This is a genomic window from Cellulomonas sp. P4_D11, assembly GCF_056401915.1.
Genome location: NZ_JBFUIK010000011.1, coordinates 1 through 113480, shown reverse-complemented (window position 1 = coordinate 113480; position 113480 = coordinate 1). Strand labels below are relative to the sequence as shown.

The window sequence follows — 113480 nt, the reverse complement described above, 5'->3', positions numbered from 1 at the left end:
GTCCGCAACCCGATCGTCGGCACCGCGGGCACCCTGCCGGCGGTCCAGTGGAACACGGTCAACCACTCCAACCAGCTGGTGCCGTTCTACGCGATGGGCGTCGGCTCGGCGTCGCTGGCCGCCAAGGCCACGGGCTCCGACCCGGTGCGCGGCGCGTACCTCGACAACACCGACGTCGGCGCGGCGTCGCTGGCCTTCTGGGGCGGCGCTCCCGGCGACGCACCGACGGTGCACCTGCCGCCGGCGCCCCCGCCGCTGGCGACCGACACGTTCGAGCGGACCGTCTCCGGTGCGTTCGGCACGGCGGACAAGGGCGGCGACTGGGTCTCGACGGCCAGCGCGACCAGCGTCGCCGGCGGCACGGGCCTCATGGCCCTGGCCGCGGCCGGCGGCACGGCGAGCGCACGGCTGCCCGGTGTGTCGAGCTCGTCGCACCGCCAGACGGTCACGTTCTCCCTGGACAAGCGGGTGGCCGGGTCCGGCGGCTGGGTGCTGCTGCGTGGCCGCGTGATCGACGGCGTCGGTGACTACCGCGTCAAGATCGCCCTGTCCTCGGGCGGCGGCGTCTCGGCACGGCTGTACCGCACCAACGCGGCGGGCACGGAGACGGCCATCGGCACCTCCGTGACCGCGACCGGCGTCACCTACAACACGGGCACGCAGCTCACGGCGGCGCTCGAGGTGGTGGGGACCAACCCGACCACCGTGCGGGCCAAGGTCTGGCTGGCGACCGGCACGGAGCCGACCGCGTGGCTCACGTCCGTCACGGACACCACGGCCGCGCTGCAGGTCCCCGGGTACACCGGGCTCGCCGCGATCCTGTCCAGCACCGCGACGAACGTGCCGGTCACGGTGCGGTTCGACAACTACAGCGTGACCACCGTCCAGTGATCCGACGGCGGCGCGCGGGAGCGCGCCGCCAGACAGGGGAGAGACCGATGCGAGCAGCACAGCGGCTGTCGTGGCGTCGAGCCGTCGGGATCGCCGCGTCCGCGGCCCTCGTGGTGGTCGGGCTGGTGACGGTGCCGACCGCGGCGATGGCTGCCGGCCCGGTCGCCCAGGACCCGACGGTGACGGCGGACCCGCTGCCGACCGTGCAGATCAACGGCGTCGCGTGGTCGCAGGTGGTCGTCGGCAACACCGTGTACGTGGCGGGCGAGTTCAGCACCGCGCGTCCCGCGGGAGCCGCCGACGGTGTCTCGACGACGCCGCGCGCCAACCTGCTCGCGTACAACCTCACCACCGGTGAGCTGATCACCACGTGGGCGCCGACGCTGGACGGCCCCGCGTACGCCATCGCCGCGTCCCCCGACGGGACGCGGATCTATGTCGGGGGCGACTTCACGCGGATCAACAACGTGGCCCGCAACCGCTTCGCCGTCCTGAACGCGGCCACCGGCGCGCTGATCACGTCGTGGACCGGGGGTGCCAACGCGGCCGTCCGCTCGATCGTGGCGACCAGCTCGATGGTCTACATCGCCGGCAACTTCAACACCGTCGCCGGCCAGTCGCGGCCGCGCGTCGCGCAGTTCAACGCCGCGAACGGCGCGCTCACCACCTGGCGCGTGTCCGTCCAGCCCCGGCAGGTCGACGCGATCGCGCTGGCGCCCAACGGGTCGCAGCTGTACATCGGCGGCCGGTTCGACCAGATCAACGGGGTCGCGCGGCAGGGCATCGGCGCGGCGGCCACGTCGAACGGCGCGACGACCCCGTGGACCGTGAACCCCGAGGTCTTCGTCTACGGGTACTCGGCCGGCATCACGTCGCTGGCCACGGACGGCGCCCTGGTCTACGGCACCGGGTTCGGCCTGATCGCCGACGAGTTCAGCGAGGGCAACCTCGAGGGCATGTTCGCGGCGGACCCCGTGACCGCGGACCTCGCCTGGGTCGACGACTGCCACGGCGACTCGTACTCCGTGTACGCCAACCCCGGCAAGGACCACGTCTACCTGGCCGGTCACCCGCACAACTGCGGCAACTTCGGCGGCTACCCGGAGATCAACCCGCGCCGCCACCAGTACGGGACCTCGTTCGCCAAGACGGCCGTCGGCAAGATCCAGCCGAACTCCCAGGCCGGCTACTACTCGCTCGAGGGCATCCCGGCCACCGAGCTGCGGACCTTCTTCCCCACCTTCACCACGGGCACGTTCACGGGGCTCAACCAGGCCACGTGGAACGTGACGGGCAGCGGGAAGTACGTCGTGTACGGCGGCGAGTTCCTGCGCGTGAACAACATCGGGCAGCAGGGCCTCGTGCGCTTCGCGACGCCCGACGTCGCGCCCGACGACGTGGGCCCGTCGCTCTCCGGCAACGCGCTGCAGCCGACCGCGGCCTCGAACGCCCGCGGCACCGTCCAGGTGTCGTGGCCGGCCAACTGGGACCGTGACGACACCACGCTGACGTACCAGGTGCTCCGCGGGAGCTCCGTGGTCTACCAGGTCGACCGCGACTCGCGGTTCTGGGACCTGCCGCGGTTCTCCTTCACCGACACGGGCCTGGCCAACAGCACGTCCTACACGTACCGGGTCGTGGCGATCGACTCGGGCGGCAACTCCGTCACCTCGCCCTCGGTCACGGTGACGACCGCGGGTGCCTCGGCGGCGACGCTCGGCGCGTACGCGACGAGGGTGCTGAACGACGGTGCCGCGGGCTACTGGCGGCTGAGTGAGACCGGCGGGAGCGCCCAGGACTGGACGTCCTACGCCCCGGCGACGGTGGGCAGCGGCGTGCAGCGCGGTCAGGCCGGCGCCCTCTTCGGTGACACCAACGAGGCGATGACGTTCACCGGGGACGGTGCGTCGCGGGTCTACAGCACCCGCCGCGTCGCCGGCCCGATCCGGTTCTCGGTCGAGGCCTGGTTCAAGACCGCGTCGACAGCTGGCGGCAAGATCGTCGGCTTCGGCTCGACCTCCGGCACGGCCGACAGCGGCACGGTGAGCCGCCACGTCTACATGGGAGCCGACGGGAAGCTGACCTTCGGCGTCTTCCCCAACGCCATCCGCACCATCACGTCGCCCGGCGCCTACAACGACGACGCCTGGCACCAGGTCGTCGCCAGCGTCGGGGCGCGGGGCATGGAGATGTACGTGGACGGGGCGCTCGTCGCCACGGACCCCGACGTGACGTTCTCGCAGCCGGCCAACGGCTACTGGCGGATCGGCGGCGACAGCCTGGCCGGCTGGCCGAACGCGGCCGGCACGACCTTCGTCGGCAGCGTCGACGAGGTCTCGGTGTACGGACGGCAGCTCGACCAGCTCGACGTCGTGCGCCACCTCAGCCTCGGCACCACGGGATCGGCGACGAACCTCCAGCCGACCGCGGCGCTCACGGTCACCGGCGGCGAGCTGACGGCGTCCGCGGACGCGTCGGGATCGGCCGACCTCGACGGCTCGATCGTCCAGTACAACTGGAGCTGGGGCGACGGCCACACCACGACGACGGCCACGCCGACGACGACGCACCCGTACGCCTCCGCCGGCACCTACCCGGTCTCGGTCACCGTGACGGACGACGGCGGCGCGACCGCGTCGGCGTCCGGCTCGGCCGTCGTGACCCCGGCCAACGTGCCGCCCAACGCGGTGGCCACCGTGACCGGCCCGCCCGCTCTCGCGGTCCAGGTGTCGGGCACGGGCTCGACGGACTCCGACGGGACCATCAGCTCGTACGCGTGGACCTTCGGTGACGGCGGCACGGCCACCGGCCCGACGGCGAACCACCAGTACCTCGCCACGGGCACCTACCCGATCACGCTCACCGTCACGGACAACCGCGGCGGCACGGACACGGACACGGTGAACGTCGACGTCGTGGCGCCGGCCGGTCCGGTGGTCCTCGCGGCGGACACGTTCGAGCGCACGCTCGCCGACGGGTGGGGCACGGCCGACTCCGGCGGCGCCTGGACCACGACGGCCGGCGCCACGAGCGTCGGCACGGGCGCCGGGTCCCTGCGGGCCGCCGCGGCGAGCGGCGTGGTCAGTGCCCGCCTGCCGGGCGTCACGAGCACGTCGATGCGCGAGCAGCTGACGTTCTCGCTGGACAAGCGGCCGGCCGGCTCCGGCGGGTGGCTGCTGGGCCGCGGGCGCATCGTCGACGGCGTCGGCGACTACCGCGTCAAGATCGCCCTGTCGTCCGGCGGCGGCGTCTCGGCGCGGCTCTACCGGACGGACGCGGCCGGCGCGGAGACGGCGATCTCCAGCTCGGTCACGGCGACGGGCGTGTCCTACAACACGGGCACGGTGCTGGCCACCGCGCTCGAGGTGGTGGGCACCTCGCCGACGACCGTGCGGGTCAAGGTGTGGAACGCGGCCTCGGCCGAGCCGGCCGCCTGGCTGGTGCAGGCGACCGACTCCACGGCCGGCCTGCAGGTCCCGGGCCACACGGGCCTCGCGCTGATCCTGTCGTCCACGGCGACCAACGCGCCCGTCGTGGCACGCATCGACAACTACAGGGTCACGGCGTTGCCGTGACGCTCCAGGGCGTCACGGCGCGCACCGCCGCGCCGTGACGAAGGGGGGAACCATGCGGTCTCCACAGCGGGTGGGGTGGCGTCGCGCCGCCGGGATCGTCGCCGCGGCGGCCCTCGTCGTGGTCGGCCTGGTGACGGCGCCGACCGTAGCGACGGCTGCCGGTGGGGTGCCGGACCCGACCGTGACCGCGGACCCGCTGCCGACCGTGCAGATCAACGGCGTGGTGTGGTCGCAGGTGGTCGTCGGCACCACGGTCTACGTGGCCGGTGACTTCTCCACCGCCCGGCCGGCGGGTGCGGCCGCGGGGGTCTCGACGACGCCTCGCGCCAACCTGCTGGCGTACAACCTCACCACCGGCGTGCTCATCACGACGTGGGCGCCGACGCTGGACGCGCCCGCCTATGCGATCGCGGCGTCCCCGGACGGCACGCGCATCTACGTCGGCGGGGACTTCACGCGCGTGAACGGCGCGGCGCGCAACCGGTTCGCCGCGGTCTCGGCGAGCACCGGTGCGCTGGTCACCGCGTTCAGCGGCGGGGCGAACGCCGCCGTGCGCTCGATCGTCGCGAACGCCTCGACCGTGTACGTCGGCGGCAACTTCAACACCGTCGCCGGCCAGGACCGGCCCCGCGTGGCGGCGTTCAACGCGGCGACGGGGGCCATCACCACGTGGCGCGTCTCGGTCCAGCCCCGGCAGGTGGACGCGATCGCCCTGAGCCCGAACGGCAGCCAGCTCTACATCGGCGGTCGGTTCGACAAGATCAACGGGGTCGCCCGGCAGGGGATCGGCGCGGCGGCCACGTCGAACGGCGCGACGACCGCCTGGACGGTCAACCCCGAGATCTACGCGTGGGGGTACTCGGCGGGCATCCTCAGCCTGGCGACCGACGGCACCCTGGTCTACGGCACCAGCTTCGGCCTGCTGACGGACGACCAGAGCGACACCAACCTCGAGGGCATGTTCGCCGCGGACGCCGTCACGGCGGACCTCGCCTGGGTCGAGGACTGCCACGGCGACACCTACTCGGTGTACCCGAACCCCGGCAAGGACCACGTCTACATCGCCGGCCACCCGCACATGTGCTCGAACTTCGGCGGCTACCCGGAGATCACCCCGCGGCGGCACCAGTACGGCGTCGCCTTCTCGAAGACCCCCGCCGGCAAGATCCAGCCGAACGTGCAGGGCGTCTACAAGAACCTCGACGGGCTGCCCGCGACGTCGCAGCGGACGTTCTGGCCGGTGTTCAAGCCCGGCACCTACACCGGCACGGGCCAGGCCACGTGGAACGTGACCGGCAGCGGGAAGTACGTCGTGTACGGGGGAGAGTTCCTGCAGGTCAACGGCGTGAACCAGCAGGGCATCGTCCGCTTCGCGACCGCCGACGTCTCGCCCCACAAGCAGGGGCCGGTGCTCACGGGCTCGGCGCTGCAGCCGACCGCGGCCGCTCGCGCGCGGGGGACCGTCCAGGTCTCCTGGCCCGCCAACTGGGACCGCGACGACGACGTGCTCACCTACCGGGTGCTGCGCGGCAGCTCGACGACGCCCGTGTACCAGGTGACCCGCGGCTCGCGGTTCTGGGACCTGCCCCGGTTCTCGTTCACCGACACCGGGCTGGCCAACGGCACGTCGTACAGCTACCGCGTCCAGGCCGTGGACTCGGGCGGCACCGTGGTGACGTCGCCCTCGGTGAGCGCGACCACGCCAGGCTCCACGGCCGCGACGCTCGGTGCGTACGCGACGGCCGTGCTCGGCGACAACCCGGCCGGCTACTGGCGGCTCGGTGAGGCCAGCGGCACCGCACCCGACTGGACGTCCTACGGCAGCGCGACGGTGGGCAGCAGCGGGGTCACTCGCAACCAGCCCGGGGCCATCGCGGGCGACCCGAACGGCTCGATGACGTTCAGCGGGTCCAGCACGGCGCGCGTCTACAGCACCCAGAAGGTCTCCGCGCCGTGGAACTTCACCGTCGAGGCCTGGTTCCGGACGACGTCGAGCGCCGGCGGCAAGATCGTCGGCTTCGGCACCACCTCGGGCACGGGGAACAGCAGCTCCGCCGACCGGCACGTCTACATGCGCGCGGACGGACGCCTGAGCTTCGGGGTCAACCCCAACGCACGGCGCGTGATCACGTCGCCGGCGGCCTACAACGACGGTGCCTGGCACCAGGTGGTGGCGAGCGCCGGCCCACGCGGCATGGAGCTGTCCGTGGACGGGGCGCTGGTGGCGACGAACCCGGACGTGACGTTCGGCCAGATCCTCAGCGGGTACTGGCGGATCGGCGGCGACAACCTCTCCGGCTGGCCCGGTGCGGCAGGCACGGGCTTCGTCGGCAGCATCGACGAGGTCGCGGTCTACGGTCGCCAGCTCGACCAGGCTGACGTCCAGCGGCACCGGAGCATCGGCACCACGGGCACCGCGACGAACGTCGCGCCGGTCGCGCGGCTGTCGGTGGCGGGCGGGTCGCTGTCGGCCTCGGCCGACGCGTCCACCTCGACCGACGCCGACGGCACGATCGTCCGGTACGACTGGGCCTGGGGTGACGGGCAGACGTCGACCACGACGACACCGACCACGACCCACCCGTACGCGGCGGCGGGGACGTACCCGGTCACCGTGACGGTGCGGGACGACGACGGCGCGACGTCGTCGGCGACGGCGAACGCGGCGGTGACCGGGCCGAACCAGCAGCCCACGGCGGCGATCGCGGTGACCGGACCGCCCTCGCCCACGGTCCAGGTGTCCGGCGCCGGCTCGCACGACCCCGACGGCACGATCAGCTCCTACCAGTGGGCGTTCGGCGACGGCGGCACGGCGACCGGCGTGACGGCGACCCACCAGTACGGGGCCACCGGCACCTACCCGATCACGCTCACCGTGACCGACAACCGCGGCGGCGTGGACACCGAGACCGTCAACGTCTCCGTGGTCGCCCCGCCGGGCCCTGTCGTCCTGGCCTCCGACGGCTTCGAGCGGACCGTGGCGAGCGGGTGGGGCACGGCCGACTCGGGCGGAGCCTGGGCGACCGGCGCGTCGACCTCGGTCGGTGCGGGGACAGGAGCGATGAGCCTGGCCGCGGCCGGGAGCGTCATCAGCGCGACCCTGCCCGGCGCGAGCGCCACGTCGCTGCGTGAGCAGCTCACGTTCTCGCTGGACAAGCGGCCCGCCGGCTCGGGCGGCTGGGTGCTCGTGCGCGGCCGGCTGGTCGACGGCGCGGGGGAGTACCGGCTGAAGATCGCGCTCTCCTCGGGCGGCGGGGTCTCGGCCCGGCTGTACCGCACCGACGCCGCCGGGGCGGAGACGGCCGTCTCCAGCTCGGTCACGGCCACGGGCGTCTCGTACACCACGGGCACGACCTTGGCCGCTGCGTTCGAGGTGGTGGGCACCTCGCCCACGACGCTGCGCGCCAAGGTGTGGGACGCCGCGCAGGCCGAGCCCGGCGCGTGGCTGGTGCAGGCGACGGACGCGACGGCCGGGCTGCAGGCTGCCGGCTACACCGGCCTGGCTGCCATCCTGTCCTCGTCGGCGTCCAACGCGCCGGTCGTGGCACGCTTCGACAGCTACAGGATCACGGCGGTGCCATGACAGGGAGCCCGATGGACGAGGTCGATCAGATGACGGCAGCACGGCCGACCTACCGGGAGATCGTGGCCCGGCTCGCCGCCGCGCAGAAGGCGTCGCGCAACGCGCCCGCCTACTCGCGCTGGGTCAACCGCCCCGTGGGCCGGCGGATCGCCGCCGCCGCGTACCTGCGCGGGATGACCCCGGACCAGGTCACGGGCATCAGCGCGTGCCTGACGCTGGTCGGTCTGGCGTTCCTGGTCGCCGCCCCGCCCGCCCTCTGGGTCGGGGTCGTCGTGTCGTTCGCGCTCGTCCTGGGGTACGCGTTCGACTCGGCGGACGGGCAGCTCGCCCGGCTCCGCGGCGGCGGCTCACCTCGCGGCGAGTGGCTCGACCACGTCGTCGACTCGGCCAAGAACGTCTCCGTGCACCTGGCCGTGCTGGTCGCCTGGTTCCGGTTCGACGGCGAGCGGGTGTTCTCGTGGGAGGGCGACACGCTCCTGCTGGTCCCGCTGCTGTTCGCGATCGTGTCGACGGTCTTCTTCTTCGCCATGACGCTGACCGACCAGCTGCGCCGGCTCTACGGCGGCAAGCCCACGTCGACGTCGGCCGAGGCGATCGCCGCCAAGGCGCCCGTCATGGCGTCGCTGATGACCCTGCCCAACGACTACGGCCTGCTCTGCGTCGCGTTCCTGCTGGTCGGCCTGCCGGCGGTGTTCGCGCCGTTCTACACGCTGTTCCTGCTGGCCAACGTGGTGTTCCTGGTGGTCGGCCTGCGGCGCTGGTCAGGCGAGCTGCGGAGCAAGGGCTGACACGACGGCGTCGCGCAGCCGGCGCGTGACGTCCGCCCAGTCGGGCGCGACGAACGCGGGGGCCACGGGCGGCGCCTGCAGCGCGGCCGCGATGGCGTCGACGTCGAGCGGATCGACGTAGGCCGCGCTCGCGCCGAGGTTCTCCCGCATCACCGGGATGTCGGCCACGAGCACGGGGCAGCCGAACGCGAGAGCCTCCACCGGCGGCAGGCCGAAGCCCTCGTCGAGCGACACGTACACGAACAGGGACGCGTTCGTGTACAACCAGGCGAGCTCGCCGTCGTCGACCCGGCCGAGGAAGCGGATAGCACCCGACGTCACCGCGTCGCGCACGTCCGGACCGAGGTCGGCGCGGGCGCCCTCCGGCTCCCCGACCACCAGCAGCGGGCGCGCCGGCGTGATCGCCCCGGACCGTGCGGCGGCCGTGAACAGGCGGCCGAGGTTCTTGCGCACGTTGAGCCGGCCGACGCTGAGCACGAACTCGCCGTCGGCCACGCCGGTCGGGCGCGTCGGGGTGGCCGAGGCCAGCTCCGTCCCGACGGCGAGCCCGATGGGGACCACGGGGGCGATGCCCCGGTTGTGCTGCGCGATGCGCTCGGCCTCGTGGTGCGAGCTCGTCGCGACGACGTCGGCCCGGCGCAGCGTCCACGGCACGAGCTGCAGGTAGGCGCGCTCGGGCAGCGTGAACCACTCCGGGTTGGTCTGGAACATGACGTCGTGCACGAACACCGCGCTACGGCCCGTCCAGGGCGTGAAGTTGTGCACCACCGCGACGTCCGCGCCCACGCGGCGGGCGATCCGCGGGTAGTCGACCACCGACGCGACACCGTGCGGCCACAGCCGGGTCCCCACGCAGGTCACCCCGGCCGGGGCCTCGACGTCGCCGAGGACCTTGTGCGGCACCACCATCGTCAGCTCGTCGTCGAACAGGTCCACCCAGTGCCGGATGATCTCCCGCTGGACCTGCCGGTTGGAGATGGGCCCGGCGGCCCACCAGTAGCCGTCGACGAGGACGCGCACGTCAGTCCCGGTCGGCCCAGAGCTCGTCGACGATCTGGCGCGTGGAGCGGATGTTCGCCCGGCTCGACGCACCGAACACGATCGACTCGACGTTCGGCAGCCCGCAGACCCACTCGAGCGCCTCGCGCGGCGGGATGGCCCCGGACGCGAGCACCGACATGGCGACCGGCCGGAACGTCTTCTCCTTGAGCACGCGCTCGTACTCCGCGATGCCGCCCGACATCCGGAAGCCGAGCTTGTTGATGCTCGAGCAGACGATCGGGTTGTCCACGCCGACGCGCTCGAGGGCGTCGAGCAGCATCGGCAGGTTCATCGTGATGAAGCCCGGCTCCGCGTCGTACTGCTTGCGCACGTGGTTGGCGAAGATCGCGAAGGCGTCGTCGAAGCCGAGGCCCAGCAGCAGGTCGACCACGACGTTCTGCAGGAAGATCACCGGCGTCGACAGCCCGCGGAACATCGTCATCTCCGCGTCGACCAGCAGCGTGATGAGCCCCTCGACGTCCTTGCGGGCCAGGGCCCTGCCGCCCCGCATCGCCGAGTCGAGGAAGCCGCCGTCGGGCAGGAACCGCCGCACGGCGCCGAGCATCCCGTCCTCGGCCATCGCGTTGGCGTACTTGTGGGCGTACGGCATGCAGGGGTAGAAGGTCGAGGCCGCGGCGCGCGCGGGGTCGGCGCGGACCAGGTCCGCGATCTGGGCGACCCGGTCGTGCGTGGTGCACATGAACGTGGTGACGCCCTCGTCGAACGCGGCGTCGAGGACGCCCATGATCGCGGAGAGGTCCTGGAACTTGATCTCCTGCGCGCGGGCCTTCTCCTCGGACATGTGGTTCACGCCGAAGAACTGGTTGTCGCCGAACAGCAGCTGGTCCATGGCCGTCACCGCTGCGGGAGCAGTCGGCGCAGCCCGGTGCGGGCCGGCGGGGCGGGGGCCCTGCGGACCGGCTGCGCGCCGCCCACGGGGGTCGGGGGCTTCTCGGCGTCGGCCACGATCGCGGCGATCACCAGGTCGGTGTCCGCGGCCGACCGGAACGAGTTCTCGCCCTTCGTCGTCCCCGTGACCACCCGCTGCACGAACGCGTCGATCTGGCTGCTGTACTCCTCGCCGCGCACGTAGAACCAGACCGGCTCCGTGAGGTCGGTGGTGTAGCGGACGTTCCAGCCCTGCTCGTAGCCCGGGGGCACCTCGGCCGTGTCGCGCAGGTACACCTGCACCTCCTGGCGGTCGACGAAGATCCTGCCGTGCGTGCCCCACAGGGTGAGCTTGGTGGTCATCTTGCGTTGCGACTCGTCGCTCCAGCTCACGCTGAGCGTCGCGGTGGCTCCGGTCGCCAGGTGCAGGGTCGAGGTGACCTCGTCGTCCGTCTCGCCCGAGAAGACGCGGGCCAGGACCGAGCCGCTCACCCCCGTCGGCAGCCCGAAGTACCAGGTCAGCAGGTTGAGCGGGTGCGCCGCGTAGTCGTACAGGCAACCGCCGCCCTCGGTCCGCTTGCTGCGCCAGGTGGCACCCTTCGGCTTGAGCACGACGGGCCCGTAGGCCTCGGCCAGCACGTGCGTGACCGTCCCGATGGCCCCGGCGTCGAGCAGCCGGTGGACCTCCTCGAACGCGCCGACGAACCGGTAGTGGTAGCCGACCTGCGTGACCAGTCCGAGCTTCTCGGCCCGCACGGCGAGCGCGTCGGACTCGGCCGGGTCGAGGCAGAACGGCTTCTCGCAGAACACGTGCAACCCGCGGTCCAGCGCGGCGGACACCTGGGCGCCGTGCATCACGGACGGCGTGCAGATGACGACCGCGTCGAGGTTCGCCTTCTCGAGCATCGTGTCGTAGTCGGTGTAGGTGGTCATGCCCGTGTTCTTGCCGAGCACCGAGAGCACGTACGCCGAGGTGTCGCACACGCCGGCGAGCGTGACGTCCGGGTGCGCGTTGAACATGGCCAGGTGGGACAGGCCCATCTTGCCGAGGCCGACGATGCCGACGCGGATCATGCCGCGACCCCCTGTCGCCGAGCGCGGTCCTTGGCGGGCAGGTGCCGTTCGAGCAGCTCCTCGTACTGGCCGGCCACGTGCGCCCAGGTGAACTCCGCCGCGTGCCGCTTGCGCGCGTTCTCGCCCAGCTCGGTCCGCAGCGCGTCGTCCGCCAGCAGCCGGGTCAGCGCCTCGTCGGCGTCGTCGACCCCCGTGAAGAAGAGCGCCGCGTCGCCCGCGGTCCACCGGTTGTACTCGTTGTCGTGCGCGAGCACCGGGTTGCCGGCACCCAGCGCCTCGACCAAGGAGGGGTTGGTGCCGCCGACCGTGTGCCCGTGCAGGTAGGCCGCGCTGTGGAAGCGCAGCGCCGTCACCGTCGCCGGGTCGTAGACAGGGCCGAGCAGGTCGACCTCGTCGCCCGCGGCCGCCCGGATGGCCTGGTGGTACGGGTCGTCGTGGCCGACGTCGCCCAGCACCGCGAGACGGACGCCGCGGGGCCGGCGGGAGAAGGCGGTGAGCAGCTCGACGATGGAGTTCTCCGGGATCGGACGCGCGATGAGCGTCAGGTAGCGACCGGGCTCGAGGCCGCGGTCGGTGACGGGGGTGGTCGGCGCCGAGTCCACGGTGGGCGCGCCGTACGTGATGGTGGCGATCTTGCGGTCCTTGGCGTGCTTGCGCAGGTAGACGGCGATCTCGGGGTGGTCGGCGATCAGGGCGTCGCCCACCAGGCACCCGATCCGCTCGTTGGTCCACAGGATCGCCTGCCGCACCGGCCCCCAGCGCGCCCGGGACCACTCGATCCCGTCCATGTTGATGACCGTGGGGATGCCCCGGAGCTTGTGCCACGTGTTCAGCACGGCCGTGTTGTAGCCGAAGGTCAGGCAGAGGTCGCCGTACCGCGCCGCGTGACGGATGACCTTGAGGTCGAAGCGGGACGTGCCCAGCCAGCCGTCGCGGGGCTCGGGGATCGTCACCCGCTCGATGCCGTCCCACGTGTCGTAGCGCACCGGTCCGGTGCCGGGTTCCTGGCAGTAGACGACGACGCGCCACCCGTTGTCGACGAGGTGGCGCGCGACGTTCTCGGCGGCGGTCTCGAAGCCGCCGTACGCGGCCGGGACGCCGTGCGTGCCGAGGATCCGCACCGTTCTCGTCATCGGCAGATCCTCCTGACCTCGGGGTGTACGGGACATGAACGGCCAGGAGCCGACCGGGGAGCACGTCGAAAGTACCCCAATGCGGACATCTCGCTACCACCCCTGTGCAGATTTCGCCCGCTCAGGCGTACCCGAACGGGTGGTCCCGGGCGCGCGGGTGACTTTTGTGGAGAAGGGCGGACAATTCGGACGAGCGTTCCTAGACTCGGCACCACGGTCGAGGGTCAGGTCGAGAGGAAGGACGCACATGACGGTCGTCGGTTATGCGCCCGGGGTCTACGACCTCTTCCACGTGGGGCACCTCAACATCCTGCGGCACGCCCGCCAGCACTGCGACTATCTCATCGCCGGCGTCGTCTCCGACGAGAACGCCGAGCGCGTCAAGGGCAAGGCGCCGGTCGTCCCGCTCGCCGAGCGCCTCGAGGTCGTCTCGGCGCTCTCGATCGTCGACGAGGCCGTGGCAGAGGTCTGGGGCTCCAAGCGCGAGGCCTGGGACCACGTGCGGTTCGACGTCATCTTCAAGGGGGACGACTGGCGGGGGACCGCCAAGGGTCTGGCCCTCGAGGGGTCGATGGCCGAGGTCGGCGTCCGCGTCATCTACTTCCCGTACACGGTGCACACGTCGTCCACGCAGCTGCGCCGCGCGCTCGAGCTCCTGGGCGAGGGCACCGCACCGGAGGCCGCCGCCGTCTGACCGGGCGGGTCACCCGACGCCACCGGCGCCGGACTGCGGCCGTCTCACGCCTCATGCGTCGCCCGCGACCGCTGAGCGCGTCTCGCCGACGGGGTTCACCTGGTCGGCCGGTGTTGACCATGTGCTGAGCCGCCTCATTCCGCCGAATGAGGCGGGTCACGACATGGTCGACGGACGGGTGCCTGGCTCCCGACGCGTCCTCGACGTCCGGCCCCTGTCGACCACCTGCTCGGCCGCCTCATCCGACGGGTCGAGCGCCGTTCGCCTCGGCCCGGGTGATGTCGGAGGGCGGACGTAGACTTCTCGCGCACCCCGGCTCCTCCTGGAATCGGGGCGTTCGCGTTGCCTGTGACTGTGCGCAGGCCTGCCCGCGCGTGTCTCGCCGAACGACGAAGGACCTCATGGACCTCACCGGCCTCCTGCCCGCCCTGCTCGCCGACCCGGCCGCCACCGCGGCCGTGGAGTCCGTCCGCGCGCGCGGCGAGCTCGACGTCGTAGGCCCGGCCGGGGTGCGTCCGCCGCTGCTCGCGGCGCTGGCGTCGGGTCGTCCGCTGGTCGTCGTGACCGCCACGGGCCGGGACGCGGACGAGCTCGCCGCCGCCGTCCGCTGCTACCTGCCGGCCGACGACGTCGCGGTCCTGCCGTCGTGGGAGACGCTGCCGCACGAGCGGCTCTCGCCGCGCAGCGACACGGTGGCCCGCCGGCTGGCGGTGTTCCGGCGGCTGGCCCACCCCGAGACCGAGGGCCACGCCGGTCCGGTCCGCGTCCTGGTGCTCCCGGTGCGCGCGCTGCTGCAGCCGGTGGTCGAGGGCCTGGGCGAGCTCGAGCCGGTGGCCATCAGCACCGGCGACCGCGTCGACCTCGCGGACCTGGCGGAGCGGCTCGTCGCGGCGGCCTACACGCGCGTGGACATGGTGGAGAAGCGCGGCGAGTTCGCGGTGCGCGGCGGGATCATCGACGTGTTCCCGCCCACCGAGGACCACCCCCTGCGGGTCGAGCTCTGGGGCGAGGACGTCGAGGAGATCCGCTGGTTCTCGATCGCTGACCAGCGCAGCCTCGAGGTGGCCGACCACGGCGTGTGGGCCCCGCCGTGCCGGGAGATCCTGCTCACCGACGCCGTGCGCGCGCGTGCCACGGAGCTGATCCCGCAGCTGCCCGGCGCCACCGACATGCTGGACAAGCTGGCGCAGGGCATCGCGGTCGAGGGCATGGAGTCCCTGGCGCCGGCGCTCGTCGACCACATGGTGCCGGTGCTGGACCTGGTGCCCGACGACGCCCTGATGGTGCTGGTCGACCCGGAGCGCGTCCGGCGGCGGGCGCACGACCTCGTCGCGACCACGCAGGAGTTCCTCGAGGCCGCGTGGACGTCGGCCGCGGCCGGGGCGGCGACACCCCTGGACCTGTCCGCGGCGAGCTTCGCCTCGTTCGCGGAGATCCGCGCGCTCTCGGCCGTGCGCGGGCTCGGCTGGTGGACGCTCTCGCCGTTCTCCCTCGACGTGGACGCCACGGAGGCCGCGAAGCCCGACGACTTCTACGAGGGGTCCACGGGCGCGGGCCACACCGCGGCGCGCAACCTCGCGCCGGGCCAGGTCCAGCCGATGGCCGACGACCTCGCAGCGACCGCGCGCACCGTCGTGATCGGTGCGCGGGACGTGGAGCGGTACCGCGGGGAGGTGGCGCGCGCGGTCGCCGACGTGCGGACGCTCCAGCAGGGGGGCTGGCGGCTGGTGCTGGCGACCGAGGGGCACGGCCCGGCGCAGCGCATGGTCGAGCAGCTCAAGGCCGCCGAGGTGCCGGCCCGGCTGGTGGCCACCATCACCGACGAGCCCGAGGGCGGCGTCGTCCTCGTCGTGCCCGCGCCCGTCGGCCCCGGCTTCGTCGCCGAGCCGCTGCACCTGGCCGTGTTCTCGGAGTCGGACCTCACCGGCCGCGCCGGGACGAGCACGCGGGACATGCGCAGGATGCCGAGCCGTCGTCGCAACGTCGTCGACCCGCTGCAGCTGCGTCCGCACGACTACGTGGTGCACGAGCAGCACGGCGTCGGGCGGTTCGTCGAGCTGGTCCAGCGGACCATCGGCACGGGTGCCAACGCCGCGACCCGCGAGTACCTGGTGATCGAGTACGCCAGCAGCAAGCGCGGCCAGCCCGGGGACCGGCTCTTCGTGCCCAGCGACCAGCTGGACCAGGTGACCAAGTACGTGGGCGGCGAGTCGCCGTCGCTGTCGAAGATGGGCGGCGGCGACTGGGCGAAGACCAAGGGCCGCGCCAAGAAGGCGGTCAAGGAGATCGCCGCGGAGCTCATCCGGCTGTACTCGGCGCGGATGGCGACGGCGGGGCACGCGTTCGGCCCGGACACTCCCTGGCAGCGCGAGCTGGAGGACGCGTTCGCCTACGTCGAGACGCCCGACCAGGCGGCCACGATCGACGAGGTCAAGGCCGACATGGAGAAGCCGATCCCGATGGACCGCCTGGTCTGTGGCGACGTCGGCTACGGCAAGACGGAGATCGCGGTGCGGGCGGCGTTCAAGGCGGTGCAGGACGGCAAGCAGGTGGCCATCCTGGTGCCGACGACGCTGCTGGTGCAGCAGCACCTCGACACCTTCAGCGAGCGGTACAGCGCGTTCCCGGTGACGGTGAAGGCGCTCAGCCGGTTCCAGACGCCGAAGGAGTCGAAGGAGGTCGTCGCGGGCCTGTCCGACGGGACGGTCGACGTCGTCATCGGCACGCACCGCCTCATCACGGGTGAGGTGCGGTTCAAGGACCTCGGGCTCGTGGTCATCGACGAGGAGCAGCGGTTCGGCGTCGAGCACAAGGAGACGCTCAAGGCGCTGCGCACCAACGTCGACGTGCTGGCCATGAGCGCGACCCCCATCCCGCGCACGCTCGAGATGGCGGTCACGGGGATCCGGGAGATGTCGACTCTGGCCACCCCGCCCGAGGAGCGGCACCCGGTCCTGACGTTCGTCGGCGCGTACGACGAGAAGCAGATCAGCGCGGCGATCCGGCGTGAGCTGCTGCGCGAGGGCCAGGTGTTCTACGTGCACAACAAGGTCGACTCGATCGAGCGGACGGCGTCCCGGCTGATGGAGCTGGTGCCCGAGGCCCGCGTCGCCGTGGCCCACGGGAAGATGAACGAGCACCAGCTCGAGCAGGTCATCGTCGACTTCTGGGAGAAGCGGTTCGACGTGCTGGTCTGCACGACCATCGTCGAGACGGGCCTGGACATCTCCAACGCGAACACCCTGATCCTCGAGCGCGCCGATCTGCTCGGCCTCTCCCAGCTGCACCAGCTCCGCGGGCGTGTGGGTCGCGGGCGCGAGCGGGCGTACTCCTACTTCCTCTACCCGCCGGAGAAGCCGCTCACCGAGACGGCGCACGACCGGCTGCAGACGATCGCGGCGAACACCGACCTCGGGGCCGGCATGGCGGTCGCCATGAAGGACCTCGAGATCCGTGGCGCCGGCAACCTGCTGGGCGGCGAGCAGTCCGGGCACATCGAGGGCGTCGGGTTCGACCTCTACATCCGCATGGTGGGGGAGGCCGTCGCGAACTTCCGGGGGGACGTCGAGGAGGAGGTGCCCGACGTCACCATCGAGCTGCCCGTCGACGCGCACATCCCGCACGACTACATCGCGCACGAGCGCCTGCGGCTCGAGGCGTACCGGAAGATCGCGGCGGCCCTGGACACGGCGACCCTCGGCGACGTCCGGGCCGAGCTGGTCGACCGCTACGGGCCGGTGCCGGCGGCCGTCGACAACCTGTTCGAGGTGGCGGAGTTCCGCCTGCACGTGCGGGCGTCGGGCCTGTCGGACGTCACCGCGCAGGGCAAGTTCATCCGGTTCGCGCCGGTCGACCTGCCGGAGTCGGCGCAGCTGCGGCTCAAGCGGCTGTACCCGGGAGCGGTGCTCAAGCCGGCCGTCCGGACGGTGCTCGTGCCGTGGCCGATGACCGCGCGGATCGGCGGCAAGCCGGTGCAGGGCCGCGAGGTGATGCTCTGGGCGAAGCAGTTCATCGACGCCGTGGTCCGGGGGGACGTGGCCGTGGCGGCCGAGGTGGGCACGGCTCGCAGGTGAGGGCCCTACGATGACCCCGATCGACGAGCGACGACGCGGGAGGTCCCTGGTGGCGGTGCAGTGGCGTGCGGGAGTGCGGGCAACGGGTGTGCTGGTCGCGCTCGCGACGACGGTGACCCTCGCGGGGTGCACCGGGCAGCCCGGCGCCGCCGCGGTGGTCGACGGGACGGCGATCCCCACGGCGGACGTGCACGCCGCGCTGACCGAGCTGGCGCCGTACTTCCAGGGCGTCACGACGACGAACGTGCTGGCGGTCCTCGTGCAGGAGCCGACCGTCGTCGAGCTGGCCGAGGAGAAGGGCGTCGGGGTCTCCGACGAGGACGCCCAGGCGCTGCTCGACTCGGTCGTGCAGCAGAAGGTCAAGGGTGCGACCGCCACGTTCACCGACCCGTCGCTGGCGGTGGCCAAGTACTCGATCGCGTACACGAACCTGCAGGGCCTGCCGGACGCGAAGGACGTGGGGACCGAGATCGACGAGCGCCTGCGCGCGCTCGACGTCGACGTGAACCCGCGGTTCGGCTCGCTGAGCGACGGCAACCAGGTGGCTGACCCGACGCCGGCGCCGTGGCTGGTCAAGCCGAAGGCCGCAGCCCCGACGGACGGCGCCACGCCCGCGCCGACCCCCGCGCCTTCGGCGTCGTGACCGAGGCGGACTCCCTGCGCGCGCTCGTGCGCGTGATGGACCGCCTGCGCTCGCCCGGCGGCTGCCCGTGGGACGCCCAGCAGACGCACGAGTCTCTGGTGCCGTACGCGCTCGAGGAGGCGTACGAGCTGGCCGAGGCGATCGAGACCGACGACCGCCCGGGGCTGCGCGAGGAGCTCGGCGACCTGCTGCTCCAGGTGGTGTTCCACGCCCGCATCGCCACCGAGCACCCGACCGACCCGTTCGACGTCGACGACGTGGCGGCGGACCTCGTCGCCAAGCTGGTCCGGCGGCACCCGCACGTGTTCGAGGACGCGCCGCTGGACGGCGACGTGCATGTCCAGTGGGACCGGCTGAAGAACGCCGAGAAGCAGCGGGCGTCGGCGCTCGACGGGGTGCCGGTGGCGCTCGGTGCGCTGGCGCGTGCGCAGAAGATCGCCGGCCGGGCGGGCAGGGCAGGACTCGCGACGGAGGCGCCTGCGGGCGACGGGCTCGGCGAACGGCTGCTCGCGCTGGTGCTCGAGGCGCAGGCCGCCGGGCTCGACGCCGAGGGCGAGCTGCGCCGGACGGCGGCGGCGTGGGAGCAGGACCTTCGGGCCGGGGAGGCGGCCGGCCGGCCCTGACAGAGGTTCGGCGGTTCGTCCGAAAGACGGAAGGAAAGCGCTTGCCGAGGACGCATTCGCGCCCGTAGCCTGCCCGTGGCCGCCATGATGAGCGCCACGGCGACGTCGCCACGACCCGACCACCGACCACGGAGGACCGCAGCGATGCGCATCGGCATCCCGACCGAGAGCCGGGCCGGCGAGAGGCTCGTGGCGGCGACCCCGAAGACGGTGGCCCAGCTGGTCGGCCTCGGCTACGACGTGGTCGTCCAGCGCGGAGCCGGCGACGCCGCGACGTTCCGCGCCGAGGCGTACGAGGCGGCCGGCGCCACGATCGGGGACGTGGCGACGGTGTGGGCGAGCGACGTCGTCACCAAGGTCAACGCGCCGACCGACGACGAGGTCGGGATGCTTCGCCCGGGCGCGACGCTGGTCGCGATGCTCGCGCCGGCGTCGGCACCTGCCCTGGTGGAGAGCCTGCATGCGGGGGGCGTCACGGCGCTCGCGCTCGACGCGGTGCCGCGCATCTCGCGGGCGCAGGCCCTGGACGTGCTGAGCACGATGTCCAACGTCGCGGGCTACCGGGCGGTCGTCGAGGCCGCCGAGGCCTACGGCGGCATGTTCACCGGACAGGTCACCGCGGCGGGCAAGACGCCGCCGGCCCGGGTGTTCGTGATCGGGGCGGGCGTGGCCGGGCTCGCGGCGATCGGCACGGCCGGGAGCATGGGTGCCCGCGTCCGCGCGTTCGACGTCCGGCCCGAGGTCGGCGAGCAGATCGAGTCGATGGGCGCGACGTTCGTGCAGGCCGAAGCGGCGCAGCAGGCGGTCAGCGCCGACGGCTACGCCAGCGCCCTGACGCGGGAGCAGGAGCGGCTCACGGCGCAGATGTACGCCGCCGAGACCGCCGACGCGGACATCGTCATCACGACCGCCCTCGTCCGCGGGCAGGCGCCGACGACGATCACCGCGGCGATGGTCGCCGGGATGCGGCCCGGCAGCGTGATCATCGACCTCGCGGCCTCGGGCGGCGGCAACTGCGAGCTCACGGTCCCCGGCCAGGTCGTCGTGACCGACGGCGGCGTGACGATCGTCGGCTACACCGACCTGACCAGCCGGATGCCGCAGCACACCTCCCAGCTGTTCGGCACCAACATCGTCCACCTGCTCCAGCTGCTCACCCCGGGCAAGGACGGCGAGCTCGTGCTGGACCTCGACGACCCCGTGCAGCGCGGCATGGCGGTCACGCACGACGGCGTGGTCCTGTGGCCACCACCGCCCGTCCAGGTCTCGGCCGCGCCAGCCGCGACCGCCGGGCCCACCGACGAGGAGCGGGCCGCCGCAGCGGTCGCGCTCCTGCAGGACAAGACCCGCCGACGCCAGCGGCGGTCGGTCGTCCTCGCCCTGCTCGCGGTCGTCGTGCTGCTGGGGATCTCGTTCGCGCCGACGGCGTTCCTCGGCCACTTCACGGTCTTCGTCCTGGCCGTGATCGTCGGCTACTACGTCATCTCGAACGTGAGCCACTCGCTGCACACGCCGCTGATGGCCCAGACCAACGCCATCTCGGGGATCATCCTGGTCGGCGCCCTCCTGCAGATCGGCGACGACAGCTGGCTGGTCACCCTGCTCGCGGTGATCGCCGCCTCGGTCGCCAGCATCAACGTGTTCGGTGGCTTCCTCGTCGCCAACCGCATGATCCGCATGTTCCGGAAGGACGCCTGAGTGCTCACCACCGTGGCCCAGGCCGTCTACGTCGCCGCCGCCGTCCTGTTCATCCTCAGCCTGGCGGGCCTGTCCAAGCAGGAGACCGCGCGTCGCGGCAACGTCGCGGGCATGGTGGGCATGGCGCTCGCCCTCGTCGCGACGATCGCGCTCGCCCTCCAGCGCTCCGAGCGGCCCGTCGAGGTCACGGCGTCGCTGATCCTCGTCGTGCTGCTCATCGGGTCGACCGTCGGCACGTGGCAGGCGCGGCGGGTCGAGATGACGCAGATGCCCGAGCTCATCGCGGTCCTGCACTCGTTCGTCGGGCTCGCCGCCGTGCTCGTCGGCTACAACTCGTTCCTCACCGAGCCGTCGGACCCGGCGCACCTGGTCGAGGTCTTCCTCGGCGTGCTCATCGGCGCCGTGACGTTCACCGGGTCGATCGTCGCCTACCTCAAGCTGTCGACGCGGATCCGCTCGGCGCCGCTCATGCTGCCGGGCCGCAACGTGCTCAACCTCGCCATGGTGCTGGCGTCGGCCGGGCTCCTGGTCTGGTTCCTGGGCACCGGGAGCGTGGTGCCGCTGCTGCTCATGACGGTCGTGGCGCTCGCCCTGGGGTGGCACCTGGTCGCGTCGATCGGCGGCGGCGACATGCCCGTCGTCGTGTCGATGCTCAACTCGTACTCCGGGTGGGCGGCCGCGGCCGCGGGCTTCATGCTCAGCAACGACCTGCTCATCGTCACCGGCGCCCTGGTGGGCTCGTCGGGTGCGATCCTCAGCTACCTCATGTGCACGGCCATGAACCGGTCGTTCATCTCCGTCATCCTCGGCGGGTTCGGTGCGGAGGGGGGCACGGTGGCGTCCTCCGACGTCGACCTCGGGGAGTTCCACGAGGTCATGGCCCCCGAGGTGGCGGAGCTGCTCGCCGACGCCCGCACGGTGGTCATCACGCCCGGGTACGGCATGGCCGTCGCCAAGGCGCAGTACCCGGTGGCGGAGCTGGTGGCCAAGCTGCGCGCCCGCGGGATCGAGGTCCGGTTCGGCGTCCACCCGGTCGCGGGCCGACTCCCCGGCCACATGAACGTCCTGCTGGCCGAGGCCAAGGTGCCGTACGACATCGTGCTGGAGATGGACGAGATCAACGGCGACCTCGCGGAGACCGACGTGGTCCTCGTCATCGGCGCCAACGACACCGTCAATCCCGCGGCGCTCGACGACCCGTCGTCGCCCATCGCCGGCATGCCCGTGCTCGAGGTGTGGAAGGCGGCGCGGGTCGTCGTCTTCAAGCGCTCGATGGCCACGGGCTACGCGGGCGTGCAGAACCCGCTCTTCTTCCGCGACAACACCTCGATGCTGTTCGGCGACGCCAAGGACCAGGTCGAGCACATCATGCTGGCGCTCTGACCGCTGCGGTGGGGCAGTCCGCCGCCGGGAGTACGTTGCCGCTATGTCGGACCTCACGATCAAGGCGCTCGAGCCGACGACGTTCGACGACTTCGCCGCCCTGGTCGAGCGGAACGCCGGCATGTTCGCCAGCTGCTGGTGCGTCCACTTCCATCCCGACTGCGCGGAGAAGAACCAGAGCGCGGAGGGCAACCGGGCGCTCAAGCAGAGGCTGGTCGCCGACGGTATCGCGCACGCGGCCCAGGTCTACGACGGTGACCTGGCGGTCGCCTGGGCGGAGTACGGCTCGCCGGAGGAGCTGCCCCACATCCAGCACCGCAGGGAGTACCTGGCCACGGCCGAGCGGCTGCCCGACTTCCGGGTCACCTGCATCCAGGTCGAGCGCGGCCGCCGCGGTCAGGGCCTGGCGTCGATCGCCCTGCGCGGAGCCGTCGAGCTGATCGCGCAAGCGGGCGGTGGTCTGGTCGAGGGCTACCCGCACGACACCAGCGGGGTCCGGAAGAAGAACTCGTCGTTCCTCTACAACGGCACCCGCACGATGTACGAGCGCGAGGGCTTCACCTACGACCGGCCCAAGGGGCTCGGCAACTGTGTGATGGTGCGTGAGGTCGGCGCGAGCGACCGCGGCTGATCGAGGCGCAGCGCTCCGAGTCCACAGGTCGGAGGGCCCACGGCACCGGCCTGGCGGCGCCAGTAGGGTGAGGTCGTAAACCCACCCGCTTCAGAAGGAGCACCCATGGCCAGCATCGAGGCCGTCGGCGCCCGCGAGATCCTGGACTCGCGCGGCAACCCCACTGTCGAGGTCGAGGTCGCCCTCGACGACGGCACCATCGCCCGCGCCGCCGTCCCCTCCGGTGCCTCGACCGGCGCGTTCGAGGCCGTCGAGCGCCGTGACGGCGACTCCGCCCGCTACCTGGGCAAGGGCGTCGAGGAGGCCGTCAGCGCGGTCATCGACGAGATCGCTCCGGAGCTCATCGGCTTCGAGGCCACCGAGCAGCGCCTGGTCGACGCCGCGCTGATCGACCTCGACGGCACGGCCAACAAGGGCAAGCTCGGCGCCAACGCGATCCTCGGCGTCTCGCTCGCGGTGGCCAAGGCCGCCGCCGACTCGGCCGACCTGCCGCTCTTCCGCTACCTCGGCGGCCCGAACGCCCACGTGCTGCCGGTCCCGATGATGAACATCCTCAACGGTGGGTCGCACGCCGACTCCAACGTCGACATCCAGGAGTTCATGGTCGCCCCCATTGGCGCGTCCACGTACCGCGAGGCGCTCCGCAGCGGCGTCGAGGTCTACCACTCGCTCAAGTCCGTGCTCAAGGGCAAGGGCCTCTCGACGGGCCTCGGCGACGAGGGCGGCTTCGCCCCCAACCTGGGCAGCAACCGCGAGGCGCTCGACCTCATCCTGGTCGCCATCGAGAAGGCCGGCTTCACGCCGGGCGTCGACCTGGGCCTCGCGCTCGACGTCGCCGCGACCGAGTTCTTCAAGGACGGCGTCTACCACTTCGAGGGCAAGACGCTCTCGAACGAGGAGCTGTCGGCCTACTACGAGCAGCTGGTGAAGGACTACCCGTTGGTCTCCATCGAGGACCCGCTGTCCGAGGACGAGTGGGAGGGCTGGTCCCACCTGGTCGCCACCATCGGCGACAAGGTGCAGATCGTCGGCGACGACCTGTTCGTCACCAACCCGGAGCGCCTGCGCAAGGGCATCGAGCTCAAGGCCGCCAACTCGCTGCTGGTCAAGCTCAACCAGATCGGCACGCTGACGGAGACGCTCGACGCCGTCGAGCTGGCCCAGCGCAGCGGCTTCACGACGATGACCTCGCACCGCTCCGGCGAGACCGAGGACACGACGATCGCCGACCTGTCGGTGGCCACGAACGCCGGCCAGATCAAGACCGGTGCGCCCGCCCGTGGCGAGCGCATCAACAAGTACAACCAGCTGCTCCGCATCGAGGAGGAGCTGGACGACGCCGCGCGCTACGCCGGCCGCTCCGCCTTCCCGCGGTTCCAGGCCTGACGCACGACCCTCGGAGGCCGGTCACCCACGGGTGGCCGGCCTCCGGCGCGCCACGGGGAGCGACGTCCGCCGAGGTCGGGGAGGTCCGGGGCAGAATCGACGCCATGTCCGCCCCCCGACGCCCGGCGTCCCCGAGCGCCCCGGGTCGTCGCCCGGCGGTCCCTCGGTCCGGGACGCCGACCGCCGGGGCGAACGTGCCGCGCGGGAACACGGGCGCCCGGTCGTCGGCCCCGCGGTCCGGCGCCACGCCTCGGGTCGGTCCCGCGCCCTCGTCGTCGGCACGCCCGTCGTCGTCGCGACCCTCCGCGTCTCGGCCGGCCTCCCGCAGCAGCGCGCCGACGCCGGCCCGTGGCACGCCGCGCGCGGAGCGCGTCCAGGTCCGCGTGCCGCGGCTGTTCACGGTGCGCGCGATGGTGTTCTCGTGCGTGCTGCTGCTCGCGTTCGTCCTGGTGTACCCGACCCTGCACTCCTACCTGCAGCAGCGCGTCGAGGTGGACCAGCTGCGCGGGCAGGTCGAGGCGGCCCGGCAGCGCAACGACGACCTCGAGGCGGACCTCAAGCGCTGGGACGACCCCGCCTATGTGACGGCGCAGGCCCGCGAGCGCCTGTCGTTCGTGCTCCCGGGGGAGAAGGCGTTCCGCGTGGTCGACCCGGAAACCGTCCCCGACACCGCGCCCGCCGCCGACGGACCCGCCTCGGTGCTCGACTCGGGCTCGACCCTGCCCTGGTACGCCAACGTGTGGGAGTCGGTACAGGTGGCCGGCGAGACGCCCGTCTCGGGCGACAATGGGACGCCCACCCCGGCCGCCACGGTCCCGGCGGGCGGCTGACCCACCCCCGCACGAACGGAACCGCCGCTGTGACCACTTCCTTCGACGACGTCACCGACCAGGACCTCGCGGTGCTCGCCGAGCAGCTCGGTCGGCCCCCGCGCGGCGTCGTCGGGATCGCGGCGCGCTGCGTGTGCGGTCGCCCGCTCGTCGTCCGCACGGCCCCGCGCCTGGACGACGGCACCCCGTTCCCGACGACGTACTACCTCACCTGCCCGCCCGCGGTCGCCGCGGTGAGCACGCTCGAGGCCGGTGGGCTCATGAAGGAGCTCACGGCCCGGCTCGCCGACGACGAGGAGCTGGCGGCCGCCTACCGGCGCGCACACGACGCCTACCTGGCCGACCGCGAGGCGCTCGGCCACGTCGACGAGATCGCGGGCATCTCGGCCGGCGGCATGCCGACCCGCGTCAAGTGCCTGCACGTGCTGGTCGGCCACGCACTGGCCGCCGGGCCGGGCGTCAACCCGATCGGCGACGAGGCCTTGGCCCTGATCCGCGACGAGTGGCGCCCGGACCGCTGCACCTGCTGACCCACCCCACCCCCGCAACGTCCGAGCAGGTGCGCGCTATAGCCCTCATATCCTCGGACGTCCCGCGCTCCGCACCCGCAACGTCCGAGCAGGTGCGCGCTATAGCCCTCATATCCTCGGACGTCCCGCCCTCCGCACCCGCAACGTCCGAGCAGGTGCGCGCTATAGCCCTCATATCCTCGGACGTCCCGCCCTCCGCACCCGCAACGTCCGAGCAGGTGCGCGCTATAGCCCTCCTGTGCTCGGACGTCCGCGGGTGTGCGCGACCTGGGGACCGGATCCGCGGGCGTCGGAGGCCGGCCTCCTGCCTGTCGGCACGGCTGCTGGTGGGTGCGAGGATGTGCGCGTGACGCGTGTGGCTGCCATCGACTGCGGGACCAACTCCATCCGACTCCTCGTCGCGGACGTGGATCCCGAGGCCGGGACGCTGGTGGACCTGGACCGCCGCATGGAGGTCGTCCGCCTCGGCCAGGGCGTCGACCGGACCGGCCGCATCGCCCCCGAGGCGCTGGAGCGCACGCTCGACGCCGCGCGCCGATACAACGACATCTGCACCGAGCTCGGCGTCGAGGCGATCCGCTTCGTCGCGACGTCGGCGTCGCGCGACGCCGAGAACCGCGCGGACTTCGTCGACGGGGTGCACGCCGCGCTGGGCGTGGAGCCGGAGGTCGTCGCCGGCGAGGAGGAGGCCGAGCTCTCGTTCCGCGGCGCCACGGGGGTGCTCGGCGCGCACCACCCGGGCCCGTTCCTCGTGGTCGACCTGGGCGGCGGCTCGACCGAGCTGGTGCTGGGCACGACCACGCCCGAGGCCGCGTTCTCGATGGACGTCGGCTGTGTGCGGATGACCGAGCGCCACCTGCGCAGCGACCCGCCGACCGCCGACGAGATCGCGGCGGCGCACGCCGACGTCGCCGCCGCGCTCGACGCCGCGTCGGCCGTGGTGCCGCTGGGCAAGACCGTGACGCTGGTGGGGCTCGCCGGTTCGGTCACCACGGTGACCGCCCACGCCCTCGGGCTGCCGGCCTACGACCCCGCGGTCATCGACGGGTCTGCCCTGCCGGTCGACGTCGTGCTCGCCGCCTGCGACGATCTGCTGGCTCGGTCGCGCGCGGAGCGGGCCGCCCTCGGCTTCATGCACCCCGGCCGCGTGGACGTGATCGGCGCGGGTGCGCTGGTCTGGGCCGACGTCGTCCGGCGCGTCCGCGACGACGTCGCCGCCGCCGGCGGCCTGCTCACCGAGGTGATCACCTCCGAGCACGACATCCTCGACGGCATCGCCTGGAGCATCGCCACCGGCTGACCCGTCTGCGCAACGTCCGCACGTTCGGACGCCCCGACGACCGAACTCGCGGACGCTGCACGGTGGCTCGCCGGACGTCCGCACGTTCCAGCGCCCCGACGACCGGATGTACGGACGCTGCTTGTCGGTGTGCGCAACGTCCGCACTCGCGCGGGCTCTGACCTGCACGAGTGCGGACGCCCGGGTTGATGAGTCAGGTGCGTCCGCGTTCCAGGGGCCTCGTGAGTGCGGACGTCGCGGTCCGGCGACACGCCGTCGTGTGGCGCGTGGTGGACGGTAGTGCGCAATGTGTAATAGCGTCGCGCCTGCGGGAGCCGGAGGGGGCTCCCGCACCAGACAGCCGGCCCGGCGCCGTCGGTCGCCCGGTCGGGCGGCCGGCGGGCCGGGGCGTCGACCGGGAGGCCCCATGGACACCACACAGCTGCTCAAGGGCGTGCTCGACCTGGCGGTGCTCGCCGTGGTCGCGGACGAGGACGGGTACGGGTACGACGTCGTCCGGCGGCTGCGGTCGGCGGGCATCGAGGAGGTCGGCGACGCGTCGGTGTACGGCACGCTGCGGCGGCTGTACTCGTCGGGAGCCCTGACGTCCTACGTGGTGCCCAGCGACGAGGGTCCGCATCGCAAGTACTACGGGATCAACGCCCAGGGCCGGGCCATGCTCGAGGCCCAGCGCAAGGACTGGCAGGAGTTCGCAGGCACGATGGGCCGCCTGCTCGGGACGGAGGGCGTGCGATGAGCGTGCTGGACACCACGGACGCGCTGGACGTCGCGGGCTACGCGGCGGCGGTGCGGCGGAGCCTGAGCGACCTGGGCCCGGAACAGGTCGAGGACCTGACCGACGACCTCGAGGCGGACCTCGCCGACGCGCTGGCCGACGAGCGGCACGTGGCGCACGGGCGCGGGCTGCTGGAGCAGTTCGGGCCGCCGGAGGACTACGCGGCGGAGCTGCGGGCCGCCGCCGGACTCGTCCCGGCGGCGACAGGAGGGCATCGGCGGCACCTGAGCGATCCGGTCGAGGACCTGCGCAAGGGCGGCCGGTGGGTGCTCGGTCGCCTCCGGGCGCAGCCGTGGTGGGCGCCGCTCGAGGCATTCCTCGTGTCGTTGCGGCCGGTCTGGTGGCTGGTCCGGGGCTGGGTCGGCTACGAGCTGGCGGTGCTCTTCTTCGGTGGTCCACGAGACCCTGGGTCGCTCGGGCTGCCGAGGTCGACGTTCGGGTGGTCCGTGCTGGCGGCGTCGGTCGTCGTCAGCGTGCAGCTCGGTCGCGGCGTCTGGCTGCGCTCGCCGCGGACGCGGTGGGTGCCCGCGCTGGCCAGCACGGTGGCGGTCGTCGCGCTGGTGCCGATGCTCGGTTGGCTCCAGGGGCAGATGCAGTACCGGGACATCGTGGTCGCTGGCTACCAGTCGGGGAAGTACGACGGCGGCACGCAGACCGTCTACCAGGACAAGCCCGTCGACGGGGTCGTCGTCGACGGCATGCAGGTGAGCAACCTGTTCGTGTACGACGCCGAGGGCAACCCGCTCACGGACGTGCAGATCTACGACGACCGCGGCCGCCCGGTGCGCACCACGTACGACAACGGCTCGAACCCGTACTGGTTCCCGGAGGGCACGGAGCCGTGGTCGTTCGTCAGCCGGACGGATGCCGACGGGCGCAACCGCTGGAACGTCTACCCGCTGCAGGGCGCCCCGACGTCGAGCTTCACGTACGACGACTCCGGCCTCCAGGTGCTCCCTGCAGGCATCAGCGCGACCACCCCGCCGTGGCCCTTCGCGAAGGCACCCGCCCTGGACGCGCCGCCGACGACCTCGATCGGCGCGGAGGGCCCGGACGCGTCGCCGAGCCCGGCGCCGACCCCCTGAGCTCGGCGCAGCGCGTTCGCCAGGTGGCACCCTCAACCGCGTGCCACCTGGCAGAATGGGGTACTGGGAGCGCTCTCATCGCGCGAGCGAGCCTCCCGACCACGCCGCCGCTCGAGGAGGAGCGCCATGCCTGACCGGCACCCCGGTCCCGTGCTCGACCGCCGCCTGCTGCTCCAGCTCGGCGCGACCACGGGCCTGCTCGCCGCGTGCACGCCGGGATCCCCGGACGCGGCACCGAGCACCCCGGCGGCGTCCACGACCTGGCAGCCGCCGACAGCGCCGATGGCCTTCCCGGACGGGTTCGTCTGGGGCGCGGCGACGTCGGCGTTCCAGGTGGAGGGGTCGACGACGGCGGACGGGCGCGGGCCGTCGATCTGGGACACGTTCGCGGCGAGGCCCGGCAAGGTCCGCGACGGCTCGACGGGAGACCCGGCGGCCGACCACTACCGGCTCTGGGAGTCGGACCTGGACCTGATCCAGGGTCTCGGCCTGCCGGCGTACCGCTTCTCCGTCGCGTGGCCCCGGATCCAGCCGACGGGCTCGGGCGCGGTCAACCAGGCGGGCGTCGACTTCTACCGGCGGCTGGTGGACGGGCTGCTGGCGCGCGACATCCACCCGGCCATCACGCTCTACCACTGGGACCTGCCCGAGCCGCTGCAGGACGCCGGCGGCTGGGCGGCGCGGGACACGGCCGAGCGGTTCGGGGAGTACGCCGCGGTCGTGTTCGACGCCCTGCGCGACGTCGACGCCACGTGGCTGACGATCAACGAGCCGAAGACGACGGCGTTCGTCGGCTACCGCTGGGGCTCGCACGCGCCGGGCATCAGCGACGTCGACCAGGCCGCGGCGGCCGTGCACCACCAGCTGCTCGGGCACGGCCGGGCCGTCGCCGCGTACCGGGCGAGCGGGGCCGTGGGAGGCATCGGCATCGCGCTCAACCTCCTGCCCGTCTACCCGACGAGCCGCCAGGCGGACCCCGCCGCCGTGCGCGTGGACGCCGTCGAGAACCGGCTGTTCCTCGACCCCGTCCTGCTCGGGCGCTACCCCGCGGACGCGATCGGGAACCAGCCCGGGCAGCTCCCGGCGGACGCAGGTGCGTTCGAGGCGTTGGTGCAGGACGGCGACCTCGAGGCCGTCGGTGCACCCCTCGACGTCCTCGCCGTCCAGTACTACGGGGTCACGGGGGTCGACGACGCCGGCAACCAGGTGCCGCTCTACCCGACGTCCGCGGCGACGTGGCAGCAGGTGCACCCCGAGGGCCTGTACGACCTGCTCATGGACCTGCTCATCGACTACCCCGACGCGCCGCCGCTCGTCATCACCGAGAACGGCATCCCGGACCCCACGCCCGAGGGGTCGACGGACGATCCCGAGCGGCTCGAGTTCCTGCGCGCCCACCTGCAGCAGGCGGCCCGCGCGGTCGGCGACGGCGCGCGGCTGACGGGTTACTACGCGTGGTCGCTGCTCGACAACTTCGAGTGGGCGGAGGGGATGACGCAGCGCTGGGGGCTCGTGCACGTGGACTTCGACACCCAGGAACGGACGCCCAAGCAGAGCGCCGACTGGTACTCGGGGGTGGTCCGCGCGAACGCGGTCGCGCCCGCCTGAGTTCCCACTGTGCGCACAATCACCAGGTTCCGGTAGGGCGCGCGCACCCGGCCGCCGCTACCGTTGAGGTATGCCTCAGCCTGCCTCCGACGTCGCCACCGCCCCGGCCACGACCCGCCCGAGCAAGCCTCGCAAGGTGCCCCGCGTCGTGATCCTCGGCGGCGGAACCGTGGGTCTGTACACGGCCCGCCGGCTGCGCAAGCGCCTCGGCAAGCGCGAGGCGGCCATCGTCGTCGTCGACCCCCGGCCGTACATGACCTACGCGCCGTTCCTCCCGGAGGCCGCGGCCGGCTCGATCGACCCGCGCAACGTCGTCGCCCCGCACCGCCGCGCGCTCAAGGGCGTCGACGTGCTGCAGGGCAAGGTCAGCCACATCAACCACGCCGACCGCACGGTCGAGATCACGCCCGAGGAGGGCGACGCGTACTGGATCACGTACGACCACCTGGTGGTCGGTCTCGGTTCGGTCGCCCGCACGCTGCCCATCCCGGGCCTGGCGGACTTCGGCATCGGCTTCAAGAACGTCGAAGAGGCCATCGCGCTGCGCAACCACGTGCTCAACCGCATCGACATCGCGGCGAGCACCTGGGACCCGGAGCTCCGGGCTCGCATGCTCACCTTCGTCTTCGTCGGCGGTGGGTTCGCCGGGATCGAGGCGCTGGGCGAGGTCGAGGACATGGCCCGCACCGCGGTGAAGTACTACAAGGCCGTCGAGCAGGACGAGCTGCGGTTCGTGCTGGTCGAGGGCTCGCCGCGCATCCTGCCCGAGGTCAGCGAGGAGCTGGGCGGGTACACGCTCGAGCAGCTGCGCAAGCGCGACATCGAGATCCACCTGTCGACGTTCCTCAGCAGCTGCGTCGACGGCCACGTCGTGCTGTCGAACAAGGTCGAGTTCGACGCCGAGACGCTCGTCTGGACCGCCGGCGTGAAGGCCAACCCGGTGCTCAAGGACTCGGACCTGCCGCTGGACCAGCTCGGGCGGGTCACGTGCAACGCGTTCCTGCAGGTGGTCGACGCCGACGGCAACGTCGTGCCCGACGCCTACGCCGCCGGTGACTGCGCCGCGGTCCCGGACCTGTTCAACCCGGGCAAGTTCTGCCCGCCCAACGCCCAGCACGCGCTGCGCGAGGGCAACCACCTGGGCGACAACCTGGCCCGCGTGCTCCGCTCGGCCGAGCTGACGGAGTACAAGCACAAGAACATCGGCGCGGTCGCGTCGCTCGGGATGTACAAGGGCGTCGCGCAGATGTTCGGGCGGATCAAGGTCCGCGGCTTCCTCGCGTGGGTCCTGCACCGCTCGTACCACGTGGCCGCCATGCCCACCTTCAACCGCAAGATCAAGATCGCGGCGGGCTGGACGGGGTCGCTGCTGCTGCGTCGCGAGGTCGTCGCGCTCGGCAGCCTGCACGACCCGCGCGCAGAGTTCCGTGCCGCGTCCGTGCCGCCCAAGCCGCGCGCCGTCGAGCCCGGCGAGAAGGACCCGTCGCTGCCCGCCATCAAGGCCGAGGCCGGCTCGCCGGCCGAGAAGGCGACCGCCAAGGGCGCCAAGAGCGCCTGAGCGACGCACGACGAGAGCCCCCGGTCCTCCAGGACCGGGGGCTCCTCCGTGTGCTGGCAGGATGTGGCGCGGCCCCCGTAGCCCAACTGGCAGAGGCAGCCGGCTTAAACCCGGCACAGTCCGGGTTCGAACCCCGGCGGGGGCACCGGACGCGTCAGACCACGCAGAACTCGTTGCCCTCCGGGTCCGCGCAGACCACGTGGTCGAGCTCGCCGCGCAAGGCGTGCTCGGCCAGGACGGTCGCGCCGGCGGCGGTCAGCCGTGCGACGGCGGCGCGGATCAGGGCCTCGCGCTCGGGCTGCGGGGCGGACCGGCCGCCCGACACCGACAGGTCCAGGTGCAGCCGGTTCTTGACCACCTTGCCCTCGGGCACCCTGAGGAACGAGATCGACGGCAGCACGCCGTCGGGGTCGGCCAGGTAGGCGCCGTCGTCCCGCTCGTCCTGCGGCACCTCGTGGTGCTCGGCCCAGGCGTCCCACGTGTCGAAGCCGTCCGGCGGCGGCGGCTCGACGTACCCGAGGGCCTGACCCCAGAACCGCGCCAGGAGCCGCGGGTTCGCGCAGTCGACCGTGACGCTCCACATGGGTCAGTCGAGCCCCTGCTCCGACTCCTCGATCGTGGCGAGCCAGTCGCGCTTGGTGGCGCGCCAGCCTTCGTCGTCGGCGCCGAGCCGCCAGTAGCCGGAGACCGACAGCTGGTCGCGCGTGATCCCGCGGTCGACCCGCACGTGCCGGCGCAGCTCGCGGACGACGCCGGCCTCGCCGTGCACGAACGCGCTGACGGGCGCAGGCAGCTCTGGCAGGGCCGTGACGGCGTCGACCAGCGCGAGGCCCGCGACGCCGATGCCCTGGTGGACCCAGTGGACGCGCACGCCCGACGGGAAGGTCAGAGGGATCTGGTCCTCGGCGTCGTGCACCTCGATGACCGCGTGGCCGACGGCGTCGGCGGGCAGGCGCTCGAGCGCGACCGCGATGGCGGGCAGGGCGCTCGCGTCGCCGGCGAACAGGTGCGACGCCGCGGCGTGGTCGGGGGACCAGGCGCCGCCGGGGCCGACCAGCAGGACCTCGTCGCCGGGCTGCGCCATCGCCGACCACGGGCCGGCGATGCCCTCGTCGCCGTGCACGACGAAGTCCAGCGTGAGCTCGCCGGCGGCTCCGTCCCAGGCACGGACGGTGTAGGACCGCTGGCGGGGCTGCTGGTCGGGCGGCAGACCCGCGCGCACGGCGTCGAGGTCCAGCCGGCCGTCGTCGCGCAGCGGGCGGGGCGTGCCGGCCGGCAGGAAGACGACCTTGACGTAGGAGTCGGCGTGCGGGGAGGGCTCGAACGACGCGAGCCCGGGGCCGCCGACGACGACGCGGACCATGGTCGCCGCGATCCGTTCCGTCCGGACGACCACCCCCACGAGCGGAGCGGGGCGCGGGCGGGCCGGTGCGTCGGTCATCGATCTCCTTCGTCGAGGCGGGCGGTCCTGCGGCGGCCCACGCTAGTCGAGCCCGCCATCAGGTGCGGGTCGCGTGCGAGTCGAGGTCGTCGTTGAGGCGCGTCAGCAGGTCGGCCAGCCGGCGACGGTCGTCCGGCGACCAGTCGGCCAGGATGTCGGCGTAGACGTCGGCGCGGGCGGCCCGCGTCTCGGCGAGCGCGGTGGTGCCCACCGGCGTCATGGTGACCACCGCGCGGCGGCCATCGTGCTCGTCGCGCTCGCGGGTGACGAAGCCGGCCGCCTCCATCGCCAGCACCTGCCGGGTGACCGTCGACGCGTCGAGGCGCAGGTGGTCCGCGATCTCGTTGATGCCGGCCGGGCCGGTGGTGTCCAGGAGCCGCAGGGCCAGGTAGGCGGAGCGTTCCAGCGTGGTGGCCAGGCGCGTGGTGGTGCGGCGGTTGCGGTCCGCGAGGCGCAGCAGCAGCGCGACCTGCGTCTCGACCGCGGCGGCTGACTCGTCGGCGCTCATGGGTGTAGCATACACGGAGTTACCTGGTCCATACAGATACCTAGACAGATACAGGACGAGCCGTGGCGTCATCCCGCAACGAACCGAACAAGACCGCGATCTACTCGACAGCCCTGACGGCGTTCTTCGCCATCGCCGGCATCGCGATCGTGGACCCGATCCTCCCCGCCATCGGTGCCGCCATCGGCGCCACCACGTGGCAGATCGAGCTGCTCTTCACCGCGTACATCGCCGTCATGGCGGTCGGCATGATCCCGGCGGTCATCGCGACCGGGAAGTTCGGCTACAAGAAGGTCCTCGCCACCGGGGTGAGCACGGTCGCCGTCGCCGCGATCCTCGCCTCGCTGTCGAACGGGATCGTGTCGCTCGCCGCGCTGCGGGGCCTGTGGGGCCTCGGGAACGCGATGTTCTTCGCCACCGCCATGGTGCTGCTGGTCTCGCTGGCCAACGACAAGAAGTGGGTCGTCGAGCTGTTCGAGACCTGCGTGGGGCTCGGGTTCGCCATCGGCCCGCTGATCGGTGGCCTGCTCGGCCAGATCAGCTGGCGCGTGCCGTTCTTCCTGTGCGGGCTGTTCATGATCGCGGCGCTCATCATCTCGCTGACGCGGCTCAAGGACCCCGAGGTCATGCCGGCGCAGCTCCGGTTCGGCGAGGTGTTCCACCCGTTCCGCCGGCCCGCGTTCGTCGCGCTCTGCGTCATCACCGCGACCTACAACTTCGTGTTCTTCATCGTGCTCGGCTTCACGCCGATCTTCCTGGGCCTGGACGTCGTGCCGCTCGGGCTCGTGTTCACGGCGTGGGGCGTCGGGCTCGCCTTCGGCATCCTCGTGGTGGGGCACCGGCTCGCGCACCGCTTCGGCGCCGTGCAGACCGTCGGGTTCGCGCTGATCGTCCTCATGCTCACGCTCGTCGGCCTGGCCACGTCGCACAGCACCGCGCAGTCCGTGGTCGTGCTCATCGTCGCGGGCGTCTGCATGGGCATCTGCAACGCGAACCTCACGGACCTGGCGCTCGCCACCGGCTCGCCCGACCGCCGCGTCACCACGGGCGCGTTCAACCTGGTCCGCTGGGGCTTCGCGGCGCCGGCACCGGTCGTCGCCGGCCTGCTTGCCGAGCACGTCGGGCTGCGCGCGCCGTACTGGGTCGCCGTCGCCGTGCTCGCGGTCGGCATCATCACGTTCCTCGTCTTCGGCCACATGCTGGCCCGCACGGTGGGTGAGCGGGTGCTGTGGTCGCGCTGGAACCGCGACGCCGAGGAGCTCGAGGGCGTACCGGAGGAGGCGCTCGGCGAGGTCGTCTGACCTGCCTGCACCCACCACGAAGGGGCGGTCCCGTCCGGGACCGCCCCTTCGTGGTGCCTGCGGTCAGGCGTCGCGCTTCTTGAGCAGCACGGCGGCCACCCCGAGGACGACGACGACCCAGAGGACGAGCACCCCGTAGCCCTGCCAGGCCGTGAGGTCGGCGCCGACGGTCGACGCCGCGGCGCTGGCGTCGAGCTGGGCCTGGGTCTGGGTGAGCTGCTGCCCCGCGACCCCCGGGAGGAACGGGAACATGTAGGTCAGCGGCTTCCAGGGGATGGCGCTGAGCAGGATGGGCGCCACGAGCAGGAGCCCGAGGACGGTGGCCAGGGCCGCAGCCGAGTGCCGCATGAGCGCACCGAGCGCGTAGGCGAACAGGGCGATCGTCGCCAGGTACACGGCGGTGCCGACGAGCGGCCGGATCATCTCCGGGTCCGTCACGTCGATCGAGAAGCCCTTGCTGTCGTAGAACAGCCACTGCAGCGTCACGGAGAGCGCGACGGCGACCAGCGCGACGACGAACACCGAGACGACGAGCACGATCGCCTTGGACCACAGCACGGGCAGGCGCTTGGGCACGGCGGTGAGGCTGGACCGGATCATGCCGGTGCTGTACTCGCTGGTGATGGTGAGCGCGCCGAGCACCGCCACGGCCAGCTGGGCGAGCGTCACGGCGATGCTCAGCGGGTCGAGCGGGTTGTTGGCGGTGCCGGGCGGCGGGCCGCCGTCCTCCGGGGACGGCACGTTGACGAAGGCCAGGCTGATCAGGACGACCAGGCCGACCGTGGCGACGACGAAGATCCCCAGGGTCCACGTGGTCGAGCGGACCGACGAGAACTTGATCCACTCACCCCGCAGCAGGTGCCCGAAGCCGAGCTTGTAGCTGGCCGGGGCCGTGGCGTGGCGGTGCGGCTCGGTGGCGACGGCGGCGCTCATCGGGCGTCCTCTCCGGTGGTCGGGGCGGTGGTCGCGGCGTGGGCGCCGTGCGGCTCGGACGCGTCGCCGGGGAGCGCTGCCGAGTGGTACTCGACCGACTCGGAGGTCAGCGACATGTACGCCTCCTCGAGCGAACCCGACACGGGCGTCAGCTCGTGGAGCACGAACCCGTGCTTGGCGGCGATCTCGCCGACCTCGACCGCGGTCGCGCCGTGGATCTCGAGCAGGCCGTCGGCCGACGGGGTCACCGTGACGGCCGGGCCGGCGAGACGGGCCGCGAGGTCCGTGGCCTGCGGGGACCGGACGCGGACGGTGGCCCGCGTGGCCTGGGCGATCACCGAGTCGACCGGACCGTCGGCGATGATCTTGCCGCGGCCGATCACGATCAGGTGGTCGGCCGTCACGGCCATCTCGCTCATGAGGTGCGACGACAGGAAGACGGTCCGGCCCTCGGACGCGGCCAGGTACTTGACCAGGTTGCGCACCCAGAGGACACCCTCGGGGTCGAGGCCGTTGACCGGCTCGTCGAGGATCAGCGTCTGCGGGTCGCCGACGAGGGCCGCGGCGATGCCGAGCCGCTGGCCCATGCCGAGGGAGAACCCGCCGACCCGCCGCTTGGCGACGGTGTCGAGGCCGGTCATCGAGATGACCTCGTTGACGCGCTTGTCGCCGATGCCGTGCGTCGCGGCGATGGCGCGCAGGTGGTTGCGGGCGCTGCGGCCCGTGTGGACCGCCTTCGCCTCGAGGAGCGCTCCCACCTGGGTGAGCGGGGAGTGGTGCTCGGCGTACCGCTTGCCGTTCACGGTGACGCTGCCGTGCGTCGGCTTGTCGAGGCCGACGATCATGCGCATGGTGGTGGACTTGCCGGCACCGTTGGGTCCCAGGAACCCGGTGACCCTTCCGGGCTGCACGGTGAACGAGATGCCGTCCACCGCCAGCTTCGTGCCGTATCTCTTGGTCAGTTCGTGGGCCTCGATCATCAGCCGTTCCTCGTCGTCGGGAGCAGAACCGTTGACGACCCTACGGGCGGGTCGCAAGGCGATACATCGGACCATGGGGGGAGCGAGGCCCAGCCGAAAGGCCGAGGACCCGTGAGGTCAGGAATGTCGGGAACGAACGCGCCCCTGTCCACGTTCGCTACGGTGACAGCCTTGTCTGACAGCGCCCGATCCGTCCAGGAGGACGCCATGGCCAATCCCGTGTTCAACAACAGTCCGGTCTTCCAGGACCCCGTCCAGCGCCGGGGCCAGAAGTCACCCGCGTCGACGGTCTCCTACGGCACCGCCGGCGCCCAGACGGCCGACGCCGCCACGCTCGACACCCTGTACAACGCGCCGTCCGCGACGACGCGGGACACGGGCCGTCTGACGTACGACGACGTCATCATCAAGACCGGCGGGCTGCTCGCGCTGCTGGTGGTCGTCGCGGCGGGGTCCTGGTACCTCACGCCGTCGATGCCGTGGCTGCTCTGGGTCGGCATGCTGGCCGGCCTGGTCCTCGGCCTGGTCAACGCGTTCCGCAAGGAGCCGAGCCCGCCGCTGATCATCCTCTACACGGCGGCTGAGGGGCTGTTCCTCGGCGGGATCAGCTACCTGTTCCAGAACTACGTGGTCGAGGGCACCTCGACCGGCACGGCCGCGCCCATCGTCACGCAGGCGGTCATCGCGACGGTCGCCACCTTCGCGGGCGCGCTGTTCCTGTTCCGTTCCGGCAAGGTGCGCGTCACCCCGAAGTTCACGCGGTGGCTGATCATCGCGATGGTCGGGTACCTGCTCTTCTCGGTGGCCAACTTCGTCGCGTCGTTCTTCCTCGCCAGCGACGGCTTCGGGCCGTTCCGCAACGGCATCTGGGGCGTGCTCGCCGGCCTGGTCGGCGTGGGGCTCGCCGCGGCCAGCCTGATCGTCGACTTCGACGCGATCAAGCGCGGTGTCGAGAACGGCGCCCCGGCCAAGTTCGCGTGGTCGGCCGCCTTCGGCCTCATCGTCACGCTGGTCTGGCTGTACCTCGAGTTCCTGCGGCTGTTCGCGATCCTGCAGGGTCGCAACTAGCTCGTCGAGCACGGCCTCTCGTCGGCCCGGATGCGATGATCGATGCGCATCCGGGCCGACGCGTGTCTGCCCGCCCCAACACCCCTGGGAGCAGCAGCAGTGAAGTACGCGAAGCACATCTCGGAGCTCGTCGGCGGCACCCCGCTCGTCCAGCTCACGTCCGTGACCGCAGGCCTGTCGGCGACGATCCTCGCCAAGGTCGAGTACATGAACCCCGGCGGCTCCGTGAAGGACCGGATCGCCCTGAAGATGATCGAGGCCGCGGAGGCGAGCGGCGAGCTGCAGCCCGGCGGCACCATCGTGGAGCCGACCAGCGGCAACACCGGCGTCGGCCTGGCCCTCGTCGCCCAGCGCAAGGGCTACCGCTGCGTGTTCGTCTGCCCCGACAAGGTCAGCCAGGACAAGCGGGACGTGCTGCGGGCCTACGGCGCCGAGGTCGTCGTGACCCCCACGGCCGTCGCGCCCGACCACCCCAACTCGTACTACTCGGTCTCCGACCGCCTGGCGCGCGACACCCCCGGCGGCTGGAAGCCCAACCAGTACGCCAACCCGAACGGTCCGGCCAGCCACTACGAGTCGACCGGCCCGGAGATCTGGGCCGACACCGACGGGCGCGTGACGCACCTGGTCGCGGGCGTCGGCACGGGCGGCACGATCACCGGGACCGGCCGGTTCCTCCACGACGTCTCCGAGGGGCGGGTGGTCGTCATCGGCGCCGACCCCGCCGGCTCGGTGTACAGCGGCGGCGACGGGCGGCCGTACCTGGTCGAGGGCGTCGGCGAGGACTTCTGGCCCACCGCGTACGACCCGGCCGTGCCCGACGAGATCATCGCCGTCTCCGACGCGGACTCCTTCGCGATGACGCGGCGGCTCGCCCGCGAGGAGGGCCTGCTGGTCGGCGGCTCGTGCGGGATGGCCGTCGAGGCGACGCTGCGGTACGCCCGGCAGCTGCAGGAGTCCGATCCGGCCGCTGCCGCCGAGGCCGTGATCGTCGTGCTCCTGCCCGACAGCGGGCGCGGCTACCTCTCGAAGATCTTCAACGACTCGTGGATGCGCTCGTACGGGTTCCTGGCCGCCGACGAGGGCGCCACGGTGGCCGACGTGCTGCGTACCAAGACCGGCGCGCTGCCCGACCTCGTGCACACGCACCCGAACGAGACCGTGCGCGACGCCATCGAGATCCTGCACGAGTACGGCGTCTCGCAGATGCCGGTCGTCGGGGCCGAGCCGCCCGTGAAGATCGGCGAGGTGGCCGGTGCCGTGAGCGAGCGCGAGCTGCTCGACGCCGTGTTCTCGGGGGAGGCCGAGCTCTCGGACCGGGTCGACCGGCACATGTCGTCCGCCCTGCCGCTCATCGGGTCCGGCGAGAGCGTCGAGTCCGCGCGCTCGGCGCTGCAGAAGGCGGACGCGCTCATGGTGGTCGACGACGGGTCGCCCGTCGGGGTGCTGACGCGACACGACCTGCTGGGGTTCCTCGCACGCTGACGCGTGTCCCGTCCTGCCACCCGAAGGAGAACGATGGCTCTGTTCGACCTGCCCCTGCCCGAGCTCGAGCGCTACCTGCCCGAGCTGGACGAGCCGGCCGACTTCGACGACTTCTGGGCGTCGACCCTGGCGGAGGCGCGCCGCTTCGACCTCGAGCTGACCGTGGCGCCGGTGGACACGGCCCTCACGATGATCGAGGCGTTCGACGTGTCGTTCGCGGGCTTCGGCGGGCACCAGATCAAGGCGTGGGTGACCCGGCCGGCCGGGGTGTCCGGTGACCTGCCGGCGGTCGTCGAGCTCATCGGGTACGGCGGCGGGCGCGGGTTCGCGCACGAGCGGCTCGCCTGGGCCGCGGCGGGGTACGTGCACCTGGTGATGGACACCCGCGGGCAGGGGTCCGCGTGGGGCAACGGCGGCCACACCCCGGATCCCGCGGGCTCCGGGCCGGCGTCGCCGGGCGTCATGACGCGCGGGGTGCTCGACCACCACGACCACTACTACCGCCGGCTCATCACCGACGGCGTGCGGGCCGTCGACGCCGTGCGGGCGCTGCCGGGCGTCGACGCCTCCCGCGTGGCCGTCACGGGGATCAGCCAGGGCGGCGGGCTCGCGCTCGCGGTCGGTGGGCTCGCCGACGACCTCGTCGCGGTCATGCCCGACGTGCCGTTCCTGTGCCACTACCCCCGGGCGCTGGGGATCACAGACGCGTTCCCGTACGGCGAGCTCGTGCAGTACCTCGCCGTGCACCGCGACCAGGAGGCCGTCGTGATGCGCACGATGTCGTACCTCGACGGCGTGCACTTCGCGCGCAGAGCGTCGGCGCCCGCGCTCTTCTCGGTGGCCCTGCGCGACCAGACCTGCCCCCCGTCGACGGTCTTCGCGGCGTACAACCACTACGCGGGGCTGTCGTCGGCGCGGCCGGCCACCGAGATCGAGGTCTACGCCTACAACCAGCACGAGGGCGGGCAGGCGTTCCAGGTGGCCCGCCAGCTGCAGTGGCTGCGGGAGGTGCACGCCGGGCTGCCGGCGTCGGTCGTTCGATGACCTCGACGGTGTCGTTCGCGGTCGGCGACGTCGAGGGTCGCGCCGCCGTCCGGCTGACGCCCGTCGTGGACGGCGTCAGCCTCGTCGACCTGGTCCGGGCCTTCGAGGCCACGGCGGGCTTCGACGTGGCCGGCGGGTACGACGGGCTCGTGCTCGACCAGGTCCGGCTGGGGGATCTCGACCAGCATCTCGTCGGGCGCGGCCCGCTCGGCGAGCCCGGCGCCGCGTCGTTGCTCGGGTGCGACTGCGGGGAGCTCGGGTGCTGGCCGCTCGACGCGCGGATCACCGTCGCCGACGGGGTCGTGGTGTGGGACGGGTTCCGCCAGCCGCACCGCCCCGGGCGCGACTACTCCGGCTTCGGACCGTTCGCGTTCGACGAGGCCGCGTACCGGTCGGCGATCGCGCGCGCCGCGGCCGCGCTGGCCGTCACGCGGGGGAGCTGACCCCCAGGCGCTCGAGGCCTCCGACCAGGCCGGCGACGAGGAACTCGAAGCTCACGTCGACGTCGTCGGGCATGCCGAAGCCGCCGTCCAGCTCGAGGACGACGAACCCGTGCACCGCGGCACGCACGGCACGGACGGCGTCGACGTGGCGCTCCTCGGGGACGCCCAGCGCGGCGACGGCGTCGGCGAGCTCGTCCACGACCCGGACGCTCGCCTCGCGGACGGCCTGCGCGTCGGGGTCGTGGACCCAGGCCGCGCCCTGGACCGCCCCGTAGCGTCCGGGGCGGCGGCGCGCGAGGTCGCGGATCGCCCGCGCCATGGCCGGGACCAGGTCGGCGCCGTCGTGCTCCGCGCGCGCCGCCCGCAGCGCGTCCGCGAACTCCTCGATGCAGACCAGCGCGACCTCGCGGCGCAGCGCGGGCAGGCCGGCGACGTGCTTGTAGAGGCTCGGCACCGCGACACCGGCGCGGGCCGCCACGGCCGAGAGCGTGAGGTCGGCGAAGCCCGTGGTGCCGCCGTCGTCGACGACCGCCAGGGCCAGGTCGACGACGGCGGCGCGGTCGAGCCCCGCCCTAGGCACGTGCGCCCTCGCGGACCTGGAACCGGCCGGCGGCGTCGCGGGGGAGGTCCGCGAGGAAGGCGAGCGTGCGGGGCACGACGACCTCCGGGGCCTGGTTCTGCGGGTAGTGCCCGACGTCGGGGATCAGGGTCACGTCGGCGTCGATCGCGCCGCGGATCCACTCGGCCTCGGCGGCCGGGTCCGCGAAGTCGGGGTCGACCGCGCCGACGAACGCCACGGCCGGCGCGACGATCTCGGGGACGCGCGCCTCGACCGGCGCGTGCGTGAGCTGGACGGTGAGGTGCCGGAAGGAGCGCAGGTGGGCGGGGTCCTTCATCGCGGCGCGCAGGTCCGCGACGTGCTCGTCGAGCCACGGCGCCTTGGTGCCGCGGTTGAGGTAGCCGCGGTAGTACGACGCCCACACGGCGCCGCCCCAGGGGCGGGCGAACAGCACCCGCTCGAGGCCGTGCAGGACCGCGACGACGGCCGCGGGCATCGGACGCTCGCGCAGGAACGGGCCCGTGAGGACGAGGCCGGCGACGAGGTCGGTCCGCTCGGCGGCTGCCCAGCCGGCGGCGGCGGCGCCCATCGAGTTGCCGACGAGGACCGCCGGCCCGCCCAGGTGCTCGACCAGCGCGAGCGCGTCCTGGCCCGTGACGACGTCGCCGTGGGTGGCGAACGTGGTGTCCGAGTCGCCGTGGCCGCGCAGGTCCATGACCGCGACGCGGTGGCCGGCGTCGGCGAGCGGGCCGGTGAGCTCGCGCCAGGTGCTGCGCAGGTCCCCCATGCCCGGGATGAGGACGACGAGCGGCCCCTGGGCCGGCCCCTCGACCGTGTAGGCGATCCGCCCCTCGGGGCGCTGCAGGTACTGGATGGTTGCCATGACGTGAAAGCTAATGCCATTAGCCACGCGCGTCAACCCCCTCGGTTCGGCGTCTGTCGGTCGGGGTTGGCAAGATGGTGCGCGCACTGTCATCCACCGAAGGAGTACCCCCATGTCCGCAGCGCTGCCCGAGGTCTCCGGTTCCTTCGGCCAGAAGCCGACGCTGACCTTCCCCGACGCCTCGCCGTCCGCAGAGCTCGAGGTCGTGGTCCTGTCCCGCGGCGACGGCGCTCTCGTCGAGGCCGGCGACGACCTCGAGGTGCACTACCTCGGCCAGTCCTGGCAGGGCGGTGTGTTCGACAACTCGTACGACCGCGGTTCCTCGATCAGCTTCCCCATCGGCATCGGTCGGGTCATCGGCGGCTGGGACGAGGGGCTCGTCGGCCAGCAGGTCGGCTCGCGCGTGCTGCTCTCGATCCCGTCGCACCTGGGCTACGGCGACCGCGGCGCGCCGCAGGCCGGCATCAAGGGTGGCGACACCCTCGTGTTCGTGGTCGACATCGTCGGCACCAGCAACTGACCCGACGCTGACGGCCCCCTGCGCTCCGGCGTCGGGGGCCGTCACTGTCTCCGCCCTCGCGGCCCCGGCCGTCGCTATCCTCGGGCCGTGGCCGACGAGGTGACGATCGGGGAGTTCGCGCGGCGCACCGGGCTCTCGCTCAAGGCGCTGCGGCTCTACGACGCCCGCGGGCTGCTGGAGCCGGTTCGCGTCGCACCCGACAGCGGGTACCGGTACTACGACCTCGGCCAGCTGGAGCGGGCGCACACGATCTCGCTCCTGCGCCGTCTCGAGATGCCCCTGGGCACGATCGCCGAGGTGCTGTCGACGGGCAACGGGCAGCCCGCCGCGATCCGGTCCTGGTGGGCTGGGCGCCAGCGGGAGCTCACCGAGCGCGGGCCGGAGCTGGACCTGGTCCTGCACGCCCTCGGCGAGCCGGACGGTCCGGCGCGCGCGGGTCGGTTCGGGGTGGACGACGTCGTCGTCGAGCCGGTCGGCGCGCGCACCGTGGCCTCGCTGCGGCACCACGTGCTGCAGGACGACCTGGTCGCGTCGTTCGCGTCGGACGTCCTGGAGATCCGCGCGTTCCTCGACGCGGGCGGGGCGTCGTACGGGCCGGAGTTCTGGGTGCTGTTCCACGGCGCGGTGGGCTTCGACGGGGACGGCCCCATCGAGACATGCGTGCCCTATGAGGGGGCGATCTCACCGGTCGGCGCGATCACTCTGCGGCAGGAGCCCGCGCACGACCTGGCGTACGTCCCGGTCGCCGCGGCCGACTGCCGGTACCCCGAGATCATCGGCGCGTACGTCGCGCTCGAGACGTGGTTCGTGTCGGGCGGGCGGTCGCAGGGCGGACCCGAGCGCGAGATCTATCCGGTGCCGTGGTCCGACGAGGGCGTCGTCGTGCACGTGGCTCGACCGGTCTCTTGACCCTGCCCCTGGGGCAGACCCCAGGCTGGCCCCATGCCTGAGCTCGCCGACTACGCCACCCACAGCCGCTACTCCGACCCCGGCCGGCACGCGCCGCTGCTCGCCGCCGTCGCCACCGACCCGGGCGCGCTGCACGCCGCCGCCTGCGCCACCGTCATCCACTACCGCGCGGGCGCCGAAGCCCTCGCCGACGGGCAGGACGACGACATCGACCTGCGGTGGTTGTCCGACCTTCTCGACGAGGCACAGAAGCGGTCCGCCGGGCCCCTGAGCGCGCCCCGGACCCCCGCGCAGCAGATCGCCGGCTGCTGCCGCGACCACACCTTGTTCGCCGTCGGCGTGCTGCGCGAGCACGGGATCCCGGCACGCAGCCGGGTCGGGTTCTCCGGCTACTTCCGGCCCGGGTTCCACCACGACCACGTGGTCGGCGAGTACTGGGACGGCTCGCGCTGGGTGCGGTTCGACCCGGAGCTGAACATGGCCGAGAACTGGTTCGGCTTCGACTCGCACGACATGGCGACCGGTGTCGGGGCGCCGTTCGAGACCGCCGCCGAGGTGTGGCTCGCCCACCGGCGCGACGGCCTGGACGTGTCGACCTACGGCGTCGACCCGTCGATGCCCGAGCTCTGCGGGCGCGAGTTCGTCCGCGGCTACGTGGTGACCGAGCTGGCGCACCGCGAGCGCGACGAGCTCCTGCTCTGGGACGTCTGGGGCGACACGCTGCCCGGGACGCCGACGCCCGCCGACGAGCTGGACCGGCTCGCCGACGAGATCGCCGCGCTGCTCGTCGCCGCCGACGCCGGCGACGCCGCGGCGGAGGCCTCGCTGGCGGACCGCTATGCGAGCGACCCGCGTCTGCGCCCCGACGCCGTCGTCACCCTCTCGCCGACCGGCCGCGTCGGCGACGCCGACCTGACGGCCAAGGTCAACCGCTGGCGCTCCTGACCCACCAACGTCCGAGCAAATGAGCGCCATAGCGCTCGGATCCTCGGACGTCGCGGGTTGGTTTGGGCGGACGTCCGAGCAGATGTGCCCTACAGCGCGCAGATGCTCGGACGTTGTGCGGGGGGATCGGCGGACGTCCGAGCACGTGGGGGCTATGGGCCTCGGATGCTCGGACGTTGCGGGGAGGCGGGCGGTGCGGGTTACAGCACGTGGCGGTCTAGGTATGCGTTGCGGAAGACGCCGTCCGGGTCCGTGCGCGCGACGAGCGAGCGGAAGTCGTCCCAGCGCGGGTAGAGGCGGGCGAGGTCGCGGTGCTCGTCGGCGAAGAGCTTGCCCCAGTGCGGGCGGGCGTCGAAGGGGGCCAGCGCGGCCTCGATCGTCGGCAGCAGGGCCTCGACCTCGGGTTGTCGTGGGAGCCAGGTGAAGTGCAGGCCGACGCGGTCGCCGCCCTGCGCCGTGGAGAGCCAGAGGTCGTCGCCGGCGATGGTGCGGACCTCGGTGACCTGCAGCAGCGGCGCGATCCGGTCGGCCAGCGCGCGCACCGCCTCGAGCGCCGCGACGGCGTGCGCGCGGGGGACCAGGTACTCCGACTGGAGCTCGTCGCCGTTGCTGGGCGTGAAGTCCATGCGGAAGTGCGGCAGGCGGTCGTGCCACGGTCCCGGCTCGCCCAGCTGGGCGGTGCAGTTCACGGGGTCGATGCCGGGCAGCGGGTGGCGGGGGCCGTCGGCGGGCGTCGTGCCGAAGAAGTCGGTGCGCGTCGCGTACGAGTCGGTGACGCGCGTCTTGCGCCAGACCTGCTGGATGGTGGCGCCGGTCCAGTCGGTGAAGAGGCTGACGGAGTCGGCGCTGCCGGTGATGTCGTCGAGGTGCGCCAGGGCCTCGCTCCAGGGGAGGTCGACGTGGACCTCCTGGGCGACGTCGTACGTGGGCTCGATGTCGAGCGTCACGCGCGTGGCGACGCCCAGGGCCCCGAGCGCCACGACCGAGCCGGCGAAGTCGGCGTCGCCGCGCCGGACGGTCCGGATGGTGCCGTCGGGACCGACGAGCTCGAGCGCTCGGACCGCGGCCGCGAGGTTCTGCGACCGGTCGCCCGAACCGTGCGTGGCCGTGGCGACCGCGCCCGCGACGGAGATGTGCGGCAGCGACGCGAGGTTGTGCACCGCCCAGCCGGCCGGGTGCAGCACCTGGGCGAGCGTGCCGTACCGCGTGCCGCCCGTGACGGTGACGGTGCGGGCCGCCTCGTCGATCTCCGGCGCGGACTCCAGGCCGTCGAGCCCGACGAGCGCAGCCGGGTCGTCGGCAAGGTCGTTGAAGCAGTGCCGCGTGCCCAGGGCGCGGACCTTGCGCGCGACCGCCACCAGCTCCTGCAGCTCCTCGACGGTGCGCGGGTGGTGGATCTCGGTCGCGCGGTAGGTGTAGTTGCCGGCCCAGTTCGTCAGCGTCACCAGGCCAACCTACGACCCGCCGGTGACGAAGATGTCGAACAGGCTCGGGTCGTGGGCGTGCACCAGCACGAGGAACACGACCAGGTCGAAGGTCAGGTGGATCGCCACCACGTAGCTCAGCGACGACGTCCGCCGGAAGATCCAGCCCTGGATCAGCGCGAACGGGATGGTGAGCAGCGGCCCCCACGACCGGTACCCGAGCTCCCAGAGGAACGAGACGAACACCGCCGCCTGCAGGAGGTTGGCCAGCCAGAACGGGAAGTGGGCGCGCAGCAGCGCCAGCACGACGCAGATGAAGAACAGCTCGTCCCAGATGCCGACCGCGTTGACGCCGACGAACAGCCGCACGATGTCGTGCGTGCCGTCGAGGTCCGGCCAGTTCTGCCACACCCCGGAGCCCAGGAAGTACGCCGGCAGGATCAGGTACGCGGCAACGGCGACGGCGCCGAGGTACACCCACTGCCACCGTTCCCAGCGGCGGCCCGTGCGCACCGGGAAGTGGATCTTGTCGTCGCGGAAGGCGCGGCGGCTCAGCACGGTCGGGACGAGGACCGCGAGGCCCAGCGCCACCGTGAACCGCGCCATGCCGGCGTTCGACAGGTCCGCCTTGAGCGAGATCGTGCTGATGATCACCTGGCCGAGCGCGACGAGCGCGAGGTCCTTGCCCAGACGCTTGTCGACGACCAGCCCCAGGCCCACGCCCAGGAGGAGCGGGACGTAACCCAGCGGGCGGACGTGGACCGCGAAGAGGAGGACCGCCGCGCCGCAGACGAGTGCCGCCGCGAGCACCCTGCCCGCGTCGCGCGCCGTACCCAGCGCGAGCGGTGCGTCCAGGCGTGCCGTCTCGCTCACGTGACCTGCAGGCTGGTCACGCGGCCGTCGTCGGCGAGCCGGAAGGTGAACGTCCCCGCGCCGGTGAAGCCGCCGCCGCTCACCTCGATCGCCACCACGTGCGCGTCGCCGTGCCGCTCGTAGCCGGTCACGCGGATGCGGGTGTGCTTCTCGATGTTGTCGGACCTGTTCCAGCCCGCGATCTCCGAGGGGCCCTGGAAGCGCCGACCCCAGTCGTCGACGACGGCGTCGTCGGTGAAGGCGTGCCCGAAGAGTGCTGCGTCCTCGGCATTGATGCCGTCGATCACCGCGCCGATCTGGGCGGGCAGCTCTGTCATGGCTGCAGTCTGTCCGCTCCCGCGGCCCTGGGCGAGACTTGCCCGATGGACCTCCCGCGCGTCGCGATCACCTACTGCACGCAGTGCCGCTGGCTGCTGCGCGCCGCCTGGTACCAGCAGGAGCTGCTCACCACGTTCCACCGGGAGCTCGGGGAGGTCGCGCTGCGGCCGGCGACGGGCGGGGTGTTCCGAGTCGAGGTCGACGGCGTGCTGCTGTGGGACCGGGCGTCGGAGGGCGGGTTCCCGGAGCTGCCCGCGCTGAAGCGGCTGGTGCGCGACGTCGTGGCGCCGGACAAGCCCCTGGGGCACACGGACCGGGTCGCGGAGGACTGACGGGCGACGTCCGGGTCACATGGACGTTCGTGCAGGTGGACCGGGGTCCAGCGCCCGATGGACGGTCGTGGACGAGGTCCGCCGGGCGTGGATACGTTCGCCGCGGACCGGCAGGGAGAGCGACCCGGTCGGTCCGCCACGGACGACGCCGAAGGGCGGCCGCCAACGGTCACGGGGGACCCGTTGCCGGCCCCGTGGCGGGCGGGTGACCGACAGCGGGGGCAGGTCGGTCACCCGCCCGCACCTCTGCCCCGGGCCAGGACGCGGAGCGCCCCGCCCGCCGTGGACGGCGAGCGGGGCGGGGTGCGGCGACCCGGAAGGCGAGCCGCCGACGGTCAGGCGCCGGTCGGCCGCGGGCAGGAGACGCCCGTGCCACCGAGGCCGCAGTAGCCGTTCGGGTTCTTGTCGAGGTACTGCTGGTGGTAGCCCTCGGCGTAGTAGAAGGTCCCGGCGTCGTCCGCGGACCGGATCTCCGTGGTGATCGGGCCGAAGCCGACCCGGGTCAGCCGCGGCTGGTACTCGTCGCGCGTGGTGCGGGCGGCGAGCTCCTGCTCCGGCGTGGTCGTGTAGATCGCGGACCGGTACTGGGTGCCGACGTCGTTGCCCTGCCGGTAGCCCTGGGTGGGGTCGTGGGACTCCCAGAACGTCCTGAGCAGGTCCTCGGCCGAGACGACCGACGGGTCGTAGGCGACCATCACCATCTCGGTGTGCCCGGTCCGGCCGGTGCAGGTCTCCTCGTAGGTCGGGAAGGGCGTGAACCCGCCCTGGTACCCGACCGCCGTGGTCACGACGCCGGGGACCTTCCAGAAGGTGCGCTCGGCACCCCAGAAACAGCCCATCGCGACGTAGAGCACCTCGGTGCCCTCGGGCCAGGGGCCCTGCAGCGGGGTGCCGAGGACGGTGTGGGTCGACGGGACGGTGTAGGCGTAGCGGTCGCGACCCGCGAGGGCGCGCTCCGGCTCGACCATCGTGGACGTGAGTGCGGATCCGAACAGCCAGCTCATGACTCTGTTTCCTCTCCGGGAGCCCGGTTGGTCACCTGGGTCCTCCCGGCGATGTCAACGGCACCCACCCTCCTCCTGTTCCCGAAGACGTGGGAATTCCTTGACCGAACCAATACCAGACTGTGAGCGCACCATCGCATGACCCGGAGCGCACCCGGGGCGCACCGAACCGCCCGACAGGGCCTCGGCGTCCCCAGCGCCTAGCCTGTGAGGCGTGACGAACCACGCGCACCCCCACGACGACGACTGGTCCTCCGCAGGCTTCTCGACCCGCGCCATCCATGCAGGTCAGGAACCGGACCCCACCACCGGGGCGGTCGTCCCCCCGATCTATGCGACCTCGACCTACAAGCAGGACGGTGTCGGCGGCCTGCGGGGCGGGTACGAGTACTCGCGCTCGGCCAACCCGACCCGCACCGCGCTCGAGTCGGCGCTCGCCGCCGCCGAGGGCGGCTCGGCCGGCTTCGCGTTCTCGTCGGGCCTCGCGGCCGAGGACACGCTGCTGCGCGCCACGCTGCGCCCGGGCGACCACGTCGTCATCCCGAACGACGCGTACGGCGGCACGTACCGGCTGATCGCGCGCGTCTTCGGCCCGTGGGGCATCGAGCACACGCCCGTCGACCTCTCCGACGCCGACGCGGTCCTCGCGGCCATCCAGCCGGGCCGGACCAAGGTCGTGTGGGTCGAGACGCCGACCAACCCGCTGCTCGGCATCGCCGACATCGCGGTCCTCGCGGCGCACGCGCGGGCGGCCGGGGCGCTGCTCGTCGTCGACAACACCTTCGCGACGCCCTACCTGCAGCAGCCGCTCGCGCTCGGCGCGGACGTCGTCGTGCACTCGACGACGAAGTACATCGGCGGCCACTCCGACGTCGTCGGCGGCGCCCTGGTGGTCGCGGACGGCTCGCAGCTGCCGGTCGGGCTCGACGGGCCGACGGGGACGACGAGCCTCGCCGACGCCGTCCGCTTCCACCAGAACGCGTCCGGCGCGGTCGCGGGGCCGTTCGACGCGTGGCTGACGCTGCGCGGACTCAAGACCCTCGCGGTTCGCATGGACCGGCACGTCAGCAACGCCACGGCGATCGCCGAGCACCTCGCCGCGCACGACGCGGTGACGTCGGTCATCTACCCGGGCCTGGAGAGCCACCCGGGCCACGAGGTCGCCAAGCGTCAGATGACCGGGTTCGGCGGCATGATCTCGTTCCGCACCGGCAGCGAGGCCTCGGCGCTGGCATTCTGCGCGGCGACCCACGTGTTCACGCTCGCGGAGTCGCTGGGCGGCGTCGAGTCGTTGGTCGAGCACCCCCACAAGATGACCCACGGGTCGGTGGCCGGCACGGAGCTCGAGGTCCCCGACGACCTCGTGCGCCTGTCGGTCGGCATCGAGGACGTCGCCGACCTGATCGCGGACGTCGAGGCAGCGCTGGCCGCCGGGCGCGACGCGTGAGCGCGTCCCGCCCGCAGACCGGCCCCGCGACGACCGGCGCCCCCGCAGCGACCGGGGTCGTGCGGGCGGCCGACGGGCAGTCGGTCCCCGCGTCGGTGCGCAACGCCGCCGCGTGGTCGTGGCGGCTGCTCCTCATCGGCGCCGCGCTCGCGGTGCTGCTCTGGCTCCTCAACGAGCTCAAGGTCGTCGTCGTCCCCATCGCGGTGGCCCTGCTGCTGACGGTGCTGCTCGCGCCGTTCGTCGGCTGGGTGCAGCGCCGGACGGGGATGCCGCGGGTGGCGGCCGTCGGGGTCGCGCTCGTCGGGCTCGTGGTCGTCGTGGCGGGCCTGCTGACGCTGGCCGGCCGGTCGATCGTCAAGGGGTTCGGCCAGCTGTGGGACCAGGCGGCGCAGGGCATCGACAAGCTGACCACCTGGCTGGCCGAGGGTCCGCTGCAGCTCACCACCACCGACATCTCCGGATGGCTGGACAAGATCCAGGGGTCGTTGAGCGGAGGCAGCTCCGAGCTGGTCTCGGGCGCCCTGCACGCGACGACGACCGTCGCGCACGTCGCCGCCGGCACGCTGATCGCGCTCTTCTGCACGTTCTTCTTCCTGCTCGACGGCCGCTCCATCTGGGCGTGGGTCGTCGGGCTGCTCCCGCGCGGCTCGCGTGAGCACGTCCACCAGGCCGGCCGGCGCGGGCTCGTCACGCTCGGCGCCTACACGCGGACCCAGATCCTCGTCGCCGCCGTCGACGCCGTCGGCATCGGGCTCGGCGCGGCGATCCTGCAGGTCCCGCTCGCGCTCCCGCTGGCCGTGCTGGTGTTCCTCGGGTCGTTCATCCCGATCGTCGGCGCCGTCGTCACGGGCTCGGTCGCGATCCTCGTCGCCCTGGTCTCCAACGGTCCGGCGTCGGCGATCTGGATGCTCGTCGTCGTCATCCTGGTGCAGCAGCTCGAGGGGCACGTGCTGCAGCCGTTCCTCATGGGTCACGCGGTGTCGCTGCACCCCGTCGCGGTGCTGCTCTCCGTCGCCGCCGGGTCGTTCGTCGCCGGGATCGTCGGCGCGCTGTTCGCCGTGCCCCTCGTCGCGACGATCAACACGGTGATGCTCTACCTGCACGGGCACGACAAGTTCCCGCAGCTGGGCACCGACGACCACGTGCCCGTGCGCGGGCGGGGGCATCCCGTGCTCGACCGCGCGATCGCGCAGGTGGCCGAGGCGACGTCCGAGCGGGTGGCGACGCAGGCCGAGGCCGACGACAAGCGTCCCGCCATCGTGGACGCCGACGGCGGTGCCGACGACTCCCCGACGACCGACGACGCCCCGCTGACCCGGGATGCCTCGTCGACGGACGACGCCGACGGCCCGTCCACGCCGGACGCGCGATGACCGGGCTCGCGGAGATCCGCGCCGCCGCCGCGATGCTCGAGGGCGTCGCGGACCACACCCCGGTGCAGCTGAGCCGCGCGCTCTCGCACGTCGTCGGCGCCGAGGTGTGGCTCAAGTGCGAGAACCTCCAGCGGGCCGGCTCGTTCAAGCTGCGCGGCGCCTACGTCCGGATGGCGCGGCTGTCGGACGAGGAGAAGGCGCGCGGCGTCGTCGCCGCCAGCGCGGGTAACCACGCGCAGGGCGTCGCCCTGGCGGCCCGGATCCTCGGCCTCACCGCCGTGGTCTTCATGCCCGCCGACGCCGCGCTGCCCAAGATCGCGGCCACGCGGGACTACGGCGCCCGGGTCGAGCTGGTCGGCACCAGCGTCGACGACGCCCTCGTGCACGCCCGCGAGTTCGCGGACCGCACCGGTGCGATCCTCATCCACCCGTTCGACCACGAGGACGTCGTCGCCGGTCAGGGCACGATCGCCCTGGAGATCGCCGAGCAGGTGCCGGACGTCAGAACGGTCGTCGTGCCGGTCGGCGGGGGCGGGCTCGCGGCGGGCGTGGTCGCGGCGCTCGCGGAGCTCCGGCCCGACGTCCGGGTGATCGGCGTGCAGGCCGCCCGGGCTGCCGCCTACCCGGCCTCGCTCGCCGCCGGCCACCCGATCGCGGCGCCCGAGCTGCGCACGATGGCCGACGGTATCGCCGTGGGGATGCCCGGCAGCGTCCCGTTCGAGATCCTGGCCTCGCACAAGGTCGAGGTCCGGACCGTCTCGGAGGAGGACCTCTCCCGGGCGCTGCTGCTCGTCGCGGAGCGCGCGAAGATGCTGGTCGAGCCCTCGGGCGCCGCCGCCGTGGCCGCGCTCATGGCGGGCGTCGGCGACCTCGAGGGGCCCGTCGTCGCGATCCTGTCCGGCGGCAACATCGACCCTCTCGTCCTCATGCGCGTCGTCCGGCACGGGCTCGCCTCGGCCGGGCGGTTCCTGCAGCTGCAGGTCCGGATCGACGACACCCCGGGCGCGCTCGCGGACCTGCTGCGCGCGCTGGCGGACACCGGCGGCAACGTCATGCACGTGTCGCACGCGCGGACGGTCGGCGACCTGCAACTCGACGAGGTGGCCATCGTCGTGCAGGTGGAGACCAAGGGGCCCGACCACTGCGACTACGTGGTCCAGCAGCTCCGCGGCGCCGGCTACCGGCTCACCAACCACTGACGGCCTTCGCCGCCACGGGTCCCCGACCGGATCGGTGCAGGGATGGGTGCAGGACTGGTGGCCCACGGGGCGCCCGATCCTGCACCCATCCCTGCGTCGACAGCGGACGAGCGCCACCCCCGCGGGGACAGCGCGGACGAGGCGCCACCCCCGCGGGGATGGCGCCTCGTTCGGGCGTGCGGCGGGTCAGCCCGCGAAGGGCTTCGCGTCCGTGATCTCGACCGGGATCTCGCGCCCGTTGGGCGCGGTGTAGGTGGTCGAGTCGCCGATCTTGTGGCCGTTGATGGCCGCACCCAGCGGGGACGTCGGGGAGAAGACCTCGATGTCGGAGGTCCCCGCGATCTCGCGCGAGCCGAGCAGGAAGACCATCTCGTCGCCGGCGACGACGGCCGTCACGACCATGCCGGGCTCGACGATGCCGTCGTCCTTGGGCGTGCCGATCTGCACGTTGCGCAGCTTCTCCTTGAGCTCGCGGATGCGGGCCTCCTGCTTCGCCTGCTCCTCGCGCGCGGCGTGGTAGCCGCCGTTCTCCTTGAGGTCGCCCTCGTCGCGCGCGGCGGCGATGCGGGCGGTGACCTCGGCGCGGCCCTCTCCTTCGAGGCGTGCGAGCTCAGCCGTGAGGCGGTCGTAGGCCTCCTGGGTCAGCCATGTGGCCGCAGTCGTATCGGTCACGATCGCTCCTTTCCTTGCGTGTGTGCCGGACGTGCCGGTGTCTGCGCCGCAGGGGCGTGCGCTCGGCAGTCCGGTCGGGCGGACGCATCCAGGGACACGTCCACGATCGGGGTACTGAAGGGGTGCTCCGCCGTTTCCTCTCGGTCACGTCGACCGGTGGTGGTGCCGGACCGGGGCGGCGTTGAAACGACCAGGATAGCAAGGGCGGGCGCACCGAGGCCCAGAATCACCCCGCACGAGGCGTCGCGAGGGCCCTCGGCGTGCCGGCCGTCGCCCGTTCGGGGGGTGCGTCAGGGGGCCGACGACGGCCCGTCGACGAGGTCGCAGCGCTCGACCGTGCCGCTCACCGCGAGCTCGGTGGTCTGCACCGTGACCGTGACCCGCCGGGTGGCCGTGTCCGCCGGGCCGACGTCCACCTTGCGCACGCCCACCTCGGCGTAGGACTCGGAGAGCGCGGTGACGGTGCACGTCACGGTGGCCTCCTTCGCCTTGGTCACCTCGAACGTCACGTCGACGGCGCGCGGCCCCTGGACGTGGAAGCCGACGTCCTTCCACGACACCGGCTGACCCGCCAGGTTGAGCCCGATCCAGATCACCAGGGCGACGCCCAGCACCCCCGCGACGACGAGGCCGAGGCGTCCGCGCCGGGCCGACCGTGCCGTGGGCTCGGGGCCGTAGCGCCCGGCCGGAGGTCGGGTGGCGGGCGAGTCGGTCACGGAGCTCCTCGGTCGGTCGAGCGCGGGGTCGAGCGCGGACGCGTGGGTGCCGCGGGACGGTGGCGCGACGGGGCCGCCGCGTGCGCGATCATTGTCTCTCGTCCAACCACCCGCCCGTGCCGAGCGTGTCCGCGTCCGCGGTCCCCGGCGGGCGACCGACGGGAGGCCCGAGGTGACCGGAGAGCGGCTGCGCCTGATGGCGGTGCACGCCCACCCCGACGACGAGTCGAGCAAGGGTGCAGCGACCACGGCGAAGTACGCGGCCGAGGGCGTCGACGTCCTCGTCGTCTCGTGCACCGGCGGCGAGCGGGGTGACGTGCTCAACACGCAGCACCCGCCGGTCGACGGCGGCCTGGACGGGATGCGCGAGTACCGGCGCCACGAGATGGCGGCCGCCGCGGCCGCGCTCGGCGTGCAGCACCGGTGGCTCGGCTTCGTCGACTCCGGCCTGCCCGAGGGCGACCCGCTGCCGCCGCTGCCGGACGGGTGCTTCGGGCTGGTCCCGCTGGAGGAGGCGTCGGCCCCGCTGGTGCAGCTGGTCCGCGAGTTCCGGCCCCATGTCATCACCACGTACGACCCGTCGGGCGGTTACCCGCACCCGGACCACATCATGTGCCACCGGGTCTCGGTGGAGGCGTTCGAGGCGGCCGGCGACCCCGAGCGTTACGTCGGCCGAGGCGAGCCCTGGACGCCCTCGAAGCTGTACTACAACCACGGCTTCTCGCTCGTGCGCATGCGCGCCGTGCACGACGCCCTGGTCGCCGCGGGGCGCGAGTCGCCGTTCGGCGACTGGATCGACTCCCGACAGGCCCGCGAGATCCCCGAGCGCGAGGTCACCACGCGCATCGAGTGCTCCGCGTACTTCGGTCAGCGGGACGACGCCCTGCGCGCCCACGCGACGCAGATCGACCCCGACGGCTTCTTCTTCGCCATCCCGCGCGAGCTCGAGATCGCCCAGTGGCCCACCGAGGAGTACGAGCTGGCGTCCTCGCGTGTGCCCGTGACGCTGCCCGAGGACGACCTCTTCGCCGGTCTGCGCGCATGATCGCCGCCCTGCTGACGGCGGCGCCGGCCCCCAGCCCGTCGCCGTCGGACGTCAACATCGACGGGAGCCCCGTCGGCTCGCCGGGGTTCCTCGGGTTCGTGTTCACGTTCCTGCTCGCCGTCGCGCTGGTGTTCCTGTTCCTGTCGCTGACCAAGCAGCTGCGCGTGGTCGACCGTCGCGCGAAGAAGCTGGGTCTCGACGACGACGACGACCGGACCGACGGCCCGCACGCGGACCTCGGGCTGGTCGACGCCGGTGCGGCCGGTCCCGACTCGGAGGTCGACGCCGACGTCGAGGTCGCGCCGTGGGGATACCTGCCTGACGAGCCCGAGCGCGACTCGACGACCGACGGGCCGCGGACGTCCCGCCCCCGTGCTGCGGGCGACGCGCCCGAGCGGCCGGACGCCCCGACCGACGGAGCCGGCGGGGCTGGGCCGCGGTGAGTGCCGCGCCCGAGCCGCCGGTGCGGCCGTCGGTCCGGGTGACCGTCGCCCAGCTGCGGGTCAGCGACGACCACGGCGCCAACCGGCAGGTGGTCGAGGACGCGTTCGACATCGCCGCGCGCACGCGGGCGGACCTGCTGGTGGTGCCGGAGTACGCGTCGGGCTTCGACCCGCGCGGCGTGGGCGTCGAGCACGCGGAGCCCCTGAACGGGCCGTTCGTGGCGATGCTGCGCACGCGCGCGGCCGCGACGGGGGTGGCGGTGCTGGCGGGCGTCACGCTCCCCGCCGACGGCGACGACCCGCGCGCGGTGAACGCGGTCGTGGCGGTCGACGGCACGGGTGCGCTGATCGGCGTGTACCGCAAGGTGCACCTCTACGACGCGTTCGGGCAGCGCGAGTCGGACCGCCTCGCCCCCGGTCCGGTCGACGCGCCGCCGCTCGTGCTCGACGTGGGCGGACTGAGGTTCGGCGTGCTGACCTGCTACGACCTGCGGTTCCCGGAGTCGGCCCGCCGGCTGGTCGATGCCGGCGCCCAGGTGCTGGTCGTGCCTGCCGCGTGGGCCGCCGGTGAGCTCAAGGCGATGCACTGGCGCACCCTGGCGATCGCCCGGGCCATCGAGAACACGGCCGCCGTGGTCGCCGTCGGGCAGGCCGGCAAGGGGGTCACGGGCCGCTCGATCGTCGTGGCGCCCGACGGCGTGGTCGGCCTCGAGCTGGACGACCAGCCGCAGGTCCGCACCGTGGACCTCGACGGTGCCGCGCTGCTCCGCGTCCGGGAGCAGAACCCGTCCCTGGCCAACCGGCGCTACACGGTGGTCCCGGTCGCCTGACGGGGTCAGGCGGAGCCGTACGAGGCCATCGACACCGCGATGTAGTGGCACGTGAACCCGATGACGGTCAGCACGTGGAAGATCTCGTGGAAGCCGAACCAGCGCGGGCTCGGGTTGGGCCACTTGGTGCCGTAGACGACCGCGCCGAGCGTGTACGCGAGCCCGCCGCCGGCGATGAGCCCGACGATGACGGCGCCGCCCGCCCGGTAGAACTCCGGGAAGAACCAGACGGCGACCCACCCGAGCGCCACGTACACCGGCACGTACACCCAGCGGGGCGCGCCGAGCCAGAAGACGCGGGCCAGCAGCCCGATCAGGGCGCCCGACCACACGACGATGAGCAGCACGCGGGCGGTGGTGGCGGGCAGCAGCAGCACCGAGAGCGGCGTGTAGGTGCCCGCGATGATGAGGAAGATGTTGGTGTGGTCGAGGCGTCGCAGGACGCCGGCGGTCGTCGGCGACCAGTGTCCCCGGTGGTAGAACGCGCTGGTGCCGAAGAGCATGACGGCCGTGAGCCCGAAGACGGCGGTGGACCACTTGGCCTCGGGCGTCGGCGAGAGCACGACGAGCACGATCGACGCGACGAGCACGAAGGGCGAGACGCCCGCGTGGATCCAGCCACGCAGGTGCGGCTTGACCGAGTCCGCGACGCGCTCGACGATGCCGCCGGCCTCCTCGGTGAGCTCCCCGGTGACCGTGGTCGACGGGGCCGCGGGCTGCGCACCGGACGTTCCCGGGGCGGGCGCGGGAGAGGAGCTCATGGACGGGTCTCGATTCGTCAGCGGTAACCTACGAGACCGTAGGTTACGACACCGTAGGTAGAGGTGTCGACCGTGGCGCACCCGGTGTGACGCGGTCGGTGCGGCGCTCGTCGGCGCCCTCTGGAACGTACCGCGCGCGGCCCGTCGGACCCAACGGGGGCGCGTCCCAGGTTGGCCTCCCGCTCGTCGGCGGACGGGGTCCGCGGGGCCGTCCGCGACGAGTACGGTGAGCGGGTTCCCGTCGCCCGGTCGAAGGAGTGCGCGTGCGTCTGCCCCACCCGCTCTACGGGCTCTACGAACGCCGGCTGGCGGCGTCGCTCCCGAAGGACGGGCTCCCGCGGCACGTCGGGGTCATCCTCGACGGCAACCGCCGGTGGGCGCGCAGCGTGGGGGAGTCCACCCGGCACGGGCACCAGGCGGGGGCCGACAAGATCGCCGACCTGCTCGAGTGGAGCGAGGACATCGGCGTCGAGGTGGTCACCCTCTGGATGCTGTCCACGGACAACCTCGCGCGCGGCGCCGACGAGCTCGAGCAGCTCCTCGGCATCATCGAGGACGCGGTCGGGTCGCTCGCGGCGACGGGGCGCTGGCGCATCCAGGCCGTCGGCGCGCTCGAGCTGCTCCCGGACCAGACGGTCAAGGCCCTGGTCTCCGCGGAGGAGGCCACCGCCGACGTCGTCGGCCTGCACGTCAACGTGGCGGTCGGGTACGGCGGGCGGCGCGAGATCGCCGACGCCGTGAAGTCGTTCCTGCGCGAGCACGCGGACGCCGGGTCGAGCCTGGACGAGCTCGCGGAGGCGTTCGACGTCGAGCACATCGCGGAGCACCTCTACACGAAGGGTCAGCCCGACCCCGAGCTCGTGATCCGGACCTCGGGCGAGCAGCGGCTCGGCGGCTTCCTGCTGTGGCAGAGCGCGCACTCGGAGTTCTACTTCTGCGAGGCGTACTGGCCCGACTTCCGGCGCGTGGACTTCCTGCGCGCGGTCCGCGCGTACGCCGCCCGGGAGCGTCGCGGCGGGCGCTGACGCCCGGCCCTGCCCCGTCGTCACCCGCGCCGACACGCCGCGCTCGGGACAGCGGGCGAAATGTTTCCGGGGTCGCCGACGGACCTGGACGGCCGTTCGGACCGCCTCCGCGGCTCCCACCTGCGGGTCCGCGGCGTGCGGGTGATCCGGGCCGGCCGGGTGTCGGCCATCGTCCAGGTGAACACCGTGTTACACCTTCGCGTGCCTCCCTCGAGGCGCTCCGCGGCGGGCTTATGTTCCGGCGTAGAGGACGGCGACCGCCGTCCCCGGGAGGCCAGCCCATGGAGCATCTGCTCCGGGAGGTGGGCCGGATCCGGCCCTCGGCCGACCGCCCCCGTCCCGTCGCCGTTCGTCGGTGCGTGGTCCTGCTCTGGCAGGACGCCGGCGTCCGGTGCCCGTCGCGGCGCACGTAGCGCCGGAGGGAGCCTGCCGTGGTCAGCAACGCGCAGCACGACACCGAGTCCACGACGCTCGAGGAGCCGCTCGAGGGGCGTCGGACACACGTGCTGGACACCTCGGTCCTGCTGTCCGACCCGCGGGCGATCCTGCGCTTCGCCGAGCACGACGTGGTGCTGCCCGTCGTGGTCATCACGGAGCTCGAGGCGAAGCGCCACCACGCGGAGCTGGGCTACTTCGCCCGCGCGGCCCTGCGGATGCTCGACGACCTGCGCATCGAGCACGGCCGCCTCGACACCCCGATCCCGCTGGGCGAGGACGGCGGAACGCTGCGCGTCGAGCTGAACCACACCGACCCCATGGTCCTGCCCGCCGGTTTCCGGCTGGGCGACAACGACACCCGCATCCTCGCCGTCGCGGCCAACCTCGCGGCCGAGGGCAAGGACGTCACGGTCGTGTCCAAGGACCTGCCGATGCGCGTCAAGGCGTCGGCGGTGGGCCTGCGCGCGGAGGAGTACCGCGCCGAGCTGGCCGTGGACTCCGGGTGGACCGGGATGGACGCGCTCGACCTCTCCGAGCAGCAGATGTCGACCCTGTGGGAGCACGAGACGATCCCGCTCGCCGACGTGCCCGCCGGGTTCACCGCGGGCAGCCCGAACCCCAACGACCTGCTCTGCCACACCGGCGTCGTGCTGCACAGCCCGCGCGGCTCGGCCCTCGGCCGCGTGACGGCCGACAAGCACGTGCAGCTGGTCCGCGGCGACCAGGACGTGTTCGGCCTGCACGGGCGCAGCGCCGAGCAGCGGATCGCGATCGACCTGCTGCTCGACGAGGAGATCGGCATCGTCTCCCTCGGCGGGCGGGCCGGCACGGGCAAGTCGGCGCTCGCGCTGTGCGCCGGCCTGGAGGCCGTGCTCGAGCGTCGGCAGCACCGCAAGGTCATGGTGTTCCGCCCGCTGTACGCGGTGGGCGGCCAGGACCTCGGCTACCTGCCGGGCAGCGCCGACGAGAAGATGAACCCCTGGGCGCAGGCCGTGTTCGACACCCTCGGGGCCCTGGTCTCCAAGGAGGTCGTCGAGGAGATCATGGACCGCGACATCCTCGAGGTCCTGCCGCTCACCCACATCCGGGGGCGCTCGCTGCACGACGCCTTCGTGATCGTCGACGAGGCCCAGTCGCTCGAGCGGAACGTCCTGCTCACGGTGCTGTCGCGCATCGGGCAGAGCTCGCGCGTCGTCCTCACGCACGACGTGGCCCAGCGAGACAACCTGCGCGTCGGCCGGCACGACGGCGTCGCGGCGGTCATCGAGGCGCTCAAGGGCCACCCGCTCTTCGCGCACATCACGCTGACCCGCTCGGAGCGCTCGCCGGTCGCGGCGCTGGTCACCGAGCTGCTGGAGGGCATCGAGGTCTGACGCACGGACGAACGCCCGGGTCCCTGTCGGGTCCCGGGCGTTCGTGCGTCTCAGGAACGCGCGTGCGCGTCGAGCTCCCGCACCAGCGCGCCCAGGCCCACCGCCAGCGCCCGTCTCTCGTCGGCCGTCAGCCGGGCGAGCAGGCGGCCGTGGTGCTCGCGGAGCTCGGCACCGACCCGGTCCGCGACGTCGCGCCCCTCGGCGGTGAGCTGCAGCCGGTAGAGGCGACGGTCGTCGGCGTCCCGCTCGCGCGAGATCCACCCACGGCCCTCGAGCCCCGCGGCGAGCCTGCTCACGGTGCTCTTCTCGAGCCCGAGCCGGGTGGCGAGCTCCTGCTGGGAGAGCGAGCCGGTCCCGGCCAGCTCGCCGAGCGCGAACGTCTCGGACAGCGACAGCCGCACGCCGGCGTGCTCGTGCGGCGTCTGGACGGCCTCCAGCAGACCGCTGGTGCGCGCGAGCTGCTGGAAGAACCGGCGGAGGTCGTCGTCCGGAAAGGTTGTGTCGTACAACTGCTGCGCCTACCCTCTCCCTAAGAGTTGTGCCATACAACTGTATCGGAGAGCCTGATGAGCACCGTGTCGCACCACGCCCGCGAGAGCATGTTCGGTCTCGTGCACCACCCCGCGCAGTACAGCCGGTTCGCCGGCCACCTCGCCGCGAGCCTCTACCGGCGCGTGGCCCGCGACGTCGACGCCCTCGCGCTGCCGGCGGGTGCGCGCGTGCTCGACGTCGGCACCGGACCCGGCGCCCTGCCGCGGCTGCTGGCCGAGCGCCGCCCCGACCTCGAGATCGACGCGGTCGACCTGTCCCCGGAGATGATCGCGCAGGCCGTCGGGTCCGCCCCAGCGTCGGTGACGTTCACGGTCGCCGACGTCGCCCGGCTGCCGTGGCCCGACGCCACGTTCGACGTCGTCGTCTCGACGATCAGCCAGCACCACTGGGTCGACCCGACCGCGGGGATGGCCGAGGTCCGACGCGTGCTCCGGCCCGGCGGCAGGGCGTGGGTCTACGACTTCCGCTGGGCGCTGACCCGCGCGCAGCGGGCCGCCGAGCCGCTCGACGCCGACACGTCGGTCGCGCGCCAGAGCCCGCTCGCCGGCTCGTCGTGGGTCAGCCCGATCGGTCGCGTGGTCCTGAGGCCCGCCTGACCTGCCTGACCGGGATCAGCCCTCGACCAGCTGCCCGTCGGCGATGTGCAGCACGCGGTCGGCCAGCGACACCATGAGCGGGTCGTGCGTGGAGACGATGGCGGTCATGCCCTCGGCCTCGACTACCGCGCGGATGAGGGCCATCACGGCCGTGCCGGTCTCGGTGTCCAGCTGCCCCGTCGGCTCGTCGGCCACCAGCAGGCGCGGGGAGTTGGCGAGCGACCGGGCGATCGCGACGCGCTGCTGCTGGCCGCCGGACAGCTCGCCCGGACGCTGCTGAGCGTGCGGGCCGAGGCCCACGAGGTCGAGCAGGAGCTGGACCCGCGCCTCGCGGTCCTTGGTGGGCAGCTTGCGCAGCCGCAGCGGCACGCCCACGTTCTCCGCCGCCGACAGCACCGGCACCAGGCCGAACGTCTGGAACACGAACGAGACGACGTCTCGACGCAGCTCGACCAGGCCGCCCTCGTCGAGCGAGGACACCTCGCGCCCGTCGACGACCACGCGGCCCTCGTCGGGGCGGTCGAGGCCGCCGATGACGTTGAGCAGGGTCGTCTTGCCCGAGCCGGAGCGGCCGACCAGCGCGACGAGCTCGCCGGGCTGGATCGTGAACGACACGTCGCGCAGCGCGTGCACCGCGCCCGTGCCGCTGCCGTAGGTCCGGCCGACGTGCTCGACGCGGACGACGGGGTCGGTGGCGCCCGCCGCCGGGGTGGTGGTCGTGGTGGTCGTGGTGGTCACCGGGAGGCCTCCTGGCCGTCGAGGGATCCGGGTCCGAGCGGCGGCCGGGCGGTCATGGCGTCGCCTCGTCGGCCGTGGGTGCGGGCGCCGAGTGACGGCCGGGCGGTCGGGGAGCCGCGGCGCCGTCGACGGACGGCGCGGGCGTCGGCGGGCCGCCGACCTCGCGCGCGGGGACGGGCCGGTCGGGCCACAGCGACACGTGCGACTCCTCCAGCGCGAGCCGCACGCGACCGACCAGGTTGAGCGTGTCGCGGTACTCCTTGGGCAGCTGCACGCGCCCGGCGCGGTCGAGCACCGCGAGCTCCTCGGCCACCACGTGCTCGGTGCCGTCCTCGCGCGTGTGGGTGCGCCGCACGACCTCCGAGCTGGTGCGCCCGTCACGGATGGCCACGGTGCGCTGCACGTGCTCGCTCACGCCGGGGTCGTGCGTGACGACGACGACCGTGGTGCCCAGCTCGCGGTTGACGGTCCGCAGGCCCTCCAGGACGTCGTGCGAGGTCGCGGAGTCGAGCTCCCCGGTCGGCTCGTCGGCGAACAGGACCTGCGGGGCGTTGGCGAGCGCGACGGCGATGGCGACGCGCTGCTGCTCGCCGCCGGACATCTGCCCCGGTCGTCGCTGCGCGCAGTAGCCGACGCCGAGCACCTCGAGCAGCTCGGCGGCCCGGCGGTCGCGCTCCTTGCGCCGGACGCCGGACAGGGCGAGGGGGAAGGCGACGTTCTCCGTGGCGGTGAGGTAGGGCACGACGTTGCGCGCGGTCTGCTGCCAGACGAACCCGACCATCGAGCGCCGGTACGCCACGCGCTGGGCGCTCGACATCGCCATGAGGTCCCACGGGCCGACGCGGACGCGCCCGGCGGTCGGGACGTCGAGGCCGGACAGCACGGACAGCAGGGTCGACTTGCCGGACCCGGAGGCGCCGACGATCGCGACGAGCTCCCCGTCCTCCACGAGCAGGTCGAGGCCCTGCAGGGCCTGCACCTCGATCCCCTCCGACTGGTAGATGCGCACCAACGAGTCGCACACGATGAGCGCGTGCTCGCCGAACGCCCCCGTGCGCTGCTGGGCACGCTCCTCGAGCGCGCCGAGCGTGGTCTCCGTGACGGTCACGTGTGCCTCCCTCGTCGGACAATCATCGTTCGCCCACCCGCAGCACCTCACCCAGCCGGTCGCGCCGGCGCACGGCCGACTCGACCACCACCGCTGCCGCCAGCGCGACCAGCACGACCGCCGCGGCGCCCACGATCGGGACCCACGTGACCTGCAACGTCGTCGCCTCGGCCGCGCCGGTGACCAGGTCGAGCCCGAGCGCCCCCGTGAGCATCCAGGGCACCGCGATGCCGACGGCCGTGCCGGCGACCAGCGCCGCGATCGCCAGCGGCGCGAGCTCGCCGAACGTCATGGCGCGCGCGGTCCGGGCGTCGAGCCCCAGGGTGCGCAGCGCGGACAAGGTGCGGCCGCGCTCGCGCGACGTCGCCACCACGGTGAGCACCAGCGCGACGGCCGCGTAGCCCGCGAGCGCGATGCCGACCGCCACCAGGAGCATGAGCAGCCCGGCGGTCAGCGGCGACGAGCGCCAGTCGTCGAGCCACGTGGTGCGCTCGGTGACGGTGACCCCGGACATGTCGGTGAGGCCGGCGGCGCGGACGGCGTCCACGGCGCCCGGACCGTCGACCCACACGGTCGAGGGTGCGACGTCGATCCCGGTCGCCGCCTCGAAGCGCGTGCGGTCGACGATCACGACGGCGTCGGTGTCGGCCGGGGCGGTGTCCCCCTTCTCGGGGACCACGGGCGGGTGCTGGGCCGTGCCGACGACGTGCAGGTCGACGAACCCGGTCTTGCCCATCACCGCGGGCTGGACCAGCGCGGCCGTGCTCTCGAGCGCGGGCGTGATGAGCGCCGGCACCTGCGACCCGGTCCCGTCGCCGAGGCCCGCGAGGCCCGCGTCGACCGGGCGACCCGCGGCCGCCAGCACCGCGGCGAGGTCGGCCGCGTCGACCAGGACCAGCCGCGCCTTGACGCCGCTCTCCTTGCCGAACGTCCGTCCGCCGAGCGCGAGGGCGCCCGCGACGGCCGTGACGCCGGGCTCGTCGCGCAGCGCGTCGAGCGCCTCCGGTGGGATCGTGCCGTCGAGGCGGACGGGGGCTCCGACCACGATGTCGGCCGCCGCGAGCTGGCCGCGCTGCACGGTGACGGCCGTCGTCCCGCAGAAGACGACGAGAGCGACCGCGACCGTGAGGGTCAGCAGCGGGACTCGGGTGCCGGCGGTGCTGCTCGCCCGAGCGGTGGCGATGACGGGGGTCAGCCCGCGCCGGGGGGTCGCGAGCCGGGACAGGCCGCGCAGGACGGGTGGCAGGGCCCGGGCGACGAGGAGGGTCGCGGCGGTCGCGAGCAGCACGGGCGTCGCCGCGAGCAGCAGGTCGACCCCGCCGGTCGTGGTCTGCAGCAGCCCGCGCGCGTGCACGGACACCAGCGCCGCGGCGGCGACCGCGACGAGGGCCAGCTCGGCGGTCAGGCGGCGGACGCGCCGGCGGCGCACCAGCCTCTCCCGGTCCACCCGGTTGGCGGGCAGCCGGCGCCCCGTCCACGCGCCGCGGACCACCCCGCCGGCGGCGATCGCCGGCGCCACCGCCGCCACGACGGCGACGACCGCGGCGATGGTCCACGACCCGCGGGCGTCGGGCTCGAGCAGCCACGCGCCCAGGGCACCGACGGCGGCGGCGAGCACGACGAGCGGCACGCTCTCCACCAGGGCGCGCACCACGACGGAGGCCACGGACGCACCCCTGGCGCGCTCGGCGAGCAGGAACGTCTCGCGGCGCACCACGAGCAGGCGGGCGGCGAGCACGAGCGCGAGCGCGCCGACGGTGGCCAGCCCGATCAGCAGCACCGAGGCCTGGGCCGTGCCGGCCAGCAGCCGCGCGTCGGCCGCGAGCAGCACCGTGCCGAGCCCGGTGGTGACCACGGGGGTGTGCCCGTCCGAGCCGGTGAGCACGGTCGGGTCGGCGAGCAGCTGGACGACGGCGCGCTCGATCTCGTCGGTGTCCGTGGCGGCCAGGTCGCCGGGCAGCGCGGGGAACCGGACGATCGTCTCGACGGACTGCGACGTCATCCCGAGCTGCATGTCCGGAAGCGACGCGTCGGACAGGAGCAGGGCCACGCGGCCGACGGCGGCGGCCTCGGCGGGGGTCGGCGTCTCGCCCAGCAGGTCCGGTTGCGCGGCCCACAGCGGGGAGCCGGCGTCGAGCGGCTCGTACAGGCCGGTCACCACGACCTCGACGGCGCCGAGCGTCGGTCCCTTGAGCGCGAACCGGTCGCCCACGGCGATCCCGACGTCCTGTGCGGCGGACGCGGAGACGCCGACCTCGACCAGGCGCGGGCTGTCGGCCGGCGGCAGGGCGTTCGGGCTCGTGCTCGTCAGGACGGGCGGCGGCGACATCCGGGGCTCGAGGCCCGTGACCCACCGGACCGTCGGGGTCGTGTCCTCGCCGGCGTGCTCCGGGGCGCCGTACGCCACGTGCACGAGGCGCGTCGCGACCAGGCCGGCGGAGGTGTCGATCGTCGCCGACGGGCTCTCCACGGCCGTGACGGGCGCGTCCGTGACGTCACGCACCGGCAGCGGCAGCAGGTCGGCCATCCCGGCCGCGGCGTTGGCGACGAGGATCGCGGCGTCGTCCTGGCGGCCGTCCGCGTTGCCCAGCGCGACGCCGATGGTCGCGACGACGTCCGCCGTCCGGCCGGCGTCGGTGACGGACTGCTGCACGCCCTCGTCGGCCATCCGCAGCACGACCCGCGGCACGACGAGCGAGAGCAGCACCGTGACCGCGAGCAGCAGCGCCGAGAGCGTGAGCAGCCCGGCGTCCTGTCGGCTGCGCCGCCGCGCGACGAGCACCCCGTCGGCGGTCGCCGCCCGCCACCCGACGGCGGCACGCGTGGTCGTCACGCTCATCGCTCGTCCCCCAGCCGCAGGAGCTCGCCGGACGCGCGGCGCAGGAGCAGGTTCGTCGTGAGGGCCACGGCGGTGCCGACGAGCAGGACGAGGAGCGTGAGCAGCGCGACCTCGGCCGGCCACGGCCAGTGCACGACGACCTGCGGGACGGGCCGGCCACCGGTCGCGGAGACCGTGACCAGGGGCGCGACGACCCACGCGAGGAGGGCCCCGAGCGCGAGGCCCGCGGCAAGCCCGAGGGTGCCGAGGATGACGTGCTCGACCAGGACCGACCGCACGAGCGAGGGGCGGGACGCGCCGAGCGCCTGCAGCCGCGCGAGCTCGAGACGCCGCGTGCGGACCGCGACGGTCGCACTCATCGCGAAGCCGGCCACCGCGAGCGCCAGCGCGGCGAACGTGACGATCCAGAGCGCGGCCTGCACGCCCACGCGCAGCGGACCCTCGATCGCCGTCGTCCGCACCTCGACGCGGCTGGTCGGGACGCCCAGCTCGTCCGACACCACCTGGTCCGCCAGCGCGGCGGCGTGCTCGTCGGGCACCTGCAGCCACCACTCGTCCAGGAGCGGGTCGGTCCACGCCGACTGCAGCGCCGACCGGCCCAGCAGGTCGCGGTCGACCAGCATGCCGGCGCCGCGGGGCATGCCGGGCAGGTACGGGACCTCGCGCTCGATCGACACGCGGACGGGTGCGCCGCCGAGATCGAGCTGCACGGTGTCCCCGACCTGTGCCCCGAGGCCGGCCAGCACGGTGTCCGTCGCCACCACCGGCACCACGCCGGGGTCCACGAACGTCATCGCGGCCATCCGGGCCTCGCCGAACACCAGCCCGACCGCGTCCAGGTGCGCGCTGACTCTGAGGCGGCCACCGTCGACCTCGGTGACCACCAGCGCCCGCCGGCCGCGGTCGGTCGCGGGCGCGCTGCCCGTCCACGTCGCGCCGTCCAGGGGGACGGGCGTCACGGTGTCGGCCGACGCCCCGGCCGGCCGCTCGACCACCCGCAGGTTCCCGACGCTCACGACCACCGCGATCGTCTGGCCGGGCCGGCCGCCGTACCGCTCGCCGAAGTCCTCACCGTCCGCAAGGCCCTGGGCCACGACCGCGACCAGGCGCAGCCCCTCGACGGCGGCGGGCAGCGGGACGCTGACGTCCGGCGTCGTCCCGACCAGCGGCACGACCGGCAGCACCAACGCCGTGCGGGTGCCGGACGGGTCCTCGACCACCACCGTGACCAGCAGCGCGCCCTTCAGCGCAGGCGTGACGGAGCTGTCGACGTCGAGGAGCAGGGAGGTCGGTGCTCCGGGGAGCGGGATCGCCCCGTCGGGTGTCGTCGGTACCAGCGGTGCGCTGATCTGACCCCAGTCGGGCGTGATGCGGCCGCGCAGCAGGTCGCCGCCGCGCGTGGCGTCGAGGGCCAGGAGGTTGACCGTGCCGGCGTTGGTGGCGTCCTCGCCGTCGGTGGGCACGCCGAAGCGGACGCTGCGGAACGCCACCGCACTCGTGGCCTGCGCACCCTCGAGGCCGGCGACGACGTCCGACTGCGCCATCGCCTCGCCGTTGAGCCGACTCACCCGCACGTCCGTGCCCACCAGCAGGTCGACCTGGTCGGCCTGCGACGTCCGCCAGGTGGCAAGGAACGACTGCGAGAAGGAGCCGACGGCCAGCGCGAGCGTGAGCAGCAGCACGGCGCCCGCCGCGCGGGACGGCCGTCGACCGACCTCCCAGGCGGCCAGGGGGGCGACGAGCGAGCGGCCGCGCGCGGCGAGCCGTTCGCCGACGGCGGCCACCAGCGGCAGCGCCCGCAGCGCGAGCACCGCGCCGGCGAGGAGCAGCAGCGCCGGCGCCGCGACGAGGATGGGGTCGAGTCGCGCGCCGGCCAGCACGGGGGAGCGGTACGTCTGCAGCTGCCACACCGCCACCCCGGCGACGGCGACCAGCGCCAGGTCCACGCCGGACCTCGCCAGGCCGCCGCGCCGGTCCTGGCGGACCAGCTGCTGCTCGGTGTCGACGACGCTGCCCCGGCGTCGCAGGAGCGGCCCGAGCAGGACGCCGGCCAGGACGAACGACGCCACGACGCAGGTGATCCAGAGCGAGACGGGCCGGCCCGGGTCGGTGTGCATCCCGGCCCGCTCGAGCGGGCCGAACGACGTGATGAGCCCGAAGAGGAGCCCCGCGAGCCACGGGGACACCAGCGTGGTGAGCAGCGCGACCACGGCCGCCTCGAGCGACGCCAGGCCGAGCAGCTGGCGGCCGGACGCGCCGCGAGAAGACATCAGCGTCTGCTCGGCCGCCCGCCGGTCGGCCAGCAGCCGGGCCGCGAGCAGCAGGACGGTCACGGACAGCACGACGAGCATGAGGCCGACGATCACGATGCTGACCCGGGTGACGGCGAGGTTGCCCTCGGCGACGTCGATGGTCTCGGCCAGGTGCGAGGAGAAGGCGCCGGAGACCGCGACGCCGTCCACGGCAGCCGTGAGCGAGGCTTGCGCGTCGTCCAGGCGCGAGCGCAGGTCGGTGACCGCGCCGGCCGGCGCGTCGGTGAGGTGCGGGGAGGCGACGAGGTCCGCGGTCGCCAGGGCGCCGACGCCGTCGAGGGCGGCCGGGTCCGCGACGAACGGACCCCACGCGTCCGTGGTGACGAAGCCGAAGCTGCCCGGGACGGGGTAGCTGGCGTCGTGCTCGGCGCCCTGCAGCAGGTCCCGGGTCCAGATGCTGCTGGGCCCGGTCAGCTCGTGGATGCCGACGACCACGAACCGGGTGTCCTCGTGTGTCGCCAGGCTCTGCACGGCCAGCTCGCTGCCCAGCGACCAGCCGTACGCGTCGGCCGTGACCTTCGGCACGGCCACCTCGACGCGGCCCTGGTCGTCCGTCGCAGCGGTCGGCCACGCGCCCGCGAGCAGGGTGGCGTCGGACGGCAGCCGGGGGTTGGCAGCCAGGTAGGAGAGCGGAGGGACGCGGCCGTCGCCCTGCCCGACCAGGCGGTACATGGGCGACGTGAGCCACTGGCCGCGCGTTGCCGGGACGTCGTCGAGCAGGTCGTCCAGGAACGACTCGCCGGCGGCCACCGCGGTGGCCGGGTCGGACGTGGCATCCACCGTGACGACGGCGTCGATGTCGGTGGCGGTCGTCGGGGCGCGGTCCAGGGCGGTGTCCAGGGCACCGTGCGCGCTGGTGTAGAGCAGCAGCGCGAAGGTGCCCAGCAGGGAGGCGCCGACGAGGGCGACGGCGACGACGGTCACCAGGAGGGTCCGCTGGGCGGCGGCGCGGTGGCGCAGCACGCGCAGGCTCCAGCCCATGCGACCTCCTCTCGACGTCCTCGTCCCGAGCGCGCGCGGTCGGCAGACGGACCGGTGCGGTGGGCCGATCGTAAGGGAGTGAGAAGAAAGTGTGGGAGCGATTCCGCGAACGCACAGCAGACCGTGATCCAAAGGTGACACGACCGGCTCCCAAGGGTATATTCCAGCCGGAATAGTTGATCTGGAGGGGTGAACATGGCCGAGCTCTCGGCGGTCGCGGTGCTCGTGCTGGCCCTGCTGCACGAGCAGCCGATGCACCCGTACCAGCTCCACCAGACCCTGGTCGAGCGCGGCGACACCCGGATCGTGCGGGTGAACCCCGGCGCGGTCTACCACGGCGTCGAGCGGCTCGAGCGCGACGGGCTGGTGGAGGCCGTCGGCACCGACCGCACCGGCAAGCGGCCCGAGCGCACCACCTACCGGATCACCGACGCGGGCCGGGCCGCCTTCGCCGAGCGCGTGGCCAGCCTCCTCGGCGACGAGCACCCGGCCTACCCGCTCTTCTCCGTCGGTCTCGCCGAGGCCAACGAGCTCCCTGCGGACGTCGTCGTCGAGCAGCTCACGCGTCGACGCGACCGCAAGACGGGCAACCTGGCCGGCCTGGAGGCGTCCTACGGGGCCGTCCGGGAGCTGGGCCTACCGCGCCGGTACCTCCTCGACGCCGAGCACGACCTCGCCGTGCTCCGCGCGGAGATCGCGTGGCTCGACGCCACCCTCGAGGAGCTGCGCGTCGACGCCCTCGACTGGGGCGGCCCGTTCCCGCCCGGCTTCGTCGAGGCCAAGCGCGCCCTCACGTCCTCCCCCCACCCGCACTCGTCGAAGGACAACTCATGAGCTCCACCACCGAGCAGCCACGCGCGCTCGTCGACCTCCACGGCCGCAGCCCGTGGAGCATCCTGCCCGCGCTGTGCCTCGGCTTCTTCATGATCATGGTCGACACCACGATCGTGAACATCGCGATCCCGTCGCTGGTCACGGCGTTCGACGCCGACCTCACGGCGGTCGGCTGGGTCAACAGCGCCTACCTGCTGACGTTCGCCACGCTGCTGCTGGTGACCGGCCGGCTCGGCGACCGCTTCGGCCCGCGGCCCGTCTTCATCGTCGGCCTCGTCATCTTCACGCTCACGTCGCTGCTCTGCGGCCTGTCCGGGTCGATCGCGTTGCTGATCGCCGCTCGCGCGGCCCAGGGCGTCGGCGCGGCCCTCATGACGCCGCAGACCATGTCGATGATCACGCGCGTCTTCCCGCCGCAGAAGCGCGGGTCGGCCATGGGCCTGTGGGGTGCCGTCGCCGGCATCGCCACCATCACCGGCCCGGTGCTGGGCGGCCTGCTGGTCCAGACCGTCGGCTGGGAGTGGATCTTCTACGTCAACATCCCCGTCGGCGTCGTCGCGCTGGTCCTCGCCGTCCGCACGCTGCCCACCCTGCCCACGGCGAACCGCTCGTTCGACGGCCTGGGCGTCCTGCTCTCGATCGTCGGCATGTTCCTGGTCGTCTTCGGCGTCCAGGAGGGCGCGACGTACGACTGGGGCACCATCACCGGCCCGGTCACGGTCTGGGGCGTCATCGGCGCGGGCGTGATCGTGCTCGTCGGCTTCGTGCTGTGGCAGCGCCACCGGGGCAGCGACGCGCTCCTGCCGCTGAGCCTGTTCCACCACCGCAACTTCTCGCTGGCCAACGTGGCCGGCTGGGCCGTGACGTTCGCGATGATCGGCATCTTCTTCCCGTTCACGCTCTTCCTCCAGGAGGTCCTCGGCCTCGAGCCGCTCCAGGCCGCGCTCGTGGGCCTGCCCGGCTCGCTCATCTCCGGGATCGTCGCGCCCTTTGCGGGCCGGCTGTCCGACAGGGTGGCCGGCAAGTGGGTCGTCGGCAGCGGGTTCGCCATCCTGGCGGTCGCCATCACCTGGCTCGCGCTCGCGGTCCAGCCGGACGCCCCCGTGTGGCACCTCGTGCTCCCCATGGTCTTCTTCGGCATCGGCACGGGCGCGCTGTTCTCGCCGCTGGCCAACCTGGCGACGTCGGGTCTCGACGGGCGCACGGCCGGTGCGGGCGCCGGCGCGTTCAACACGACGCGGCAGATCGGTGGCGTCATCGGGTCCGCGGCGGTCGTCGCCATGATGACCTCGCGCCTCGCCGTCACCATCCCCGCGGCCGCGCGGGACGCGGCGGGTCAGCTCCCGGAGGAGCTCCGCAAGCCGTTCGTCGACGGGTTCGCCTCCGGCAACTTCGCCAACGGCGCCGCGCCTCAGCTGCCCTCGTCCGTGCCGGCCGACGTGGCCGCGCACATCCAGGACGTCGCGCTGCAGGCCGTGCACTCTGGCTTCGCCACCGCGGTCACGCAGACCATGCTGATGACGGTCGGCGTGCTGGTGCTGGGCCTCGCGGCCAGCCTCGCGATGAAGGGCGGCCGCCCGGCGCACGCCTCCGCTCCGGCCGCACCGGCCCCGGTTCCCGCCGAGGTCTGATGCCTGCGTGGAGACTTCGTCGCGCCTGGCGCGACGAAGTCTTCACGCAAACCGGACCCGGCTCCCAGATGGGGGCCGGGTCCGTGTGTCACGCCTGCGGCGGTCGCGTCATGCTCAGCACGTCGAGCGCGCTGTCCAGCTGCTCCTCGGTGACCTCGCCCCGCTCGACGAAGCCGAGGTCGATCACCGCGGCGCGCACCGTGATGCCGTGCTTGACGGCGTGCTTGGCGATCTTCGCGGCCGCCTCGTAGCCGATGACGCGGTTGAGCGGCGTGACGATGGACGGCGACGACTCGGCCAGCGCCCGGGCGCGCTCGACGTTGGCGACGAGCCCGGCGACGGTCTTGTCCGCCAGGAGCCGCGACGCGTTGGCCAGCAGCCGGACGGACTCGAGCACGCCGGCGGCGATCACGGGGATCTGCACGTTGAGCTCGAACGACCCGCTCGCGCCGGCCCAGGCGACGGTGGCGTCGTTGCCGACGACCCGCGCGGCGACCATGAGCACCGCTTCGGGGATCACCGGGTTGACCTTGCCGGGCATGATCGACGAGCCGGGCTGCAGGTCGGGGATCGCGATCTCGCCCAGGCCGGTGTTCGGGCCGGAGCCCATCCAGCGCAGGTCGTTGCAGATCTTGGTCAGGCTGACCGCGATGGTGCGCAGTGCGCCCGACAGCTCGACCAGCCCGTCGCGCGAGCTCTGCGCCTCGAAGTGGTCGCGCGCCTCGGTCAGCGGCAGGCCCGTGTCCTCGCGGAGCAGCTCGATCACGCGCTGGGGGAACCCGGCCGGGGTGTTGATGCCGGTGCCGACGGCCGTGCCGCCCAGCGGGACCTCCGCGGCGCGGGGGAGCGCCGACTGCAGCCGCTCGATGCCGTACCGGATGGCAGCCCCGTACCCGCCGAACTCCTGGCCCAGCGTCACGGGCGTGGCGTCCATGAGGTGCGTGCGGCCCGACTTCACGACCGTCACCCACTCGACGGCCTTCGCCTCGAACGCCTCCGCCAGGTGCTCGAGCGCCGGGATCAGGTCGCGGACGACGCCCGCGGTCGCGGCCACGTGCACCGAGGTCGGGAAGACGTCGTTGGACGACTGCGACGCGTTGACGTGGTCGTTCGGGTGCACGTCGCGCCCGAGGCGTCGCGTCGCCAGCGTCGCGAGCACCTCGTTGGTGTTCATGTTCGAGCTGGTGCCCGACCCGGTCTGGTAGACGTCGATCGGGAAGTCGCCGTCGTGCGCACCGGAGGCGACGTCGTCCGCGGCGGCGACGATGGCGTCGGCGACGTCCTGCTCGAGCACCCCCAGCTCGGCGTTCGCGCGGGCCGCGGCCTTCTTGATGCGGGCGAGCGCCTCGATGTGGCTGCGCTCGAGCCGACTGCCCGAGATCGGGAAGTTCTCGACCGCCCGCTGCGTCTGTGCGCGGTAGAGGGCGTCGACCGGGACGCGCACCTCGCCCATCGTGTCGTGCTCGATGCGGAACTCAGAAGTCATGCCCAACATCCTGCCGCACGCGCCGGGGTGGGCCTGCCCGAGGTGACGCAATCGGCGTGCGGCCGCCCGGCGCCTCCGGGCACCATGACGGCATGTCCTCCCCGTGCCCCGCCGAGCGGTTCCTCGACCGCGGCCGCCTCGTCCGCACGCCCCGGCGCCAGGACGACCGCGCCCTCGTCCTCGAGCACCTGGCCTCGCGCGTGCTCGCGCCCGGCGAGCGGGCGTCCGAGGTCGAGCTCACGGAGCGGGTGTCCGCGTTCACCGAGGACCCCGTCCGGCTGCGGCGGGACCTGGTCGAGAGCGGTCTGGTCGGGCGTCGGCAGGACGGTTCGGCGTACTGGCGCGAGCGGAGCACGCCGCACGACGACGAGGAGGGTGCGCGGCCGAGGCCTGCCGACCCGTGGCCGTGAGGCGTCAGCCGAGGTCGCCGGCGGCCTCGCTCAGGTGCACCGTCCCGTCGGCCAGTGTGTACTCGAGCCCGACGACCGCGACCCGACCCTCGCTGATGGCCTCGGCCAGGGAGCGCGAGTAGCCCTGCAGCATCCGGACCGTGTGCTTGACGTGCTCGTGACCCAGCACCGCCGGGTCCAGGCTGTCCAGGGCGCCGTGCCCGCCGCCCGCGAGGTTGACGATGCTCGGGATCACGCGGTCGACGATCGCGCGCACGAACCCGGTGGGCAGCTCGCCCGTGGTCAGCGCCGTCGTGGCGGCCGCGACGGCCCCGCAGCTGTCGTGCCCGAGGACCACGACGAGCGACGCGCCCAGCACCTCGACGCCGTACTCGATCGACCCGATGACCGTCGTGTCCAGCACGTGGCCGGCGGTCCGGACGACGAACACGTCGCCGAGCCCCTGGTCGAAGATGATCTCCGCCGCGACGCGCGAGTCCGAGCAGCCGAAGATGACGGCGAACGGGTGCTGCGACGAGCTCAGCTCGGCGCGGTGGTCGACACCTTGGGAGGGGTGGAGCATCTCGCCGCGGACGAAGCGCTCGTTCCCCTCGCGCAGCGCGGTCCAGGCTTCGGCGGGAGTGGTGGGGCGTGGCACGGCGTCATCGTCGCAGGTCGGGACGCCGCCCGGGAGAAGCGTTCACCGTGCGAGAAAGGGTGCCAGCGGTGGCGCGGATGGGCCGAACGGGTGTAGCCCTTGAGGTGTGAGGCGTCGACGCCTCGGTTCGGAGGTGCTCCGTGCGACGACGCACACGAGCGCTCGCCCTCGCGGTGGGGGTGGGGCTCGTCGCTCCGTTGGCAGCCTGCGCAGGATCCGGGTCCGGGACCCCCGTGCTCACCTGGTACATCAACCCCGACAACGGGGGCCAGGCGGAGATCGCCAAGCAGTGCACCGAGGCCGCCGACGGGCAGTACACGATCGAGACATCCGTCCTCCCGCGTGACGCGTCGGCGCAGCGCGAGCAGCTCGCCCGCCGACTGGCCGCCAAGGACTCGTCCATCGACATCATGAGCCTCGACCCGCCGTTCATCCCGGAGCTGGCTGAGCCCGGCTTCCTGGCCCCGATCCCGCAGGACGTCCAGGCGAAGGTCACGGAGAACGTGGTCAAGGGCGCCCTCGCCGGCGCGACCTGGAAGGACGAGCTCGTCACCGTGCCCTTCTGGGCCAACACGCAGCTGCTCTGGTACCGCAAGTCGGTGGCGAAGGCCGCGGGCCTCGACCCGGCGACCACGCCCGTGACCTGGGACCAGATCATGAAGGCGGCCAAGGACCAGGACAAGTACCTCGCAGTCCAGGGCACCAAGGCCGAGTCGCTCACCGTGTGGATCAACGCGCTCGTCGCCTCCGCCGGCGGCCAGATCATCGAGAACCCCGAGGCCCCTGCGGAGGACGTCAAGCTCGGGCTCGAGACGCCCGCGGGCGAGGCCGCCGCGACGATCATCGGCACCATCGGCAAGGAGGGCCTCGGCGGCCCCGGGCTGCCGACAGAGGACGAGAACGCGTCGCTGTCGGTGTTCCAGGGGGACAAGGGCTCGTTCATGGTGAACTGGCCGTTCGTGTACTCCGCCACCGAGGCCGGGGTGAAGGACGGCACGCTCGACCAGACCCTCCTCGACGACATCGGCTGGGCGCTGTACCCCCAGGTCACCGAGGGCAAGCCGTCGGCTCCCCCCTACGGCGGGATCAACCTGGGCATCGGCGCGTTCAGCAAGCACGTCGACCTCGCGTTCGCGGCGTCGGAGTGCATCGTCACCCCCGAGCACCAGGCGCAGTACTTCGCGACGAACGGCAACCCGCCGTCCAACACCACGTCCTACGACGACCCGGCGGTCAAGGAGGCGTTCCCGATGGCTGACGTCATCCGGGAGTCGCTGGAGCTCGCCGCCCCTCGCCCGCAGACGCCCTACTACAACGAGGTGTCGACCGGTCTGCAGCAGACCTGGCACCCACCGAGCTCGGTGACCCCCGAGGTCACCCCCAAGGAGTCGACCGACCTGATCACCGCCGTGCTGCGAGGGGAGCAGCTGCTATGAGCACCGCATCGACGGGGGCAGGGCCGGTCCAGACCCAGGTCCCGGGGGGAGCGGCGCCGGACCTGCGGGACGCGGCGGCCAAGGCAGGGCGGAGCGACCGGTCACGGTCCGAGGCCCGGCTCGGCTGGCTGCTCGCGGGGCCGGCATTCGTCGTCATGCTGGCCGTCACGCTGTACCCGATCCTGCAGGCCTTCTACGACTCGCTCTTCCACTTCCGGCTCACGGCTCCCGACGACAAGCGCTGGGCGGGGCTGAGCAACTACGCGGTGGTCCTGACCGACCCGCTCTTCTGGCAGGCGCTCGGCGTCACGGTGTTCATCACGGTCGTCACCGTGGTGGTCGAGCTGATCCTCGGGTTCGCGCTCGCGCTGGTCATGCACCGCGCGATCACCCAGCTCCGCGGCCTGCTGCGCACGGCGATCCTGGTGCCGTACGGGATCATCACCGTGGTCTCGGCGTTCGCGTGGTTCTACGCGTTCGACATCAACTCGGGGTACATCAACCACTGGTTCGCCTGGGTGCCCGGGATCAGCACGGACCTCAACTGGTTCGCCCAGCAGGGCACCAGCCTCTTCGTCATCATCCTGTCGGAGATCTGGAAGACCACGCCGTTCATCTCCCTGCTCCTGCTGGCCGGCCTCTCGCAGGTGCCGACCGAGCTGGAGGAGGCGGCGGAGGTCGACGGCGCGACGTGGTGGCAGCGGCTGACGCGGGTGGTCCTGCCGAACATGAAGGCCGCGATCATGGTGGCGGTCCTGTTCCGGGCCCTCGACGCGTTCCGGATCTTCGACAACGTGTTCATCATGACGAACGGCGCCAACGGCACCGAGGTCCTGTCGTTGCTCGCCTACCGGACGTCGATCGGACGGCTCGAGATCGGTCTCGGGTCCGCGATCTCCGTGCTCCTCTTTCTGTGCGTGATCCTGATCTGCTGGGTCGCGGTCAAGCTGTTCAAGGTCGATCTGGCCGGCGGCGCGAGGGGGGCAGGCTGATGAAGCAGCTGTCGACGAGGGCCAAGTGGGCCTGGGCCCTCATCACGATCTTCGTCATCGTGTACGCCCTCTTCCCGATCGTCTCGATCTTCGCCACGTCGTTCAAGCTGCCCAGCCAGCTCAACCTCGGGCTGTTCTGGCCGAAGACCTGGTCGACGGTGAACTACGAGCAGATCCTGGCCCCGGGCGGATCCGCGCAGACGCTGTTCCTGTCGTCCCTGCGCAACTCGATCGGCATCTGCCTGATCGCCACGGCCATCGCGGTCGTCCTCGCCACGCTCGCGGCCTATGCGATCGCCCGGCTCGACTTCCCGGGCAAGCGGCTGGTCCTGCTCACGGCGCTCGGCGTCTCGATCTTTCCGGTCATCTCGATCGTCACGCCGCTGTTCAACCTGTGGCGGAACATCGGCCTCTACGACACGTGGCTCGGGCTGATCATCCCGTACCTGTCGCTGACGCTCCCGATCTCCATCTGGACCCTCGCGGCGTTCTTCCGCCAGATCCCGTGGGAGCTCGAACAGGCAGCGCAGGTGGACGGCGCGACCACGTGGCAGGCCTTCCGCAAGGCGATCGTGCCGCTCGCCGCACCCGGCGTGTTCACCACCGCGCTGATCGCGTTCTTCATCGCCTGGAACGACTTCGTCTACGGGATCTCGCTCACCTCGACCGACCGGGCCCGGCCGGTCCCGGCAGCGCTGGCCTTCTTCACCGGGGCCTCGCAGTTCGAGGAGCCGACGGGGTCGATCTCCGCCGCCGCCATCGTCGTGACCATCCCGGTCGTCATTCTCGTCCTGCTCTTCCAACGCCAGATCGTGTCCGGCCTGACCCAGGGCGCCGTCAAGGGCTGACGTCCTCGCAGCCCGTCCCACGAAGGAGATCCGATGGCCGCCATCACCCTCAAGGACATCGTCAAGCAGTACGGCGACGGCTTCCTCGCCGTGAAAGGCGTGAGCCTGGACATCGCCGACGGCGAGTTCGTCATCCTCGTCGGCCCCTCCGGCTGCGGGAAGTCGACGCTGCTGCGGATGATCGTGGGCCTCGAGGACATCACGGCCGGCGACCTGCAGATCGGCGGCACACGGGTCAACGACAAGGCCCCGCGCGACCGGCACCTGGCCATGGTGTTCCAGAACTACGCCCTCTACCCGCACCTCACGGTCTTCGAGAACATCGCGTTCCCGCTGCGCCTGCAGAAGGGGCAGTTCACCGACGCCGAGATCCGCGAGAAGGTCGAGTTCGCCGCCAAGACGCTCGAGCTGCAGGACCACCTCGACCGCAAGCCGGCCAACCTGTCGGGCGGTCAGCGGCAGCGCGTCGCGATGGGCCGCGCGATCGTCCGCGAGGCCGAGGCGTTCCTCTTCGACGAGCCCCTGTCCAACCTCGACGCCAAGCTCCGCGGGCAGATGCGCACCGAGATCGCCCGCATGCAGCGCCGCTTGGGCACCACCACCGTCTACGTCACCCACGACCAGACCGAGGCCATGACCCTCGGCGACCGGGTGGCCGTCCTGCGCAAGGGCGAGCTGCAGCAGGTCGCCAGCCCGCGTGGTCTGTACGAGCAGCCGGTGAACCTGTTCGTCGCCGGCTTCATCGGGTCGCCGCCCATGAACTTCCTCCCCGGGGAGATCAGCGGGTCGACGATGAAGCTGCCGTTCGCCGACGTGCCGATCTCCGCGGACCTGGCCCCCAAGCTGAAGGGCAAGGAGATCGTCATCGTCGGCATCCGCCCCGAGCACTTCGAGGACGCCGCCCTGCTCGAGGACGCCCGCAAGGGCACCGGAGTCTCCTTCTCTGCGCCCGTCGACGTCACGGAGTGGCTCGGCTCCGAGCTCTACGCCTACATCCCGTTCGACACGAACCCCCACGTCGCGACGACGCTCGAGGAGCTCGATCGCGACCTGGACGGCGAGGGTCTACGCACCCAGCTCATCGTCGCCCTCCCGTCGGAGACGAAGATCCGGGACGGCATCGATGCGGACCTCTGGTTCGATCCCGCCCGGATGATGGTGTTCGACCCGGAGAGCGGCGAGAACCTCACCTGGGACGGTACGGCCGCCGAGACGCTCGACCGCGAGAACGAGGCCGACCGCAAGGCCTCCCTGGAGCGCGCGCAGGCCCGAGAGAAGGCGCGCGCCTGAGCCGACCGGGCGCCGATCGCGAGCCCCCTACGAGCGCGCCCCTGAGCCGTGCCCGGTGCGTCAGGCGAGCTCGGCGAGACGCGGCGGGTTGGCCCCCGCGCGCGAGACGGTGATCGCGGCGATGCGCGCGCAGCGCTCGAGCACGGCCTGCACGGTGGCCGAGTCAACGTCGGCGAGCGCCTGCCGACGGGCGGCCCCGAGCAGCCCGGCCGACCAGAGACCGTCGATCAGGCCGCCCATGAACGAGTCGCCCGCCCCGACGGTGTCCGCCACCTGCACCTTCGGCGCCTGGACCGACAGCCGGGCGCCCGCCGAGGTGCTCGCGAACGCCCCTTCCCCGCCGTGCGTCACGACGACGAGCGACGGCCCCGACCGGCTCCACTCCTCGGCGATCTCCGCGGGCGCGACGCCCGGGTGCAGCCAGGCCAGGTCCTCGTCGCTGACCTTGACCACGTCGGCCAGCCGGACCAGCGCCTCCACCATCGGCAGCGCGTGCGCGGGGGATCCCATGAGCGCCGGCCGCAGGTTGGGGTCGTACGTGATGGTCGACGTCGCGCGCCGACGGCCCAGCAGCTTCGCGACGGCCGCGCCGCCGGGCTGCAGCACCGTCGCGATCGAGCCGGTGTGCACCACGACCGGGTCCCCGGGCCCCTCGTCCCACGTCTCGGGCAGGTCCCACGCGAGGTCGAACTCGTAGGTCGCAGCACCGTCCTCGCCGATGTGCGCGGTCGCGAGCGGGGTCCGCAGCGCGGAGCGGTTGCCCTCGAGGACGTGCACGCCCGAGCCCCGCAGGTGCCGCCGGACCAGGTCGCCGTCGGTGTCGTGGCCGAGCCACGTCAGCAGGTCGACGTTCCGACCCAGCCGGCCGAGGCCGAGCGCCACGTTGGCAGGGCTGCCCCCGGGGTGCTGGGCACGGGTGCCGTCGGGTCGGGCGACGACGTCGATGAGCGCCTCGCCGACGACGAGGGCGCGCTCGGCGGTCGGCGGGGTCATCGCGTCTCCTCGTCGTCACCGATCGTCGTGCCGTTGGCGCTCGTCGCGGTGTCGCGCACGGCGCTCAGCCGCTCACGCGCCCCGTCGAGCCACTCCTGGCACCGCGTGGCGAGCGCCTCGCCGCGCTCCCAGAGGGTGAGCGACTCCTCGAGCGTCGCGGCACCGGCCTCCAGCCGGGCGACCACGGCGACGAGCTCGTCGCGGGCCTCCTCGTAGCCGAGGGAGCTCACGTCGGTATTTGGGTCGGGCGGGGCGGACGAGGAGGACGGGGACGGCTTCGGCACGAGCACAGTCAACCAGGACACGCCCACACCAACGGCACCCCTCCAGCACGCGAGCATGGGCCGGAGGTTCGTCCTGGCCCAGCGCGGGCGCACGCGGCCGCGGAAAGGTCAGGCCGTCGTGACCTCGGCGGCGAGCTCGCCCGCGGCGACGCGGATGCGCAGGGGGTCGCCGGTCTCCACCTCGGCCGGGTCCCGCACGACGTGGCCGTCGGCCCGCTGCACCACCGCGTATCCCCGGTCGAGCGTGGCCGCTGGCGACAGCGCCCTGACCTGGGCGGCCAGGCCGGCGACCTCGGCCCGGCCGTGCACGAGCGCGGTGTGCAGGGAGCGCCGTGCGCTGTCCCTGAGGGCGGTGACGCGGTGCTCGTGGACGTCGACGAGCGTGGTCGGGTTGGCCAGCACCGGCCGGCTGCGCCAGTGGTCGAGACCGGTCTGCTCGCGGGTCAGCCGTGCGGCCAGGGCGGCGCGGGCGCGCAGGCGGGCCTGCGTCAGGCGGGCGCGTTCCTCGCTCACGTCCGGGACGATCCGCTTGGCGGCGTCGGTGGGGGTCGAGGCCCGCAGGTCCGCGACGAGGTCGAGCAACGGCGTGTCGAGGTGGTGACCGATCGCGCTGACCAGCGGGGTGCGGCAGGCAGCCGCCACGCGGACCAGCGACTCGTTGCTGAAGGGCAGGAGGTCCTCGAACGAGCCGCCGCCGCGCGCGACGACGATGACGTCGACGCGCGGGTCGCGGTCCAGCTCGGCGATCGCCGCGCTGACCTCGGGCACCGCTCGCGGGCCCTGCACGGTCACGCGGCGGATCTCGAACTGCACGGCCGACCAGCGCGCCCGGGCGTTGGACACGACGTCATGCTCGGCGTCGCCCTGCTGCGCGACGATCAGGCCGACCACGGCGGGGAGGAACGGCAGCGCGCGCTTGCGCGACGGCTCGAATAGGCCCTCGGCGCCGAGGATGCCCTTGAGGTGCTCGATCCGGGCGAGCAGCTCACCCAGGCCGACCAGCCGGACGTCGTCGGCGGCGAACGTCAGGGTGCCCTTCTTGGCGTGGAACTGCGGCCGCGCGTGCACCACGAGGTGCGCGCCGTCCGCCAGCTTGTCCGCCAGACGGTCGATCGCCGACGCGGGCGCGGTGACCGACAAGGACATGTCGAGGTCGGTGTCGCGCAGCGTGAGGAAGTAGAGGGTGTTCCACCTCTTGAGGTTGAGCACCTGGCCCTCGACCCACACCGGCGGCATCTTCGCGATGTAGTCGGCGATCTTGGGCGCGAGGTGCCGCACGGGCCATGGTCGGTCAGGCGTCGTGTCGGCGGCACGCAGCGGCGGGGGACCGGCGGCCGGCGGGCTGGTGATGGGGCCGGTGCTCACGCGCCCAGCCTGCCTCATCCCACCGACAGCACGGCGCCCCACGCGCGCAGGCTCGTCGGCTCGTGTGCACAGCGTGCGGGTCGGGTGCAGGTCACAGCCGCGGTGGCCCGTTCGCCCGGGGATCGCCGGGCGCGCCGAACTAGACTCCTGACCGTGACCTCCACGACGTCCGACCTCGTCTCGGGCGCGCCCGCCGGTGCCGCCCGCACCGGCAAGCGCGTCCTGCTCGCCGCGCCGCGCGGCTACTGCGCCGGTGTCGACCGCGCGGTGATCGCCGTCGAGAAGGCGCTCGAGCACTACGGCGCCCCGGTGTACGTGCGCAAGGAGATCGTGCACAACAAGTACGTCGTGGAGACCCTGGCGGCCCGCGGCGCCATCTTCGTGAACGAGACGGACGAGGTTCCCGAGGGTGCCCGCGTCGTCTTCTCGGCGCACGGGGTCTCACCGGCCGTCCACGCGCAGGCGGCCGCGCGGTCCCTGCAGACGATCGACGCGACCTGCCCCCTGGTGACCAAGGTGCACAAGGAGGCCGTCCGGTTCGCCTCCGAGGACTACGACATCCTCCTCATCGGCCACGACGGGCACGAGGAGGTCGAGGGGACGTACGGCGAGGCCCCCGACCACATCCAGGTGGTGAACTCCCCGGACGCCGTCGCCGACGTCGTGGTCCGTGACCCCGACAAGCTGATCTGGATCTCGCAGACCACGCTCTCGGTCGACGAGACGATGGACACGGTCCGCCGGCTGCGCGAGCGGTTCCCGAACCTGCAGGACCCGCCCAGCGACGACATCTGCTACGCCACCCAGAACCGGCAGGTGGCGGTGAAGAAGCTGGCGCCGGAGTGCGACCTGGTCATCACCGTCGGGTCGGCGAACTCGTCGAACTCCGTGCGGCTGGTCGAGGTCGCCCTCGACGCCGGTGCTCGGACGTCGTACCGCGTGGACAAGGCGTCCGAGATCGACCTCGCGTGGCTCGACGGGGTGACCACCGTCGGCGTCACGTCAGGCGCCTCGGTGCCCGAGATCCTGGTGCGCGACGTGCTCGAGCTGCTGGCCGAGCACGGCTTCGGCGACGTCGAGGAGGTGCGCACCGCGACCGAGGACCTCATGTTCTCCCTGCCGCGTGAGCTCCGCGCCGACCTCAAGGCCGCCGGCAAGGCTCCCGTGGTCCCGCGTCGCGAGGGCCGCCCGACGATCGACGTCCACCGCATCTGATCACGCGGTAGCTGATCACGCGGTCGAGGCGTCCGTCGGGGCGATCGCGCTCTGCTCGCGCAGGGCGCGCTCGTCGCGCTCGGCGCGACCGTCGAACATGACGATCTGCTCCTCCGCCGACGCCACGAGCTCGGGCGCGCTCACCGCCGACAGCTGCGGGTTGACGGGGTCGGGCGTCGGCAGGTCGGTGTCCACGACATGCAGGTCCGCGAAGCGCCGGGCGCTCACGAGCACCCGCGTCTCGAGCGACGAGACCGTCTGGTTGTAGGCGCCGGCCGCCGAGTCGATGGCGCGACCGAGCCGGGACAGGTGCGCTCCCATGGTCGCCAGCCGGCCGTGCAGCTCCTTGCCCAGCGAGAGGACCGCCTGCGCGTTGCTGGCCAGCGCGTCCTGCCGCCAGGCGTAGGAGATGGTGCGCAGCAGCGCGAGCAGCGTGGTCGGCGTCGCGATGACGACGTTGCGCTCGAAGGCGTACTCGATCAGCAGCGGGTCCTGCTCGGCGGCCGCGTGCAGGAACGACTCGGCGGGGACGAACATCACGACGAACTCCGGCGCGGGCGCGAACTGGTCCCAGTACCGCTTGCCCGCCAGGTCGTCGACGTGCGCGCGGACGTGCCGCGCGTGCGCCGCGAGCCGTTCGCTGCGCACGCGCTCGTCCGTCGTCTGCGCGGCGTCGAGGAACCCGAGGAACGCGACCTTGGCGTCGACGACCACGTTCTTGCCGCCGGCCAGCTTGATCACCATGTCCGGCCGCAGGAGGCCGTCGTCGGTGCGCACCTGGTCCTGCTCGACGAAGTCGACGTGCGCCAGCATCCCGGCCGCCTCGACCACGCGCTTGAGCTGCAGCTCGCCCCACTTCCCACGCACCTGCGACGACCGCAGCGCGGTGACCAGCTGCGCGGTCTCGCCGCGCAGGTGCTCGGACGCCTGCTGCATCGCGCGGACCTGCTCGCCGAGCGCCGCCTGCCCGGCCGCGCGGGCCTGCTCGGCCGTCGACAGCTCGAGCCGCACCTGGTCGAGGGTGCGCGAGAGGGGCTCGACCATCGCCCGCACGGCCTGTTCGCGCTGCGTGAGCTCACCGACCTGCGTCTGGTGGTCGGCGGCGAACCGTTGGTGCGCGAGCGCGAGGAACTGGTCGGTGCTCGTCGCCAGCGCGTCGGCGGCCAGGGACCGGAACTGGTCCGCCAGCCGGTCGGAGTCCTCCAGCCGGGACTGCGCCCCGTGCCGCTCGGCCTCCAGGAGCGCCGTCGCGCGCGCGGCCGCCAGGTCGGCGGCGCGCAGCCGTGGCGAGGCGAGCATCCAGCCGGCGAGCACGCCCACGAGGGCGCCGATCGCGAGTCCCAGCAGCAGTCCGGTGTCCATGTCCCGAACGCTCCCAGGCACCTCTGACATCGCACGGTGCATCCGGGTGAAGGTCCCGCGCCGCGACGTGCGGCCACCTAGGGTGGACCGATGTCGACCGCACCCGCCGCCCTCGAGCTGCGCGGCCTCTGGCGCAAGTTCGGGGACAAGATCGCTGTCTCCGGCATCGACCTCGTCGTCCCCGCCGGTTCCTTCTACGGCCTCGTCGGCCCCAACGGGGCGGGCAAGACGACCACGCTGTCGATGGCGACCGGCCTGCTGCAGCCCGACTTCGGCACCGTCCTGGTGCACGGGCACGACCTCTGGGCGGCGCCCGTCGAGGTCAAGGCGATGCTCGGCGTCCTGCCCGACGGCGTCCGCCTCTTCGACCGGCTGACCGGCCAGCAGCTGATCACCTACGCCGGCCTGCTCCAGGGGCTGGACCGCGCGACGGTCGCCGAGCGGGCGACCGACCTGCTGGCTGCGCTCGACCTCACCGCGGACGCCCAGAAGCTCGTCGTCGAGTACTCCGCCGGCATGACCAAGAAGGTCGCGCTGGCCTGCGCCCTGGTGCACGCGCCGCGCCTGCTCGTCCTCGACGAGCCGTTCGAGGCCGTGGACCCGGTCTCCGCCGCGAACATCCGCGACATCCTCGCGTCCTACGTCCGCTCCGGCGGCACCGTCATCGTGTCCTCCCACGTCATGGACCTGGTCCAGCGGATGTGCGACCACGTCGCGGTCATCGCCGCGGGCCACGTGCTCGCGGCGGGCACGGTCGACGACGTCCGCGGCGACCGCAGCCTGGAGGACCGCTTCGTCGACCTGGTCGGCGGTCGGGTCGGCGGGGAGGGGCTCGCGTGGTTGCGCACCTCCTCCGCCTGAAGCTGACGCTGCTGCGCAACGGACTGCGGCGCAGCGCGTGGCAGATCGTCGGGCTCGTCGTCGGCGCCTTCTACGGGCTCATGGCGCTGGCCATCGTCGTGGGGTCCATGGCCGTGCTGAGCGTCCAGGAGCCCGACATCCGTGGTCTGGTCACCGTGCTGCTCGGGTCGGTGATCGTGCTCGGCTGGTGGCTGGTGCCGCTGGTCGCCTTCGGTCTGGACGCGACGATCGACCCCGCGCGGTTCGTCACCTTCGCCATCCCGCGACGCTCGCTGCTGACCGGCCTCGCGCTCGCGGGGCTGCTCGGCATCCCTGGCGTCGTCACCACCCTGGCCGTCCTGTCGATGGCGGGCGTCTGGTGGCGCACGCCGGCCGCCCTCGTCGCGGGGCTCGTCTGCGTCGTTCTCGCGCTGGCCACCTGCGTCGTCGGCGCGCGGGCGACCACGTCCGCGGCCTCGAGCATCCTCAGCGGGCGGCGGTTCCGCGAGGTCATGGCGGCGGTCGCGATCCTGCCCATCATCGTCATCGGCCCGCTGCTCGGGCGGTTCTTCTCGGGCACCACGATCACGCAGGACATGGTCGAGCAGGCTGCCGACGTCCTGTCCTGGACCCCGCTCGGGGCCGTGTGGGCGGTACCCGCAGGCGTCGCCGACGGCGAGTGGGGGCTCGCCGGCGCCCGGTTCGCGATCGCCGTCGGCACGGTCGTGGTCGTCGCCCTCGTGTGGGACCGGGCGCTGGCGCACGCCCTGGTCAACCCGCCGCACCAGAGCGTCTCGGCGCGCGGCCACGGCCTGGGCTGGTTCGACCGCCTGCCGGCGACCCCGCTCGGCGCCGTCACCGCGCGCTGCCTGACCTACTGGGCGCGCGACCCGCGGTACGCGCTCGCGGTGGCCATCGTGCCCGTGCTGGCCGTCGTCTTCTACCTCGTGAACCCCGACGGCGGGCTGCTCCTGCTCATCGGCCCGATCGCGGGCTACCTCATGGGCTGGGGGATCTCGGCGGACGTGGCCTACGACGGCACGGCGTTCTGGACGCACGTCGCCGCACCGTTGCGCGGCGTCGCCGACCGGCTCGGGCGCGTCATCGCCGCCGCCGCGATCGCGGTGCCGGCAGTCGTCGTGCTCTCCGTCGGCTCCGCACTGCTCGCGGACCGCGCCGCCCTGATCCCCGCCCTGCTCGGAGTGTCGTTCGGCGTGCTGCTCACCTCGCTCGGCGGGTCGAGCGTCGTCTCCGCGCTCGTCGTCTACCCCGTCCAGATGCCCGGCGAGAACCCGTTCCAGACCCGCCAGGGTGCGTCGATGTCGGCCGTCGTCTCCCAGCTGGGCGGGTGGCTCGCGGTCATGGCGCTGTGCCTGCCCGAGATCGTGCTCGCACTGGCCGCCATCGGGTGGGGGTCGGTCCCGCTCGCCTGGGTGACGCTGGCGGTCGGCGTGGTGCTCGGGTCGGTGCTGCTCACGATCGGCGTACGCATCGGCGGGCGCACGCTCGACCGCACCGGGCCGGACCTGCTGCGCCGCATCGTCGCGTTCGCCTGACGCCTGCCGGTCCGCTGCGCGGGTTCACCCGCGGATCCCGTCGATCTCATCCGGTCTCGGCGGGTGGTGTCCGGGGTGCCGTGTCATGGTCGGGTCCGTCATCGGCTCGCGGGCTGGTGACGACACGGGAACTCCTGTCGCTCGAGCAACGAGGCGGCCCACCGCCGAGGCCCGAGAGTCGAACCGGAGACACACCCATGAGCAAGATCGTTGCGGCCGTGGCTGCCACGTGCCTGGCGCTGTTGGGCCTGATCGGCCTCGCCGGCCCTGCGACGGCGACGCCCACGACCGACCTCGGCTCGTCCTGCACCTCGCAGGACGGTGCCGCCGAGACGTGCGACGTCTGGGTCACGTGGCAGACCCCCAACTACGCCCCGACCGACCCGACGCTCAGCGCGGTCGGTCTCCCGCAGACGCTCGTCGGCCTGGGCGAGGTCCAGCCCACCGTGTGCGGTGTCACCTACCAGCAGGACCGCCTCGTCGGCTCCCGCGAGGACATCGACGCCGTGCTCTCCGACGGCCGGCTGACCGGCACCGTCGCGTACCCGGAGGACCAGGGACTGTTCGCCGACTGGCGGTTCGTCTCGTCGGCGCCCTGCCTCGAGCGTGACGCGTCGGCTGCTGTGACGGTCATCGCGCCGACGTGCGGCTCGGCCGGCTCCGTCGGCGACGTCTCGGTCGTGAGCTCCGCCGCGGGGCCCGTGGTCGCCATCGGCGGAGCGCGTCACGAGATCACCTTCACGGCCGCGGCAGGCCACCTGTTCCCGGCCGGTCCGGGGGTGTCCGACGACGGAACGACGATGGTGGTCGCGTTCGACCTGCTCCCCGCTCTCCCACAGGAGAAGTGCGTGACGACGCTCGCCGACGTGACGTTCCCCGAGGCGACGCCGCCGACGTGCGAGTCCGGTGCGGTCCTGCCCGCCACCCCGGCCGACACGGACACGACGACCTGGTCGTGGGACGGGGACACCCTGACCGCCTCGGCGCGTACCGGGTACGCGTTCGCGTCTGGCACGACCATGAGCACGACGTACGCGCTCGCCGACGCCCTCCCGAGCCCCTCGGACGAGTGCGTGGTCGCGGTCGCGTCCGTGTCCACCCCGTCGACCGTCCCCACCGAGGTGCCCGAGGTGCTGGCCGCCCCGGGCGGGCTCGAGGTGACGTCGGAGGTGCTCGCTGCGCCCGAGGCGGACGTGCTCGCCGCCACGGGCGCCGACCACGTCCAGGTCTACGGCCTGGCCGCAGCCCTCGCGCTCCTGGTGGGCAGCGGACTGCTCCTCATCGTCCGGTCCCGCACGCAGCACCCCTAGCGCGACGCCGGCCCCGGTCGGGCGCTCGATGTCAGCGCGCGACCGGGGCCTCGTCGGCCCGCCACCTAGACTGGTCTCTCGTGGCACTCACAATCGGCATCGTCGGCCTGCCCAACGTCGGCAAGTCCACCCTCTTCAACGCGCTGACCCGCGCGCAGGTTCTCGCGGCGAACTACCCGTTCGCGACGATCGAGCCCAACGTCGGCGTCGTCCCGCTGCCCGATCCCCGCCTCGAGGTGCTCGCCGAGCTGTTCGGCTCCGAGCGCATCCTCCCGGCGACCGTGTCGTTCGTCGACATCGCCGGAATCGTCAAGGGCGCCAGCGAGGGGGAGGGCCTGGGCAACAAGTTCCTGGCCAACATCCGCGAGGCGGACGCCATCTGCCAGGTGACGCGCGCGTTCGCCGACCCGGACGTCGTGCACGTCTCCGGCGCGGTGAACCCGAAGGACGACATCGAGATCATCGCGACCGAGCTGATCCTCGCTGACCTGCAGACCCTCGAGAAGGCGATCCCGCGCCTCGAGAAGGAGGTCCGCGCCAAGAAGGCGGACCCCGGCCTGCTCGCCGCCGCCCAGGAGGCGCAGGCGATCCTCGAGAGGGGCCAGACCCTGTCGCAGAGCGGCAAGACCATCGAGCACCTCGACGAGCTCCAGCTCATGACGAGCAAGCCGTTCATCTACGTCTTCAACACCGACGACGCCGGCCTGGCCGACACCGCGATGCAGGACGAGCTCCGCGCCCTGGTGGCCCCGGCCGACGCGATCTTCCTCGACGCCAAGTTCGAGTCCGAGCTGGTCGAGCTCGAGCCCGACGAGGCCCGCGAGATGCTCGCCGACAACGGGCAGGAGGAGGCCGGCCTCGACCAGCTGGCCCGCGTCGGCTTCCACACCCTCGGCCTGCAGTCGTACCTGACCGCGGGCCCCAAGGAGTCGCGCGCCTGGACCATCCACCGCGGCTGGACCGCCCCCCAGGCCGCCGGCGTGATCCACACCGACTTCCAGAAGGGCTTCATCAAGGCCGAGGTCATCTCCTTCGACGACCTCGTGGCCGCCGGCTCCGTCGCCGCTGCCCGCGCCGCCGGCAAGGCTCGCATCGAGGGCAAGGACTACGTCATGGCCGACGGCGACGTGGTGGAGTTCCGGTTCAACGTCTGATGCGGGCGGGCGGCAAGCCGGGCCGCAGGCTCGTCGCGGCCCAGGAGGCCGGGACGTTCGTGCGGGTCACCCGTCGGCTGCGACGGTCGACCCCGCTGGACGGCGTCGTCCTCGCGGTCGGCGCGAAGTGGGCCCTCGTGGCGTCGTTCGTCGACGGCGGGTACGCCGACGGCTACATCGCGGTGCGGGTGCGCGACGTCGCCACCGTGTCGCGCCACCGTGGCGTCGGGTCCCTCTTCGCGCGGGCGCAGCCGGCGTGGCCGCCGGTCGCCCTGAGCGGGCTCGAGCTCGACACGACCAAGGACATGCTCCGGACGCTCGCGCAGCACGGACCCCTCATCGGCGTCGAGCGGGAGCGCGAGCGCGCCGGGCTGTGGATCGGCGTGATCGTCGGGTTCGAGCGCCGATGGCTGTGGCTCCACGAGGTCAAGCCCGATGCGCGGTGGCACAAGAATCCGCACGACTACAAGCTCGGCACCGTGACGACCGCCTGGCTCGGCGGCCGGTACCTCGACGCGCTGGCAGCGACGGCGTCGGCGCCGAAGATCCCGACGACGACCCGCACCCTGGTACCGGTCGAGCACGCCCCATGGCCGGCGCCGGGGCGGCAGCCTCACTGATCGACGCACGCTCCGCGCGCGCCGCTCCGTCCGCCACAGGCCTTCCCCATCGGCGCGACTGCCGGTTACGGTGCGAGTGGATCGAACGTCGTGCGGGCAAGGATGGCCGGTCGAGCGTTCGACGATGTGGCGCCTCGGGAGCACCTGATGGAAACCATGAACCGATCGTGGGCCCGCATGCTGCGCGGCTTCGTCGCCGCGACGGTGGTCGCGCTCAGCCTTGTCCTCGGTGTGGTCAGCACCGCGTCCGCGGGTCCTCCGGACCGCCACGGCCGAGGGATACCGACGAGCAAGATCTCCGTCCAGCTCTGGACGTTCGCCGAGTACATCGGCTTCGGCACCGATGCGGACACCATCGCCCGGACCGAGGAGGTCTTCGGCCGCCTCAGGGAGATGGGCTACCGGAACGTCGAGCCGTTCACCCTCAGCGGGCTGACGGCAGAGCAGTACCGTTCGCTCCTCGACAAGTACGGGCTCAAGGCTTCCGCGCGGCACGTCGATGTCGGCACGCCGGGGAACCCGGCGGACATCGAGCAGATCCTCGCGGACAACAAGGTGCTGGGCATCAAGTTCTTCGGCTCCGGAGCCACCCCGATCTTCCCGCCGATCTACACCACCGAGGCCGAGTGGATCGCCTACGCCGAGTACCTCGACGAGGTCGGTGCCCTGGCGCGCAGGCACGGCCAGACGCTGATGGTGCACAACCACGACATCGAGTTCGAGACGGCCTTCGGAGGCCGCACCGTGTACGACATCCTCATGGCGTACACGAGCCCGAAGAACGTCGTGTTCCAGCTCGACCTCTACTGGGCGACCAACGGCGGCGGCATGACCAACCCGATCGATGTGATCGAGCGGTACGGCAACCGGATCAAGCTGTTCCACGTGAAGGACATGGGCGCCGGTGCGTTCCCCGGCCCGATCGAGATCGTCGGCAAGGGAACCATCGACTTCCCGTCGATCTTCCGCGCCGCGGGCGGCAGCACGAAGTACTACGTCGTCGAGCACGACCCTCGGTTCGGCGACCCGACGTTCGACCCCTTCGAGGCCGCCAGGGTCGGCTTCGACTACCTCGACCGCGTGACCTTCTGAACCGTCCGACCTGACGTGGGGTGCTGAGACTGCCCGTCGGCCCCGATAGCTACGACCGGGGCCGGTGCGGGATCAGCCGGTGACCGAGCGGCGGCCGCCGACGCGGATCCAGATCAGCAGCACGATGATGGCGCCGTGATCGACCCGATGATCCCGGCGGGCTGGAGGAAGCCGTCGTCGGCGTCGTTCCGGAAGAGCAGGTAGCCGAGGAACGGTCTACCGGAAGATCGGCGTGGAGAGCCGGACGCAGGCGGTGCTGTGGGGTGTCGACCACGGCTTCGTGCCCGACCACCGGCGGATCGACCACTGGCGCGGAGGGCCGTGAGCTCGGTCTAACCGTCGGCCCGGAGCTCGCCGCGGGCGAGGGAGCCGAGGGTCGCCATGTCGATCGGGCTGACGAGGGCGTCGGCGTGCCTGTGGACCAGAAGCCACCGGCCCTCGTCGCGTCGGTAGACGTGCGTGACCCGCAGCGACCAGTCCTGGTCAGGCGTCCCGCCGACCTCGCCATGCTGGCGTTCGACCATCGCGATCACCACGGTGTCGCCCCAGGCGTGCGTCTCGACGTGCTCGAGCGTGGCTTCGCCGTGCTGGAAGTACCCCGCTGACTCACGCACCACGGGAGCGCGGCTCTGCGACCGGGACGCGGGCCCACCGTACGGGCGGAACAACGTGAATCCTGGCGCGTGGTGGACGAGCTCGAGGTAGCGGTCCGTGTCTCCGCCGATGAACGCGTCGGCCGCCTCGGCGGCGTCGCGGACGAGTGCCGCGAGCTCGTCGTCGGTGATCGTCATGTCGTGCTCCCCGAGAGTGCCGAGTCCTGCCAGCCTGCCACCGACCGCTCCGTCGGTCGACGGGCTGCACCGCCCACGGAGAGGTGGTTGCCTGGACGCATGAGCGTCGCGGACGAGCTGATGGACATCGAACGGGGGCTCGCGCAGGGCGCCGGCGAGGCCTACGCCCGGACGCTGAGCGACGACGCCGTCGTGGTGGTCCCGGGTGCGGTCCTCGACAAGGCCGCGTGCGTCGCCGCGATCGACGGGTCGCCGGGCTGGGACGAGGTCGAGCTCGGTGATCCGCAACTCCTCGAGTCCGGCGCGACCGCGACGGTGGTCTACCCGTTCCGCGGGGTCCGGGGCCGCGAGACCGTCCGCGCGACGCTCTCCTCGACGTACCGGCGCGACGAGGCCGGCGGCTGGCGACTCGTGCTCCACCAGCAGACGCCTGAGCAGGCGCTCCCGGGTCACGCGCTGCCGGGCCCGACCCAGATCAACCTCGTCGTCGCGGACGTCGCCCGCACGGCCGCCTTCTACCGCGACCTCGGCTGGGACGTCGGTGACGCGGTCGACCCCCACGCCGAGATCAGGTTCGAGGGGCTGAGCGTCGAGCTGGACGAGGCGTCGTCGGTGCGCTTCTGGAACAGCGGGACTCCCGACGACCGCGCCGCCGCGACGGTCTACTCGATCCACCTGGGCGGCCGCGACGACGTCGACGCGATCTGGACGCGGATGACCGACCTCGGGCACGAGTCCCGGCAGCGGCCGTTCGACGCGTTCTTCGGCTCCCGCTTCGCGGTGCTCGCGGACCCGGACGGACACCAGGTCGGCCTCATCAGCCCGAGGTCGGACGAGCACCGCCACGACCCGCCGGCCCCTGCGCCGCGGTGATCAATCCGCTGGCGCAGCGACCGGCGGCATTCCTAGCGTCCACCTCATGGCCGACGACGGATTCGAGGTCCCCCGCCTCGCGCAGCTCTACGACCCGCTCGACCCGGACCGCAGCGACCTCGAGGCGTACGCCGCGATCGTCGGGGAGCTCGGTGCGACCAGCGTGCTCGACGTGGGGTGCGGGACCGGGACCTTCGCGCTGATGCTGGCCGACCGGGGCATCGACGTGGTCGGCGTGGACCCGGCGGGCGCCTCGCTCGACGTCGCCCGCGCGAAGGACGGGGCGGACCGGGTCCGGTGGCTGCACGGCGACGCCACCACGTTGCCGTCCCTGCAGGTCGACCTGGCGGTCATGACCGGCAACGTCGCGCAGGTGTTCGTCACCGACGAGGCCTGGGCCGCGACCCTCGACGGGATCCGCACGGCGCTGACCCCCGACGGACATCTGGTGTTCGAGACCCGCGTCCCCGAGCGGGAGGCGTGGCGCGAGTGGACCCGCGACGCGACCTACGAGTCGACGGAGGTCGAGGGCGTCGGTCGGGTGGAGACGTGGGTCGACGTCACCCAGGCGGTCGGTGACCTGGTGACGTTCCGCGCGACCTACGTGTTCGCCTCCGACGGCGCCGTCCTGACCTCGGACTCGACGCTGCGGTTCCGGGACCGCGCCGCGATCGAGCGCTCGCTCGAGGCGGCCGGCTTCGACGTGCTGGAGGTGCGGGAGGCCCCGGACCGACCGGGTCGGGAGGTGGTGTTCCTGGCGCGGTGTCACCACTGACACCACAATCGCTTGACGTGACACCACTGTGGTGTCAAGATGGTGCCATGGAACTTGGACAGTACGTCACCGACCTGCAGCGGCAGCTGGTCGAGTCCGCCGAGCACGGCACCGAGGACACGCGGGCCGTCGCCGAGCGGCTCGTGGCCGGGCTCGACTCCGCAGCCCGGCTCGTGCTGCTCGACGCCCTCTCCGCCGCGGTCGGCGAGATCACCCGGGACCTCGCTCCCGGGTCGGTCGACCTGCGGCTGCGCGGCCGCGAGATCGAGTTCGTCGTCACGCAGGCCGGCGGGGAGCCCGACGCCGACGACGCGCCCGCCGCCGTCGACCTCGACGACGTGAGCACGTCTCGCACGACGCTCCGCCTGCCGGACGCCCTCAAGGTGAAGGTCGACGAGGCGGCGGCGGCCGACGGCCTGTCGGTCAACGCCTGGCTGGTCCGGGCGATCGCGTCCGCTCTGCAACCCCGACAGCGACGGTCCGCGCAGCGCACCTTGCGGACCGGCGACAGCTTCGCCGGCTGGGCGCGCTAGCCCGGCCGACCCCACCGCCTCCACCAGCCACGCGGACCCGCGGGGCCGGACGAACACACCCAGATGCAGGGAGCCGTCAGCATGCCCACGTACAGCACCCCCACGCCGATCGACCTCGCCATCCACCTCCAGGTCGGCGCGATCGACGTCATCGCCAGCGACCGCACCGACACGGTCGTGACCGTGACGCCCACCAACCCGGCGAAGGCCGTCGACCGCCGCGGCGCGGAGGAGACCAAGGTCGACTTCGACGGCCGCCGGCTGACGATCACGGGCCCGAAGCCCCGACTCAGCTGGATCGGCCCGGGACCGTTCGACACCGTCGACGTCGTCGTCGAGCTGCCGACGGGCTCGCGGCTCGCCGCCGAGATCTCGGTCGGCGGCGTGCGTACCGTCGGGCGCCTCGGACCCACCCGCATCAAGGCGTCGTCGGGCGGCGCGGACGTCGACACCACCGGTGACCTGTGGCTGCGCGCCGGGCACGGCAACGCGATCGTCGGCACCGTGGAGGGGTCGGCCGAGATCACCGCCGACCACGGCCAGATCCGGCTGGGCACCGTGCACGGCGACGCGATCCTCAAGGCGTCGCACGGGAGCGTCACGGTCGGCCGGTCGGGCGGCGACCTCGACGCGAAGCTCTCCTACGGCGACCTCGAGATCACCACGGCGCTCGCCTCCGTCACCGCGAAGACGGCGTACGGGGCCATCCAGCTGCACGAGGTCTCGAGCGGCTCGATCCAGGTCGAGAGCGGCTACGGCCAGGTCACGATCGGCGTCCGGCCGGGCGTCCCGGCCTGGCTCGACCTGTCCTCCAAGACCGGGCACGTCCGCAACCAGCTCCAGAGCGACGTCGCCCCTGACGAGTCCGAGCGAGCCGTCGCCGTGCGTGCGCGCACCGCTTCGGGCGACGTCACCATCCAGCACGCCCGATGAGCCCGGCACACCAGAAGAGGGGAACGGAAGAGATGACTGGCATCGAGGATCGCGGACCGGCGATCCGTCTGCAGAACATCGAGAAGTCCTACAAGGAGCTGCACGTCCTGCGTGGCGTCGACCTCGAGGTCGCGCCGGGCAGCATCTTCGCCCTGCTCGGCTCGAACGGAGCCGGCAAGACGACGATCGTGCGGATCCTGTCCACGCTGCTGAAGCCCGACGCCGGCACGGCCACGGTCCACGGGTTCGACGTCGAGACGAACCCGCTCCAGGTCCGGGAGTCCATCAGCCTGACGGGCCAGTTCGCCGCGGTCGACGAGATCCTGTCCGGCCGCGAGAACCTGGTGCTCGTCGCCAGGCTGCGGCACCTGCCGGCGCCCGGCCAGGTGGCGGACGACCTGCTCGCCCGCTTCAGCCTGACCGAGGCGGGGGCGCGCCGGGTCGCGACGTACTCGGGAGGCATGCGCCGCCGGCTCGACATCGCCATGAGCCTGATCGGGCAGCCGAAGGTGCTCTTCCTCGACGAGCCGACGACGGGCCTCGACCCCGAGGCGCGCATCGAGGTCTGGCAGGTGATCAAGGAGCTGGCCACGCAGGGCACGACCGTCCTGCTCACCACGCAGTACCTCGACGAGGCCGAGCAGCTGGCCGACCGGATCGCCATCCTGCACCAGGGCCGCATCATCGCGAACGGCACCCTCGCCGAGCTCAAGCGGCTGCTGCCGCCGGCGACGGTCGAGTACGTCGAGAAGCAGCCCACCCTCGAGGAGATCTTCCTCGCCCTCGTCGGGACCGACGCCACCACCGAGCTCAGTGAGGACCTGTCATGAGCACCACCCACTTCCTCAGCGACACGGCCGACCTGACCGGCCGCTCCATGCGTCACATCACGCGCAGCGTGGACACGATCATCACGACCGCCGTCACGCCGATCGCGATCATGGTGCTGTTCGTCTACGTCTTCGGCGGGGCGATCGACACCGGCACCCAGAACTACGTCGACTACCTGCTCCCGGGCATCCTCCTGATCGCGATCGCGTCGGGCATCGCCTACACCGCGGTCCGCTTGTTCACGGACCTGCAGAGCGGCATCTTCGAGCGGTTCCACTCCATGCCGATCGCCCGCCCGTCGGTGCTGTGGGCTCACGTGCTGACCTCGCTGGCGTCCAACGCCATCACGGTCGTGATCATCGTCCTGGTGGGCCTTCTCATGGGGTTCCGCACCTCGGCGGGCGTGCTCGCCTGGTTGGCGGTCGCGGGGATCCTGGCGCTGTTCACGCTGGCGCTCACGTGGGTCGCGGTCATCGCGGGCCTGTCGGCGAAGTCGGTGGACGGGGCCGCAGGGTTCTCCTACCCGCTGATCTTCCTGCCGTTCATCAGCTCGGCCTTCGTCCCCACCGAGACGATGCCCGGCCCGGTGCGCGCCTTCGCGGAGAACCAGCCCGTGACGTCGATCGTCGACACGATCCAGAACCTGTTCGCCGGGCAGCCGGTCGGCAGCGACATCTGGGTCGCCCTCGCCTGGTGCGTCGGCATCCTGGTGGTCGCGTACGTCTTCGCGATGCGGATCTACCGGCGCAAGATCAACTGACGGCTGCGGACCCCGGTCCGTAGACGCGGGCACGGTGCGCGGCGAACTGCCGCTTGCCGACGAGCCGCCAGAGCAGCCGGGCAGGAGCGGGCAGGTTGGTACGCAGCCAACCTGCCCGTTCCTCTGCCGGCACGACCTCGAGGACCCAGCCGAGCTGCAGGAACAGGCGGTCCTTGGGGATCGACGCCATGCCGTGCTCGTGCAGCAGACTCCACTCGCGCTGGGACATGACGGTCGACGCCGTCGGCAGGATCTGCGTCTCCTCCTGGCCGAGGTGCGCCAGGAGCGTGTCGCGGACCGCGTCCAGCTGCGCGGCCACCGCGTCACGTTCCTCGACCCCGGCGTCGTCCTCCCACGCCGCCAGAAGGACGTCCAGCCGCTCGAGCTGGGCGGCCGTGGCCGCGTGCTGGGCCCGCATGAGGCCGACGTGCAGGGCGCAGGCCGGCGCGCGCTGCTCGAGGGTGTCCCACAGCAGCAGGTCCTCACCCTGGTGGTGGTGGTGCAGCGCGCCGGCCACCTCCCGCACGTGCCCCGCGACGGGGGCCAGCCGGGTCAGGTCGCCGTCCTGCACGCCGCGCACCAGGCCGGGGGCGTCCGTGAACGCCCGTCGGAACAGCGCGTGGATGGTCAGCATGTCGGAGGTGTCGCAACCGAGCTTCTCGGTCGTGGAGGTCGTCATCACTGTCTCCCTGCGTCACTAGTAAAACCGTTACAGTGGTGACGACTATTCTGGTCATCCGGACCGGACGTCAAGGCGATGGAGGACACCGTCAGCGAGATCACCCGCCCCGACCCGCTGCTGGAGTGGGTCTCGCTGGGCGCCGAGCCGGGCATCGCCCCGGGGCCGCTCGAGCGCGTGCGCGCACTGCTCAACACCGACGACCGGTTCCACGGGGTCGACCACCTCGCGGCCGGCGGCCCGGCCGGGCTGAGGCGGCTGCGCGACGCCGCACGCGACTACCTGGTGACCGGCGACCCGTCCGCGCTCGACGCGGTGGCGCTCGAGCATCCGCTGGTCGTGTCGTTCGACGGAGGCGCGGCGAGGCTGGCGTCGGCCGGGGACGACGCCCTCGTCGCCGGGCTGCTCGCGGAGGTCCACCGGGCGCACGAGGCGGGCCAGTGGCCGCGGCTCAAGGCGTGCGCGAACCCCGACTGCCAGTGGATCTACTACGACGGGTCGCGCAACCGGTCCGGCCGCTGGTGCTCGATGAACGAGTGCGGCGACGTGATGAAGGCCCGCGCCTACCGCCGGCGTGCGCGCACGGGCGCGGGCTCATAGGCCCCGACCGCTCGACGGCGTCGTCGGCGTCAGGGGCGGACGGTCGCCGGCGGGCCACGACCTGCGTCGCGACCCGCCGGTGGGTGTCAGCTGACCGGGAAGCCGCCGGCGACGCACTCCGTGGAGATCGCCGCGTCCTGCGTCGGCAGGTCGAGCGTGGCGGTGTTCGCGGTGCCGGACTCGGCGGCGGCCAGCGCGCCCTCGATGCGGGCCTGGATCGCCGTGAACGCCTCGGCGAGCGGGGCGGGCGAGACCTTGATGGCCAGGACGAGCGACGAGTCGATGGCACCGAGCTCGTCGGTCGTGTCCTCGTCCAGCGGCGTGCCCGCGTCCTGCGCGTCCATGGCCGGCGCGACGGCGGCCACGCGGACCTTGAGCGAGCTCTCGCCGCCGTTGTAGTAGCGGCCGCAGGCGAGCGCGATGTTCGGCTCGGCGGCTGCCGCCGTGCTCTCGGCCTTGGCGGTCTCCTTGGCCGTCTCCTTGGCGGTCGACGACGCTGCGGGGGTCGAGTCGCCGCTCGTGTCGTCGCCGCTGGAGCACGCGGCGAGGGTGGTGGTCAGGGCGGCAGCGACGAGGAACAGGGCAGCACGCTTCACGGTGGAACTCTCCTTGCGGTGATCGACGAACGGGGCCGTGTGCGGCCCACCCCCTGGTTACCAGCCGGTAACAATGTCGCCTGGCCGTGTCCGCTTCCCGGACGGCCGAGGCGTTCGCGATCTCGAGCATTCGCCGCATGATTGCGCGGCGCAAGGTCAAATCGGCCACCGGTCGGCGTGACGGACGCCACGGCGCCGGCCGGCGCAGGCGTCAGGCGGGGGCCAGGCGGAAGACTCGGAGCTCGCGGTCGGCCCGCTCGGCGTAGCTCGTGTACGCCGGCCAGACCGCGAGCATCGCGGGCAGCAGGCGGGCGCGCTCGTCGTCGTCGGCCAGCGTCGCGACGACCGGCGTCGTCACACCGGCGATGGTCACGGTCGCGTGCGGGTCGGCGAGCAGGTTGCCCGACCACGCCGGGTGGTGCGCCTGCCCCCAGTTGGACCCGATGAGCACCCAGCCGTCACCGTCGACGGCGTACACGAGCACCGCCTCGCGCGGCTCGCCGGACTTGCGCCCGGTCGTCGTGAGGATCAGCTGCGGGATGCTCGGCTTCCCGAGCGTGCTCCACCGTCCGCCGCTCGCCTTCTGCAGCCGCCGGTCGAGCCGGGAGGTCGCGCGACCGAGGCGGGCGAACCAGCGCGTGTGGCCCAGACGGTGCACGGTGGCGGTGAGATCCATGGGACGAGTGTCGCCGACGAGGGCGGCTGTGACCCACGTCTCGGCGCTCGCGGACCACTATCACATCGGCGCCGACCCCATAGCAGATCAGAGCGCCGAGCGCAGTCGAAATCGAGTCACGCCACCCCTCAGCGCGCAAGACCGGACACGTTACGGTGATGTTTCCGCAGGTCGTCATCTCGCATGCTGGACTGTACTCGCCAGTATCAATCAGGTAACGATCCGGCGTCAGCCTCATACCTGCCCGATATGTCCGAGCAACCGTGACTTACCTTGTCTGCAACTCACGGCGGACGTGCTCACACCGCACCGCCTCAGCCCCGCGGCATGCCACGGGGTCGGGGCGCGCAGGTCAGCGTCCACCCCTTCCCAGGAGGAACATTGAAGATCAGGCGAATCAGCGCCGCGGCCGCGGCCCTCGCAGCCGGCGCCCTGGTGCTCACCGCGTGCTCCAACAACTCCCCGACGGACACTGCGTCCTCGTCGGAGTCGGCCGCCGCGACCACGGGCGGCAACGTCGTCGTCGCCGAGACGAACGAGTTCTTCTCGTTCAACTCCTCGACGGCCAACGGCAACACGGACATCAACTCGAAGATCTCGCTCGCGACGAACTCGAACTTCTACTACATCGACGGTGACCTCAAGGTCAAGCGCGACGAGTCGTTCGGCACGATCGAGAAGGTCAGCGACGACCCGCTGGTCGTGAAGTACACCGTCAACGAGGGCCAGAAGTGGTCCGACGGCGAGCCGATCGACGCGGACGACCTGGTTCTGGCCTGGGCCGTGTACTCCGGCTTCTACGACGACGGTGGCAACCCGGACGACGAGGGCAACCCGACGACGGGCACCAGCTACTTCAGCTACGCCGGCTCGACCGAGGGCCTCGGCCTGACGGACTTCCCGGAGATCGGCGACGACAACCGCAGCATCACGCTGACGTACTCCAAGCCGTACGCCGACTGGGAGATCGCGTTCGGTCTGGACCGTCCCGCGCACGTCGTCGCCAAGGGTGGCGGCCTCGCCGACGGCCAGGCGCTCGTCGACCTGCTCAAGGACAAGCCGCGCGGCGACTCTGCCGCCCCGGTCCCGACGGACCCGCAGCTCAAGGCCGTCGCCGACTTCTACAACACGGGCTTCGACTCCCGGACGCTGCCCAGCGACCCGGAGCTCTACCTGTCCAGCGGCCCGTACATCGTCTCCGACGTCGTCGAGGGCCAGTCGGTCACCCTCAAGGCGAACGACAAGTACACCGGTGACCTGAAGCCGAAGCTCGACGAGATCACCATGCGCACCATCGCGGACCCGTCCGCCATGGTCCAGGCGCTCCAGAACGGTGAGGTCGACATCATCTCGCCGCAGGCCAACGCCGACACGCTCGCCTCGCTCGAGGGTCTTGACGGCATCGAGGTCCACAAGGGCAACCAGCTCGCGTTCGACCACATCGACCTGAACTTCTCGGGTGTCTTCGCCGACGACAACGTCCGCAAGGCGTTCCTCAAGACGATCCCGCGCCAGGCGATCCTCGACGCGATCATCACGCCGCTCGACCCCGAGGCCAAGGTTCTGGACTCGCAGCTCTTCGTGCCGTCGCAGGACGGCTACGCGGACTCGGTCAAGGACAACGGCTCGTCCGAGTTCGCCGACGTCGACATCGAGGGCGCCAAGGCGCTCCTCGGCGGCCAGACGCCGACCGTGCGCATCCTCTACAACGTCAACAACCCGAACCGTGTTGACGCGTTCACGCTGATCCAGCAGTCGGCCTCGCAGGCCGGCTTCATCATCGACGACCAGGGCGACGCCAAGTGGGGCTCGCGCCTCGGCGACGGCTCGTACGACGCGTCGATCTTCGGCTGGATCAACCCGGGCGTCGGCGTCTCCGGCACCCCGCAGATCTACGGCACCGGTGCTGCCTCCAACTTCAACAACTTCTCCGACCCGTCCGCGGACGAGCTGATGTCTCAGCTCATCCTCACCACGGACGTCGACGAGCAGACGAAGCTGCAGCAGCAGATCGACGCCAAGATCTTCGCCGCCGACTACGGCCTGCCCTTCTTCCAGAGCGTGGGCGTCGACGCTGTCGCCGACCGCGTCCAGGGCATCGACGCGTACAACCCCAACCAGAACGGTGTCTGGTGGAACGTGTGGAACTGGAGCGTCAACGACGGCTGATCCTGGCCGGAGTAGCGCACCACTGGACGACTGTGTGACAGTCGCCTGACGACCGAAGGTGCCGGGTCGCCGCATTGCGGGGGCCCGGCACCTTCGAGTCCGCACGCAGCACGCAGCACAGGGACGACGAGGTCTCGTGGGGTGCTCGGGCGGGCTCTGAATTACGCTTGACTGTTCCCGGCGCGCGGTTCGGCGCGCCGCCCCGACACAGACACCTGAGAACCGATGACCACCTACATCCTTCGACGGTTGCTCGCGTCCCTGCTGATCCTGCTGGGCGCGTCGTTCATCGTCTATCTGCTCATCGCCTACTCGGGCGACCCGCTGGCCGAGATCCGGTCGAGCAACTCGCCGAGCAAGGCCGACCAAATGGCCCGACGCACGGAGCTGCTGCACCTCGACGTGCCGCCGGCGTTGCGCTACTTCATCTGGCTCAGCGGCGCCGTCAAGTGCGTCGTGCCGTTCGTCGGTCAGTGCGACCTGGGCGTGACGCTCCAGAACCAGCCGGTCACCGAGTCCCTCTCGTMGGCCATCCCGACGACCCTGCAGCTGGTGACGACGGCCGCCGTCCTCGCGATCCTGCTCGGCGTGACCATCGGCGTGATCACTGCGCTGCGGCAGTACAGCACCCTGGACTACTCGGTCACCTTCATCACCTTCCTCTTCTTCTCGCTGCCGGTGTTCTGGGTCGCGGTCCTGCTCAAGGAGTTCGGGGCCATCGGCTTCAACGACTTCCTTCGAGACCCCTTCATCGCGAACAGCACGATTCTTGTGCTGTCCCTGATCACCGGGTTCATCTGGACGGTGATCGTCGCCGGGGACCTCAAGCGGCGGGCCATCACGTTCGGCGTCGCCACCCTGGTGACGGCGACGGTCCTCTACTACCTGTCGGTCACGCGCTGGTTCACCACGCCCTCGCTGGGCGTCGTGATCATCACGGTCACCGGCGTCGCGGCGTCGTACGGTTTCACGGTGCTGTTCGCCGGGCTGCAGAACCGCCGGGCGCTGTACTCGTGCTTCATCTCGGTCGGCATCGGCCTGGTCGCCTACTTCGCGCTGCAGCCCCTCCTGGACAACGCCACCCTGTGGCTCATCGTCCTGCTGGGCCTCGTGGCCGTCGGCGTCGGCATCCTCGTCGGCTACCTCATGGGTGGCTACGACCGCGGGCAGTCGATGAAGGCCGCCGCGCTCACCAGCTTCACCGTCGCCTTCCTGGTCCTGCTCGACCGCTACATGCAGTCGTGGCCGGCATACATGGCCAACCCGCGCATCCGTAACCGCCCGATCGCCACGATCGGCGCCGAGACCCCGGGTCTCAACGGGGACTTCTGGATCACGGGCATCGACAAGTACACCCACCTGATCCTGCCGACGATCGCGCTGATCCTCATCTCGCTCGCGTCGTACACGCGCTACTCGCGGGCGTCGATGCTCGAGGTCATGGGTCAGGACTACGTCCGCACCGCGCGGGCCAAGGGTCTGTCCGAGCGCGTCGTGGTGACGCGGCACGCGTTCCGCAACGCGATGATCCCGCTGGCGACCATCGTCGCCATCGACATCGGCGGCCTCATCGGCGGCGCGGTCATCACCGAGAACGTGTTCTCGTTCAAGGGCATGGGGAACCTCTTCCTCACCGGTCTGCGCAACGTGGACCCCAATCCGGTCAKGGGCGTGTTCCTGGTGACCGGCATCACCGCGGTGGTGTTCAACCTGCTGGCCGACCTCACGTACTCGGCCCTCGACCCGCGAGTGAGGGTGAAGGCATGACCGCCATCCTGGAGAACACGGCGGACGTCCCGCCGAACCCGACCATGCCTGAGAACCCGGAGGACGTCCGCGGGCTGAGCCAGGGCCGCATCGTCACCAAGCGGTTCTTCGGCCACACCGGAGCCGTCGTCAGCATCGTGGTGCTGTTCTTCGTGCTCGTGCTGGCCATCTCGGCGATCGGCATCGGCCCGATCCCCGGGTGGTGGAAGTACAGCTACACCGACACGCCCCCGCTGGTCGACGGTGGCCGGCCCACCTTGCAGCTGTTCCCGTTCTCGCTCGGGGACCACCCGTTCGGGCAGGACCGCGTCGGTCGTGACCTGTTCGCGATGACCATGCGCGGGACGCAGATCTCGATGTTCATCATGCTGCTGGTCGGCTTCATCGCGGCGCTCGTCGGCGTGCTCATCGGCTCGAGCGCGGGCTTCTTCCGCGGCAAGACCGAGGCCGTCCTCATGCGGTTCACCGACATGATCATCATCATCCCGGCGCTCATCGCGGCCGCGGTGGTCGCGAACTCGGCGAAGAGCGTCGTCGCTCTGGCGCTGTTCCTCGGCCTCGTGTCGTGGACCGGTATGGCGCGCCTGGTCCGTGGCGACTTCCTGACCCTGCGTGAGCGGGAGTTCGTCGACGCCGCCCGCCTGGCGGGTGCCTCGAACAGCCGGATCATCTTCAAGCACATCCTGCCGAACGCGGTCGGCGTCATCACGGTGAACACGACGCTGCTCATGTCCGCGGCCATCCTCACGGAGACCGCCCTGAGCTACGTCGGGCTCGGTGTGAAGCCGCCGGACGTCTCCCTCGGCTCGCTGATCAGCGCGAACCAGGCGGCCTTCGCCACCCGGCCGTGGCTCTTCTGGTGGCCCGGGGTCTTCATCGTCGTCATCTGCCTCACCATCAACTTCATCGGTGACGGCCTGCGCGACGCGTTCGACCCGCGGCAGAAGAAGCTCGCGCTCCGCCGCGTCAAGGAGACGCGCGACCGCTCGGGTGCGTCGATGTACAAGCCGGGGCCCGCTCCGGACCACATCGCGAGCGCCGGGTCGGACTCGATCGCCTCCGGCGGGCTGTACGAGTCGTTCGACCAGCCCCGCGACATGGGTGACGAGAACGACGACGGCAGGGGCCGGCGGTGACGTCAGGTCAGGGCCACGGCCACGACACCCACGGCAGCCAGACCCAGGAGCCCGATCGCCGCGCCGTTCCAGCGGCGGACCACCGGGGTGTCGTCCGCGATGCCGATGGGCAGGTGCTCGTCCTCGACGAGCTGCTCCCAGCGGCGCCGCACCAGGGCGGCGACGTGTCCGGACGGCGCGCTGGGCAGGTCGCCGATGGCGACCGCCCCGCGCGCGTCGCGGGCCATGCGGGACATCCCCGCGAGCTCGTCGTTGCCGGCGGTCACCACCTGGTGGCGCCCGGGTCCGGGTGCCGCCCAGGCGCGGTAGCGCCCGGTCGGGGTCACGAGGGTCAGCGAGTACTGGGTCTCCACGTTGATGAGGGCAGCCCACGGCACGTGCGTGGTCCGCAGCGGGTTGACCAGCGTCACGCCGTCGTCCGTCACGTCGACGCGCGGGTGCCAGAAGACCAGCCACGCGAGCAGGCCCAGGCCGATCGCGAGCGGCAGGGCCCGCAGCACCGCCGTCACCCCGTCCTCGAAGCCCCGGGCGGCCGTCAGCCCCACGATCACCGCCCATGCGGCGATCGTCGACACATATCTGCTGCGCGGCCGGTACGACAGGCCGCCTCTCTCGGCACGCATGCCCGCATGATCTCAGGAGTCACACGATGACCGATACGACCTCCCAGGACGCACCCGTCCTCCAGGTCAAGGACCTGTCCGTCGACTTCGCCGTGGATCGCAAGTGGATCCCGGCGGCGATCGACGTGAGCTACGAGGTCCACGCCGGCGAGGTCCTCGCCATCGTGGGCGAGTCGGGCTCGGGCAAGTCCGTCAGCTCCATGGCCCTCCTCGGCCTGCTGCCCAAGAACGCGCGCATCACGGGCAGCATCAAGCTGATGGGCCAGGAGATGAGCGACATGTCCTCGGCCAAGGTGCGGCAGATCCGCGGCAACGACATCGCGATGATCTTCCAGGAGCCGATGACGGCCCTGAACCCGGTCTACACGATCGGCGCGCAGATCATCGAGGCGCTGCGGCTGCACAACATGATGTCGCCGGCCGACGCCCGCGACCGTGCGCTCGAGCTGCTCACCATGGTCGAGCTGCCGGACCCGCTCAAGGCGTTCAACTCCTACCCGCACCAGCTGTCGGGCGGCCAGCGGCAGCGCGCCATGATCGCGCAGTCGCTGTCCAACGACCCCGTCCTGCTGATCGCCGACGAGCCCACGACGGCTCTCGACGTCACGGTGCAGGCCGAGATCCTCGACCTCATGCGCAACCTGCGCGACCACCTGCACTCCGCGGTCATCCTCATCACGCACGACATGGGCGTGGTCGCGGACCTCTCGGACCGCATCGCGGTCATGCGGCGCGGGCTCATCGTCGAGACGGGCACCGCGCGGGAGATCTTCAGCAACCCGCAGCACCCGTACACCCAGGAGCTGCTCGCGGCCGTCCCGCACCTCGGTGCGGCGGACTCGTCGGGCGAGGAGATCGACCTGACGGCGGCGCTCGCCGTGGCGACCGGCCACGAGGACGCCATCGCAGTCGACGCCGACGAGCTGGCGCGCCGCGAGGCGGCGAACAAGAAGGCGCTCGAGGTCTCCGAGCGGGCACGGCGGGCGGCCGAGGTCGAGGGCACCACCCCGATCCTCGAGCTGGTCGACGTGGCCATCGAGTACCCCAAGCAGGGGCGCATCCCCGCGTTCCGCGCGGTCGAGGGCGCCAACCTGGTCATCCGGCCGGGCGAGGTCGTCGGCCTGGTCGGCGAGTCGGGCTCCGGCAAGACCACGATCGGGCGCGCGGCCGTGGGCCTGCTGCCCGTGGTCGAGGGCACCCTCACGGTGGCCGGCGTCGAGCTGACCGTCCGCGACTCCAAGAAGCTGAAGTCGCTGCGGCGCAAGGTCGGCATGGTGTTCCAGGACCCGTCGTCGTCGCTGAACCCGCGGCTCCCGGTCGGCGAGAGCATCGGCGAGCCGATGTACCTCGCGGGCGTCGCCAAGGGCGACGCGCTGCAGAAGCGGATCGAGGAGCTGCTCGACCAGGTGCAGCTGCCGCGCAGCTACCGCAACCGGTACCCGCACGAGCTGTCGGGCGGGCAGAAGCAGCGCGTCGGCATCGCCCGCGCGATCTCGCTGTCGCCCGAGCTGCTGGTCGCCGACGAGCCGACCTCCGCGCTCGACGTGTCGGTGCAGGCCACCGTCCTGGAGCTCCTGCAGGACCTCCAGTCCCGGCTCAAGTTCGCGTGCCTGTTCGTCACGCACGACCTGGCGGTCGTCGACGTGCTGGCGGACCGCATCGCGGTCATGCGGCGCGGCGTGATCGTCGAGCAGGGCACCCGTGACGCGATCCTGCGCAACCCGCAGGAGGCGTACACGCAGCGGCTCATCGCCGCCGTGCCGCTGCCCGACCCGGACAAGCAGCGCGAGCGCCGCGAGCTGCGCTCGCTCCTGCTCGACCGGTCCTAGACCGAGGTCGCCCGGCAGCACCCGCGTGGCGTCCGCCCTGTGGACGAGATGTCCGACAGGGTTGAGTTGCGGGTGCTGTCGGCCGATATCGCTCGCATGGGGCGGTTCGTCCGCCATGGCATGATCCGACCGCCCCTCCGACGGTCGGTGGGGCGCGAGCGGGGGTCGTGGTGCGGCGTAGCTGGCTGGTCGTGGCGGGCAGTGTCGGCGCGCTCGCGCTCGTGGCGGCGTGCACCACGTCGGAACCCGAGCCGTCGCGCGCGGGGACCGTGGTCGTGGCCGTCGGGGTGCCGTTCACCTCGCTGAACGGCGGGACCGCCGACGGTCGCTCGCCGGGCAGCACGGTGGTGCGGTCGCTCGCGCAGGCGGGCTTCGTGTCCCTCGACGAGGACGGCGCGGCGGTCCCGGACGACGCGTTCGGCACGGTCGAGAAGACCAGTGACGCGCCGCTGACGGTCACCTACACGATCGGCTCGAAGGCGGTCTGGTCGGACGGCACCCCGGTGACGACGGCCGACCTGCTCCTGGAGTGGGCGGCGCGCAGCGGACAGCTGGACGACGTGACCCCGGAGCTCGACGCCCAGGGCGGCATCACCAACAACGACGCCCTCGACGCGGGGGTCGCGTTCGCCGCGGCGTCGCCGGCCCTGGTGCACGCGGAGCAGCTGCCGACGATGGACGGCGCCACGCTCACGCTGACGTACGCGACGCCCGTCGCGGACTGGGAGACGGCGCTCGACGTCGGCGTGCCCGCGCACGTCATCGGTCAGACGGCGCTCGGTGTCGAGGACCCCGCCGAGGCGGCCGCCGCGGTGACCAAGGCCATCGTCGACCAGGACAAGGCCGCGCTGAGCTCGATCTCGGCCGCGTGGCGGACCGGGTTCGATGCCGACACCCTCGCGCAGCACGTCGACCAGGCCGTCTCCACCGGGCCGTACGTGATCGACCTGATCGTGCCCGGCGAGCGTGTGGAGCTGGCCCGGAACGACGAGTACACGGGTCCCGGCCGCGCGGCGTACGACCGCGTGGTGGTCCGCAGCGACCTGGACCCGCTGGACGAGGTCGCGGCGCTCGACTCGGGCACGGTCGACGTCGTGACGCCGACCGACACGACGGACGTGCTCGACGCGCTCGCCGACGTCGACGGTGCCGAGGTCACCACCGGCGGGGACAGCACCCTGCAGGTCCAGCTGCAGACCGCGGGCGGGGGTGCCTTCGACCCGGCGTCGTACGGCGGCGACGCCGCGGTGGCGTCGGCCGTGCGCCGGGCCTTCCTGCTCACCGTCCCGCGGGACGCGATCGTGTCGGACGTGGTCAGGCCGCTGTGGCCCGAGGCGGTCGTGGTCGGCGCGGTGCTGCCGTCCGTCGGTCCCGAGGCCGGCGGCGACGTGGCGCCGAGCGGACCCGCCGACATCGCCGGTGCGAAGCGCCTGCTCTCGCAGGCCAAGGTCACCGACCCGCCGGTCGTGCGCGTGCTGACCAACTCGACGGACCCGTTGCGCGCCAAGATGCTCGCGCTGATCACCGCGTCGGCCTCCGACGCGGGCTTCGACGTCGAGCCGTACACGCAGGTCGACGGCCTCGGTCCGGACCTCGTCGGCGCCCCGGACGCGTGGGACGCGGCGCTGGTGCCGGTGTCGCAGGCCGAGCTCCCCGTCGACTCGGTGGTGTCGCGGTGGAAGACCGCCGGCGCGACGAACGTCACCGGCTGGACCGACCCGGCCACGGACGCGCTGCTCGGTCCGCTCGCGCAGACGGTCGACCCGGCCAAGGCCACCGACCAGCTGGCGCCCGTCGCACAGAGCCTCGAGGACGGCGGCGCCGTGCTGTCGCTGGTGCGGCAGCCGATCGTCGTCGCCATCCGGGCCTCCGCGGCGTCGACGGCGTCCAGCACGGCCGGCCCCCTCGCGGTCGACCCGCTGCAGCTCGGGCGCGCGGACCTGACGTCGTGGTGGGCCTGGGCGCGCGCGGGCCGCTGACGTGCGTCTCATCACCTTCTGACCCAGTCGGACGGGTGGGCGGGTAGAATCGATCGGCGCGGCCGACGACCCGGCGCGCTCCCCACCTTCTGAGATGAGTTCTCCCATGTCTGAGCCCACGTCTGCGCCGACAGGCACGAGCGTGCGCAACGACCTGCGCAACGTCGCCATCGTCGCGCACGTCGACCACGGCAAGACCACGCTGGTCGACGCCATGCTGTGGCAGTCCGGCTCGTTCGGTTCCCACGCCCACGTGGACGAGCGCGCCATGGACTCCGGCGACCTGGAGCGCGAGAAGGGCATCACGATCCTCGCCAAGAACACGGCGATCCGGTACACGGGTCCCGCGGCGGCGGAGATCGGCGAGCCCGGCGGCATCACCATCAACGTCATCGACACCCCGGGCCACGCCGACTTCGGCGGCGAGGTCGAGCGCGGCCTGTCCATGGTCGACGGCGTCGTCCTGCTGGTCGACGCGAGCGAGGGTCCGCTCCCGCAGACGCGCTTCGTCCTGCGCAAGGCGCTCATCGCCAAGCTGCCCGTGATCCTCGTGGTCAACAAGACCGACCGCCCCGACGCGCGGATCTCCGACGTCGTGCACGAGGCGACGGACCTGCTGCTGGGCCTGGCGTCCGACCTGCACGAGGACGTGCCGGACCTGGACCTCGACGCGATCCTCGACGTGCCCGTCGTCTTCGCGGCCGCCAAGGCCGGCCGCGCGTCGCTGAACCAGCCCGAGGACGGCGGTCTGCCGGACTCCGAGAACCTCGAGCCGCTGTTCAAGACCATCCTCGAGCGGATCCCCGCGCCCACCTACACCGAGGGCGCGCCGCTGCAGGCGCACGTCACCAACCTCGACGCGTCCCCGTTCCTCGGTCGCCTCGCCCTGCTGCGCGTCTTCAACGGCACGATCCGCAAGGGTCAGACCGTCGCGTGGGCCAAGGCCGACGGCACCCTGGCGAACGTCAAGATCACCGAGCTGCTGGAGACCAAGGCGCTCGAGCGCGTCAGCACCGACTCGGCGGGCCCCGGAGACATCGTCGCCGTAGCCGGCATCGAGAACATCACCATCGGCGAGACCCTCACGGACCCCGACGACCCTCGCCCGCTCCCGCTCATCACGGTCGACGACCCGGCCATCTCGATGACCATCGGCATCAACACGTCCCCGCTGGCCGGGCGCGGCGGCAAGGGCCACAAGGTCACCGCCCGCCAGGTCAAGGACCGCCTCGACAAGGAGCTCGTCGGCAACGTCTCGCTCCGCGTCCTGCCCACCGAGCGTCCCGACGCCTGGGAGGTCCAGGGCCGCGGTGAGCTCGCGCTGGCCATCCTGGTCGAGCAGATGCGCCGCGAGGGCTTCGAGCTGACGGTCGGCAAGCCGCAGGTCGTCACCAAGAAGGTCGACGGCAAGACGTACGAGCCGGTCGAGCGCATGACCATCGACGTCCCCGAGGAGTACCTCGGCGCCGTGACGCAGCTGCTCGCGCAGCGCAAGGGCCGCATGGAGACCATGTCGAACCACGGCACCGGCTGGGTCCGCATGGAGTTCCTGGTCCCCGCGCGTGGCCTCATCGGCTTCCGCACGCGGTTCCTCACGGACACCCGCGGCACGGGCATCGCGTCCTCGATCTCCGAGGGCTACGAGCCCTGGGCCGGTCCGATCGAGACCCGCATCAACGGGTCGCTCGTCGCCGACCGCTCGGGTCCCGTCACGCCGTTCGCCATGATCAACCTGCAGGAGCGCGGCTCGTTCTTCGTCCAGCCCACGCAGGAGGTGTACGAGGGCCAGATCGTCGGTGAGAACTCGCGCAACGAGGACATGGACGTGAACATCACCAAGGAGAAGAAGCTCACCAACATGCGCTCGGCCACCGCCGACAACTTCGAGAACCTCATCCCGCCGCGCAACCTCACGCTGGAGGAGTCCCTGGAGTTCGCGCGCGAGGACGAGTGCGTCGAGGTCACCCCGACCGTGGTGCGCATCCGCAAGGTGGTGCTCGACCAGACCGAGCGCGCGCGCATCACGGCCCGCTCCAAGCGCGCCTGACCCCTCCATGGTGACGTCGGGCGGCCTCGTCGCCGTCCATGCGCACCCCGACGACGAGTCGCTGGCCACCGGCGCGCTGCTGGCCACGTGGGCGGCCGCCGGCCGGCCCGTCACCGTGGTGACCTGCACGCGCGGCGAGCGCGGCGAGGTCATCGGCGAGCGGCTGGCCCACCTCGAGGGCGACGGCCCGGCGCTCGCCGAGCACCGCGACCACGAGCTGGGCCGGGCGCTCGCCGCCCTGGGCGTGCGGGACCGCGGCTACCTCGACACCATCCCGGGCGGCACGGACGCGCGGTTCGAGGACTCGGGCATGGAGTGGCTGGGCACGGGTCGAGCAGGGCTTCCCGACGAGGTCCCCGCGGGGGCGTTCGTCGGCGTCGGTCTCGAGGAGGCGGCCCAGCGGCTGGCGCGGGTCATCCGCGCGCGCCGCCCGGACGTCGTCGTCACGTACGAGCCCGGCGGTGGCTATGGGCACCCCGACCACGTCCGCACCCACGAGGTCACGCAGTGGGCTGTTGACTTCGCCGGCGCGGCCCCGGACGACGCGTCCCCGGCCTTCGCCGTGCCGGTCGTGCTCTGGTCGGTGCAGGGGCGCCTGGCCCTGCAGCGCGGCCTTCGCGCTCTGCGCAGCGACGCGGTGCTCGCGGCTCTCGGTTCGTTGTACGCCGAGCTCGACCTCCCGGACCCCACCGACGAGCTGCCGTCCGTTGCCGTCCCCGACGACCAGGTCCAGCTCGAGGTCGACGTGCTGCCCGTGCGCGACCGGGTCCTCGGCGCCCTGCGCGCCCACGTCACGCAGGTCCAGGCGGTGCGGGCGATCGACGGCGACGACGGGCTCGTCGCCTGCTACGCGCTGAGCAACCGCGTCCTGGCGCCGATCCTGCCGACCGAGTCCTACCGGCGCGGGACGGGGGGCTCCGGCGAGGACGTCGTCTGGCCCGCCGGTGTCCGCCCGGTAGCCTGACGCGCGTGCAACGCCTCACCACCGGTGCGATCGGCATGGCCGTCGCGACCCTCGCCCTCGGGCTGCTCGTCGGCACCCTGGGCACCGTGATGCACCGGAGCATCCCGCCCTGGGGCGTCGTCGTCTGCCTCGTCCTCACGTTCGCCGCCGCGGTCACCGCCCGCGCGTGGGGCGGCCTGCTGAGCCTCGCGGGCTACGCCGTCGGGCTGTTCGTGTCCGTCCAGGTCCTGTCCCAGCAGGGCCCCGGCGGCGACACGCTCGTGCCCGACGGCCAGGCGATCGGGTGGGTCTGGGTGCTCGGGTCGATCGTCGTCACCATCCTCGTGGGCGTCCTGCCTCGCGGCATCTTCGACGACCGGCCCCGGCCGCGCCGGACGCCCGCGCTCGAGGTCGACGGGTCGGACCCGGCGCCGTGACCGACGAGCCCTCCCCGGAGGCGTTCCGTTCGGCGGTCGGGCGCCTGCCCGCGGGTGTCGCCGTCATCACCCTGCGCTGGCGCGGCACCGTGCACGCCATGACCGCCAGCGCGATCACGTCCGTCTCGCTCGAGCCGCCGATGCTCCTCTTCTGCGTCCACACCGACGCCCGGTTCCGGGATGCGCTGGACGACGTCGACACGTGGTCGGTCAGCGTCCTCGCCGACGACCAGGGACACGCCGCCGACTGGTTGGCGTCCCCGGGTCGGCCCGCGATCGACCAGCTGGCCCGCGTCCCGCACCGCCCGGCGCCCGTCGCCGACGCCGTCTGGGTCGACGGGGCCGCCGCGTGGTTCGACTGCCGGACCGCCGCCGTGCACCGCGCGGGGGACCACGACGTCGTCGTAGGCTCGGTGCTCGCCGTCGCCCAAGGCTCTGCCGACGCCGGCGGCCTCGTGCACCTGCGGGGACGGATGCGGCCGGTTCGCTGACCGCCCCGCGGCGGCGATCGCGTCGTTCCGCGCCGTGGCAGTCCACGGATCGCGTCCGCACGGGTGAGAACACGGCTGTCACGCCGCGCCGCCGGACGGATCGGTTATCCCAGGCACGTAGACTCGCGCGGGCGCGTTGTGCGCGCGTGGAGCAGCAGGGGAGCAGGATGAGCGACGGCACGGAGCGCGACGAGCCCGGACAGCGCAGCGAGGACGAGCGGCAGAGCCCGCCGGCCCCGCCGAGCGGTAGTCCCTCGTCGGACCCGGTGTGGCCCGTGTGGGGCGGTGCCGGCGCGTCGGTGACTCCCGGGGAGCCCGAGGTCGCGGCCGATGTCGACCCCGCCGCGGCCGACGCCGCGAGCTCCGAGGAGGCCCCGGTCTCCGCTCCCGCCGACCAGCCCGCGACCGACGAGCTCGCGACCGCCGCCGGCGGTGACACCGCTGACGACGAGACCGCGACGGGCGATGAGGCCGCGGCGGACAACGAGGCTGCGGGCGACAACGAGACCGCGGCTGACGACGAGACCGCGGCGACTGACGAGACCGCGGTTGACGATGAGACCGCGGCGAACGACGAGCCCGCGGCTGGCGACGAGACCGCGGCGACTGACGAGACCGCGGCGACAGCCGACACTGCGACCGATGTCGCCGAGCCGACTGCTGACTCGGACGGGCCCGCGACCGACGAGGTTGCGTTCGAGGGCGACGAGTCATACGTCGCCGAGCCGCTGACCGGGGCCGCCGAGCCGGTTGTCGATGACGAGCCCGCGACCGACGGCGATGCGTCCGACGTCGCTGAGCATGCGACCGAGGGCGCGGAGCCGGCGATCGACGACGAGCCTGCGACCGACGTGTCCGAGCCGGAGACCGACGAAGCCGAGCCCACCGCCGACGTCGAGCCTGTGACCGACGCGGCCGAGCCCGACGCCGTCGAGTCGGCCGACGAAGCCGAGCCCGCGATCGACGACGAGCCTGCGACCGACGGCGACGAGTCCGACGCCGCCGAGCCGGCGACCGACGACGAGGGCGCGACCGACCCGGACGAGCCGGAGTCCGGCGCCGCCGAGGCGGTGACCGAGGACGAGCCCGCAACCGACGAGGTCGACGCGGACGAGCCCGTTGCCGATGGCGCTGGATCCGCGGTCACCGCGGAGGACGTCGCCGGGGCTTCTACGGACGACGGCGACGGGGCGGGCGAGCCGCTCTCAGCCTCGACCGACGAGGCGGCGACGCCCGAGTCGGGGTCGAGCCGCGAGGCTGCCACGGCCGTCATCGCACCGGTCGCCGCAGCAACCGCAGGMGCCGCGGCCACCGCAGGCGGCGTAGCAACCGTAGGCGGCGCAGCAACCGCAGGCGCCGCGGCAACGGCGCCGGCCGGCGCCGTGACGCCGCCCCCCGCTGCGCCGCCGGCGCCGATCGGGACGCTCTCCGCCCCGGTCACCCGGACGG

General features: G+C 72.6%; 101 protein-coding genes, 1 tRNA gene and 1 pseudogene (1 of these 103 running past the window's edge). 69 read left to right on the top strand and 34 right to left on the bottom strand.

The features are described from left to right. The 4 genes in view from AC1DT4_RS09310 to AC1DT4_RS09295 are tightly spaced (at most 52 nt apart) and all read left to right on the top strand, a layout consistent with a single transcriptional unit that may run on beyond the window. Positions 1 to 891, top strand: partial view of an alkaline phosphatase gene (locus tag AC1DT4_RS09310; protein ID WP_477089500.1) — the 3' end only. 4656 nt of this gene lie to the left of the window's left edge; 891 of the gene's 5547 nt are visible here — the last part of the coding sequence; the start codon falls outside the window, past its left edge; the stop codon is at positions 889 to 891. Between the two features lie 47 nt (positions 892 to 938). Further along, on the top strand, positions 939 to 4466 hold the full coding sequence (locus AC1DT4_RS09305; RefSeq protein WP_477089499.1) for a PKD domain-containing protein: 3528 nt from the start codon (positions 939 to 941) through the stop codon (positions 4464 to 4466). Between the two features lie 52 nt (positions 4467 to 4518). Further along, positions 4519 to 8049, top strand: a complete 3531-nt coding sequence (locus AC1DT4_RS09300) for a PKD domain-containing protein (protein WP_477089498.1) — start codon at positions 4519 to 4521, stop codon at positions 8047 to 8049. Positions 8050 to 8060: 11 nt separating this feature from the next. Continuing rightward, positions 8061 to 8837, top strand: a complete 777-nt coding sequence (locus AC1DT4_RS09295) for a CDP-alcohol phosphatidyltransferase family protein (RefSeq protein WP_477089497.1) — start codon at positions 8061 to 8063, stop codon at positions 8835 to 8837. Here the strand turns inward: AC1DT4_RS09295 and AC1DT4_RS09290 are convergent. Genes AC1DT4_RS09290 through AC1DT4_RS09275 form a run of 4 tightly spaced genes read right to left on the bottom strand, consistent with a single transcriptional unit; the run spans position 8811 to position 12973 of the window. Continuing rightward, a complete protein-coding gene (locus tag AC1DT4_RS09290; RefSeq protein WP_477089496.1) occupies positions 8811 to 9857 on the bottom strand; it encodes a glycosyltransferase family 4 protein in 1047 nt (348 codons plus the stop codon). The genes AC1DT4_RS09295 and AC1DT4_RS09290 overlap by 27 nt on opposite strands. A 1-nt stretch (position 9858) precedes the next feature. Next, positions 9859 to 10728: a hypothetical protein gene (locus AC1DT4_RS09285; protein WP_477089495.1), complete on the bottom strand. Its 870-nt coding sequence runs from the start codon at positions 10726 to 10728 to the stop codon at positions 9859 to 9861. A gap of 5 nt (positions 10729 to 10733) precedes the next feature. Continuing rightward, on the bottom strand, positions 10734 to 11840 hold the full coding sequence (locus AC1DT4_RS09280) for a Gfo/Idh/MocA family protein (RefSeq protein ID WP_477089494.1): 1107 nt from the start codon (positions 11838 to 11840) through the stop codon (positions 10734 to 10736). Then, positions 11837 to 12973: a DUF1972 domain-containing protein gene (locus AC1DT4_RS09275; protein WP_477089493.1), complete on the bottom strand. Its 1137-nt coding sequence runs from the start codon at positions 12971 to 12973 to the stop codon at positions 11837 to 11839. The genes AC1DT4_RS09280 and AC1DT4_RS09275 overlap by 4 nt, the downstream gene beginning before the upstream one ends. Positions 12974 to 13220: 247 nt before the next feature. Between AC1DT4_RS09275 and AC1DT4_RS09270 the strand changes: the two genes are divergently transcribed. The 16 genes from AC1DT4_RS09270 (at position 13221) to AC1DT4_RS09195 (ending at position 31935) form a co-directional block, all read left to right on the top strand. Further along, positions 13221 to 13667, top strand: a complete 447-nt coding sequence (locus AC1DT4_RS09270; protein ID WP_477089492.1) for an FAD synthase family protein — start codon at positions 13221 to 13223, stop codon at positions 13665 to 13667. 401 nt (positions 13668 to 14068) lie between these two features. Beyond that, positions 14069 to 17740: a transcription-repair coupling factor gene (mfd, locus tag AC1DT4_RS09265; protein WP_477089491.1), complete on the top strand. Its 3672-nt coding sequence runs from the start codon at positions 14069 to 14071 to the stop codon at positions 17738 to 17740. A 10-nt stretch (positions 17741 to 17750) separates the two neighbouring features. Then, complete coding sequence (locus AC1DT4_RS09260; protein ID WP_477089490.1) at positions 17751 to 18383, top strand: SurA N-terminal domain-containing protein; 633 nt, start codon at positions 17751 to 17753, stop codon at positions 18381 to 18383. After that, a complete protein-coding gene (locus AC1DT4_RS09255) occupies positions 18380 to 19006 on the top strand; it encodes a nucleoside triphosphate pyrophosphohydrolase (RefSeq protein WP_477089489.1) in 627 nt (208 codons plus the stop codon). The genes AC1DT4_RS09260 and AC1DT4_RS09255 overlap by 4 nt, the downstream gene beginning before the upstream one ends. Positions 19007 to 19150: 144 nt before the next feature. Then, positions 19151 to 20704, top strand: coding sequence for a Re/Si-specific NAD(P)(+) transhydrogenase subunit alpha (locus tag AC1DT4_RS09250; RefSeq protein ID WP_477089488.1), 1554 nt, complete (start codon positions 19151 to 19153; stop codon positions 20702 to 20704). Beyond that, a complete protein-coding gene (gene pntB / locus AC1DT4_RS09245; protein ID WP_477089487.1) occupies positions 20705 to 22087 on the top strand; it encodes a Re/Si-specific NAD(P)(+) transhydrogenase subunit beta in 1383 nt (460 codons plus the stop codon). 43 nt (positions 22088 to 22130) lie between these two features. After that, positions 22131 to 22718, top strand: a complete 588-nt coding sequence (locus AC1DT4_RS09240; RefSeq protein WP_477089486.1) for a GNAT family N-acetyltransferase — start codon at positions 22131 to 22133, stop codon at positions 22716 to 22718. Between the two features lie 105 nt (positions 22719 to 22823). Next, positions 22824 to 24104 carry a phosphopyruvate hydratase gene (gene eno, locus AC1DT4_RS09235; RefSeq protein ID WP_477089485.1) on the top strand — a complete coding sequence of 427 codons (1281 nt, stop codon included), beginning with the start codon at positions 22824 to 22826 and terminating at the stop codon, positions 24102 to 24104. A 383-nt stretch (positions 24105 to 24487) separates the two neighbouring features. After that, a complete protein-coding gene (locus AC1DT4_RS09230; protein WP_477089484.1) occupies positions 24488 to 24934 on the top strand; it encodes an FtsB family cell division protein in 447 nt (148 codons plus the stop codon). Between the two features lie 29 nt (positions 24935 to 24963). Beyond that, positions 24964 to 25464: a DUF501 domain-containing protein gene (locus tag AC1DT4_RS09225; RefSeq protein WP_477089483.1), complete on the top strand. Its 501-nt coding sequence runs from the start codon at positions 24964 to 24966 to the stop codon at positions 25462 to 25464. 346 nt (positions 25465 to 25810) lie between these two features. Continuing rightward, complete coding sequence (locus tag AC1DT4_RS09220) at positions 25811 to 26764, top strand: Ppx/GppA phosphatase family protein (protein WP_477089482.1); 954 nt, start codon at positions 25811 to 25813, stop codon at positions 26762 to 26764. A 406-nt stretch (positions 26765 to 27170) separates the two neighbouring features. Next, positions 27171 to 27500 carry a PadR family transcriptional regulator gene (locus tag AC1DT4_RS09215; protein WP_370503531.1) on the top strand — a complete coding sequence of 110 codons (330 nt, stop codon included), beginning with the start codon at positions 27171 to 27173 and terminating at the stop codon, positions 27498 to 27500. Then, a complete protein-coding gene (locus tag AC1DT4_RS09210) occupies positions 27497 to 28624 on the top strand; it encodes an HAAS signaling domain-containing protein (RefSeq protein ID WP_477089481.1) in 1128 nt (375 codons plus the stop codon). The genes AC1DT4_RS09215 and AC1DT4_RS09210 overlap by 4 nt, the downstream gene beginning before the upstream one ends. Positions 28625 to 28750: 126 nt before the next feature. Further along, complete coding sequence (locus tag AC1DT4_RS09205) at positions 28751 to 30232, top strand: GH1 family beta-glucosidase (RefSeq protein ID WP_477089480.1); 1482 nt, start codon at positions 28751 to 28753, stop codon at positions 30230 to 30232. A gap of 70 nt (positions 30233 to 30302) precedes the next feature. Next, positions 30303 to 31790: an NAD(P)/FAD-dependent oxidoreductase gene (locus tag AC1DT4_RS09200; RefSeq protein WP_477089479.1), complete on the top strand. Its 1488-nt coding sequence runs from the start codon at positions 30303 to 30305 to the stop codon at positions 31788 to 31790. A 71-nt stretch (positions 31791 to 31861) separates the two neighbouring features. Beyond that, positions 31862 to 31935: transfer RNA gene (locus AC1DT4_RS09195), tRNA-Leu, on the top strand. 9 nt (positions 31936 to 31944) lie between these two features. On the opposite strand, the gene AC1DT4_RS09190 is transcribed toward AC1DT4_RS09195, so the two are convergent. The 3 genes from AC1DT4_RS09190 to AC1DT4_RS09180 are packed head-to-tail and all read right to left on the bottom strand — an operon-like array spanning position 31945 to position 33739. Beyond that, on the bottom strand, positions 31945 to 32373 hold the full coding sequence (locus AC1DT4_RS09190) for a VOC family protein (protein WP_477089478.1): 429 nt from the start codon (positions 32371 to 32373) through the stop codon (positions 31945 to 31947). Positions 32374 to 32376: 3 nt separating this feature from the next. Next, on the bottom strand, positions 32377 to 33231 hold the full coding sequence (locus AC1DT4_RS09185; protein WP_477089477.1) for a siderophore-interacting protein: 855 nt from the start codon (positions 33229 to 33231) through the stop codon (positions 32377 to 32379). A gap of 58 nt (positions 33232 to 33289) precedes the next feature. Next, positions 33290 to 33739, bottom strand: a complete 450-nt coding sequence (locus AC1DT4_RS09180) for a MarR family winged helix-turn-helix transcriptional regulator (RefSeq protein WP_477089476.1) — start codon at positions 33737 to 33739, stop codon at positions 33290 to 33292. 62 nt (positions 33740 to 33801) lie between these two features. Between AC1DT4_RS09180 and AC1DT4_RS09175 the strand changes: the two genes are divergently transcribed. Beyond that, positions 33802 to 35040, top strand: coding sequence for an MFS transporter (locus AC1DT4_RS09175; protein WP_477089475.1), 1239 nt, complete (start codon positions 33802 to 33804; stop codon positions 35038 to 35040). 63 nt (positions 35041 to 35103) lie between these two features. Here the strand turns inward: AC1DT4_RS09175 and AC1DT4_RS09170 are convergent, their stop codons facing one another. Then, a complete protein-coding gene (locus tag AC1DT4_RS09170) occupies positions 35104 to 35973 on the bottom strand; it encodes an ABC transporter permease subunit (protein WP_477089474.1) in 870 nt (289 codons plus the stop codon). After that, positions 35970 to 36953, bottom strand: coding sequence for an ABC transporter ATP-binding protein (locus AC1DT4_RS09165; protein WP_477089473.1), 984 nt, complete (start codon positions 36951 to 36953; stop codon positions 35970 to 35972). The genes AC1DT4_RS09170 and AC1DT4_RS09165 overlap by 4 nt, the downstream gene beginning before the upstream one ends. 207 nt (positions 36954 to 37160) lie before the next feature. On the opposite strand from AC1DT4_RS09165, the gene AC1DT4_RS09160 reads away from it, so the two are divergent. From AC1DT4_RS09160 to AC1DT4_RS09145, 4 genes are all read left to right on the top strand, one after another. Further along, complete coding sequence (locus AC1DT4_RS09160; RefSeq protein WP_477089472.1) at positions 37161 to 38021, top strand: Bax inhibitor-1/YccA family protein; 861 nt, start codon at positions 37161 to 37163, stop codon at positions 38019 to 38021. Between the two features lie 99 nt (positions 38022 to 38120). After that, positions 38121 to 39506 carry a cystathionine beta-synthase gene (locus AC1DT4_RS09155; protein WP_477089471.1) on the top strand — a complete coding sequence of 462 codons (1386 nt, stop codon included), beginning with the start codon at positions 38121 to 38123 and terminating at the stop codon, positions 39504 to 39506. 33 nt (positions 39507 to 39539) lie between these two features. After that, positions 39540 to 40550: an acetylxylan esterase gene (locus AC1DT4_RS09150; RefSeq protein ID WP_477089470.1), complete on the top strand. Its 1011-nt coding sequence runs from the start codon at positions 39540 to 39542 to the stop codon at positions 40548 to 40550. Then, positions 40547 to 40993 (top strand): hypothetical protein, encoded by a 447-nt coding sequence (locus tag AC1DT4_RS09145; RefSeq protein WP_477089469.1) that lies wholly within the window; start codon positions 40547 to 40549, stop codon positions 40991 to 40993. The genes AC1DT4_RS09150 and AC1DT4_RS09145 overlap by 4 nt, the downstream gene beginning before the upstream one ends. Here the strand turns inward: AC1DT4_RS09145 and AC1DT4_RS09140 are convergent. Beyond that, the gene (locus tag AC1DT4_RS09140) at positions 40977 to 41573 is read right to left on the bottom strand and encodes a TetR/AcrR family transcriptional regulator (protein ID WP_477089468.1); all 597 of its coding nucleotides are present in this window, start codon (positions 41571 to 41573) and stop codon (positions 40977 to 40979) included. The two genes, AC1DT4_RS09145 and AC1DT4_RS09140, sit on opposite strands and share 17 nt — an antisense overlap. Next, positions 41566 to 42435 (bottom strand): alpha/beta fold hydrolase, encoded by an 870-nt coding sequence (locus tag AC1DT4_RS09135; protein WP_477089467.1) that lies wholly within the window; start codon positions 42433 to 42435, stop codon positions 41566 to 41568. Before AC1DT4_RS09135 ends, AC1DT4_RS09140 begins: the two co-directional genes overlap by 8 nt. Before the next feature lie 112 nt (positions 42436 to 42547). Here AC1DT4_RS09135 and AC1DT4_RS09130 point away from each other — a divergent pair, with 112 nt between their 5' ends. The 3 genes from AC1DT4_RS09130 to AC1DT4_RS09120 all read left to right on the top strand — a co-directional run bounded on the left by AC1DT4_RS09130 (position 42548) and on the right by AC1DT4_RS09120 (position 44809). Then, entirely contained in the window at positions 42548 to 42955 is a 408-nt protein-coding gene (locus AC1DT4_RS09130) for an FKBP-type peptidyl-prolyl cis-trans isomerase (RefSeq protein ID WP_421732557.1), read from the top strand. A gap of 87 nt (positions 42956 to 43042) precedes the next feature. Continuing rightward, complete coding sequence (locus AC1DT4_RS09125) at positions 43043 to 43864, top strand: MerR family transcriptional regulator (protein WP_477089466.1); 822 nt, start codon at positions 43043 to 43045, stop codon at positions 43862 to 43864. A gap of 33 nt (positions 43865 to 43897) precedes the next feature. Continuing rightward, positions 43898 to 44809 carry a transglutaminase-like domain-containing protein gene (locus AC1DT4_RS09120; RefSeq protein WP_477089465.1) on the top strand — a complete coding sequence of 304 codons (912 nt, stop codon included), beginning with the start codon at positions 43898 to 43900 and terminating at the stop codon, positions 44807 to 44809. Positions 44810 to 45009: 200 nt separating this feature from the next. Here AC1DT4_RS09120 and AC1DT4_RS09115 read toward each other — a convergent pair whose 3' ends face one another. Genes AC1DT4_RS09115 through AC1DT4_RS09105 form a run of 3 tightly spaced genes read right to left on the bottom strand, consistent with a single transcriptional unit; the run spans position 45010 to position 47423 of the window. Continuing rightward, on the bottom strand, positions 45010 to 46254 hold the full coding sequence (locus AC1DT4_RS09115; RefSeq protein WP_477089464.1) for a D-arabinono-1,4-lactone oxidase: 1245 nt from the start codon (positions 46252 to 46254) through the stop codon (positions 45010 to 45012). A gap of 9 nt (positions 46255 to 46263) precedes the next feature. Next, positions 46264 to 47106 carry a lysostaphin resistance A-like protein gene (locus AC1DT4_RS09110; protein WP_477089463.1) on the bottom strand — a complete coding sequence of 281 codons (843 nt, stop codon included), beginning with the start codon at positions 47104 to 47106 and terminating at the stop codon, positions 46264 to 46266. Then, positions 47103 to 47423: a nuclear transport factor 2 family protein gene (locus tag AC1DT4_RS09105; protein WP_477089462.1), complete on the bottom strand. Its 321-nt coding sequence runs from the start codon at positions 47421 to 47423 to the stop codon at positions 47103 to 47105. Before AC1DT4_RS09105 ends, AC1DT4_RS09110 begins: the two co-directional genes overlap by 4 nt. Positions 47424 to 47468: 45 nt before the next feature. Here AC1DT4_RS09105 and AC1DT4_RS09100 point away from each other — a divergent pair, with 45 nt between their 5' ends. Then, positions 47469 to 47756, top strand: coding sequence for an Rdx family protein (locus AC1DT4_RS09100; RefSeq protein WP_477089461.1), 288 nt, complete (start codon positions 47469 to 47471; stop codon positions 47754 to 47756). 335 nt (positions 47757 to 48091) lie between these two features. On the opposite strand, the gene msrA is transcribed toward AC1DT4_RS09100, so the two are convergent. After that, on the bottom strand, positions 48092 to 48760 hold the full coding sequence (msrA, locus tag AC1DT4_RS09095) for a peptide-methionine (S)-S-oxide reductase MsrA (protein WP_477089460.1): 669 nt from the start codon (positions 48758 to 48760) through the stop codon (positions 48092 to 48094). A gap of 214 nt (positions 48761 to 48974) precedes the next feature. Between msrA and AC1DT4_RS09090 the strand changes: the two genes are divergently transcribed. From AC1DT4_RS09090 to ilvA, 3 genes are read left to right on the top strand one after another with little or no spacing between them, the layout of a single operon-like run. Then, a complete protein-coding gene (locus tag AC1DT4_RS09090; RefSeq protein ID WP_477089459.1) occupies positions 48975 to 50207 on the top strand; it encodes a cystathionine gamma-synthase in 1233 nt (410 codons plus the stop codon). Beyond that, positions 50204 to 51580, top strand: coding sequence for an AI-2E family transporter (locus tag AC1DT4_RS09085; RefSeq protein ID WP_477089458.1), 1377 nt, complete (start codon positions 50204 to 50206; stop codon positions 51578 to 51580). The genes AC1DT4_RS09090 and AC1DT4_RS09085 overlap by 4 nt, the downstream gene beginning before the upstream one ends. After that, entirely contained in the window at positions 51577 to 52779 is a 1203-nt protein-coding gene (gene ilvA / locus AC1DT4_RS09080) for a threonine ammonia-lyase (protein ID WP_477089457.1), read from the top strand. Before AC1DT4_RS09085 ends, ilvA begins: the two co-directional genes overlap by 4 nt. 186 nt (positions 52780 to 52965) lie before the next feature. Here the strand turns inward: ilvA and greA are convergent, their stop codons facing one another. Beyond that, a complete protein-coding gene (greA, locus tag AC1DT4_RS09075; RefSeq protein WP_477089456.1) occupies positions 52966 to 53451 on the bottom strand; it encodes a transcription elongation factor GreA in 486 nt (161 codons plus the stop codon). Between the two features lie 290 nt (positions 53452 to 53741). Beyond that, positions 53742 to 54167, bottom strand: a complete 426-nt coding sequence (locus tag AC1DT4_RS09070) for a DUF4307 domain-containing protein (protein ID WP_477089455.1) — start codon at positions 54165 to 54167, stop codon at positions 53742 to 53744. A gap of 172 nt (positions 54168 to 54339) precedes the next feature. Here AC1DT4_RS09070 and mca point away from each other — a divergent pair, with 172 nt between their 5' ends. The 3 genes from mca to AC1DT4_RS09055 are packed head-to-tail and all read left to right on the top strand — an operon-like array spanning position 54340 to position 56485. Next, positions 54340 to 55212 carry a mycothiol conjugate amidase Mca gene (gene mca / locus AC1DT4_RS09065; RefSeq protein WP_477089454.1) on the top strand — a complete coding sequence of 291 codons (873 nt, stop codon included), beginning with the start codon at positions 54340 to 54342 and terminating at the stop codon, positions 55210 to 55212. Beyond that, the gene (locus tag AC1DT4_RS09060; protein WP_477089453.1) at positions 55209 to 55655 is read left to right on the top strand and encodes a hypothetical protein; all 447 of its coding nucleotides are present in this window, start codon (positions 55209 to 55211) and stop codon (positions 55653 to 55655) included. Before mca ends, AC1DT4_RS09060 begins: the two co-directional genes overlap by 4 nt. Beyond that, positions 55652 to 56485, top strand: coding sequence for a carbon-nitrogen hydrolase family protein (locus tag AC1DT4_RS09055; RefSeq protein WP_477089452.1), 834 nt, complete (start codon positions 55652 to 55654; stop codon positions 56483 to 56485). Before AC1DT4_RS09060 ends, AC1DT4_RS09055 begins: the two co-directional genes overlap by 4 nt. A gap of 5 nt (positions 56486 to 56490) precedes the next feature. Here AC1DT4_RS09055 and trhA read toward each other — a convergent pair whose 3' ends face one another. After that, positions 56491 to 57246 (bottom strand): PAQR family membrane homeostasis protein TrhA, encoded by a 756-nt coding sequence (trhA, locus tag AC1DT4_RS09050; RefSeq protein WP_477089451.1) that lies wholly within the window; start codon positions 57244 to 57246, stop codon positions 56491 to 56493. 263 nt (positions 57247 to 57509) lie between these two features. On the opposite strand from trhA, the gene AC1DT4_RS09045 reads away from it, so the two are divergent. Beyond that, positions 57510 to 58271, top strand: a complete 762-nt coding sequence (locus tag AC1DT4_RS09045; RefSeq protein WP_477089450.1) for an isoprenyl transferase — start codon at positions 57510 to 57512, stop codon at positions 58269 to 58271. 431 nt (positions 58272 to 58702) lie between these two features. Then, a complete protein-coding gene (locus AC1DT4_RS09040) occupies positions 58703 to 60082 on the top strand; it encodes a PhoH family protein (protein WP_477089449.1) in 1380 nt (459 codons plus the stop codon). 50 nt (positions 60083 to 60132) lie between these two features. Here AC1DT4_RS09040 and AC1DT4_RS09035 read toward each other — a convergent pair whose 3' ends face one another. Continuing rightward, positions 60133 to 60591 carry a MarR family winged helix-turn-helix transcriptional regulator gene (locus AC1DT4_RS09035; RefSeq protein ID WP_477089448.1) on the bottom strand — a complete coding sequence of 153 codons (459 nt, stop codon included), beginning with the start codon at positions 60589 to 60591 and terminating at the stop codon, positions 60133 to 60135. Between the two features lie 57 nt (positions 60592 to 60648). Between AC1DT4_RS09035 and AC1DT4_RS09030 the strand changes: the two genes are divergently transcribed. Beyond that, a complete protein-coding gene (locus AC1DT4_RS09030; protein ID WP_477089447.1) occupies positions 60649 to 61230 on the top strand; it encodes a class I SAM-dependent methyltransferase in 582 nt (193 codons plus the stop codon). A 15-nt stretch (positions 61231 to 61245) separates the two neighbouring features. Here AC1DT4_RS09030 and AC1DT4_RS09025 read toward each other — a convergent pair whose 3' ends face one another. Genes AC1DT4_RS09025 through AC1DT4_RS09010 form a run of 4 tightly spaced genes read right to left on the bottom strand, consistent with a single transcriptional unit; the run spans position 61246 to position 69208 of the window. Continuing rightward, positions 61246 to 61968 carry an ABC transporter ATP-binding protein gene (locus tag AC1DT4_RS09025; protein ID WP_477089446.1) on the bottom strand — a complete coding sequence of 241 codons (723 nt, stop codon included), beginning with the start codon at positions 61966 to 61968 and terminating at the stop codon, positions 61246 to 61248. A gap of 52 nt (positions 61969 to 62020) precedes the next feature. Further along, positions 62021 to 63076, bottom strand: a complete 1056-nt coding sequence (locus AC1DT4_RS09020; protein ID WP_477089445.1) for an ABC transporter ATP-binding protein — start codon at positions 63074 to 63076, stop codon at positions 62021 to 62023. A gap of 22 nt (positions 63077 to 63098) precedes the next feature. Further along, positions 63099 to 65915 (bottom strand): FtsX-like permease family protein, encoded by a 2817-nt coding sequence (locus AC1DT4_RS09015; RefSeq protein ID WP_477089444.1) that lies wholly within the window; start codon positions 65913 to 65915, stop codon positions 63099 to 63101. After that, positions 65912 to 69208 (bottom strand): FtsX-like permease family protein, encoded by a 3297-nt coding sequence (locus tag AC1DT4_RS09010; protein ID WP_477089443.1) that lies wholly within the window; start codon positions 69206 to 69208, stop codon positions 65912 to 65914. The genes AC1DT4_RS09015 and AC1DT4_RS09010 overlap by 4 nt, the downstream gene beginning before the upstream one ends. 195 nt (positions 69209 to 69403) lie before the next feature. Between AC1DT4_RS09010 and AC1DT4_RS09005 the strand changes: the two genes are divergently transcribed. After that, on the top strand, positions 69404 to 70042 hold the full coding sequence (locus AC1DT4_RS09005) for a PadR family transcriptional regulator (RefSeq protein WP_477089442.1): 639 nt from the start codon (positions 69404 to 69406) through the stop codon (positions 70040 to 70042). Next, on the top strand, positions 70039 to 71673 hold the full coding sequence (locus tag AC1DT4_RS09000; protein ID WP_477089441.1) for a DHA2 family efflux MFS transporter permease subunit: 1635 nt from the start codon (positions 70039 to 70041) through the stop codon (positions 71671 to 71673). The genes AC1DT4_RS09005 and AC1DT4_RS09000 overlap by 4 nt, the downstream gene beginning before the upstream one ends. An 88-nt stretch (positions 71674 to 71761) precedes the next feature. On the opposite strand, the gene AC1DT4_RS08995 is transcribed toward AC1DT4_RS09000, so the two are convergent. Then, positions 71762 to 73159, bottom strand: coding sequence for a class II fumarate hydratase (locus AC1DT4_RS08995; RefSeq protein ID WP_477089440.1), 1398 nt, complete (start codon positions 73157 to 73159; stop codon positions 71762 to 71764). A gap of 92 nt (positions 73160 to 73251) precedes the next feature. Here AC1DT4_RS08995 and AC1DT4_RS08990 point away from each other — a divergent pair, with 92 nt between their 5' ends. Continuing rightward, complete coding sequence (locus AC1DT4_RS08990; RefSeq protein ID WP_477089439.1) at positions 73252 to 73569, top strand: DUF2087 domain-containing protein; 318 nt, start codon at positions 73252 to 73254, stop codon at positions 73567 to 73569. 4 nt (positions 73570 to 73573) lie between these two features. Here AC1DT4_RS08990 and AC1DT4_RS08985 read toward each other — a convergent pair whose 3' ends face one another. Next, complete coding sequence (locus AC1DT4_RS08985; protein ID WP_477089438.1) at positions 73574 to 74206, bottom strand: carbonic anhydrase; 633 nt, start codon at positions 74204 to 74206, stop codon at positions 73574 to 73576. Positions 74207 to 74346: 140 nt separating this feature from the next. Here AC1DT4_RS08985 and AC1DT4_RS08980 point away from each other — a divergent pair, with 140 nt between their 5' ends. From AC1DT4_RS08980 to AC1DT4_RS08965, 4 genes are read left to right on the top strand one after another with little or no spacing between them, the layout of a single operon-like run. Continuing rightward, complete coding sequence (locus tag AC1DT4_RS08980) at positions 74347 to 75642, top strand: sugar ABC transporter substrate-binding protein (RefSeq protein ID WP_477089437.1); 1296 nt, start codon at positions 74347 to 74349, stop codon at positions 75640 to 75642. Continuing rightward, positions 75639 to 76634, top strand: a complete 996-nt coding sequence (locus tag AC1DT4_RS08975; protein WP_477089436.1) for a carbohydrate ABC transporter permease — start codon at positions 75639 to 75641, stop codon at positions 76632 to 76634. The genes AC1DT4_RS08980 and AC1DT4_RS08975 overlap by 4 nt, the downstream gene beginning before the upstream one ends. Beyond that, positions 76634 to 77482 (top strand): carbohydrate ABC transporter permease, encoded by an 849-nt coding sequence (locus AC1DT4_RS08970; protein WP_477089435.1) that lies wholly within the window; start codon positions 76634 to 76636, stop codon positions 77480 to 77482. The genes AC1DT4_RS08975 and AC1DT4_RS08970 overlap by 1 nt, the downstream gene beginning before the upstream one ends. Before the next feature lie 33 nt (positions 77483 to 77515). Continuing rightward, positions 77516 to 78772, top strand: coding sequence for an ABC transporter ATP-binding protein (locus AC1DT4_RS08965; protein ID WP_477089434.1), 1257 nt, complete (start codon positions 77516 to 77518; stop codon positions 78770 to 78772). 60 nt (positions 78773 to 78832) lie between these two features. On the opposite strand, the gene AC1DT4_RS08960 is transcribed toward AC1DT4_RS08965, so the two are convergent. From AC1DT4_RS08960 to xseA, 3 genes are all read right to left on the bottom strand, one after another. Continuing rightward, entirely contained in the window at positions 78833 to 79765 is a 933-nt protein-coding gene (locus AC1DT4_RS08960; protein ID WP_477089433.1) for a carbohydrate kinase family protein, read from the bottom strand. Further along, the gene (locus AC1DT4_RS08955) at positions 79762 to 80049 is read right to left on the bottom strand and encodes an exodeoxyribonuclease VII small subunit (protein WP_477089506.1); all 288 of its coding nucleotides are present in this window, start codon (positions 80047 to 80049) and stop codon (positions 79762 to 79764) included. The genes AC1DT4_RS08960 and AC1DT4_RS08955 overlap by 4 nt, the downstream gene beginning before the upstream one ends. 108 nt (positions 80050 to 80157) lie before the next feature. Continuing rightward, entirely contained in the window at positions 80158 to 81432 is a 1275-nt protein-coding gene (gene xseA, locus AC1DT4_RS08950) for an exodeoxyribonuclease VII large subunit (RefSeq protein ID WP_477089432.1), read from the bottom strand. A gap of 135 nt (positions 81433 to 81567) precedes the next feature. Between xseA and AC1DT4_RS08945 the strand changes: the two genes are divergently transcribed. After that, positions 81568 to 82629: a 4-hydroxy-3-methylbut-2-enyl diphosphate reductase gene (locus tag AC1DT4_RS08945; protein WP_477089431.1), complete on the top strand. Its 1062-nt coding sequence runs from the start codon at positions 81568 to 81570 to the stop codon at positions 82627 to 82629. A 15-nt stretch (positions 82630 to 82644) separates the two neighbouring features. Here AC1DT4_RS08945 and AC1DT4_RS08940 read toward each other — a convergent pair whose 3' ends face one another. Beyond that, positions 82645 to 83991 (bottom strand): DNA recombination protein RmuC, encoded by a 1347-nt coding sequence (locus AC1DT4_RS08940; protein ID WP_477089430.1) that lies wholly within the window; start codon positions 83989 to 83991, stop codon positions 82645 to 82647. A gap of 90 nt (positions 83992 to 84081) precedes the next feature. Between AC1DT4_RS08940 and AC1DT4_RS08935 the strand changes: the two genes are divergently transcribed. From AC1DT4_RS08935 to AC1DT4_RS08910, 6 genes are all read left to right on the top strand, one after another. Next, the gene (locus tag AC1DT4_RS08935) at positions 84082 to 84852 is read left to right on the top strand and encodes an ABC transporter ATP-binding protein (RefSeq protein WP_477089429.1); all 771 of its coding nucleotides are present in this window, start codon (positions 84082 to 84084) and stop codon (positions 84850 to 84852) included. Next, positions 84828 to 86387, top strand: coding sequence for a hypothetical protein (locus AC1DT4_RS08930; RefSeq protein WP_477089428.1), 1560 nt, complete (start codon positions 84828 to 84830; stop codon positions 86385 to 86387). The genes AC1DT4_RS08935 and AC1DT4_RS08930 overlap by 25 nt, the downstream gene beginning before the upstream one ends. A gap of 197 nt (positions 86388 to 86584) precedes the next feature. Further along, complete coding sequence (locus tag AC1DT4_RS08925) at positions 86585 to 87697, top strand: hypothetical protein (protein WP_477089427.1); 1113 nt, start codon at positions 86585 to 86587, stop codon at positions 87695 to 87697. A gap of 80 nt (positions 87698 to 87777) precedes the next feature. Beyond that, positions 87778 to 88851 (top strand): redox-regulated ATPase YchF, encoded by a 1074-nt coding sequence (gene ychF, locus AC1DT4_RS08920; protein ID WP_477089426.1) that lies wholly within the window; start codon positions 87778 to 87780, stop codon positions 88849 to 88851. Next, positions 88851 to 89471 (top strand): hypothetical protein, encoded by a 621-nt coding sequence (locus AC1DT4_RS08915; RefSeq protein WP_477089425.1) that lies wholly within the window; start codon positions 88851 to 88853, stop codon positions 89469 to 89471. Before ychF ends, AC1DT4_RS08915 begins: the two co-directional genes overlap by 1 nt. Before the next feature lie 156 nt (positions 89472 to 89627). Next, positions 89628 to 90563, top strand: coding sequence for a sugar phosphate isomerase/epimerase family protein (locus tag AC1DT4_RS08910; protein ID WP_477089424.1), 936 nt, complete (start codon positions 89628 to 89630; stop codon positions 90561 to 90563). 332 nt (positions 90564 to 90895) lie between these two features. Here AC1DT4_RS08910 and AC1DT4_RS08905 read toward each other — a convergent pair whose 3' ends face one another. Beyond that, positions 90896 to 91354 (bottom strand): YybH family protein, encoded by a 459-nt coding sequence (locus AC1DT4_RS08905; RefSeq protein WP_477089423.1) that lies wholly within the window; start codon positions 91352 to 91354, stop codon positions 90896 to 90898. 99 nt (positions 91355 to 91453) lie between these two features. Here AC1DT4_RS08905 and AC1DT4_RS08900 point away from each other — a divergent pair, with 99 nt between their 5' ends. The 6 genes from AC1DT4_RS08900 (at position 91454) to AC1DT4_RS08875 (ending at position 96059) form a co-directional block, all read left to right on the top strand. Beyond that, a complete protein-coding gene (locus tag AC1DT4_RS08900; protein ID WP_477089422.1) occupies positions 91454 to 92227 on the top strand; it encodes a VOC family protein in 774 nt (257 codons plus the stop codon). A 46-nt stretch (positions 92228 to 92273) separates the two neighbouring features. Then, positions 92274 to 93002: a class I SAM-dependent methyltransferase gene (locus AC1DT4_RS08895; RefSeq protein ID WP_477089421.1), complete on the top strand. Its 729-nt coding sequence runs from the start codon at positions 92274 to 92276 to the stop codon at positions 93000 to 93002. 47 nt (positions 93003 to 93049) lie between these two features. Continuing rightward, positions 93050 to 93535, top strand: coding sequence for a histidine kinase (locus tag AC1DT4_RS08890; RefSeq protein WP_477089420.1), 486 nt, complete (start codon positions 93050 to 93052; stop codon positions 93533 to 93535). 81 nt (positions 93536 to 93616) lie between these two features. Next, positions 93617 to 94468 carry a DUF4097 family beta strand repeat-containing protein gene (locus AC1DT4_RS08885; RefSeq protein WP_477089419.1) on the top strand — a complete coding sequence of 284 codons (852 nt, stop codon included), beginning with the start codon at positions 93617 to 93619 and terminating at the stop codon, positions 94466 to 94468. 32 nt (positions 94469 to 94500) lie between these two features. Then, positions 94501 to 95298: an ABC transporter ATP-binding protein gene (locus AC1DT4_RS08880; RefSeq protein ID WP_477089418.1), complete on the top strand. Its 798-nt coding sequence runs from the start codon at positions 94501 to 94503 to the stop codon at positions 95296 to 95298. Further along, positions 95295 to 96059: an ABC transporter permease gene (locus tag AC1DT4_RS08875; protein ID WP_477089417.1), complete on the top strand. Its 765-nt coding sequence runs from the start codon at positions 95295 to 95297 to the stop codon at positions 96057 to 96059. The genes AC1DT4_RS08880 and AC1DT4_RS08875 overlap by 4 nt, the downstream gene beginning before the upstream one ends. Here AC1DT4_RS08875 and AC1DT4_RS08870 read toward each other — a convergent pair. Beyond that, positions 96052 to 96738 (bottom strand): hemerythrin domain-containing protein, encoded by a 687-nt coding sequence (locus AC1DT4_RS08870; protein WP_477089416.1) that lies wholly within the window; start codon positions 96736 to 96738, stop codon positions 96052 to 96054. The genes AC1DT4_RS08875 and AC1DT4_RS08870 overlap by 8 nt on opposite strands. A gap of 78 nt (positions 96739 to 96816) precedes the next feature. Here AC1DT4_RS08870 and AC1DT4_RS08865 point away from each other — a divergent pair, with 78 nt between their 5' ends. Continuing rightward, positions 96817 to 97338, top strand: coding sequence for a CGNR zinc finger domain-containing protein (locus tag AC1DT4_RS08865; protein WP_477089415.1), 522 nt, complete (start codon positions 96817 to 96819; stop codon positions 97336 to 97338). Between the two features lie 86 nt (positions 97339 to 97424). Here AC1DT4_RS08865 and AC1DT4_RS08860 read toward each other — a convergent pair whose 3' ends face one another. Both AC1DT4_RS08860 and AC1DT4_RS08855 read right to left on the bottom strand, forming a co-directional pair. After that, positions 97425 to 97934, bottom strand: coding sequence for a hypothetical protein (locus tag AC1DT4_RS08860; protein WP_477089414.1), 510 nt, complete (start codon positions 97932 to 97934; stop codon positions 97425 to 97427). A gap of 211 nt (positions 97935 to 98145) precedes the next feature. Continuing rightward, entirely contained in the window at positions 98146 to 98610 is a 465-nt protein-coding gene (locus AC1DT4_RS08855) for a nitroreductase family deazaflavin-dependent oxidoreductase (RefSeq protein WP_477089413.1), read from the bottom strand. Positions 98611 to 98991: 381 nt separating this feature from the next. On the opposite strand from AC1DT4_RS08855, the gene AC1DT4_RS08850 reads away from it, so the two are divergent. The 3 genes from AC1DT4_RS08850 (at position 98992) to AC1DT4_RS08840 (ending at position 103682) form a co-directional block, all read left to right on the top strand. Next, positions 98992 to 100779 (top strand): ABC transporter family substrate-binding protein, encoded by a 1788-nt coding sequence (locus AC1DT4_RS08850; RefSeq protein WP_477089412.1) that lies wholly within the window; start codon positions 98992 to 98994, stop codon positions 100777 to 100779. Between the two features lie 225 nt (positions 100780 to 101004). Further along, a complete protein-coding gene (locus AC1DT4_RS08845) occupies positions 101005 to 102546 on the top strand; it encodes an ABC transporter permease (protein ID WP_477089411.1) in 1542 nt (513 codons plus the stop codon). Further along, positions 102543 to 103682, top strand: coding sequence for an ABC transporter permease (locus AC1DT4_RS08840; RefSeq protein WP_477089410.1), 1140 nt, complete (start codon positions 102543 to 102545; stop codon positions 103680 to 103682). Before AC1DT4_RS08845 ends, AC1DT4_RS08840 begins: the two co-directional genes overlap by 4 nt. 2 nt (positions 103683 to 103684) lie before the next feature. Here AC1DT4_RS08840 and AC1DT4_RS08835 read toward each other — a convergent pair whose 3' ends face one another. Then, complete coding sequence (locus AC1DT4_RS08835; protein WP_477089409.1) at positions 103685 to 104305, bottom strand: PH domain-containing protein; 621 nt, start codon at positions 104303 to 104305, stop codon at positions 103685 to 103687. Between the two features lie 26 nt (positions 104306 to 104331). On the opposite strand from AC1DT4_RS08835, the gene AC1DT4_RS08830 reads away from it, so the two are divergent. The 7 genes and pseudogenes from AC1DT4_RS08830 to AC1DT4_RS08800 form a co-directional block, all read left to right on the top strand. Further along, positions 104332 to 106134 carry an ABC transporter ATP-binding protein gene (locus tag AC1DT4_RS08830; protein WP_477089408.1) on the top strand — a complete coding sequence of 601 codons (1803 nt, stop codon included), beginning with the start codon at positions 104332 to 104334 and terminating at the stop codon, positions 106132 to 106134. A gap of 167 nt (positions 106135 to 106301) precedes the next feature. Then, positions 106302 to 108113 carry an ABC transporter substrate-binding protein gene (locus AC1DT4_RS08825; RefSeq protein ID WP_477089407.1) on the top strand — a complete coding sequence of 604 codons (1812 nt, stop codon included), beginning with the start codon at positions 106302 to 106304 and terminating at the stop codon, positions 108111 to 108113. Positions 108114 to 108219: 106 nt separating this feature from the next. Further along, a complete protein-coding gene (typA, locus tag AC1DT4_RS08820; protein WP_477089406.1) occupies positions 108220 to 110160 on the top strand; it encodes a translational GTPase TypA in 1941 nt (646 codons plus the stop codon). Positions 110161 to 110167: 7 nt separating this feature from the next. Continuing rightward, a complete protein-coding gene (locus tag AC1DT4_RS08815) occupies positions 110168 to 111124 on the top strand; it encodes a PIG-L family deacetylase (protein ID WP_477089405.1) in 957 nt (318 codons plus the stop codon). A gap of 5 nt (positions 111125 to 111129) precedes the next feature. After that, positions 111130 to 111540, top strand: coding sequence for a hypothetical protein (locus AC1DT4_RS08810; RefSeq protein WP_477089404.1), 411 nt, complete (start codon positions 111130 to 111132; stop codon positions 111538 to 111540). Next, entirely contained in the window at positions 111537 to 112031 is a 495-nt protein-coding gene (locus tag AC1DT4_RS08805; RefSeq protein WP_477089403.1) for a flavin reductase family protein, read from the top strand. Before AC1DT4_RS08810 ends, AC1DT4_RS08805 begins: the two co-directional genes overlap by 4 nt. 167 nt (positions 112032 to 112198) lie before the next feature. Then, a pseudogene (locus tag AC1DT4_RS08800) lies at positions 112199 to 113480 on the top strand (hypothetical protein); the annotation flags it as partial.

Bases quoted from the DNA above. Each gene is read 5' to 3' on its own strand.
- AC1DT4_RS09305 (WP_477089499.1), top strand. From the start codon at position 939: ATGCGAGCAGCACAGCGGCTGTCGTGGCGTCGAGCCGTCGGGATCGCC.
- AC1DT4_RS09300 (WP_477089498.1), top strand. From the start codon at position 4,519: ATGCGGTCTCCACAGCGGGTGGGGTGGCGTCGCGCCGCCGGGATCGTC.
- AC1DT4_RS09295 (WP_477089497.1), top strand. From the start codon at position 8,061: ATGGACGAGGTCGATCAGATGACGGCAGCACGGCCGACCTACCGGGAG.
- AC1DT4_RS09285 (WP_477089495.1), bottom strand. From the start codon at position 10,728: ATGGACCAGCTGCTGTTCGGCGACAACCAGTTCTTCGGCGTGAACCAC.
- AC1DT4_RS09280 (WP_477089494.1), bottom strand. From the start codon at position 11,840: ATGATCCGCGTCGGCATCGTCGGCCTCGGCAAGATGGGCCTGTCCCAC.
- AC1DT4_RS09275 (WP_477089493.1), bottom strand. From the start codon at position 12,973: ATGACGAGAACGGTGCGGATCCTCGGCACGCACGGCGTCCCGGCCGCG.
- AC1DT4_RS09270 (WP_477089492.1), top strand. From the start codon at position 13,221: ATGACGGTCGTCGGTTATGCGCCCGGGGTCTACGACCTCTTCCACGTG.
- mfd (WP_477089491.1), top strand. From the start codon at position 14,069: ATGGACCTCACCGGCCTCCTGCCCGCCCTGCTCGCCGACCCGGCCGCC.
- AC1DT4_RS09260 (WP_477089490.1), top strand. From the start codon at position 17,751: ATGACCCCGATCGACGAGCGACGACGCGGGAGGTCCCTGGTGGCGGTG.
- AC1DT4_RS09250 (WP_477089488.1), top strand. From the start codon at position 19,151: ATGCGCATCGGCATCCCGACCGAGAGCCGGGCCGGCGAGAGGCTCGTG.
- AC1DT4_RS09240 (WP_477089486.1), top strand. From the start codon at position 22,131: ATGTCGGACCTCACGATCAAGGCGCTCGAGCCGACGACGTTCGACGAC.
- eno (WP_477089485.1), top strand. From the start codon at position 22,824: ATGGCCAGCATCGAGGCCGTCGGCGCCCGCGAGATCCTGGACTCGCGC.
- AC1DT4_RS09215 (WP_370503531.1), top strand. From the start codon at position 27,171: ATGGACACCACACAGCTGCTCAAGGGCGTGCTCGACCTGGCGGTGCTC.
- AC1DT4_RS09210 (WP_477089481.1), top strand. From the start codon at position 27,497: ATGAGCGTGCTGGACACCACGGACGCGCTGGACGTCGCGGGCTACGCG.
- AC1DT4_RS09205 (WP_477089480.1), top strand. From the start codon at position 28,751: ATGCCTGACCGGCACCCCGGTCCCGTGCTCGACCGCCGCCTGCTGCTC.
- AC1DT4_RS09200 (WP_477089479.1), top strand. From the start codon at position 30,303: ATGCCTCAGCCTGCCTCCGACGTCGCCACCGCCCCGGCCACGACCCGC.
- AC1DT4_RS09190 (WP_477089478.1), bottom strand. From the start codon at position 32,373: ATGTGGAGCGTCACGGTCGACTGCGCGAACCCGCGGCTCCTGGCGCGG.
- AC1DT4_RS09185 (WP_477089477.1), bottom strand. From the start codon at position 33,231: ATGACCGACGCACCGGCCCGCCCGCGCCCCGCTCCGCTCGTGGGGGTG.
- AC1DT4_RS09180 (WP_477089476.1), bottom strand. From the start codon at position 33,739: ATGAGCGCCGACGAGTCAGCCGCCGCGGTCGAGACGCAGGTCGCGCTG.
- AC1DT4_RS09170 (WP_477089474.1), bottom strand. From the start codon at position 35,973: ATGAGCGCCGCCGTCGCCACCGAGCCGCACCGCCACGCCACGGCCCCG.
- AC1DT4_RS09165 (WP_477089473.1), bottom strand. From the start codon at position 36,953: ATGATCGAGGCCCACGAACTGACCAAGAGATACGGCACGAAGCTGGCG.
- AC1DT4_RS09160 (WP_477089472.1), top strand. From the start codon at position 37,161: ATGGCCAATCCCGTGTTCAACAACAGTCCGGTCTTCCAGGACCCCGTC.
- AC1DT4_RS09150 (WP_477089470.1), top strand. From the start codon at position 39,540: ATGGCTCTGTTCGACCTGCCCCTGCCCGAGCTCGAGCGCTACCTGCCC.
- AC1DT4_RS09145 (WP_477089469.1), top strand. From the start codon at position 40,547: ATGACCTCGACGGTGTCGTTCGCGGTCGGCGACGTCGAGGGTCGCGCC.
- AC1DT4_RS09135 (WP_477089467.1), bottom strand. From the start codon at position 42,435: ATGGCAACCATCCAGTACCTGCAGCGCCCCGAGGGGCGGATCGCCTAC.
- AC1DT4_RS09130 (WP_421732557.1), top strand. From the start codon at position 42,548: ATGTCCGCAGCGCTGCCCGAGGTCTCCGGTTCCTTCGGCCAGAAGCCG.
- AC1DT4_RS09120 (WP_477089465.1), top strand. From the start codon at position 43,898: ATGCCTGAGCTCGCCGACTACGCCACCCACAGCCGCTACTCCGACCCC.
- AC1DT4_RS09105 (WP_477089462.1), bottom strand. From the start codon at position 47,423: ATGACAGAGCTGCCCGCCCAGATCGGCGCGGTGATCGACGGCATCAAT.
- AC1DT4_RS09100 (WP_477089461.1), top strand. From the start codon at position 47,469: ATGGACCTCCCGCGCGTCGCGATCACCTACTGCACGCAGTGCCGCTGG.
- msrA (WP_477089460.1), bottom strand. From the start codon at position 48,760: ATGAGCTGGCTGTTCGGATCCGCACTCACGTCCACGATGGTCGAGCCG.
- ilvA (WP_477089457.1), top strand. From the start codon at position 51,577: ATGACCGGGCTCGCGGAGATCCGCGCCGCCGCCGCGATGCTCGAGGGC.
- AC1DT4_RS09060 (WP_477089453.1), top strand. From the start codon at position 55,209: ATGATCGCCGCCCTGCTGACGGCGGCGCCGGCCCCCAGCCCGTCGCCG.
- trhA (WP_477089451.1), bottom strand. From the start codon at position 57,246: ATGAGCTCCTCTCCCGCGCCCGCCCCGGGAACGTCCGGTGCGCAGCCC.
- AC1DT4_RS09030 (WP_477089447.1), top strand. From the start codon at position 60,649: ATGAGCACCGTGTCGCACCACGCCCGCGAGAGCATGTTCGGTCTCGTG.
- AC1DT4_RS09015 (WP_477089444.1), bottom strand. From the start codon at position 65,915: ATGAGCGTGACGACCACGCGTGCCGCCGTCGGGTGGCGGGCGGCGACC.
- AC1DT4_RS09010 (WP_477089443.1), bottom strand. From the start codon at position 69,208: ATGGGCTGGAGCCTGCGCGTGCTGCGCCACCGCGCCGCCGCCCAGCGG.
- AC1DT4_RS09005 (WP_477089442.1), top strand. From the start codon at position 69,404: ATGGCCGAGCTCTCGGCGGTCGCGGTGCTCGTGCTGGCCCTGCTGCAC.
- AC1DT4_RS09000 (WP_477089441.1), top strand. From the start codon at position 70,039: ATGAGCTCCACCACCGAGCAGCCACGCGCGCTCGTCGACCTCCACGGC.
- AC1DT4_RS08995 (WP_477089440.1), bottom strand. From the start codon at position 73,159: ATGACTTCTGAGTTCCGCATCGAGCACGACACGATGGGCGAGGTGCGC.
- AC1DT4_RS08990 (WP_477089439.1), top strand. From the start codon at position 73,252: ATGTCCTCCCCGTGCCCCGCCGAGCGGTTCCTCGACCGCGGCCGCCTC.
- AC1DT4_RS08975 (WP_477089436.1), top strand. From the start codon at position 75,639: ATGAGCACCGCATCGACGGGGGCAGGGCCGGTCCAGACCCAGGTCCCG.
- AC1DT4_RS08970 (WP_477089435.1), top strand. From the start codon at position 76,634: ATGAAGCAGCTGTCGACGAGGGCCAAGTGGGCCTGGGCCCTCATCACG.
- AC1DT4_RS08965 (WP_477089434.1), top strand. From the start codon at position 77,516: ATGGCCGCCATCACCCTCAAGGACATCGTCAAGCAGTACGGCGACGGC.
- AC1DT4_RS08960 (WP_477089433.1), bottom strand. From the start codon at position 79,765: ATGACCCCGCCGACCGCCGAGCGCGCCCTCGTCGTCGGCGAGGCGCTC.
- xseA (WP_477089432.1), bottom strand. From the start codon at position 81,432: ATGAGGCAGGCTGGGCGCGTGAGCACCGGCCCCATCACCAGCCCGCCG.
- AC1DT4_RS08940 (WP_477089430.1), bottom strand. From the start codon at position 83,991: ATGGACACCGGACTGCTGCTGGGACTCGCGATCGGCGCCCTCGTGGGC.
- AC1DT4_RS08935 (WP_477089429.1), top strand. From the start codon at position 84,082: ATGTCGACCGCACCCGCCGCCCTCGAGCTGCGCGGCCTCTGGCGCAAG.
- AC1DT4_RS08925 (WP_477089427.1), top strand. From the start codon at position 86,585: ATGAGCAAGATCGTTGCGGCCGTGGCTGCCACGTGCCTGGCGCTGTTG.
- AC1DT4_RS08915 (WP_477089425.1), top strand. From the start codon at position 88,851: ATGCGGGCGGGCGGCAAGCCGGGCCGCAGGCTCGTCGCGGCCCAGGAG.
- AC1DT4_RS08910 (WP_477089424.1), top strand. From the start codon at position 89,628: ATGAACCGATCGTGGGCCCGCATGCTGCGCGGCTTCGTCGCCGCGACG.
- AC1DT4_RS08905 (WP_477089423.1), bottom strand. From the start codon at position 91,354: ATGACGATCACCGACGACGAGCTCGCGGCACTCGTCCGCGACGCCGCC.
- AC1DT4_RS08900 (WP_477089422.1), top strand. From the start codon at position 91,454: ATGAGCGTCGCGGACGAGCTGATGGACATCGAACGGGGGCTCGCGCAG.
- AC1DT4_RS08895 (WP_477089421.1), top strand. From the start codon at position 92,274: ATGGCCGACGACGGATTCGAGGTCCCCCGCCTCGCGCAGCTCTACGAC.
- AC1DT4_RS08890 (WP_477089420.1), top strand. From the start codon at position 93,050: ATGGAACTTGGACAGTACGTCACCGACCTGCAGCGGCAGCTGGTCGAG.
- AC1DT4_RS08885 (WP_477089419.1), top strand. From the start codon at position 93,617: ATGCCCACGTACAGCACCCCCACGCCGATCGACCTCGCCATCCACCTC.
- AC1DT4_RS08880 (WP_477089418.1), top strand. From the start codon at position 94,501: ATGACTGGCATCGAGGATCGCGGACCGGCGATCCGTCTGCAGAACATC.
- AC1DT4_RS08875 (WP_477089417.1), top strand. From the start codon at position 95,295: ATGAGCACCACCCACTTCCTCAGCGACACGGCCGACCTGACCGGCCGC.
- AC1DT4_RS08870 (WP_477089416.1), bottom strand. From the start codon at position 96,738: ATGACGACCTCCACGACCGAGAAGCTCGGTTGCGACACCTCCGACATG.
- AC1DT4_RS08865 (WP_477089415.1), top strand. From the start codon at position 96,817: ATGGAGGACACCGTCAGCGAGATCACCCGCCCCGACCCGCTGCTGGAG.
- AC1DT4_RS08855 (WP_477089413.1), bottom strand. From the start codon at position 98,610: ATGGATCTCACCGCCACCGTGCACCGTCTGGGCCACACGCGCTGGTTC.
- AC1DT4_RS08840 (WP_477089410.1), top strand. From the start codon at position 102,543: ATGACCGCCATCCTGGAGAACACGGCGGACGTCCCGCCGAACCCGACC.
- AC1DT4_RS08835 (WP_477089409.1), bottom strand. From the start codon at position 104,305: ATGCGTGCCGAGAGAGGCGGCCTGTCGTACCGGCCGCGCAGCAGATAT.
- AC1DT4_RS08830 (WP_477089408.1), top strand. From the start codon at position 104,332: ATGACCGATACGACCTCCCAGGACGCACCCGTCCTCCAGGTCAAGGAC.
- typA (WP_477089406.1), top strand. From the start codon at position 108,220: ATGTCTGAGCCCACGTCTGCGCCGACAGGCACGAGCGTGCGCAACGAC.
- AC1DT4_RS08815 (WP_477089405.1), top strand. From the start codon at position 110,168: ATGGTGACGTCGGGCGGCCTCGTCGCCGTCCATGCGCACCCCGACGAC.